This window comes from Cocleimonas sp. KMM 6892 (genome assembly GCF_035798195.1).
GTDB classification, from domain to species: domain Bacteria; phylum Pseudomonadota; class Gammaproteobacteria; order Thiotrichales; family Thiotrichaceae; genus Cocleimonas; species Cocleimonas flava.
On the sequence record NZ_JAPFBV010000007.1, the window covers coordinates 1 to 115343 of the forward strand.

Genomic DNA, 115343 nt, shown 5'->3' on the forward strand with positions numbered 1-115343 from the left:
CTTAACAATTCAAACAAAATTCCCAACAAATTAAAACACTTTACAGCGACCTAATCTGTCAGAGCGGCGCATTATAGGCACATCCATTTTTGAGTCAATAACTAATTCACTATTAATTCAAATTAAATGAATACAAAGGTAATTTTGATTTTTAACCAAGCTCGCGCCAGGCAAAACCATCTACCTGCGAAGCCAATGAAACCGCCCCTGCTTCGCAATTCAAACCATCGCAAAGCGCTTCGATTGCATAGTCCTCTGTATTATTCTTTTCGCTCACATGCATACCAATAATATGCTTGAGCTTATCTACTTTGAGACTCTGCAATAACTGGACTGACTGTTTATTATCAAGATGCCCTCTATTACCCGAAACCCTTTGTTTTAATTTTTGCGGATAAGCACCATTGTGCAACATATAACTATCGTAATTGCATTCGAGTAATAAACCATCGACATTATCTAGTTGCTCAATGACATGTGGCGTAATACTACCAAGGTCAGTGGCGATACCTAATTTAGAAACACCGTCAGAGAAAACAAACTGACAAGGCTCCCTCGCATCATGCGGCACAGGAAATGGATGAAGAAAGATATCGTCGATCTCGAAGTCTTCATGCGAATTAATGAAATGAGTTTCGGGGAAATCAGTGTCTTTGGAATTATCCCAGGTACCATGAGTCAACCAAACAGGGATTTTATATTTGCGAGCCAATCTTCCGACGCCAATTATGTGATCGGAATGCTCATGTGTAATAACAATGGCAGTGATGGATTCTGCGGTACGATCCAGTTTCGCCAACCTGCTTTCTACTTCTTTCGTGGAGAAACCACAATCAAGCAGAATTCGAGTATCCGACTCTTTTACACCAGACTCAATGAGAGTTGCATTACCCTTACTACCACTTCCGAGCGATGCAAAACGAATCATTCTATTTTAATTAAACCTGGTGATTAGAGTCTGGATATCAAAGAGGAAGATTCCTCTTATTTATTAAATTCTTTATTCAGTAGCGATATTATTTGAGCGTGCTGCGCGGTAGTTAAAACGATGCCTTCAGTTTTAGCTATACGCACCAGCGGAACACCCTGAGCATTAATAACAGATACTCGATAATTACCCCCCTTCACCAAAGCCGGGTCATTACCTTGATAACGGACATTCAGTTCACCGGTTGCCAGCATTTTATTAACTACTTGAAACTGCATTCTTTCGAGAATAATCTCTGTTAATAACAAAGCTCTTTCATACTTGTCATTAATCTGAAGATAAGTATCGTTGCCTTGCTTCTTGATGGTAGAAAAACTTGCAGAACGCGGCTTTGCTACTGCAGCAGTTGTTTGCGCTGGAACAGTTGAAGTATTGGTATAGGTTGGCGTAGTGGTTAAACTATTTAATGAGGAAGCGGTTACCGTTCCCGTTGGCAAGTCAAACGCTCTATCAAATTCAGGAGCAGTCAAATCAGGTGGAAATTCCAAATCCTTAACCGACTTATTATTTTCATGACGCGCTACTGCTTTCTTACCTGTAACTAGACTAGTAACTTTATCAGCGGCACTATTAATAGTACTGCAAGCGGTTATGCCAGAAATAACAAATAACAATAACGCAAATTTAATAACGTTGTTAATTATGCCAAAGTGTAATTTACTCATTGATTCCTCATTATAAAACTATTCTGTCAGACACGCTCTTGTCGAACAACACGCTTAACAAATACTGTTTAAACTAAAAATTAAATTTCTATACCAGCTGCGGCAGCTGCTGCCGTAACTTCTGGGTAAAACTCTTCAGAAAGTGGCACAAGCGGTAAACGCATCGTATTACTTCCATAGCCCATTTTATGCATTAACCACTTTACTGGAATTGGATTAGCTTCTACAAAAAGCTTGGTATGAAGTGGAATTAACTTATTGTTAATCTCTTCTGCCGCTTTACGATCACCTGCCAACGCTGCTTTACACATTTGATGCATTAATGCAGGCGCCACATTAGCCGTAACTGAAATATCACCTTTACCACCGGCAAGAATCAGTTCCATGGCAGTGCCATCATCACCACTGATTACATCGATTCTATCGCCACAACGTTTGATGATTTCTTTAGCACGATCCAGATCACCCGTTGCTTCTTTAATAGCAACAATATTTGAAATATCAGATAAACGCTCTACCGTCTCTGGCAGCATATCGACAGAAGTACGACCAGGTACATTGTATAGCAACTGAGGAATCGCAACTTTTTCTGCGATAAGTTTATGATGCTGAAACAAACCTTCTTGAGGAGGTTTATTGTAATAAGGAGTAACCAGTAAAACCGCATCCGCGCCATCTTCTTTAGCGGCTTTGGTTAACTCAAGTGCTTCAACGGTACTATTAGAACCAGTACCAGCGATAACCGGAATTTTACCCGCAACCAAGGCAATGATCATTTTCACAGCCGCACGGTGCTCTTCATGTGAGAACGTTGCAGATTCTGCTGTTGTACCCATTGCCACAATAGCATCCGTTCCTGCATCTAGATGAAAACCGACCAAGGCTTCTAATGCAGACTTATCTAAATCACCTGTTGCTGTCATCGGCGTAGCCAGAGCAACCATACTTCCCTGAAACATCTTAAATACTCTTCTCGTTAATTGAATGTAAAGTCATTGACTGACCTCAAAAAAAGTCGAACCAAAATAGCTGAACAAAAAAACCACATTCAAAATAGTGTTCTGTTTATCGCATGCAGTCTAATGCGCCATTAATCGAAACACAAGCGCAAAGCTCACTTGAAATTCTCAAGCTAGGCTTATATCTGATCGCATAAACCTCATCACAAACTTAACTATTTTTGTTATAGCAAAAACAATCGGTAACGTGATCATTCACCATGCCCGATGCCTGCATATAGGCATAGCAAATTGTGGTGCCGATAAACTTAAACCCCCTCTTCTTTAAATCTTTACTCATCGCATCAGATAACGCTGTGCTAGATGGCACTTCGCTCATATCCTTCCATTGATTGACCAATGGTTTGCCATCTACAAATTGCCAGATATAGGCGTCAAAGCTACCAAACTCTTTTTGTACTTCCATAACGCGGTTTGCATTATTGACAGTGGCATTGACTTTAAGCTTGTTTCTTACGATTCCCGGGTTATCTAAAAGTTCAGCGATTTTTGCCTCATCATATTTAGACACCGTTTCAATATGGAAGTTATCAAATGCAGTTTTATAGTTCTCGCGCTTATTTAAAATTGTGACCCAACTCAAACCGGCTTGCGCACTTTCCAGATTTAAAAATTCAAAGAGTAATTGATCATCGTGAACAGGTACTCCCCATTCATTATCATGATAATCTTTTTCTAATTGGCTACCTTGAGCCCAACCGCAGCGGTTTTTATCGTTCAAGAGCAGATTCCTCAATTTTTGAATACATTGCGTTTATTTTAGGCCACCCCCCCACCTTTCAGGCACTTTTTTATGCAATTAATTAGGTTTTAAATACGAGATAACTGCTTTTATCTATATCTATGTTAAATTACGCTCAAAATTCGACTCAACACACATACAGATAAGATAATAGTTATGCCTACAAATACAGAAAACCTTAATATTGAATCCACCGAGATCCTACTAACGCCTGCTGAAATTAAAGAGCAAATTCCTCTTTCTGCAGAACTGCAAGACTCCATCACCCAACACCGTAAAACTCTTGAGAACATTCTCGATGGTAAAGACGATCGTTTATTTGTCGTGGTTGGTCCGTGCTCTATTCATGACCCTAAAGCTGCCATTGATTATGCGAATAGACTTAAAAAACTCGCAGATGAAGTATCGGATAGTATCTTTCTTGTAATGCGTGTGTATTTTGAAAAACCTCGTACAACCACAGGCTGGAAAGGCTTGATCAACGATCCTCATTTAGATGGAACCTTTGATATCAAAACCGGGCTAATCCAAGCGCGTGAATTAATGATTGAATTAGCTGAAATTGGTTTACCCATTGCTACCGAAGCTTTAGACCCCATAAGCCCTCAATACCTCGCTGATTTGATTAGCTGGAGTGCTATCGGCGCACGCACCACCGAATCTCAGACACACAGAGAAATGGCCAGCGGATTATCATGCCCAGTCGGCTTCAAAAATGGCACCGATGGCAGCTTAAAGGTTGCGACAGATGCATTGCAGGCCGTTACCAGTCCGCATAGTTTTCTAGGCATTAATCGTCAAGGCCAAGTTGCGATTGTTCGCACTAAAGGAAATTCTTATGGGCACATCGTATTGCGTGGTGGCGGCGGCAAGCCTAACTATGATTTAGAGGTAATTAAAGACTGCGAAGAAAAATTAGCAGCGTTAAATCTACCTAAGAACTTAGTGATTGATTGTAGCCATGAAAACTCTAATAAAGACCCAGCCAATCAAGCGACGGTTTTTAATTACTGTATTGATCAACGACTCAACGGTCATTCATCAATAGTCGGCATGATGATTGAGAGCAACATCAACTGGGGTAATCAGAAAATGCAGGAAGATCTTTCTCAATTAGAATACGGTGTTTCAATTACAGATGCCTGTATCGATTGGGATACCACTGAAACATTAATTCGTAATGCCGCTAAAGCATTTAAATAAAACGATCAAGAAATAGCACTTTGATAAAAAAGTGCCTATAAGTAGGGGGGTGTCTTTACTCCCCTACTCTTAAATACAATATCGAATGAATCACCTAACTACTTTAAATACACTCAATAATCAGTACTTTGCTTTGCGCCACGGCGAAAGTGTCGCAAACCAGAAAGATCTGATTGTAAGCTCGCCTGAAAATGGCATTAAGGATTACGGTCTGAGCGAAACAGGTCAAAAACAAATTCGAGACAGTATTGAAGCATTCAACACACTCAACAATAAAACCAGAATTATCAGTTCAGATTTTTTACGTACAGCTGAGTCCGCACAGATTGCACGTCAATTACTTCAAGCTGAACGCGAAATTCAATTTTCCCCATTATTGAGAGAACGTTTTTTCGGTGATCATGAATTAAAAGACAATAGCTTCTACCAGAACGTCTGGGACATGGATTTGCAAGATTCAGCGCATAATAACAACAATGTAGAAAGTACTGATGCGGTATTAGAAAGAACCACCTCATTTATCGCTACCTTAGAAACAAACTTCAAAGATGAAGTGTTTTTACTGGTTTCTCACGGCGATGCTTTGCAGATATTACAAACTGCTTTTAGTAAAGTTCCGGCATCCACTCACCGATCACTGACTCATTTACAAACCGCTGAGATAAGAGAACTGGTTTTGCAAAACTAAACCGGTACATTACCACCTACCCTCATGACTCAAAAGATCAACAATCTGCAAACACTTTCGAAACACTATGATGTGTTTTTGATTGATGCCTGGGGAGTTTTGCATGATGGTGGTATGGCCTTCACTGATGCTGTTAATTGCCTTAAATCACTTAAAAAAAATGGCAAAAACGTAGTTATTCTCTCTAATGCTGCCAGAAGAACGAATACGTTTAATCAGGAGCTTCTAAAGTCTGGCATCGACAACAGTTGTTATGATTTCAGTTTAAGTTCTGGCGAATTAGTTTGGCAAAATTTAAAACGGCCAAAAGACACTGGGCTAACCAACAGTTATGAAATCTCAGGCAATCGTTGCTTTTACCTTGGGCCATCCAGAAGCATGGGATTGTTAGATGACCTTGACCTGGAGTTAGTCAGTGATATAAATAACGCAGATTTTATTTTAAATACAGGCGTTGAAGGCAACCAAACTGACGCAAGTTCACACAAGTCTCTATTACTCAAGGCAGCCCAAAAACAACTAGCGATGATTTGCGCAAACCCCGACCTTGTGGCAATCCGCAAAGGTGTGCTTGGCATATCCGCAGGTGCTATCGCCAAATTCTACGAAAAACTCGGCGGTATTGTTCATTACACGGGCAAACCCTATTCTCAGATTTACGATGTATGTTTCGACAAATTAGATGGAACACCCAAAAGCAGAATACTCATGATCGGCGATGGTTTACAAACCGATGTTAAAGGTGCGAATGATTTTGGTATCGATTCTCTGTTTATAAAAGAAGGCATCTATTCCCATCAAATAGAACAACAAAAGCACGAAAGTAGCGAAGACAATATTTTAAAAACGCTATTTACCCATGAAGGCGCACAACCCACCTACTACATGAACCATTTAAGTTATTAGAAAATACTAACTAAAAAAGTGCCTGAAAGGTGGGGGGTGCCTTAAAGCTTTTTTGCCTTAAAGCAAATACCATCAAATAATCGCTAAACGTACTTTTGATGAAACCCACTCACTAATTAAAACCGCAATCAATATCATTATTAGAATTACCGTAACTTGTGGCCACGCCAATATATTTAAGGATGATTGAAGGTATAAACCGATACCGCCCGCGCCAACTAAACCAAGAATGGTAGATTCACGAATATTGATATCCCAACGAAACACACTTAAACCCGCAAACGCAGGCATGATTTGTGGCACGATACCATAAGCAATCACTTGCAGCTTACTCGCACCCGTTGCCTGAATCGCCTCTACCTGAGTGGTGTCAATCTCTTCAATTGCCTCATAAAGCAGCTTCGCAACAAAGCCAATGGAGCGAATCGCAATCGCTAAGGTACCTGCAAAAATTCCCGGACCGATAATAGACACCAATAACAGCGCCCAAACCAATGAGTTAATCGAACGTGTTGAGACGATAATTAACAGCGCAAATGGACGTAAAAACTTCCTACTCGGCGTAGTGTTGTTTGCCGCCAGAAATGCCACTGGCACCCCCATGATAATGGCCAGAAGCGTACCTAATGTTGCGATATTTATCGTATCCCACATTGGCTTCCATAATTCAGAGAGATACTCCCAGCGTGGTGGCCAGGCTCTACCACCAATATCGGCAGCAATTCTTGGCGCATCAAACACGAAAAACCAGGTTGTCGCATCGGAAATAATTTTCCAGCAGAACATAAATATCGCGACACCCACAAACCACATCGCCCAGATTTTTAATTGCTTAGCACGGTCTCGGCGTTGCCAGACTTTTAATTCGCCTTTGGTAATTACTGGCATTTTTTATTCCCCATGCTACTGCACCTTTGCTCGAATAAAGCTTGAGACATATTCAAGCACTAACACTATCGCAATAATCATAATGATAATTGCTGCAGCGGTATCAAACTCATAGCGATCAAACGCCGTATTGAGCGTTGCCCCTACGCCACCCGCGCCCACCAGACCTAAAATAGACGAACTCCTGAAATTGATATCAACACGATAAATAGATAAACCGATCAGGCGCGGCATCACCTGTGGTTGTATCGCGTAATTAATCCATTGCCACCAACCAGAACCGGTTGACTTAACGGCTTCTGCCTGTGGTTTGCTGATATTTTCAATATCTTCAGCGAGTAGTTTTGCGATAAAGCCAATGGTTGAAAATGCCAAGGTGATAAAACCAGCCAGTGGACCAAAACCAAAAATAGCCACCATCAAAATCGCCACAATAATTTCGTGCAACGCTCTGGCAACCGCAATTATGCCACGACAGAAAAGATACACTGGTTTCGGCGCAAGATTACTCGCCGCCCCGAGCGCAATAGGTATCGCTAATATAATTCCCACAACCGTTGAGGTCACTGTAATGACAATGCTTTCCCAAATGCCTGCGGATATATCTTTCCAGCGCGTGACAAAATCGGGGTTACTGAATGCTTTGATGAATTCCCAGCCGCGATCTAAACCTTCGTATACACGTGCCCAGTTAACCTCGTAGGAAAAAAAGGCCGCAATAAAATATACGATGACGAATAACAGCAAACCATAACGTAACTTCGTATCTTTGATTAATGGAGGACGTTTCCATGTTTTTGAGGGTGAAGCCGTGCTCATGGAGCACTCACTGCTTCGGTGATAACTTTAGCGACTTTATCCGTATTCTTTGCCGAATCAATACCACCTTCATCTATGTCATCATCAACGTCATCGCTAACTTCGTCAATGGTTGCTTCCCAATCTTCTTCGCCATAGATTTGAGTCAACACATCTGGCGTTAAACCCTCAGGCGGGCCATCGAATACGATTTCACCCAGCTGCAAGCCAACAATTCTTTCAACATACATTTGCGCCAAGGCAACATCGTGAATATTAACGATGGTGGAAAGGTTTCTCTCTTTACATAATTCAGCGATGAGTCGCATGATTTGACGGGACGTTTTCGGATCAAGTGACGCTGTAGGCTCGTCGATCAATAAAACCTCAGGATCCTGAATCAAAGCTCGGGCTATGCCGACGCGTTGCTTTTGACCGCCAGATAATTCATCGGCACGTTTATCCACCATGTGATCTAGCCCTACCCGCTCCAGTAAACGAAAGGCTTCATCAATATCAGATTGAGGATATTTACGCAGAAAACTTTTCCAGAATCCCACATAACCCAATCGACCCGAGAGTACGTTTTCCATAATAGTAAGCCGATCGACCAGCGCATATTCCTGAAAGATCATACCCATTTTACGGCGCTCTTTACGCAAGCCACCTGCAGAAAGCGTTGTTACATCCACGCCGTTTAGAATCACTTTGCCCGTAGTAGGCTCAACCAGGCGATTCACACAACGAATCAAGGTACTTTTTCCTGCGCCTGAAGGACCAATCAAACCCACAATTTGGCCATCAGGTATTTCTAAATTAACGCCTTTAAGCGCATCATCACCGGTCTTATAACTCTTTCCTAGATTTTGTAGCTGGAGCATTTACGTTCCTTTATTTCACTGTAAATTTTCATCACATAAACAAAAGAGCTTCTTTAAGATAAAAGAAGCTCTTCGATAAAAAAACAAGATTGTTTATTTACACGCGTAAGAAACTTCGTTGGCAGAATCGATGGTACGAATAACTGACCAATGCTCTTTGTAAGTGATTGGAATGAATTTGGCTTCGCCATTTTTAGAAAACTCAACTTTCAGTGAGCTAGGTGTGCCATCAGCATTATCCCAAGGGAATGTTTCAAACGTTTTGACGATATTTGCTGCCAATTCAGGCTTGAGATTGTAAGCATAACCATAACTGGTCGTTGGGAACGTTTGTGATTTGTAAATTGTCTTGAGTTGATCTTCCTTAACCACGTCTCTTTTCAACATACGTTTTTTAACAGAGTTCGCAATAGACGCTGCTGGGTAGTCTTTATTCGCAACACCCAATATTGAATTATCATGCTTACCTGAATAAGCAGGAGTAAAGTCACGATCCGCAATCATATTAAATTCTTTTTTAAGTAACGCCGATGGAGCTTTGAAACCAGAGTTTGACGTAGGAGAAGTAAACGCCAGCGTTTTGCCTTTGATATCTTCAACCTTTTCGATGCCACTACCCGGATGGGTGATTATTTCCATCTCATAACCGAAACTACCATCAGCCCCAGCCATGATTGTGAATGGGTGATAACCAGAACAGTTAACCGCAAGAGGATTTGAGCCTGTATTAAAACCAGCTATATGTAATCGACCTGAACGCATCGCTTCTATTTGAGCTGCATTTGATTGCACAGGGAAGAACACAACTTTTTTGCCAGTGGTTTTTTCCATATAAGCAAGAAAGTCAGCCCATGCTTCTTTGTATACAGCAGGATCTTCTACTGGAGTGTAGGCAAAAATTAATGTATCTGGGTCAAGCCATTTGGATGAGTCTGTTGGAGCATCTGCCACCAAATCACCATCTCTATCGCAAAAACGTTCATCTAAATCACCATGTGGGCAGTCTTCTGCCATTGCTGAAGAAGCCATAAAAATAGAAGCGGCGAGTGTTGTAAACAAAGCGGACGAAGTTTTAGAAAACAAAGATTTCTTCATAATAATAATTCCATGAATGAGTGAGTATTTTGAATAAGGAGGAGTTAGCGGGATCGAATTCCTTAAACACTTGTTAATTTATAGAACAAAAATATGACAAGTGCATGAATTAGCGTATTAATTTTTTTATTCAAGCATTTAAAGAGTCTTAGGAGACATAAAAACGGAAATTAACGCTAAGGGAATTATGCATTTTATTTAAAGCATGGTTAAAATACTCTTTTATAGTTTCACTTATAAATCATTTCTAAGTAACTTCTAAAACTTATTCAAACAGGAATTATCATGACTGAAAAAACATCGTCGTTAGTCGTCGGGGAAACAGTCCCAGACTTTGAAGCACCAGCCACTTCGGATCTACACTTCAAGTTATCGGATTACAAAGGTAAATCGAATCTGGTTATTTATTTCTACCCTAAAGACAGCACTCCTGGCTGTACCACTGAAGGTCAGGATTTCCGTGATTTATATGACACGTTTAAATCACATGACACTGAAATTTTTGGTGTTTCTAAAGACAGCATGAAACGCCACGACAATTTTAAAGCGAAGCAAGCATTTCCTTTTGAATTAATCTCTGACATCGATACTGACGTATGTGAGCACTTTGGTGTTTGGCAACTAAAGAAGACTTTTGGCAAAGAATATATGGGTATTGTGCGAAGCACTTTCCTGATCGATAAAGAAGGTGTGCTAAGACAACACTGGGATAAAGTAAAAGTAAAAGGACACGCAGATGAAGTACTCGCTGCCGTTAAAGAACTTGCATGATTATTCAGGTTTTAGGGCAAACGGAGCTTAGATTATCGCGCTTTGATGAAGATGGACTGGATATTCAGTTAGAAAATAAAGTCCCTCGATATAGTGCTTTAGCGATGTTTGTTACAGCATTAGGGCGCTGTACTTTTGCCGTATTAGATCATTATGCTTTACGCATGGATGTTCCTATTGAAAACATTGTCACTCATTTAGAATGGGATTATCACAGCGATCCTACACGCTTTAAAACCATCTCCATGAAAATATACTGGCCGGAACTCCCTGAAAAAAGAGTTGCATCCGTTGAGCGCGCTTCACATAAATGCGCCATCTCGAATACAATTAAAGATTGCGTTGATATCAATGTATCTGTCCTCAATAAAAGTGATGCGTAATTGATCATTTTTCGCTGTGTTATAGATGCTTTGACACCCCCCTACTTACAGGCCTTTTTTATTCAACGCCTGTAAGTAGGAGCATCTGCATCTAATTATATTTACTATCTATGCGTTATATCAGGCAAAACCAAAAACTTTGTGATAACGTCCGATTAAAAATAACCACTACGTTTCACATTTATTGCAAGGAGAAAACATGCAGGTTTCACTAATCATAACCATCCTCGGACCAGACAAACCTGGCTTGGTAACAGCGCTTTCCGAAACCATTAATAAATTCGGCGCTAGCTGGACTGAGAGCCGTATGGCTCATCTTGCGGGCAAATTCGCTGGTCTGCTTCAGATTTCTCTACCAACTGAAAATCTTGAACCATTGACTCAAGCTATCAATGCACTTGAAACAGATACCTTCAAAATTCATATTGAACAGGCCAATAGTGACGTAAACAAACCTGAAAAAATTCTTAAACTTGAATTATTAGGCCAGGATCGTCCTGGAATAATTCATGACATTACACAGCAACTAGCGAAGCTGGAAGTCAATATAGAAGAACTGGAAAGTCACATCAGAGAAGCCAGTATGTCAGGAGAAATCTTATTCTGTGCTGAGTTAACGTTAGGACTACCGGCTAATATTTCCACGAATGAGGTTCAGGATATCCTGGAAGAAATGTCCGATCAGTTTATGATCGACATAAACTTCAATGCCTAATCACTCGGGTCAATATCACAACCAGCAGTGACATGAGCAGGACACGAACAAGACAAGAGCGAAACAAGAGTAGGACAAGAGTAAAAAGACAGAATGGAACTTTATCGTTTATACTCCTGACTAATTCGAAACAGTTTAAGTTGTAAGATTAAAAACATATATGGAGCACCTATGAAACCTTTGTTTCACACAAAGTTAAGCACTAAAACCACAGCAGCATTGCTAGCCGTTTTCTCATTATTCTTTAGCACCGAACTACTAGCCAGTGGTTGTAGCAAAGCTGATATTGAATTCTATTTACAAAAAGGTTTTACACACGAGCAAGTCACTAAATTATGCTCAATTCCTACTGCAGCACCTGCTGCTGCACCTTATCAAGGACAACCACAACAAGGTTCTCCTGAATCTGTTGATCAGGCTTACTTAGCTGCAGCGCTAGATGCTAACAACGTAACCATTAACCAAAACCGGTTAAGTTACACAAGCAAAGAGTGCGTAGAATACGGACCACCTAATAATACCGACCTAATTGAAGAAGCGTGTGCAAATACAACCGTTACCGTTAATTTTGCTGGCTTAAAAATCAGAAAGATCTCTAATGGTTTTTTCCTTATCAAAGACGCTCAATTCCTGGTTGAAGGCGACTTAAAAAGAGAGTTTCTGAATCTAAACAAAGTAAGACGACAAGATAAATCTGAAGTTGTGCGTCTTCTACCAACTAACCCTAAGCGCGTTAATATTCCTATTCGAAGAGGCATTGACCCAGAAGAAGTCGCACAAAGAATTCGAAAATATATACGCTAATAGAATAGTCACTATTTCTTGAACAATAAAAAAGCACTCTATTGAGTGCTTTTTTATTGTTCTTTTTATTGTGCTTTAATATATTCCCAAATATGTTACTTAATATTTTTGTTATGGTTTTTAATCTTGTATTTCAAAATACTCTGATTCTGGACTAAGCCTAAGCACACTTAAAATAAAGAACTTAGAACTTATAACGTACTCCTAAAGAAACGCCATCTGCATCCCCTGAAGTCGTTGAATAAACACCGGCACCATGATCTGCACCACCCAAACGATAACCTTCTGTTACGCGTGCAAACTGTGCATATACATCAGTTTTCTTGGCTATACGATAGTCATAACCAATCGCTATTAAGTCTGGATCATTGCTAGTACCACTTACATCACGTGAGTAGTACTGACCTTTAATTTTTCCTTTGCCGATTCGATAAGACGCACCCACACCAAATACAGTAGCATCGGCAATTCCCGTCTCTTCGGTTTCATTGTTTTCATTCTGATAAAAACCAACAACTGTCAAAGGGCCTTTCTGATATCTTGTCATTAATCGAATCGCATTGGGCTCGGCATTAACATTGTCCAGATCTTGCCTTTCGTAGGCGGCACCTACTCTGAAATCACCTATTTTATAAATTCCATTAGCGCTAAATGCTGAACTATCAGCGGCATCACCAATATCACTGGAGTACGCAACCGTGCCTTGAAATCCATCAAGTCTAGGCGTTTGATAAACGACAATTCTATCTGCACGAAGGTCCCATTGTGACGGGTTTGTCAGATTACGATTTTGCCCCAATTGTGAATGCCAAAATAAATCTGCTTTAGCGCCCAGTGTTTTAAAAGGCGTATCGTATCGACCTACGATAACTGCGCCGAATTTACCCGCTAGCCCTATGACCTGATTTCTATTTTCTATCAAATCCTTGTTACTATTCACCAGACCTTCAGCGGTTGATTCGACGCCACGGTCACTTTGAAAACCTACTTCAAAATTGTAAATGAAATTGAGATTCTTGTTTACATTCTGTAAACCTTTTACCCCCAGTACGCTGCTATTTAAGGATAAGGTATCTGCATTGGAAACTGCCGAAGAATCTGCATCAAGCTTATCAAAAGAAGCATGCAATTCACCGTATATTTTTGTCGCACCCATTACCGGAGTACTAGCTATAACCGGAGCACAAACCGACGCCGCGATTGTTATCGCGTGTAGTTTTCTCATTCGATTCTCCCTCGATCTCTCACATCTGTTATGTCGTTTTATGCCTTATTACTGGCCGTTTTCTGTTACCACACTAAACGGTGTGTTTCTTTTTTTGCGCTATTTTAGCCTATGCTTATTGATTATACTGCTTTATTTAATCGGCAATGGTTTTTGACCACTAGATAATTGCCTCAATAATCTCAGTAAGTGCATATTAGCATAGCCATCTCCGGCATAACCTTGCTCAACTTGCCACGCCCTGATGGCTTCTCTGGTTTTAATCCCGATCTTGCCATCTGCCAGTCCTGGACTATAGCCTTCCAGATTCAAACGCATCTGAATTTCTTCAACTTCATAGCGACTCAGTGCTTTGTCGTTTACTGGCCAAGATGCCTGAATTTTTTCACCTGTAGCTAATAGTCGACTTAATTGCGCCACCGCTAACGCATAACTGGAAGAATTATTATATCGCTTAATCACTTCAAAGTTATGCGTGACCAAAAACTTAGGGCCAAACTGCCCAGCTGGAATAAACAGCGAGGCCTGTCTTAATGGATACGGAAAATCTTTGCCATTTATTTGAGTTACATTCAAATCTTGCCATTGCTCGAACCTAAGCTCGTAGGATGCACTATTCAAACGCCAATCAAACTTGCTAGGAATTGTGACTTCTACCCCCCAGCTTTCATCTTTTCTCCAACCAGCTTCTGCAAGAAAATGTGCGATTGAACCAACAACATCAGGCACTGTTTGCCACAAGTCAATGATGCCGTCGGCGTTTTGATCCACTGCGTACTTTAGATAGGAACTAGGCATAAACTGCGGCTGCCCCATCGCACCTGCCCAGGAACCCACTAGATCTTTAGTATGAATTTTGAAACTTTGCACTATTTTAAGGCTAATCAGTAGTTCTTTGCGCGCAAACTCAGTTCGCTTTTTAGAGACGCTTGCATAAGCCAGAGTCGCCAAGGATCGAATTACATTTTTATTGCCGTAATTGCGCCCAAAATCACTTTCCAGCGCCCAGATCGCAAGAATAATTTCTCGTTGAACACCGTACTTGTCTTCTACTAAATCAAATAAGGCATCGTATTTTTTCATCAAACTTCTGCCCTTCTTAATTCGGGAATCAGAAGTAGCGTTATTGAGGTAGTCCCAGATACTACGAGTGAATTCAGGCTGACTATTATCAAGCTTAATAACATCAGGATCGAGCTTAAGCCCAGCTAAGGAGCGTTCTAAAAAACTGGCTTTAATTCCCTGTTCGAGCGCCTCAGTTTTGAACTCTTGTTTCCATTTTTCAAAGTTAGCATCTGCCATTGCCATTTTTGTTGTAACTGACGTTACAGCAATTGAAATAGCAAAAAGAATGATGAACTTGTAAAAAATAGTCTTAACAACAGCCCCCAAATTTTTTATTAACTATCTGTATACTATTACTTTAAGTAAATAATGTGAAAACACCGAAAAATCATTCTTATAGCATAGTTTCTTCCAGTTATTAGTAGGATAGTCCAAATCCAGATAAAAATGAGGTTTAGATACTTCTTTAGCCACCCCCCTACTTTGGGGCAGTTTTTTTAGTTTAATTAATATTGGTGTTTCTTATTAACGATACTTTTATCTGTTAACGACTTCTTATCTGTTAACGACTTCTTATCTGTTAACGACTTCTTATTTGTTAGCGACAGTTTACGTGTTAAAGGCTTTTTACTCGATAACGACTTTATTTTACTGGCGAGATTGTATTGGCGACTCTCATCTAGTTCTTGGCAAGTTTCGTTTCATGCATTTATCAGCGAATTTAATTTCATCCGCCACTGAGTTTTTATAAAACAGCCACCAAATTTACTGAGTAAATTAACAAATATAACTTTTTTAAAATAATTAAATATTATTTATGTTCTGTTTTTTCAGTCTCTTCATTCAATACAAACTAAAGCTTCCAGCAAAAAGAAAACACAAAATAGTAATTTAAAAACAATAACTTAATAATAGAAGATCATTTATAGAATCTAGCCCTATCTCATTTGTTTTCAACGATGTTTCAGAATTTAAAAAAATATTTTTAGAATATTTTGAATCCAAAAAAAATATTACTGCGTTACTAGAGCCAAGACACAGACAAACAAGTCTTCAACAAAAAATAGTAAACACTAACCAAATTTAAAGGTAAAAAAATTATGAAAACTCAAACTAAAGCAATCATCGCAGGAACATTACTTACAGCATTATTTGCAGGTCAATCTGCAATTGCAGGTCAAGATAAAGATCAAACTGTTTACGCAGAATTAGAGGCAAAGACAGTAGTTAGCAACACATCATCTTCTGACAAAGTACGTTATGACGCACCTACATCTGATACGCAGTACGATGTAGTAAGTGGCAGAAAATAAACCCAAAAAAACTTTCAATAAATTACGAATATTTATTCAAACAAAATTTAAGGACATTAAACATGAACACTAAAGCAATCATCACAGCAACTCTACTTTCAGCTCTTTTTGCAGGTCAAACTGCTTTTGCTGGACAAGACAAAGATCAAACTGTTTTCGCAGAATTAGAAGCAAAGACAGTAGTTAGCAACGCATCATCTTCTGACAAAGTACGCTACGACGCACCTACAGTTGATACTCAATACGATGTTGTAAGCGGCAGAAAGTAAGTTTTAAACTAAAGACTCTCTCTCCCTCTTAAAACCCCTGTTTGTTGATTCAAGCAGGGGTTTTTTCGTATCTGGCGTATTAATTTAATTTCACAGGGTAGACTTTCACCCAGACTGTTACTTACAACAGGCATATTGACACGAATAGGTAATCAGGAATTTTGGTAAATCAGGTATAAGCAGAGTAAAGACTGCTCAAGAATAGTATTTATTTTGCATACTGTAGTTGCAATAAAATCAAACGGGAAGCTTCCTGATACAGCTTCTTTTTCACGAGCTTTTCTTCTTCTGCTTTGCCCAAGGCGTAATCTGAGTCATACAGGTAAGACTTGTCGATATTGATTCGACGTATGGGTAACTTCTTTTCTTTTGTTTTTGTACTTTTAGATACGGTACTTTTAGATGCTGAGCCTTTAGATTTTTTACTTTTAATGGCTTTGCCATCAACAATGGCTACCTCATAATTGAATTTGAGGTATAACAAATATTCTCTGACTTCCAGATCACTATCATAGGCAACAACGCGTTTATCCAGCTTATAATTTTTAAAACGAATAATGCTTTTAGTGGAAGTGCTATCTTCACCCTCTGTTATAAGGTTCCCACCAGCATTTTCTAACGCCTCTTCAAACACCTCTGAAAAGTCACTATCAACAGGTAATCCTTCCAATGCTATATTTTGATACTGAATGGGTAAATCTACATTATTGCGTAGATGAAAACCATTACCGCTACACCCTTGCAACATAGACGCAAGTAACAACCATGAAGCAAGCATAACGAAAAACGCCATCCGCTTTTTCTTAAAGAGAAAGTCAGATGGCGTTTTAAGGAATGAAGTATTCATAGTTTCTGACTAGTTAGCCACAATGTTAATTAATCGGCCTTTAACCACGATTACTTTACGTACTGTAAGATCTTCGAGAAAACCTTTAACGTTCTCATTTTCCATTGCTAAGGCTTTTATATCAGCTTCATCGGCATCCACAGCAACATCGACCTTGCCACGTAATTTACCGTTGATTTGAATCATCATCTGAATTTTGCTTTGCTCCAGAGCAGCTTCATCCATTTCTGGCCATGACTCGTCCATCAATACGCTTTCTTTGCCCAGGATTTCCCATAGCTTTTGACAAGCATGCGGCATAATGGGCGCAAGCATCAAGACGATTAACTCGAGTGTTTCTTGTCTAACTGCACGACCCTGATCACTGTCTTCATGGAATTTGAATAGATCATTCAGCAATTCCATATTCGCAGCAATCGCCGTATTGAAAGTGAAACGACGCGACATATCATCCGTTACTTTTTGCAAGGTATTGTATGTCTTGCGACGCATTTCCTGTTGAACGTCAGTTAAATCATCAGTGTCCAAATCAGTTAATGGGCGGTTTTCTAAATGCACATACACCTGACGCCACAAACGCTTAATAAAACGATTAGCGCCTTCAACACCAGTGTCTGACCATTCCATACTCTGATCGGGGGGAGATGCGAACATCGAGAACACACGTAAGGTATCAGCACCGAATTTTTCGATGAGCTCCTGTGGATCTACACCGTTATTCTTCGACTTCGACATTTTACTCATGCCAGAAGAAACCGCTTCACGACCTTGATCGTCTTTATAACCGAGTATTTTACCTTTCGAGTTACGTTCGATTTCGATGTCTTTTGGCGCTATCCATTCCTGACCGCCACTCTCACCTTCTACATAATAAGTATCCGCAAGTACCATGCCTTGGGTTAACAAATTAGTAAATGGCTCATCGCATTCCACTAAACCTTCATCACGCATTAGTTTATTGAAGAAACGCGCGTATAAAAGATGAAGCACTGCATGCTCGATACCACCTACGTATTGATCAACTGGTAACCAGTAATCCGCACGCTCATCCAGCATCGATTTATCATTATCTGGTCCGGTATATCTTGCGTAATACCATGATGACTCAAAGAAGGTATCAAATGTATCCGTTTCACGAGTCGCACCTTTGCCACAAGTAGGGCAACGCGTTTCATAAAACTCAGGCATATTTTTAATTGGTGATGCACCACTTTCATCGAAAACGATATCAGTCGGCAATTCCACGGGTAGATCTTCATCAGGTACAGGAACAGCACCACAATCATCACAGTAGATAATGGGAATCGGACAACCCCAATAACGTTGACGAGAAACACCCCAGTCACGTAAACGGTAATTGACGGTTTTGCGCCCTTTTTTCTCTTCTTGCAAGAAGTCAGCGATTGCGTCTGAAGCTTCTTCTGAAGTCAAACCATCGAATTGATCTGAATTAATCAGCACACCCTTCTCAGTGAATGCCTCTTCATCAATATTCAGATTGCTCGCTACTGTCTCATTTTCAGAGGTTATTACCTGAGTGATAGGTAGTTTGTAGGCTTTAGCAAATTCCCAATCGCGCACATCATGAGCAGGTACAGACATAACTGCGCCCGAGCCATAACTCATCAATACAAAGTTAGCGACCCACACTGGCACGTTTTCACCCGTGATTGGATGAACCGCAAACAAACCAGTATCAATACCCTTCTTTTCCATCGTCGCCATATCGGCTTCGGCGGTTTTCATGTTTTTACATTCTTCGATGAATGCTGCCAACTCAGGGTTTTCTACCGCTGCTCGCTCTGCCAAATGATGTTGAGGAGCAACGGCTAAATAAGTCACTCCCATCAAGGTATCTGGACGCGTTGTAAATACAGAAATCTTTTCTTCTGTTTTACTTTTGGAGTCTTCCTCTGCATCCGCTAATTCGAATTCAAGTTCCACACCCTTAGAACGACCGATCCAGTTTTCCTGCATCGTGCGAACTTGTTGTGGCCAGTTTTCTAATTGACGAACATCTTCTAAAAGCTCATCGGCATAAGCCGTAATTTTCAAGAACCACTGATCAATTTCGCGTTGCTCGACTAAAGCGCCCGAACGCCAACCGCGACCATCTACGACCTGCTCATTCGCCAGCACTGTATTGTCAACAGGGTCCCAGTTAACTGTTGCCTTCTTGCGATAAACCAGACCTTTTTCCAACAAACGCAGGAAGAACCATTGTTCCCAGCGATAATAATCAGGCTTACAGGTTGCTAGTTCGCGTGACCAGTCATAGGCAAAACCCATCGTTCTGAGTTGTGCGCCCATTTCTGCGACATTTGCATCCGTCCAGGCTGCTGGAGGTACATTATTTTTGATTGCAGCGTTTTCTGCAGGCAAACCAAACGCATCCCAACCCATAGGTTGTAATACATTTTTACCCTGCATACGCTGAAAGCGCGAGATTACATCGCCTATGGTGTAATTTCGCACATGCCCCATGTGTAATTTACCGCTTGGGTAAGGAAACATAGAAAGGCAATAGAATTTTTCTTTATCAGGATCTTCGGTGACTTCGAAGAGTTTTTTATCTTCCCACATTTGTTGTACTGTAGGTTCGATGTCTTTATGGTTGTATTGTTCTTGCATAGATCTACGCGTATTTTTAAAAATGTATCTAAAACCTTTTATCCAAATGACGCGAATAGTTAGGGGAATTGGAGGATACCGAGGATTTTACAAACTCGCTACTTTTTTTACGTGCTTTTCATCCAATAATTAAGCAAAACAAACACCTCAAGCCGACACAGCCTTGTTTCAAGCGCTGTATCGAGGTGATAAGCCAGAAGCGAATAAATAGACCTTTTTAGTAAAATGCATCTTTAATAATAGGTATGTTAACAACTCATGTATTTTGTTAATCTTAGTCATTTATATTTCTAGTGGGTGCGTCATGAAAAAACTTGGAATAACACTGTCATCATTCATCATCGACGAACAGCGAAAACTTGGCAATAAAGCCAGCGGCCAATTTACCGGTTTACTCAATGACATCACTATTGCCTGCAAGAGCATTGCAAACCTTGTCAATCAGGGAGACCTGGCTGGTGTACTCGGTGCCACCAAAAGTGAAAACGCAATGGGCGATGTACAAAAGAAAATGGACTTAATCGCCAACGACCTGTTTATCGACGCGCTAGAAAACAATGGTCATTGCGCGGGTATGGCATCCGAAGAGCTCGATGAGATACTCACCCTTCCAGAAGGAAAGCCACGAGGAAAATATCTGGTTACCTTCGATCCATTAGATGGCTCATCGAATATGGATATCAATATGGATGTTGGTGCAATCTTCTCTGTATTAAGAGCACCGACAGATAAAGAAAACCCAACAGCGGAAGATTTCGCCCAACCGGGCACAGAACAAGTCGCAGCTGGTTACTGTTTATACGGACCATCATCCATGATGGTATTAACCACAGGTAACGGCGTAAATGGTTTTACATTGTGTTCATCGATTGGTGAATTCATCCTTACCCATCCAAACATGGAAATCCCTTCTGACACATCAGAGTATGCAATTAATTCATCTAATCAGCGCTTCTGGGAAGCGCCCGTTCAAAAGTACATCGAAGACTGCAATCAAGGCGAAGAAGGCCCACTGGGGAAACGCTATAACATGCGCTGGGTGGCAGCAATGGTTGGCGAGATTCATCGAATCCTCTGTCGTGGTGGCGTTTTTCTTTATCCGATTGACGAACGTAATCGTGAAGTGGGCGGCAAGTTGCGTTTACTTTACGAAGGCAACCCCATGGCAATGATCGTCGAACAAGCTGGGGGAGCTGCAAATACGGGGTACGGCAGAATTATGGAAGTACAACCCAATGGCGACCCGCATCAGCGTGTACCTGTGATTATGGGCTCTAAGAATGAAGTAGAAAAGATTCTAAGTTATCACGCTGCAGATTAATTCAATTTGAATCAAAAAATACTTATAAATAGGGGGAAGGATTTAAAAAAGTCACCCCCCTACTTTTATGCACTTTTTTATCTTATTTAATATTAATCACTTTTACTTACTCAATAAAAAATAAAGCACCTTAGCGTCGTAATCACACTAGAATACCGACAAACAAATCATCAAATACTCAAATGACAAAATCGGCTAAAACAATCATCGCACTTCTCGTTTTAATATTGATTAGTTATGTTGCTGTTTACTTGTATAAACAATTTGAGCATTTAACTACTTTCGATACTCCTCCCATCAAGTTATCCGAAATAAAAGATATTGACCCTGATGCTTCATTAAATATTTTTGTTAGGGAAAAGGACTTCCTTCTTACTTATAAAAATAACGAAGAAACGGTGACGACAACTGAAGATATTTTAGACAAATACAATACATTGAAAGAAGCTGACCCAGAGTTAACTGTGACCTATGAAGCACAGAAAGATTTAGAGTTTTTACGTGTGATGATTCCTTTTTCTGATCTCAATGTTATTCCTGCAGGAAAAATGAAAGTGATTAATATAAAGCCACCCACAAAAAATAATTAATCCACATTCAAACACCTCTGGAAAAACGAGCTATTGGTAAAATCCCATAAGCAATTAAAATCTATAAGTTACCCTTTCAACTCCCTCTTCAGGAAACGCAACACGCACTTATATGTAAAGTAATGTAAATGTAATTATTCTCTAAACAATTTTGCTCTATTCTTGCGCAAAATTACTAACGAGATATAGATATGCGAGATACATTTGAAAAATTCAGCCCACTTACTATCGGCTTCCATTGGATAATCGCCGTCGGCATGATTGCGATGCTGGCGTTCGGTCTTTATATCGAAGATCTCCCTAGGGGTCCCGATAAATTTAGTTTGTTGGACCTGCACAAATCATTCGGTATCATTATATTTGTATTGGCAACTGCGCGCATTTTATGGCGCATCAAGAACAAATTCCCTCAACCTTTGAGTGAGATGCCAAACTGGCAGGAATTTTCAGCTAAATTTACCCACTGGTTTTTAATTATTGCTACGGTGATGATGCCAATTTCTGGTGTCATGATGTCTGCAGGTGGTGGGCATGCGATTTCATTTTTTGGATTGGAAGTGATAGCCGCCGGAGATAAAAATGAAACCTTTGCTAATATAGGGCACACCATTCATGGGCTGGGTAGCAAAGTGCTTATATTCTTTATTTTATTGCATTCACTGGGCGCAATTAAACATCAGTTTATGGACAAGGACGGAAAGCTATCGAGAATGGTTGGACGTCGCGTTAAACCTAACTCTAAAACTTCATAGATTAAACCAGTCATAAAAGCACCATGATAAGAAAGGAGCATTTCAAATACATTTGAAATGCTCATCGTATATAAGTGAGAACCTGTCCCTTGAAAGCCTGCCTTAGCGGGTTAATATATTGCGGTTTGTACTGGCTATGTGAATAGCCGAGTTCGACCATTCTCTTACTGAAAGGTGCGTGATGGCCGCGACCGGGATCAACGATGATCACTTCACACTCAGGTTTACTATGGCGGTGAATAAAGTCTGTCAACAATTTGATGTGTTGCTTTTCATAAAGCAAGTCGGCACCTATTAACACATCAAATTCGCCTAAGGCATGATCATCAGAATTTTCCCAACCGGTTCGCAAAAAAGGAATCTGATTACCATTGTTGAGTTTTACATTGTCGGCCAGATATGAAGCGACTTCCGGGTGGTAGTCCGTAGCCGTTATATCTGCATCACGTGAATTTAATAAAAGGCTTGAAAGAGCCATTCCACAACCAATTTCAAGAATACGCTTACCTTTAATATCGTACTCCATCATTTTTTCAGCAAGTACTTCACTCGATTCCCAAACAACGCCAAATAAGGGCCATTGAGAAGGGGAAATCCCCATACCTTCGGCTTCACCAAAGCTGTCTAAAAATTGTTGTTTATCACGTAATGATTTGACGTGAATATCTAAAGAACCAAACTCGTAGGTTTGAAAGCGAATGCGAACAGGTTTCATGCGATTATTCCAGAAAATGAGAAAACGCAACTAGCCAATACCGTAAATTTGCTACGCAAAGACACTATAAGCGGATTAAGTGAATAAGACCAGATATCTCATAACACATTCAATAACCTAGTTCGCAGATTGTCCAAAAACAGATTTTTACGTGTATTTAAGCTGTTTTTTACTTACGACTTATAACTGCATCTTAAAATGGCAATACAACGTATAGAACCCAAGAACTCAACACTAGATACCATTTGAAACATGAAAGATATTAGCCATATTCGTCGAAGCGTTATTAAAGCGGGTGCCGCTGCGCTATTACTACCAATACTGCCAACAACTGTATTTGCCGCTAAAAAGCATAATTATGGCATTGCCGGAAAGCTAGCCCCTGAGCTTAAAATTTCTGACTGGATTGATGGATCAGGAAAATCTACCTCGTTCAAACTGGCTGACCATCAGGGCAAGTATGTGTTTATGGAATTTTGGCAGTCATGGTGCCCCGGATGTCATGCACACGGCTTTCCTACATTGAAAAAGATTTCAGACGCGTTTAAAGGTAGCGAACACTTTACCGCTATAGCGATTCAAACCACCTTTGAAGGTCATACGGTAAACACGTCAGATAAAATGCGGGAAATCCAAAAACGCTATGAACTTGATATCGTGTTTGGGCATGATGCAGGAGACCCGAAATCTCATGGACATCCTAAAACCATGATGGATTATCGCTCTGGCGGTACACCATGGGCGGTACTAATTTCACCTGAAGGAAAGGTCTTATTTAATGACTTTCATATAAATGCTGAGGGCGCTATTCAATTATTGGAGCAAGAAATTAAAAAGCTGGCTTAGCTACCGCATTTCTTTTTATAAAAGTTTCTCAACCATCAATTGCAACGAACAGGTATCTCTAAACTCGTTCACTTCCAATCGGTACAATAAATGCACTTCATCGCCTTCGGCCGGCCAGCTATTTACATCAATATTAAAGGCTATGGCATCGACGGTTCGACCTTGATTAAAGACACCATCTGAATCGACACTTATAGGTTTCAATACCATCTTCAGATGTTTTTCTTTGAGTATACGTTTATTCACAATGATGAATTTATTATCAAACGCAGGGGCTGGAAAATGTTGCCCCCACGGCACGGCAAAACGTAACTGATCTGCATGTTTTAACTGAAAATCATCTGCCTCTAATTCACCATCGCTGTAATGAATTTCTTCGAATGTTTCATCATCTGCATGCCTTGCAACGATCTCACAAATAGCTTTCTTGAATCCTTCTAAATTGGAGACATCGAGTGTCAGACCTGCTGCCATAGCGTGGCCACCAAACTTATCGAGTAAACCCGGATTACCAGAAGCAACCTCATCAAACGTATCTCGAATATGAATGGTGGGGATGGATCTGGCTGAGCCTTTGATGTCGCTATTATCTGGATCATGATCATCAGCAGGAGCAAAAATCACTGTAGGTCGATGGTATTTTTCCCTAATTCTTGCAGCCAGTATGCCAATAACCCCTTGATGCCACGACGGATTGTAAAGGCAGATCACAGGCGGAATATTGCCTGTTAATTCATCCAGGTTTAGTTCTTCCAATGCGGCCAGGGCTTCTGCCTTCATACCGTCTTCTATCGCACGGCGCTCAACGTTTAAATCATCTAAAGCTTCAGCTATTTCCATCGCATGACTAGCATCTTCACTCAATAAACATTCGATACCTAAAGACATATCATCTAAACGACCGGCAGCATTTAATCTTGGGCCACAGGCAAAACCTAAATCTGAACTTACCGCACTACGGATATTGCGTTTGGCAATTCGGAATAAGGCCTGAATGCCTTCACAGGCAACACCACTCCTCATTCTACGCAAGCCTTGTTCCACTAAAATTCTATTGTTTTGATCTAAAGGAACGACATCAGCAACGGTACCTAAGGCAACCAGATCTAATAAGTTAATCAAATCCGGCTTCAGGTGATCATTTTTTATAAAGTATCCCAGTTCAGTCAGCGCTTTCTTGAGCGCTAACATCATGTAAAAAATAACGCCTACACCTGCCAGATTCTTTGATGGAAAATCATCACCTTTTTGATTCGGATTGATAATAGCTTCTGCATCAGGTGTTTTTTTACCTGGTAAATGATGGTCGGTGATGATGACTTTATTACCATATTTTTTAGCTTCGGCAACACCTTCGATACTTGAAATACCGTTATCCACAGTAATGATAATATCAGGAGCAAAGCGTTGAGCATCTTTGACAATTTCGGGCGTTAAACCGTAACCATATTCAAACCGATTAGGCACTAAATAATCTACCTGACCGGGATAACCTAGAATCTTAAAAGCTTTAACCGCTACAGCAGTAGCTGTTGCACCATCTGCATCAAAATCACCGACTATCAGAATATTCTGTTTTTGCAAAAAGGCATCTACAAGTATCTTAACAGCGGGATCAATGCCTAATAACGATGAAATGGGGTGTAGTTGCTTGAGTTCAATACTCAGTTCGCTTTCAGAGTTTATGCCACGTTTAGAAAGAACTCGGGTTAGTAAGTCAGCCCCTAAACCTTCTCCAGAAATTTTTCCGCTGCTCTCTCTCTGTACTAATTTCATATTAGTTCTTCCCTAACATCATCTTTTGTTGATTTATCATCACGGCTACTTCGGAAAGTGATCGTGGTTTCTTCCAGAATTTCAAAACAGAAGGTTTAATTGGGCGGATACGGCTCCCATCAGCAGCATCAAGCACCAAATCTATTTGATTACTTTTCCACGCTTGCATCAAAGGCTTTATATAATCCTCGTCAATTTGGGTTAATACATTCTGATAAGCATCCAGGTTTTCTTCTCTTACTGGCTGTTGCAACCGATCTAAGAGCACGAAATATTTACCCACTCTATTTCGTATCTGAGTTAATAACGCATTTCCATCTGAAGGTAATTTATGCCACTTGCAATCGACCGCTTGTGCCAGCATTTTTCCTTGTATTTCAGACTTATGGTCTTCATCACTTGAGAATACTTTTTCATACTCTGTTTTGATTTTTTTTGGCTTTCCACCGCCCCAAAACCACAAGCTATTCAAGGGTATTAATCCTGCCATTTCTCTTCGTTTATTAACTTCAGAACTATGCAATATCATTTGAATTTCATTTTGTATTTGCTGCCAGTTTCGTTGCTCGCTGAAAGGTAAAGAAGCAATAATATTTTTATTGAGAACATCTTCCAGAGGAGTTGTTTCGATAACTTCACTGCTTGGAAATAGGACATACCAATACTGGTTACTACCATACAAAAACTGCAACCCATCGGTATGAAAATACTGATTGAGTAAGGCTAAGATCTCTTTAGCATCGGCTTCAGTCAGGTCACATATTGTTTGGGTTAGAGTGACATCTTTCATGCCAACTTCAAAGTGCACAGGATCAGCACACATTATATTTTTTTTGCCTTGAATTAGAGAAGAGCGTAGAGCGTGATCAGGATGAATTGAAGCCCTAAAATATGCCGCAGGAATTTCTGTATCTTTCCAACCTAAATTGCTAAAAAAACAAGCAGAAAGCCCTTGAACCTTTTGTACGTCGACAAACTCTAAAGATATAAGAAGCAAAGAGAGGTAATCGGAAGTTACTTCGAACTTGAGACCTTTCTTCCACAATTCCAATGGCTCAAATAAAGCTGGAATAGAAAGATGGATTTCAGGTTTAGGAGACATATTTATCGTGAGAATTGGTCGGGGTGGCCAGATTCGAACTGACGACCACCACACCCCCAGTGTGGTGCGCTACCAGACTGCGCTACACCCCGATATATGAACAATTAGCTAACGTAAATATTACGTAATAGCTTAGGTTTTAAGAATGATTTATCCATAACACCCTGTTCTTCAACAGCTGCGAAGAATACATGATGTATAGATAAAACGAAAGAAAAACGGATACTTAACCAATATGTACTATAGATTTCCACTTTACTTAGGGATTAAGCTAATTAACAAGATAAATAGCAATTTGCATTTTATAACAAATGAAATGCACTTCATCGTTAATACTAGACCATTAAAGTGGATTAAAACCAAGTCAACAGTAGATATGTTTATCATGCAAACGTACACATTAAAAATAAAAATTAGGTAGTGAATATGATTTACTCAATAGATGTCGAAGACTGGACTCAGTCGGTACTGGATAATAATAATCCTGTATCTGATCGTGTCCTGAACAGCACATCGCGCATATTAGATTTGCTCGACGAATACGAGCAAAAAGGAACATTTTTCATTTTAGGAAATGTTGCCGAAAAACACCCTAATCTTGTTAGAAGAATTGCAGATGCTGGACACGAAGTAGCCTCTCATGGCTATCATCACCATTCAATTTTTAACCTTTCACCGAAGCAAGTTAAGAAAGATGTCGGCAATTCTGTAAAGCTTCTTGAAGACACCGTTGGCAAGAAAGTCATTGGTTTTCGTGCGCCTGATTTTTCCATTCGTGAATATCTTTTCGAGTGGTATTGTGAAGCCCTTGCAGAGAATGGTTTAAAATATGACTCTTCATTGTTTCCAATGAAAGTGATCAAGTATGGAATTGAGAAAGAATATTCTTTAAAGATATTTAACAAGTATCATCTAAATGAACATTACTTGAGCTATATGAAAATAGGAAATTCTAAACTTCCATTTTTTGGCGGCGGATATTTCAGAGTAACACCCTATTTCCTTACCAAACATTTAAGCAAAAAACTGAATCAAGATCGTGCTGTGTTCTATATGCATCCTTATGAAATTGATACAGAAGAGCTTGCTGCAATTAAAGGCGAAGGTAAACACATACCTTTAAAGTGGAGACTTTCTCAGTTTGTTGGCAGAAACACGGTTGAAAAGAAATTACACAGACTGTTCACCGATTATAAATTTACATCTTTTGAACAAGAATATTACAGCGAGTCATCGTCATCTATTCCACAGAATACCAAGAGTAACTTAGATGATATTGAGCACGATCATTCTGGAATTGGTCATGACAATATTGTTGCTAAAACCTCTTTCTCTTAATAAGACGAAAGAAGCAACACATACTAAGCAGACATAAAAAAACACCCATATGGGTGTTTTTTTATGTCTGCTTAGTATGTTAATAAAAAATTTCTATATAGTCTCTAACCGAACTAGGCTTTCTTGGTTATTAAACAGAGCTCCTATTTAACTATTAGCATCGACCATTTTTTGATATTCCGCTTTGTATTGATCCGCCATCGCTGTTAGAGAAAAGTGTTCTTCAGTATGTTCTTTTGAGTTACGTCCCATTTCTTCTCTTTTTTCTGGTGAATCAATTAATTCTTCCAGATGAGTCATTAGAGCTTCTTCGTCCTCTCCAACATAACCTGTTACACCATGTTGGACCACTTCATCATTACCTGGGATCTTTGTTACTATTGCTGGAATACCTGAAGCCTGCGCTTCTAGTAAAGCTAGAGACAGCCCTTCATAGGCTGAGGTCTGAAAGTAAATATCCAGAGATGGAATCAACTTTAATGCGTCACTTCTATCAAGCATACCCGTGACTTCAACACCTGCTTTATTGAGCATCTCAACATCATCTTTTTCTCCACCGCCAATCCAGATAAATTCGACATCGTTTCTTTTTTTATTAACTTTGTCAGCAATAGCTGCAAAAATCCATGGGGCTTTTTGCAAAGAAATTCGACCTACAACTCCAATCTTAACCTTATCGTTTTTAACTGAATAGTCTTTAGGTGTTAATTGAACAGTATCAATACCGTTACTAATTCGGATTAAACGTTTTCCACTACCGTTGGTTATGTCTTTGCGAATAATTTCATATTCCTCTTTTCCACAAGCCACGATTGTTCCGCCTAACCAATAACCAATATGCTCAAAATATTTATACAGTTTTCGCTTTACTGGTTGTTCAATTAAGGGGTAATGAATCGCATGTGAAGTGTAGAGTAATCGCTTATTTTTTCTCAGCATAAATCCTGCAGCTCTGGCTAAAAAACCACCTTTAGAGGAATGCGTATGAATAATATCCGGATTAATACGTTTGATATTTTTAGTAAGGCCTATCAGTGCTTTAACATCCATCACAGGGTCAATTGAGCGGCTCATTTGCACATGTATTAACTCCACACGCGGATCAAACATTTCTCGCCAGTTTGGAGGAGTATGCTCACGTATAGAATGTAGAACCGTTACCTTATAACCGTCTTCTACTAAACGGTTTGACATATCTACTACCCAGATGAAAACACCATGTTCCATTGGCTCTATTACATGTACGATGTGCATAATTTTCTCTTTATATTATTTTTAGTTATTTTGTGACTGTATTTGTCTTATTGTTCATTTATTTATCGTTACTCAATCAACTTTAAGTATTTTCAACTGAATAAATTTAGCGATATTAAAAAGGGTAAATCGGTATTTATGGGGTGACCACCTTAATCGATACATTGGCTCAGTCTCTGCGGCATATTGTTCCTTTTTATAAGAATCTCCCGCATCAGAAAACATAAAATCAAACACCTGCTTATTTTTTATCGCTTCACCAATTTCATTACACACCAGAATAAATAAAGGCGAATAACGATTCGCATTCTCGGAATAAAATCCACTCTGGTAATAATGAATCACGCCTTTATCTACAAAGCAGTAATATGTTGCTAGTGGCTTCTCATCCAAATACAGTGTTTTGATGAATGCTTTTTGCTTTGGAACTAGACGCTTTAATGCTTCCAAATGAAACTCTTTAAAAAGCGGTGAATCAAAGATATTTAGCTTTGCTCTATCATTCCAGCGTGAACTATGCATTTTTGAGAGCAATTCGAATGATTCATCAATTGACTGTAAATCATCAGTATTTCTCGTTGTAACTTCACCATCTCTGGATAGTATGCGACTTTTTTTTGCATACATTTTTCTCCAGCGTTTACCCATTTTAGATTTGTATTGCTCGAAATCTGCCATTCCCGAAACAGTAAATCGGACACCATAATCTACTTCGTCTTTTATGATTTTACTGTTTACCGAGGAAAAACATTTGGCAATTAACGAGTCTTTTAGAAGAAATTCAAAGTCGGCAAAACTCCAGTTACTAATGGTGTTTTCAAGGTAATCAGAGATTTGATCTACCATTTGATCTTCGTAACCAGCAGCAACGATAAAGTCGTTAAACTGGGTTACAATCATATCTTTCTTCTCTTCACCAGACCCAATAAAACACAGTGTTTTACCTTGAATCCAGGACTTCGGAAATGAAGACACAATATGAAATGGCGCAATGCCGACGAGTGAGTCTTCATCATATAAACAAATAATGAACAGCTCGGTTTTTAGATTTTTACTAAATACTTCCCACCAGGTATGCATCCAGTCCCAACTAGAAAAAATGCCAGCCTTATCGCAATTTTCATACAAGACATCCCATTCTTTTTGAATACTTCTAAAACCAGTATCTGTATCGATTACTCGAATTGATAAGTTCATGGACACCCCCCTACTTTGAGAGGGTTTTTCATAGAAATTTTTAATTTAAATAGTTGATTCACTTGTATTATTTTAGTTATTAAACAGAAAATGCGCCAACACTTAATTAGTATTAAGCCAGATGAAAATACGTTACATGTTAATTGTACAATTATTAACCATACTTAGTAGAGCTTTCATGACAGAAGGAAGCACCTGACAGGACGAAAAGTTTTTTCATGTCTCTGCTAAACCCACAGGGTGCAATAACTTTAATATCTTTAGTTTCAAGCTGTCTGATTAAACTACTTAAGCCAATTTCTTTACGCTCATTGCCTTGAATCTGTCTTGTCCAAGGTAATGACAAAGAAACCATTTCAGGATGTATTCTTTTTAATAACTGGACGGATTCTTTAGAGACGACAAAGCCCTCTAAAGCTATTTGACAATTATAAGCGCGAACTTTATTGGCAAATACAATTGCGGACTTGGCTTGCTTTTCGTTCACTTGGGATGGCACCAAAAAAGTAATATGAGACGACTTGGCACCTATTCTTCGCAATCCTGGTATTAACCATGCTAGAAATTGCTCATCAGCCACAGATGCACCGTTTAATCTGACAATCAGGTTAGGCTCAACATTCCTTTTTTTGAGTAGAATTTGTAACAACCGAGTGAGTTTTACTTTATCCCAGAAGATGGAACAAACCTCTTGTGAACGTGCACCAGAGAGATCCTGCAGAATATCATCAACACCTTTTTTCTGAGCGATGGGGACTTTTAAAGACAGCAAATAATGTGTGTCAAATTTATCGAACTTCAGTTCGTTTTTCTTTAATCGCTTCAGGCTAGTTGTTTTAATAACAGCTTCTTCTCGATTAATGATGCCTTTTAATAAACTCACAGGTGTATACGTCTTTTTTTGTTTGGTATTCATATCCTCAGCACTACCTTCTGTTTTGTCTTTTAATAAAACCTCAAAAGGGTTAGGTGGTTCTTTGCTTTCTTGTATTGGTTTCTTTTGATTCTGACTGACTTTTGCACCTTTTGTTTCCGGAAAATCACTTAAGTTCACCTCATCAGATGTTTCTAAATTGCCCATTACCCGGACCCAAAGCTGGAAACATTTTTTACTTTTGTAGACTGTGGGAATCAGATAGGTATTGGCTCTGAACGTTGCTCCATTTTTCTTTTTCATGGTTAAGACCAATGAATGATTCAGGTCCGCATTTCTTAATTGAGAATGTTGAAATCCATCAAACAGACGATGCTCATCTTCCAGAATGAAATCTCTAACTGCAATCGATCTCAACTCTTGAACAGAATCTAAATAAAACAGATTGAGATACGTCCTATTCGCATAAAGGTGGAGATCTCTAGAAATAAAAGCAATCGCTTCTCGACTAGAATCTACCAGCCACTGGCAACGTTTTTCAGAAATACCCAGTAGTGTTTTACACTTCCTGAAGTCTGATTTTATAAAGGCAGTTTGAAGGAGAAACTGGAGCTGTAGAATAGTTTCTTTTTTATCTTTGTCGAAGTGAAGCTTTGATATTTGAGTATTATCATAAGGTGTCTTCAAAGAAAGAGATTGTGTCTTCTTCGTCAGAATAACAATGATACTGTCAGAGGCATATTGCCAGACAAGATCAGACAAACTCTCCAACGAGAATGGTACATCATCAGATATAAACACAAGACTTGCGCTTCTCAAGCGCTTGAGACTATTGATGATAGCTCTCTTGGAGTTATCTACCTGTTTAAATCTAAAATGGGCTTCCTGCCCTCTTAGAGTACTTACTAGTTCAGAGTATAATGGTTTATTCTGACCAATCAGCACGCATTGTAAATCACCTTTTATCATAAGATGAACAATACGATAGCCCTGTTTTATATACAGCTATTACCGACTATAGTTTAAAGAATAGGGATAGATGGAACATCTTACGAGAACGAGCACACAGAAAAATGTGACTCGTTTTTTCTGAACATTCAGTTACACAGGGTAACTTTTCTTTATAGGAATCACTTTACCCTTGTCATCATTGCTGATGGCTGAGTCGTTATTTGCAGTGTTTTCCCAAGGTGTATAGCCACTTACGATCTTGGTTAGTGATTTTTTAATCTCATCAAGGTTATCGTCAGTTAAGGTATTTTGTAAGTTTTTCAGAAGAACTTCCAACTGGGATTTACTTAAAAACTCTTCATTTGCCTGCATTATGCGACTATGTTTTGTACCACTTACATTATCGCCAATTAGCAACTCTTCATATAATTTCTCACCCGGACGCAAACCAGAATATTTAACTTCGATGTCTCCATCAGGGTTATATTGATCTTTAAGTTGTAGACCAGCCAAGCTAATCATTTTGGTTGCCAGATCAGTGATTTTTACAGATTCACCCATATCCAAAACAAAAACATCACCGCCTTTAGCCATGGCTCCCGCTTGAATAACAAGCTGAACCGCTTCTGGAATTGACATGAAATAACGCGTTATTTCTTTATGCGTAACAGTGATTGGACCACCATCCGCTATTTGCTGCCTGAATTTAGGCACGACTGACCCTGATGAGCCCAGAACATTACCAAATCTGACCATAGAAAAAGTCGTTTCACAATTTTTGCTATTAGCTAATGACTGCAACACCATCTCCGCTATACGTTTGGTACACCCCATCACATTAGTCGGTCTTACGGCTTTATCAGTAGAGATCAAAATAAATGTTTCTACTTTCGATGCCAAAGACTTCTCTGCCAAAGTTTTAGTACCAAATACATTGTTTTTAATTCCAGCTACTGAGTTCTCTTCAACCAATGGCACATGTTTATAAGCAGCAGCGTGATAAACCGTCTGGATTTCATTTCTCGAAAACAACTTATCGAGTAACGTTATATCTCCACTTGAACCTAACACTCTCTCAATTTCCACACTGAAATGCATTGATGACAAAATTTCATTCAGTTCTTGTTCGATTTTATAGAGGGCAAACTCACTCAGCTCGAGCAATACAAGTTTCTTCGGCCTTAAGTTAAGCGCCTGTCGACAAAGTTCAGAACCGATCGAACCTCCTGCTCCTGAGATTAATACCGTTTTACCATGAATATTCGCAGGCAATAACTGCTTATCAGGGCTTACCGGCTCCCGACCTAATAAATCATCTATATCGATATCTTTGATATCGGATACTCTAAAATTACCACTCGCGAAATCTTCAATCGCAGGAATAATTCGTACCTTTACCGGAAAGGGTTCTAATCTTTCAATGATAAATTGCCTTTCCTCTCTGTCTATCGAAGGCATGGCAATAATTACTTCAGTGTTTTCTGGAGCATTCATCAATGTCGCAGCCGTTTTATCATAACTTTGCACATCAAAACCAAGCATATTCCAGCCTCTTAACGATGCATTATCATCAATGAAACCTTCTACGACATAAGCCGGATCACCATCTAATAAAGCGGCTAATTTAGTACCTGATTCCCCGGCACCATAAATGTATACACGCTTCCTAGATGTTTTATTATCGTTATTGGTCCCATACAGCCATTGCTGAATCTGTAAACGACTTCCGGCAATGAATGTAAATGTGCTTAGCCAATACAAAATTACACCAGACTTGGTCAAATCAGCCATACCAGTCACTTTCACCGTAATCGCCCAGATAATGGTCGTTATTAAGGTTGAGAGTAAAATTGCGGATATCGTTTGGTTACGAAAATAACGTAATACCGCTCGGTACAAGCCAAAGTTTATAAAAACAGGAAATGAAATAGCTAACGCTAATGGGAAAATCCACCATTCACCAGCATGTGGGAACATTACCTCATTTTTACCTAATGATAATGAAGCCCAAAGAAGCATGGGTAAGAATAAAGCATCGAGCAAAAGTATGAATAAACGCTTTTGCATTCGTGTTCGCTTTAAAAAGAATTGTTTTACTGCGTTTATCATTTTATGTTTTCAAAAAAACCTCTATAAGTGGGGAGGTGCCTTATAATTATTAGTATTGGATTCAAATCGTTTATTTGAAAGTTAGATTAAAAAAGTATCTAAAAAATTGCGATCACCGTTTTGATGATTAGCTTAAAATCCATCCATAAAGAACGTTCTTTTACATACTCTACGTAATATTTAAGTTTTATCGGCAATACTTTATTTTTATAATCACTTACTGGATCTTCCGATCCACTTAGTAAATCATTTTCGTTTACAAACTCAATTGATGCCTTATCGGTCATGCCAGGTGGTACAGATAACACGATACTCCGTGTTTCTTCTGGATAAAACTCAACATATTCAGGCACTTCAGGCCTGGGACCGACCAAACTCATCTCCCCTTTTAGTACATTGATTAATTGAGGAAGTTCATCCAGTTTGTATTTTCTTAGTACACTTCCGATAGGCGTGATGCGCGGGTCATCTCCCGTAGTTACTTTGTTGCCCAGTTTTTCAGCATCCAAAACCATGGTTCTGAATTTTAAGACATCAAAGTGCTTACCATTCTTTCCCACTCTCACTTGCTTAAACAGGACATTACCACCATCTTTTAACTTGATGATTAATGCTATTACCAACAAAAAAGGAGCCAGAACTAACAAACCTGGAATGACAAAAAACAAATCAAATAAACGTTTGCTAAGCATGTTTACACATTCCTTTATTTAGCAACTTTGGCACAAACATTTACCACTGCATCGATAACATTCTGCACATCTTCATCAGTCATTTTGGGGTAAATGGGTAAACTCACCGCTCTATTAAATACATCTAAAGCAACGGGATAATCTTCCTGTTTGTAATTGTAACGATCGCGCCAGTATGGCTGTAGGTGCAATGGGATGAAGTGAACGCTTGTGCCAATTTTCTCTTCGGCCATTAGCTCTATAAAACGGTTACGATCAACAGTGATTGAGTCCAAATCAAGTTGGAGCACATATAAGTGCCAGGCATGTGTATCTTCAGGTCGTGCAAGATAAGGGGTATTTAAAGGTAAAGATGAAAAGGCTTGATTGTATTGAGTTGCCATCCATTCACGACGTTGCTGAAACTCGCAAGCTCGTTTCAACTGATGAATTCCCAAAGCCGCAGCGATGTCAGTCATATTGTACTTGTAACCGGGCTCTACTACTTCATAAAACCACGAAGGTTTATCAGAAGTATATCGATCAAATACATCACGATTAATGCCATGTAAACGCATGGTTTTCATACGAGAAAGATAGTCTTTGTTTTCGGTGGCAATCATTCCTCCTTCACCCGTTGCAATCGTCTTGGTGACATAAAAACTATAAACGGTAATATCTGAAAGCGAACCGATAACTTTCCCTTTATAAGTCGTGGGAAGCGCATGAGCCGCATCTTCAACGACTTTAACATCGAACTCCTTTGCCAACGCTAAAATAGCATCCATATCACAGGCTTGCCCGGCAAAATGAACAGGCATGATTGCTTTAACATTATCGTGACTCTCCAAAGCTTCTCTTAGAAGCTCCGGATTCATATTAAATGTTTTGGGGTCTATATCGACAAGAATGGGATCAGCACCCAAATATCGGATTACTTCGGCCGTAGCGGTAAAGGTATAAGTCGTTGTAATAACTACATCACCCGGACCTACTCCTACTGCTTCCAATGCAAGATGAAGACCAGAAGTTGCGGAATTTACCGCTAGCGCATGTTTTGCGTTAACAAACTCAGCAAAGTCTTTTTCAAACTGGGCCGTTTTAGGCCCCGTTGTTAACCATCCTGATCGTAAAGTATCTACAACTTCATTTATTTCGTCCTCACCAATGAGTGGCAAGGCGAAAGGTAAAAAATCACTCAAAATAATTCATCCTTGAAATTTTATTTTTAATTAAGTAACCCATTGAAGAAGAAAAGTTTATAAAAAAGAAACAAAACTGTTACCTATTATAAAAACTCCCAAACATCTTCGAAAGACTCTAAAGAACCATCCGCTGATTCTTCTTTCTCTAAGACTTCATATTTACAATAGGCAAAATTACCCACTGTATCATCTATTGCAGTAATTCTAACATGCTGTTGACGTGTGCCTAATGTAATAACAAGCTCATCTTCAGCCTGGAAAATGAAACCAGGAAAAATAAGATTCGCCTCATCTCTTGCACCATCAATGGTAGGAAGAAGAACACCTTCCAAAGGTAGTTTTTGTGAGATATCACGGTTTGAGATTTCATCAACCTGAACGACCATTCCATGCAGAGAAAGAATCTCTAGCCCCATTTTAAGGCCTATGTTTTTAAAGGCATCCATCCAGCGTGTTACCGCAACCTGCCATAAACCAGCCGTATCATTCGGGTCTTTGATGGCTACAAGCTCACCCACACGAGCGGTACTTGCCTCATTTTTTACCTGCTTTAGTCCATAACCTCCAGAACTACTATTTTCTATCTGCCAGCTATGAATCTGTACTTCACGTTCGTCTGCCAAAGCTTCAACATCAATATCAGACCAAGGACTAGATATATTGTCTTCAGCGGCCAGCGCCTCATAAATATTATCATCCTCAACATCTTCGTTGATCTGATCCATGAAAGACTCAGGCTCATTATCACGAATCATCGTAATAACATCCTGCATCTTAATCACTAAAGAGGCCTTTTCATCACGAGGAAAACGTTTATAACGACGATTACGAATAGTCGTTAAAACATACACAAGTCTTTTAGCCAGACTATGCGTCAACATAGGCAACTTATCATGTGTTCCCAAATCCGAGTCTTCACTTAAACTCACAAACTGGTCGATTAGCTTAATAACTTTTGATAAATCAAATATTCTGCTTGTTGGTGAATTCAGTAAATCACTGACAGGCATTAAGTTAGCAGGCTCATCACTATTCATTAATGCGATATGTGCAAACTTACTTTTTACTTTATCCGGGTTTGAAATGATAGAGACTTCATTAAGCGTCTTGACAAAAAACTCACGTACTTTGGTAACTTCTCCATGACGCAAAGTATTAGGTGCAGCCAGGGCAACTAAATTGATTAATTTGTATTGCTCTTCAATACTAAAGTTTTCACCGTTTACATCATCTTTATGCGGTATTTCTTTCGTTTCAATTTTATTTTCGCAGGCAAGCAGATATAAGTGGTGAATATCATGCCAGATAGTCTTCTGGTTTTTAGCATATACCGCGTAATCATTGACAATGACTGAGCTCATGTACTGAATAGCTCTGCCAATTGAAACCAGTAGTTTCTTTTTAGACACCGAATTCTTGGTTAGCATATCAAGCGCTGCTAATTGATATGAGCCCGCAAGCTCCATTAACAATGATCTTTTAAGGTCAAATACTTTTTGACTTCTTTCTGGTAGAGGGAATGAACGCGTCTGAAAATGCCTGTCTAAATTTTCCAGTGCCATTTTTACATAAGGCAACAAAATTTCTGTCACATCGATTCTAATCTGAGGCGACACAGGTTCTTGATTAAGTTTGGTGATTCCAGCAAACAAACGTCTGGTTGTCTCACCCATATCCATCATTGGTAACTCACCAACCCAGGAACGTGCCTTCGATACAGAACGAATATCGATAGTATCAATTAATTTGGGTTCAGCTTGAGGAGTAGATTTTTTAGTAGTTTCGTTACTATTATTTTTTTTCTTAAACAAAGAGATACTCATGAGACGACCTTAATTATTGTTAGTTTTATCTTTTTAAATGATATTTAAATCGTTTTTTATTTTTATTATTCTTGATAATACTAACATTATTCAGGATTTTTTTCGATAGGTAGCTTAGACCGTTCGCCGGAAATATCTTCAACTAATCTTGGCACCAAATAACCCGGCAAATGGTTTCTTAAGCCTTCCACAAGCCTTATCGACTGATCTCGTTTCACTTCAAAATGTGCGGCTCCCTGAATGCGATCTAACTGATGTAGGTAATAGGGCAAAACATGATTCGCCATGAGTTTATGGCTCAACTCGGACAAGGTAGCGACATCATCATTCACCCCCCTTAGTAAGACAGATTGATTCAACAAGGTAAAACCATCTTTTCTTAAATCTGATAAAGCACGACTCACGTGTTCATCGATTTCATTAGCGTGATTAATGTGAATCACCATGACTTTCTGAATGTCTTGAGCCGCAGATAATGCTGTAAACATGTTACGCAAACTTTGATTTATTCTTTCCGGTAAGAATACAGGTACTCTGGTGTGGAACCTTAATGTTTTCACATGTGGTATGGCTGTAATTTCAATACACATTTTCTGCAAGCGACCATCAGACAACATCAAAGGATCACCACCACTAAAGATTACTTCGTGAATACTATTGTCGCCCTGAATGTAATCTAAGGTGTTCTGCCATTGTTTTTTATCGGGTGATGAATCCGCATAAGGAAACTCTCGTCTAAAACAATAACGGCAATGCACCGGACATGCACCGGTTGTTACCAATAGAACTCTTCCCTGATATTTATGGAGTAATCCTGAAGATGCTTCCACCTGCAAGTCACCAATAGGATCATTCACAAAACCCAGTGTTTCTATATTTTCCTGGTTGATCGGCAACACCTGCTGCAACAGAGGATCATTCCAGTCACCCTTTTGCATTTTTTCGGCATAAGACAATGGAACCAACATTTTAAAGCGACTATCTGTCTTAACTTTATCTAAATATTCAGCGCGATCTAACCCTAAGAACTCTAATAATTCCAACGGATCTTTGAATGCTTTTTTTAAAACGGTACGCCAATTGGATTCATTGTTTAGCTGGATTATTTCCAAAGGATGTGAACTTAGCATTGAATGGTTTTCATGGCTTTTCCTCTTGGAAAACTATCGATTAAAAAAATAAGTGAACAATAGCACCAACAAGTTCGATTTTCTCAAAGACTATGCCCTAATTTCACGTTATTATGATCGGCTTATTATTTTTCCAATTTGTAAGGAGTGCCATCGATGGCAACTGTTAGCACAAGTGAGTTTAAAAGTGGTCTGAAGTTCATACTAGACGGAGACCCTTATACCATCGTTGAGAATGAGTTTGTTAAGCCCGGTAAAGGTCAGGCATTTAGCCGAGTAAAGATACGTAATCTTAAAACCGGTAGAGTGGTTGATAAGACATTTAAGTCTGGTGAAAAAGTTGAAGCGGCCGATGTCATGGAAGTCGACATGGAATATTTGTATGAAGATGGAGAGTTCTGGCACTTTATGGAACCAACCAGCTTTGAACAACACGCTGCAGAAGAAACCGCAGTTATGGATGTTAAGCATTGGCTGAAACCACAGGAAAAATACATCGTTACGCTTTGGAATGGTTCACCATTAAGCGCGACACCACCAAACTTCATTGAATTACAAATTACAGAATGCGACCCCGGTGTTGCAGGTAATACCGCCCAAGGCGCAACAAAGCCAGCCACGGTGGAAACTGGCGCTCAAATCAAAGTCCCATTATTCGTTGAAGAAGGCGAAATGGTTAAAATTGATACTAGAACAGGCGAATACCTATCTAGAGCAAAAGACAGTTAAATAGAAATAAACAGTAAGTCCACCCCCCTACTTATGGGCAGTTTTTTATATAATTCTTATAAGTAAGCAGGGTGTGACAATCAGGAAGTAGAATCTTGGATTGGTCACCTAACACCACACAGCAAACAAGAAAATCTCGCGCCCAAATGTTACATGACATTCGGGCGTTTTTTTTGCAACGAAATGTTTTAGAAGTCGAAACGCCGGCATTATCTCAGTTTGGCAATACAGATCCTTTTATTGAATCGATACAATGTATTCAGCAAAAATCAGAAGGCTCAGAGCTCCGATACCTACACACCTCGCCAGAATATCCGATGAAACGCCTTCTCGCGGCAGACAGTGGTGATATCTATCAAATTTCAAAAGTATGGCGAGCGGGAGAATCTGGCAACAAACACAACCCAGAATTCACCTTACTTGAATGGTACCGTGTAGGTTTTAGTTATCAAAAATTAATGCAAGAGGTAGAAGAACTCCTCAGTATTGTATTGCCTGATTTACCTAAAAAGCCCCAATTTAAAACTTATGAATCGTTATTCCTTGAAAAATTCAACATCAATCCCCATATCGCTACAAATGAACAATTAATTGACTGCGTAAGAGAGCATATCGACCATTTAGATACTGAAGGTATGAATAATCAGTCATTACTAGATGCAATATTGAGTTTTTGCATCGAACCTGAATTCGAAAGCAGTCATTTAACTTTTGTCTATGACTACCCGGTTTCACAGTCTGCGTTAGCCCAAATCAGGCAAACTGAGCACTATCCAGTTGCCGAACGTTTCGAAGTTTATTTAGGGCAATCAGAATTAGGAAATGGCTACCAGGAAGAAGTAGACAGCAAGCGCAACAAACAGATTCTAAGTGATGAAAATCAGGCTCGAAAAGACTTTAATTTAGAGACTGTCAAAGAAGACCGCCTATTTTTAGCAGCTGCTGAAAAGGGTATTCCTGCCTCGGCAGGTGTAGCAATCGGTTTAGATCGGGTTTTGATGTGTATTACAGGTGAAAAATCCATACAGAAAGTTATTAACTTTCCGTGGGATAAGGCATAATACACGGCTATTAATTGAACAATTGTTTCTGCTTTAAAGAAACGATTATATTAAGAATTTTAAATTTTGGAGATTACAATGGATTTTTTCATTTCAAACGCAATGGCAGCTGGCGAAGCACCAGCAGGTGGCGGTTTACAACTTGTATTCATGGTAGCCCTGTTCTTCGGCATCATGTATTTCATGATCATTCGCCCACAAGCTAAAAAAGCGAAAGAGCATACTTCTTTACTTGATTCACTCAGCAAAGGTGATGAAGTTGTAACAAGTGGCGGAATCATTGGAAAAATCTCTAAGCTAGGCGACAGTTTCGTCGAGCTAAAAGTATCTGAGACTGGCACTATCACTATTCAACGCCATGCAATCTCAGCGGTACTTCCAAAAGGTACAATGAAAGGCGCTTAATAATCACCATTCGACGCATAACAATCCCTCATGTCTTAGTTCTAAGCATGGGGGTTATTTACTTATAACGTTACAAACACACCGGGTTAATAATAATGAACCGCTATCCAATGTGGAAATACATCATAATTATTGTCGTAATGCTGGGAGGTCTTATCCTCGCATTGCCCAATATTTATCCCTCTCAACCTGCCGTTCAGGTTACTTCTAGCTCTCCAGATTTTCCTCTTGATGCTTCCGTCCTTCAACAAATCAAAGACACACTGACTGAAAATGGTATCGCTGTTGAAGACACTCAATCAATAGATAACAGCAAAGCTTTGATTCGTTTTGATTCGCCAGATACGCAACTTGCAGCAGCTGATGCCATCAAAACCAGCCTAGGCAGCAAATACAATACAGCATTGAATCTTGCCCCTGCGACACCTAACTGGCTAAGAAGCCTCAAACCTATGAATCTAGGTCTGGACTTACGTGGTGGTGTTCACTTCCTGATGGAAGTTGACATGAAATCTGCCATTGATAAATCTCTTACTCGCCACAGTGAAGAATTCAGAACTTTTTTACGTGAAAAGAAAATCAGTTATCTGGGTGTAAAACGTGTTGCTGATGACTTAATAATCCAATTTAAGACAGCAGAGCTTAGAGATCAGGCAAGACGTGAAATAAGAGGCGAATACCGCAACGAAATTGATTTTGAAGATGAAGAGACCGCCAAAGGTGCTGCTTTAAAAGCGACACTAACGCAAAATAACATCAACAACACCAAGCGTTTTGCCCTACAACAAAACATTACTACCTTGCGTAAGCGTGTGAATGAATTGGGTGTTAGTGAACCAATCATTCAACAACAAGGACTTGAAAGAATTGTTGTGCAATTACCTGGTGTTCAAGACCCGTCAGTGGCGAAGGAAATTCTTGGAACTACAGCAACACTTGAATTTCGTTTAGTCGACGAGGGTAATGACCCCTACTCTGCACAAGCTTCTGGTCGTATCCCTGTTGGCGATAAATTATTTGTTGAAAGAAACGGTAACCCTATCCTGCTAAAAAGCAGAGTGATGTTGACAGGTGATTATATTACCGATGCTTCTTCAGGTTTCGATCAACGTGATCAACGCCCTTCAGTTACGATCGTTCTTGATGGCAAAGGCGCTAAGTTATTTGCTAAATCGACAGGTGCTAATGTTCAGAAACTAATGGGCGTGGTTTTCATCGAACATAAAACAGTTGTTACCAAACAAGATGACGGCACTTTCACTAAGAACACCAAAGTTTCCAGAGAAGTAATCAATGTTGCTCGTATTCAAGAGCAACTCAGCAAACGCTTTCAGATCACTGGATTAGATACCCCTCAAGAAGCATACAACCTTGCTCTACTTCTTCGTGCTGGAGCACTTGCGGCGCCCGTTTATATCGTAGAAGAACGCACCATTGGTCCAAGCCTTGGTGCTGATAATATTTCAGCAGGCTTTAAATCGGTAATCATTGGTTTCGTGCTTGTATTGATCTTTATGGCATTCTATTACCGAGTATTTGGTTTGGTAGCGAATCTGGCGTTAACACTCAATCTGGTTTTGATTGTTGCTGCACTATCAATGCTACAGGCTACTCTAACCTTACCGGGTATAGCAGGTATCGTACTGACCGTAGGTATGGCGGTTGATGCGAACGTACTGATTTATGAACGGATAAAGGAAGAGCTGCGCAATGGTTTGACGCCTCAGGCTGCGATTCAATCGGGCTATGAGAAAGCATTCTCGACCATCGCCGATGCTAATATCACAACCTTGATTGCCGCAATTGTACTCTATGGCATGGGAACAGGACCTATAAAAGGCTTCGCAATAACGCTGGCAATAGGTATTGTCTCTTCAATGTTTACCGCAATCATGGGCACTCGTTCAGTGATTAACTTAATTTACGGCGGTAAGAAACGTCTTAAGAAGCTGCATATTTAGGAGCTATCAATAATGAATACAAAAACTAAAAAGTTAATCAATTTCACGGGCAAACGCAAAATTGCCATGATTTTCTCCGCTATTTTAATGATTGCTTCAATAGGCTCATTAATTGTCAATGGCTTAAACCTGGGTGTTGATTTCACCGGCGGTACAGTCATTGAAGTTGGTTACAAGGAAGCAGCTGATGTCGACAAGATCCGTGAATCATTAACCGCGGCAAACTTTGATGCTTCAGTGCAACACTTTGGTACAGCGAAAGATGTATTGATTCGAATAGCACCACACGAAGGTGAAGACCGAGCGAAAATCGGCGATGCTGTTTTTGCAATCCTAAAAAGCACCAATGCTGATGTAGAGTTGCGACGCGTAGAGTTTGTTGGTCCACAAATCGGTGATGAGCTACGTGACGATGGTGGTACAGCAATGCTTCTTGCTTTGGCTGGCATTCTAATATACGTAACCTTGCGTTTTGAATTCCGCTTTTCAGTGGGAGCAATCGTCGCTCTGATACACGACGTAGTTATCACCGTCGGGATATTTTCAATCACCCGAATTGAGTTTGATTTGACCATACTAGCGGCCATACTGGCGATTATCGGTTACTCCCTCAACGATACCATCGTGGTGTTTGACCGAGTCAGGGAAAATTTCCTTAAACTCCGAAAAGCTACTGCAGAAGAGTCGATTAATACATCTATTAACCAGACGCTTTCCCGTACAATAGTGACTTCATTAACTACATTATTGGTGTTAACCGCATTATTTTACTTCGGTGGTAAAATCATTCACGGTTTTTCACTCGCCATGATTATTGGTGTGATTGTTGGTACTTATTCTTCAATTTTTGTGGCAAGCAGCTCATTGTTAATGATGGGAATTACCCGTGAAGCGCTGTTACCACCTGAAAAAGAAGCTGATGACCAGGAAGAATTACCTGATATGCCTTAAAGCTTGTCGTGTCATTTAAGGCTGATTTAGCTTATACACTAAATTAGTCTACACACTATAAAAAGGCAGGTTTACTCAACCTGCCTTTTTTGTGTCAATTCAACACAGAAAAAGTGAATTAAAGACTAAAATAAGGTCACCCCCCTACTTTGGGGCATTTTTTTATATTAAAACTTTATTTTATTTAACTGCAACGAACCCATTAGATACGCTATAAATACGAATATGTTTGCTGCCTTGCCTTATAAATTTAAAATAGCGTTACTTACGTTAATTCCTCTGATTATTGCTATTTCAGGGATAGCGCTGGCCACAGCTCACCAGACAAAACTACTCGCCAGCACTCAGGCAGAAACGTTTGAACAAGAGTTATTGAACACCAAGAAAAATGAACTTAAAAACTATATGGAACTCGCCTATACAGCGATCATCAATGTTTATGAGAATCCTAATGTAGCAAAAAAACATGCCCAGCAAGAAGTGTATGACATCCTCAAAAACATGGAATATGGTGAAGATGGTTACTTTTTTGTTTATGACTATAACGGGGTGAATATCGTTCATTCTAGAAAACCAGAACTTGAAGGCAAAAATCTTTTTAATTTCAAAGATGACAATGGCAAATTACTGATTCAGGAATTAATCCAAAATGCCAAACAGGGCGGCGGCTTTACACACTATCTCTGGGACAAACCTTCAGGCGGAAAATCTGTTGAAAAGCTCAGTTATTCTATTGGCTTAGACAAGTGGCAATGGATGGTGGGAACCGGACTTTACATCGACGACATTGAAAAAGGTGTGTTTGGCATAAAAGACAAAGCCAATAACACAAACAAGAAGACGCTATTGCTTACCTCCATCATAGCGATTATCGCCACCTTACTGACTTCACTCATCGGCTTTTTGATCAACCTGTCAGAGGGCAAACTCGCCACCCAGAAAATGCGCGATCTAACCAATAAAACGGTTAACTTTCAGGAAGACGAAAGAAAACGGGTATCACGCGAATTACATGATGGTATCAATCAATTATTGGTTTCTGTCAGATATAAACTCGATACAGCCAAAAGCAAATTGCTAAAACCGAACAGTGAGACCGAAAACACCGCAAATATTATTGATGAAGCTGATGAAATTCTGAATACTGGAATTCAGGAAGTACGAAGAATATCGCGCGATCTTCGCCCTAGCCTGTTAGATGATCTTGGACTGGACTCTGCGATCAAAAGTTTACTTTCAGACTTTTCAGAACGCACCAATATCATTGTCGACTACAAAAACAATGCCACCAACACAAGACTACCTCAGGAAATAGAAACAGCCTTTTATAGAATCATCCAGGAAGCTGTCACTAATATAGAAAAACATGCCCTATCTGCTAAACATGTTACCCTTAAGATCGATAAGAAAAGAGCCTCTATTCATTTGAGTATCAGCAATGATGGCATAGGATTTGATAAACAAACGCTGGAACAGACAAATCCCGAGCGCGGCCTTGGTTTACGCAATATGGTCGATCGAACTGAATTACTTGAAGGCTTTCTAACCGTTAATTCGTCCATTGATAAGGGCACAACAGTTATCGTACACATTCCATTATGAACACTTTACTTAAAAACAACACTGAACTTACAGATAGCCAAACTGGCACAATAACCGTGGTACTTGCTGACGATCATCCTTTGGTACAGGATGGTATTAAAACGCGTTTTGAAGACGTTGAGGATATCGACGTGATTGGAGTTGCAGCTACCGGACAAGAATTACTCGATATAACGGATGCACTAAAACCTGATGTGATCATCACGGATATAAGCATGCCTAATATTAATGGCTTAGAAGCCACGCGCCTTTTATCTAACTCTCACCCCGATATAAAAGTACTCATCTTAACCATGCACGACAATAAAGAGTACATGCAAAATGCTATCGACTCAGGCGCAAAAGGCTACATATTAAAAGACCAGCCCGCAGCTGATATGATCGATGCAGTAAGGACTATACATCAAGGCGGAACTCACTTCTGTTCTAACGCTGCAAATATTCTGGATAATAAAGATAACGCTGCAATCAAACTCACCAAACGTGAACAAGCTATATTGATAGAACTGTTAAATGGCTTAAACAATAAACACATTGCCGAGAAACTCTCCATCAGTTTGCGCACAGTAGAATGCCATCGTGGCAATATCTATAGAAAACTAGATACACACTCGATCGCAGGATTAATTCGCTATGCGAAAAAGCATGGTTACATTTAATTGCGCGAATCTGTTGATCACCCCCCTACTTACGGGCACTTTTTTAGGTTTTCTAACAACTTAAAAGAATTTTAGTTGTATTTTTACGTAATTTTACCGATGCATGGTATTCATTCTTAAGCTAGTCTTATGGATGTGATTAATCACACTAAGAAGTCTTGCCTGTAAATAACGGAAACCACAGTTATTCGGTAGGCCTCTATAAATATAAAGAAGATCTAACCCATAACAGAGGATATTATAAATGGATAGACGTAAAGTACTTAAAGGTGCCATAGCCGGTGCAGCAACAGCTGCAGCAGCGACAGTCGCAGCACCAGCAGTGGCAGCCAGCCATAGCAAAAAAATGAAAATCAACATGGTTTCAACTTGGCCACGTGACTTCCCTGGTTTAGGTACAGGTGCACAACGTTTCGCAGAAAGACTCACCAGAATTAGTGGTGGTAGCATGGAAGTTAAATACTATGCTGCTGGAGAGCGCGTTAAAGCGTTTGACTCGTTTGATGAAGTTGCTTCGGGCAACTCACAAATTTACCACGGTGCAGAATACTACTGGAAAGGAAAACACCCAGGATTTGCATACTTCACATCTGTTCCATTTGGATTAACATACACTGAGATGAATGCTTGGATTCGCTACGGCGGCGGACAAGAGCTATGGGACAAACTCGCAGGCGAATACGGTCTAAAAGGACTTATGTGTGGTAACACTGGTGTTCAAATGGGCGGTTGGTTCCGTAAAGAAATGAACTCTGCAGAAGACTTCAAAGGCCTTAAAATGCGTATGCCAGGACTTGGTGGAGACGTTTTATCCAAGTTAGGTGCTTCTCCAGTTACTTTACCTGGTGGACAGATCTACGAAAACCTTGTGTCTGGAGCAATTGATGCAACAGAGTGGGTTGGTCCTTGGAATGATAAGATAATGAAGTTCTACGAAGCAGCAAAATACTACTACTACCCAGGCATGCACGAGCCGGGCGCTATGCTTTCAATCGGCATGAACAAAAAGTGGTGGGATAGCTTGACTGAAGCTCAACAAGGTATGGTTGAAGCAGCTGCATCTACTGAAAATGACGTAATGATGTCAGAATACAACGCTAAAAATGGTGAAGCATTAGCATCGTTATTAAAAGAGCACGGTGTAAAACTTCGCGCATTCAGTGATGACATCTATGACAGTTTCGGTGAAGCAGCGGATAAAGTATTTGACGATGTTCAAAAACACAGTCCACTAGCTAAAGAAATTCATGAGAGCTTCATAGCAGCACGTACCAATGTTGGTGCATGGGCCAAGATTTCTGATCAGGCTTATGTTCAGCAACGTAACAGAGTTTTGGGTCTCTAGTACTCCGACACTCAACCAGAAACGGAACCTTGTGGTTCCGTTTCTGTTCAAAATTAACCATAATTTGGTTTTCTTAAACTACTACCTTTAACAAAGAAATTCTTAATAAGAATACTGTTCTTGTTAATTACTGGTTGTTTAATAAAATTAATTTCACCTGCTAAGGAAAGGACTCTAATGGATTCAGCTTCTAGTTTATCTGATCAACAGACATCTATAGCTACCCACGCATCATCGCGAAGTTTTATCAGAATTTTTGCGCGGATTTTAGTGGCTACGGTACTGCTTTATTTATTGAGTCGTTTTCTGATTTATTGGCATGACTGGCCTCCGTTGACCGAAACCCTTCATTCCTTTATGGGAGGCGAAGCACTTGAATCGTCGAGGCTATATAAAGGCATTGCCTTACTACTTATATATATCGCCACATTCGTTTTGATTACTTTTTCGATTAAACGTTCTCCAGAAAAGACGCTTTCTTCTGATGCAGAGCGTTATAAAGAGCTATCTTATTTCATTGTTAGAGCTGCATTCTGGGCGGTGTTCTTTATTGGCCTGACAGATGCTGTCATTTCATTTTTACGCGTAGAGGAAATTCTCATTCCTATTGTTGGTGCAGAAACAGCGCAAATGCTCGATCAATCTACACAACGTGGACTCTATGTTCACTACCCATTACTGGTTTTAGCCATTGTGGTTGCATGGTTCAGTAAATCATTAGGCTTTTACTGGCTCGCTTTTCTGGTTGTTTTAGCCGAGTTCACCATCGTCATTACACGCTTTGTTTTCTCTTACGAACAAGCTTTCATGGGTGATTTAGTCAGATTCTGGTATGCGGCATTCTTCCTTTTCGCCAGTGCTTATACATTGGTTGAAGGCGGTCATGTGCGTGTTGATGTATTTTATGCACGCGTTACCAACAGAAAGAAGGCATGGGTAAATGCTTTGGGATCTTTGATCCTCGGATTGCCTGTCTGCTGGACGATACTACACTACGGCTTAGGTAGTCGTCAGAGTAGTTTAATCGCTCCTATACTTAGTTTTGAAACCTCACCTAGTGGCTATGGCATGTATGTGAAATATTTAATGGCTGCATTTCTCGTTGTATTTGCTGTCTCGATGGCACTTATTTTTATCAGTTATTTTCTAAAGAATTGTGCTTTTCTATTTAAAGAAGCAGATGCAGAGCTACCTAGTGGAGGAGAGCACTAATGGAATTACTCTTTTTAGGTCTATTATTCTTTTTGATGATATGGGCATTATCATCAGGTTTCCCCGTTGCTTTTGCACTTCCAGGTTCTGCCATTATCTCGGTAGGTTTAGCAGCACTTACAGGTTATCTCTTTACAGGTGACCCAAGCTCCTATTTTGCTGAAGGTAGCCCTTCTCAATGGCTAAGTGCTGGTGTGACTAACTTTAGAAGCCTCTATTGGATTGTTGAACGAGACACGCTGATTGCGATTCCATTATTCATTTTCATGGGGATAATGCTGCAGCGCTCAAAAATCGCTGAAGATCTACTCGTAGCTATGGCGCAATTATTCGGTCCTCTTCCGGGTGGACTGGGAATCTCTGTTGTTTTTGTTGGTGCTCTATTAGCAGCAACAACTGGCATTGTTGGAGCGACAGTTATCGCCATGGGTCTAATCTCCCTGCCCGCAATGCTGCGCAATAATTATTCGAAGTCCCTGGCAACGGGAACGATTTGTGCCTCCGGAACCTTAGGACAGATAATTCCCCCCTCGATTGTATTAATCATACTCGCCGATCAATTATCAAATGCAGCTGATCAAGCAAGCACAATGAGAAAGACGCTCTACAAAGAAGCTACGGGTGAATTTAATATGCCTTCGCATCTAGATGTAGTCTCGGCTAGTGCGGGCGATATGTTCATGGGTGCACTAATCCCCGGAATGATCCTTGTTGGTTTGTATATGCTCTACATCCTTATTTACGCATGGATAAAACCAGAAGCAGCTCCACCTGTTCCTTATGACGGTGAGTACGACAAATCATTTTTACTAAATATCTTGCTTGCACTTGTTCCTCCTCTAACTCTAATTTTTATCGTTTTAGGATCAATCATTCTTGGTGTTGCCACCGTGAATCAGGCAGGAGCCATCGGAGCCATCGGCGCCATGGTGATGGCAGGCTATAGACTACATACAGGCAGTAAATCGACAAGATATATCCCTGCATTTATGACGTTGTTTGCCATTTTTGCAATAGGGTTCCTTTCAAATACCTATGACTTGAATGTAAGAAGCATCAACAGCCCTGAGCAATTCTTTGGTATTAAGCTCGCTATTGGAGCTGTCGCTATACTCGTAATAGCTATCGGCTGGAGCGCGTTGAGAGCCTTTAAAATCGACGACACACTTAAGAGTGTCATGATTGATACCGCTAAAATGACATCAATGGTGTTTGTTATCCTGATTGGTGCAGCGATGCTTACATCAGCCTTTCGTGGCTTTGGCGGTGAAGAAATAGTTAAACATTTCTTAACGACTTTACCAGGTGGTTTCTGGACTCAGTTCATTGTCGTAATGCTAGTAATCTTCTTACTAGGGTTCTTCCTCGACTTCATCGAAATTGCAGTAGTAGTTGTACCAATAGTTGCCCCAATATTGCTTGCTAACCCAGAAGCTAACGTAACTGCAGTATGGCTTGGTGTCATGATAGGTTTAAATATCCAGACCTCCTTCTTAACACCACCGTTCGGCTTCGCCCTATTCTACTTACGTGGTGTCGCCGATAAAATAGTGAAAACAACAGATATCTATAAAGGTGCATCTGCCTTTATTCTGTTGCAATTACTCGGATTAGTTATCGTTGGTTTGTACCCAAGCTTGGTAAATTACCTACCGAACCGTACACACTTACTTTCAGAAACTGCTCCTCCGCCGATGAATCCTAAGCTACAGTTTTGTCTTGAAGACTATGTCCAAGAGCAATATGCAAATAATAGCGACGAGATCAAGGCGAGCATCAAACAGGCACAAACATTGGATGTAAGTTACTTACCAAAGAAACTGGCTACCCAATTTACTGAAAGTACAGAGAGTGCTTTGAAAGGATTTGAGTTAGCCAATGTCATTGCTGAAGAAAAGTCGAAAATAGAGGAATTTTCAGTAGCCTATAAACCACTGCAACAGCAAGTGAGTTATATTAATTCTGACGTCAAAAAATTAGCTAACGAAATCGAATCTATACAAGACGAACTTGATGATTTGAGTGAAGATAGTCCTGATATTGATAGCTTCAAGGAAAAAATCAGCAACCTGACTAAAGAAAAGGCCGAGCTTGAAGCTTCTGTTCCAGAGCAATGGAGCAAGGAAAATGCCAGTTACAAAGAACTTGATAAGGCATTAAAGAAATCACGCAGACAGTACAACACTAGCGTGGATTCTGCTTATGAGCCACTTCAAGAGCTTTCTCAAATCATTGCATCAAAAGACTTACTTGCTGATGCAGGGGATAGCATGAATTCACTTGGAGATAGCATTACATCTAATGATGCAGACAAAATTGTTGAAGATGTAAAAGCACTGGAAAGACAGTTTAATAAGGTTAAAGGCTCTGGGGCCATCAAAACCAAACTGGCAAAAACCAGACGTGCTTTTAAGAAAGTGGAAGATGAAACGGCGCTCAACGAAGCTCGAAATAAAGCACTCGTATTTTACAATGAAGCTAAAGAAATTTACGCAAGTGAGATCAAATGGCGCAATAGAGCTGCTACTGATCTAGTGCCTGATTTAGAAACCTATAAAACAGCACTTTCCAAGAATATCGGATTGCGTTTGCAGCCAAGGTTTACAGATCCACAGGCGAAAGAAATGGCAGCATGTTTATCGCATCATCGAAATCTATCGCTTGAGTTTTAGGAGCCAACGACTCTCTATAAAAGAAATGGAATAGAAAATCCCCCTATAAGTAGGGGGGTGTCAATTTTGTATCTTTATTGAATTCGGGCTTTAGAAATAGAGCCCGAATTTGAATTTAGTAAGCTTGAATCTGAATATAACTAAAGAATCTAAATATAACTAAAGATAGAACGCTAAGCAGTAGCGAGCTCAGCATATGAAAAAATCAGGCACACGCTACTTTAGCTGAGTTTACGCCTTCCATCACCGCATATTCGTCACCTTCTCTTGCCATATATACCTGACATTCTGAATTTTGTGACTTCACCCACGCTTTACTATCAATCAGTATCTGATCTAGCTGCTCATCCGTTCTTGATGGGTCATGATGAAATAATATTAAATTAGACACATTTGCATCTACAGCAAGTTGCAATGTTTGGGAAATTAATGAATGCCCCCAGCCGTGTGTTTTTTGTAATTCATCATCTAAATACATAGCGTCATGAATCAAATAATCCACACCCTGAAAGAAATCAACCCAATCTTGATAATTAGTATCTGGCTCATTAGGCGGGAAAAGCTCGTTATCAGTCGCATACGCCATACTACCTTCAGGCATATCTAAACGATAAGCAGAACCACCACCAGGGTGATTCAATGATTTGGTTTTAACTTGCGTTTTCCCAATCAACAACATGCTATTAATGACGGATAAAACTTTTACTTTAGCCTCTAACCTGTCGCTAGGTACAGGAAAGTGAGGATCAGTCATCTGAGTTAATACAGTATGGGTTTGTTCATCCTGCATGTGTGCAGCTAATAAGTGAATCGTTTGATCAGGCTGATAGGCCGGTAGAAAAAAAGGAAAACCTTGAATATGATCCCAATGATAATGGCTAAAAAACAAATGAATATCTTCTTTAGAAGACTTCTCCATCAACTCATCGCCCAGAATTTTTATTCCAGTCCCTGCATCTAATACGAAATGAGAACCATCATCGGACTTAACAGATACGCACGCAGTATTGCCGCCATACCTAATAGTATTGGGTCCGGGTGTAGCTATTGATCCTCTAACTCCGTAAAATTTAATTTTCATATATTTTTATACTTAAATGTCCAAACTAGAAATGTAACTGACTTAATTATTTTGCTTTAAAATAGCGTGATAATTAAAAAAGCTATTTAAATTTAGATAGAAATATGCGTTCAAAAGTTCATTTTAATTATTATTAGTTCTAAATCAGAAAGTTGATATTTCGTTCTTTTTAGCCAAAAATCTAAATCATTTAAAAATTCGATATCCAACATGATCTCAAATAATCTAAAACTTGGATATTACCCATTCAGGTTAGAATTTTAAGATACTGTATTATAAGAATAATTTATTGTTTTCTCGATTTTTTCGCTACATTGTTACGAATATATACGGGTTGTGCATCTTCAATTGCGACTGTTCTTTGTTGCAAAAACTCTATCATCGCAAGGCGAGCAATCTCCGTAGCACTAGGAAAAGCATTCTCGATGATCGTTAAACTTTGCTCAGAGTTTTTAACAGAACCATCCAATGTTTCCAATGTATATACATCCCAGGCTGAACCGATACCTAGAAAATGTTTGCCCTCAAAACAATCAATATACTCCCCAATCTCAACCATTTTTGTGACTTTTTCATCATTTATGAGAATTAATTCACTTTTTTGGAATTCAAAAGCCCCCCAATAGACTTCATCCATTCGCGCATCAAGCCCGACAAGAATTGTTTCACCCGAATATTTTTGTTGTCTGTCCTGTAATGCGGATACAGACTGAAGTGCCAAGGCAGATAAAGTAGAAACAGGAATCACAGGTTTATCTATAGAAAGCGCCAAACCCTGAGAGATACCTGCTGCAATGCGCAAGCCGGTGAAAGCTCCTGGGCCACGACCAAATGCAATTGCATCGATATCATCCATGGTACACCCCCCTACTTTCAGCACTTCTTCTATCATTGGCAGAATTAGCTTGGTGTGTTCTCGAGGGGCAAGTTTAAATTGCGAGAATATTTTAGGCTCTGCACCCTTTCGCTCTGCAGTGTTAACATCTGTATCAGTTGAATTATCTTCAAAGCTGATCAAAGCAGCGGAACAAGCTTCTGTAGCAGTTTCTATAGCGAGTATATTAGGCATCGGCAGTTTTACCCTTATCCAGATCTTCGCCTTTAGGCGATTCAGTCTGGAGTTTTTTAGTTTTTAGGTGTTCGAAAAAGCGCTCAACCACTTCTAGCTTACTGGTTCTAGGGACTCTCGGCATGCTTTCCAGAAACGTATTTCCATAAGATTTAGTTCGTAAACGCGGATCACAGATCATCAGCAAACCGGTATCGTTATCATCGCGAATAAGACGACCTACACCCTGTTTAAGCGCAATTACTGCTTGCGGTAGCTGATATTCAAAGAAAGGATTACCACCGGCCTCACGAATACTTTTGATACGCGCTTCAAGAACCGGATCACCCGGTGATGCAAACGGAAGCTTATCGATAATTACACAGCTTAACGCTTCCCCCCTGACATCAACGCCTTCCCAGAAACTACTGGTTCCCAGTAAAACGGCATTACCCAATTTACGGAAATTATCGATCATGTCGCCTTGTGATGAATCACCCTGTACCAGAATGGGATAATCGATTTCACCTCGCAACAGTTCCGCGGCTTCGTTGAGTGCCCGGTAACTGGTGAACAACATAAATGTTCGACCACCACTCGCTTTAATAACAGGAATAGCCGCTTCAACTAACGCAGGCACAAATTCTGCATTTTGCGGTTCAGGAATATTCGGTGGCGCATAAAGCAAGGAATTGTGCCAATAATCAAATGGACTATCGAGCAATAATTCCTTCGGTGATTCCATGCCAATGCGCTGGGTAAAATGATCGAAAGATTTGCCGACTGCGATGGTTGCTGAGGTTAAAATCCACGCGCACGGCCAACTTTCTAAATGTTTTTTAAACGTATCTGCAATATCTAACGGTGTTGAAACCAGTGAAAAGGATCGCGTATAAGTTTCATACCATTGAACAGTATTAGCTTTTGGGTCATTTAAATTACGTAAACGTTCTACCTGGATTTGTATGCGCTCGTAACAAGACTCAAGTCCTTTGCTACGCTCAGCCGCAATTTTTAACTGACTATACAAGGAATCGAGTATTTCACTTAAATGCGCAATCTCTTTCTCGATAGCTGGTTTCGTTTTTATTTTATACCACGGCTCACGCAGACCCGGTTTATCCATCGCTAAACGCAAGTCTAATACGCACTTTTCCAATTCACGCAAATCATCGCGTAAGTCCGTCATATCCGCAGCGCCACTAAGAACCTCAGCGAGGGTATCCCGGCCTAATTCAATTAATTGGCGACTACTTAATGTTTCACTAAAAAACGTAGAAGCAACTTCAGGGAGTTGATGTGCCTCATCCAGAATCACCGCATTCGCACTCGGTAATAATTCGCCAAAACCCTCTTCCTTTAAGGCTAAATCTGCAAAAAATAAGTGATGATTAACGACGACAACATCGGCTTCTTGGGCTTCTCTTCGAGCTTTAACCACAAAGCAGCTGTCGTAGTCCTCACAATCTGTGCCTAGACAATTGTCTGCAGTTGAAGTGACTTGCTGCCAGACTTCAGCATCTCTGGGAACGCTATTGAGCTCTCCAATATCACCAGAATAGGTCATGACTTCCCAGTCAGCAATTCGCTGCAAATGAGAAATGGTACGGCGATCATCAAATTGACCTTCCGACTGCGCACGCCCCAAGCGATACCGACACAGATAATTTGCGCGCCCTTTTAGTAGTGCGATTTGAGTATCTGTTTTTAAGGCATTTTTAACGACTGGCAAATCTTTGGCAAAAAGTTGGTCTTGTAAGGTTTTGGTCCCTGTTGAAACGATAATTCGACCACCGGAAGCTATCGCCGGCACCAAATACGCAAAGGTTTTACCAACACCCGTTCCCGCCTCGATAACCGCAGCAGAATGGTTTTGAATCGCTTCGCCAACCGCTTCCATCATTTGCTGTTGTTGATCACGTACCTGAAAACCTGGTATGGCGGCTGCTAGCGGCCCATCATCACTAAGCAGTTTTTTCCAGTCATCATCTAAGTCAATTCCCATATCAAGGATTTAACTTGATGTAATCAAGCGCTTCTTTGATAGCAGTGGCGTTACCTGATTTCTCACCTGCTTTTTTAATTAATGCCCAGTTTTGCGCGATCAAATTATCATCGTTTGAATAACGATTAGATTTTTTAGCCATGGTGATAGCCTGTGTGTAATCATTATCTGAGTAATGCGCTTTTGACAGTAAATGCCATAACTCTGGATTCTGAGATTCAATACGTAAACCTCTTTCCAGTTTACTCACCGCTGAGCTATTTTTGCCTATTGCCAAATCTGCGCGTGCACCTATCATTAGTGACTTAACCGCAGGTGAGCTACTCGAAGAAGTGTCAGCAGCCTCCTCTTTCTCTGGACTAGGATTTTCTACCGTAGATGTAATGCTCAAAGAATTACTCTCAGGTACCGTTGCATAAGGATCGATATCAACCGTAGCCTGCTCTTTAGCTTGTTTTTGCAAAAGTTCCTTTGCCTGCATTCTTTCCTCGGCAGTAATCACTTTAGCCTGAGGTTTGACCACTTTTGCAACGGGCGCTTTTTGCACACGCGTCACTTTTTTCGGCTGCGTATAGCGAGGATTATTGACTTGCTGTCGTTTAACTTCAGGAATTTTGGGTAAAGCTCTAGCCTGAGATTGTGGTGACTGAAACGAATCGACAACCGAACACCCCGTCACACTCATGAGCAATAATGCCAATCCTACACATTTTACTTTATGGGTAAATTGAAAAATGAACTGATAATTAGATGGATTATTGTATTGAGGAAATGTGTTCATGTTGCTTATGCTTTCTCTGGTTTTCATTTTTCAGTAAATACAGGGGGCTGTAAATACGGGTTTTATAAGGCTTGTAAGAATTATCTTGATCCACCCCCCTACTTTGGGGGCTTTTTTATTTCCAATTTTTGTTGGAAAAAACACGCTATAAGTAGGGGGGTGTACTTAAATAGAATGAATCAGCGCGGAGTATATTACCAGAAGCTCAATAAGCAACCAATATATGACAGCTTATAACTGACCACTCCAAATTGGACCATCATCAACAGGTGCTTGTTGTTTTTGTTTATCACTCCATTGAATGGCTTTTTTCTTTGCCAATCCATTACCAGACAAATTCATTTGATCGGTCTGATTTCTATTTTGACGATTTTGATTATTAGGTGCGCTATTCGCACTATTGTTGCCTTGCCAAACAGGTGCACCTGCTGAATTATTTGTAGACTCGCTACTAATTTCATACTGTATTTCAGGAACGCATTCACTGATTTCGTTAGGCTCTGTTCCGGCAAAGAACGGCACTGTATGAGATTTTCCACACGATGGATTAAAAATCAGACCCGTAACCGTATCAACCTTCATAAACTTAATACCTTTAGGTCTAACTGGCTTAAATGGCTTAGTCGGAATCTCTTTCATGAAATCAGCCCATACGCGTAACGCGCCAGCAGCCCCTGTGAAACCCGTAGGCTTGTTGTCATCTCGACCGACCCAGACAGACACCACGTGTTGGCCCGTGAACCCAGCGTACCAACTATCTACATTTTTATTGGTTGTGCCTGTTTTACCCGCAGAATTTTTCCAAGCAGGCAAGGCATGACTTAAGTAACGTGCCGTGCCTTCTTTGGTGACTTTATTCATCGCGTAAGTTAACAAATAAACCGATTCTTCTTTGGCAACCTGTCGAACTTTTAGTGGATAACTCTTGAGCGTTTCACCGTATGAATTCATCACACTTCGGATTGCCTTTAACGGCGTATAACTTCCACCGGCTGCCAATGTTTGATAAATCTGTTGCACTTCCATCGGCGTTAACTGTAAAGCGCCCAACAATAAAGAGGGGTTCTCTGTGACTTCATGATTTAAACCCAGATTATGCAAGGTACGAATAACCTGTTCCAGACCTAAAGTTATACCGATACGCACCGTCGGCGTATTAAGAGATTTAACCAGACCTTCTTCAAATGGAACAATGCCTAAATCTTTTCCGCTGTAGTTTTTCGGTTTCCAGGTTTTTGTTTTGGATAAACGAACTGTCACAGGACCTGCATCAACCGGACTAGCCAAGGTATATTCACCCGACTCAATTGCAGAAAGATAAACGACTGGTTTAATCAACGAACCTATTTGGCGTGAAGCGCTTAAGGCACGATTGTAACCAGCAAAACGTGCATCACGACCACCCACCACAGCCAATACTTCACTGCCCTGAGCGCTACTAACCACCATCGCACCATTGAGTTTATCTTTCTCCATGCGCTTGGATTTTTCGAGCTGCTCGATACGTTTCTTTAATACCTTTTCAGCCGTGATTTGAACGATAGGATCCATCGAAGTAAAGATCAGTAATCCTTCGGAATTCAAATCTTTCTCGTTGTAATCTCTTTGTAATTGCTTACGCACCAGTTCTAAATAAGAAGGAAAAGGACTCACACTCGGTGGCGCAAAGGTATTCACACCCAAAGGTTTTTTCTTAAGAACAGCGACTTTCTCTTCTTCCAGAACGCCTTCCCTCGCCATCACATCCAACACTAGGTTACGACGTTCCATTGCTCTTTTAGGATGGGATCTTGGATTGTAAACCGATGGACCTTTTGCCAAACCAATTAACAGTGCGACCTGTTCTGTGCTTAATTCACTAATCGGCTTATTGAAATAAAACTGAGACGCTAAACCGAAACCATGTATCGCACGTTTACCGTTTTGCCCCAGATAAATTTCATTCAAATAGGCTTCGAGAATTTCATCTTTATCGTAATGCACCTCAAGCAGCATCGCCATGATGGCTTCTTGCGCTTTACGCTTATAACTTTTTTCGCTGGTTAAAAAGAAGTTTTTCACCAACTGTTGCGTCAGCGTACTTGCACCCTGAACTCTTCGACCTGCTTCGGCATTAGCCAACACTGCGCGAACAATAGATTTTGGATTAACCCCAAAATGATCGTAAAATTTCTTATCTTCAACAGCCACCAGACCTTTTGCTAGTAACGGCGTGACGTCATCAAGCTTTACCAATACTCGGTCTTCATTGTGCTGTGGATAGAAATTACCAATTAAAACAGGCTCGAGGCGCATTAAGGTTAATGGCTCATTACTCTCTGTATTCAATAATTTGACGATCTTATCTTTTTTAATCTGGATACTGATTCTGCGTGAAATTTCCTGATCCTGAGCAAACTTAAAACCACGCGTTTGAATAGAGAACAGTCCTTTTTTATCTTTGGTGAATTGTCCCGTACCGACCAGATGAGTTACATAGCTGTAACCCAGCAATTGAAGTTCTTTCTGTAGATTTTCCGGCTTTAAACTCTGACCTTCGTAAATTTCCAATGGTCTTGCAAAAACTCGTGCTGGCAATGCCCAACGCTTACCTTCAAACTGCGATCGAACCAGTTCATCCTGTTGTAAAACATAGGCTGCAGTCAGTAATGAACCAATCACAATACCGATTAAAATAGCAATTCTGGATACGCGCCATAAACCTTTAAATACGCCTAAGATAATGCCGAATACCGTACGTTTTCTGGGTGGAACAGCTTGTTCTGTTAAATCAGCATCTTCTTCTGCCAACGCATGTGGCTCAAGGTCATCATGCTCAGTGCTGTTATCAACGTCCACAGTGTTTTCGACGTCCACAGCATCATCTGCGGAATCGGTAACAATATCTGAAACCTCGGAGAGGTTTAATGTATCAAATGGTTTGTCTTTATTGTCTGACAAAGGAAAGCCCCGGAAATATGACTAATAGCTTATGACTGTTTTCAGTTTGTTAAGTTCTAAACTAAACCCTGAAGCAGTTTTCTAATTAGTGTTATGGATTCTACAATAATTTACACATCACTGTATGAGATTATGTTTAAGTTAATTTAATAAACATACTTAAGATTCTCTCTAAAACGCACTGTTACTCATAATTTATTAATTACTAGGTTGAAATCATGAAAAATTCATAATGATTAGCAAGCTTAGAATCAATTAAGTTCATTTTGATTCAGCATACAGTAACCATTGACCAAGTACTCTTATCATCTTTAATGGTCTCTAATTCATTTACTGAGACTCATTCTTCCTTTCTTATGTGCATTTTATGTGCACAGAAAAATGATAATAAGAGTAAATAGCAATGAAGAAATTAAGCGCCCTGTTAAGCTTAATCGTTTTAACCCAATTAATATCAGCCTGTTCTCAGGGTCGATATACCCATTACCAACAGCCCCAGAGCAATCAACAACAGACAGCCGTGCAACAACAAAGCGCACAGCAACAAAGAGCACAGCAACAAGGTCAACGCTACTCACAACAATCACCATCTCGAAGACAGGTGCAAAACTCTGCACCACAGTCATCTTCACAGCAGGCATCACGCCCTCAGTTTTCACAGCAGACTCAACAGTCAGCTGTTTATGATGTTAATCCTGCTCGCAACAGAATGGTACAAATTGCAACAAGCGCCATAGGAACCCGCTATAAGTGGGGGGGTGACTCACCACAAAAAGGGTTCGATTGCAGTGGACTCATGACGTATGTTCATAAGAATGCCTTAGGAATGAATATTCCAAGAACCACAGCAAACCAAAGAGACCGCAGCCGCACCATTCCTTACCAGCAATTACAACCCGGCGATATGCTATTTTTTAAGACCGGCGCCAGAACCAATCATGTTGGCGTCTACATAGGCAACCGAAAGTTTGTGCATGCTCCCTCAAGCGGAAAACGCGTCACTGTCGCTTCTATGGATAACGCCTATTGGCACAAACGCTTTGTTAAATTTGGCTCATTTCTTTAAAAGCCAAATATTGTGCTGATTACGTTTAGCTGATCATATCTAATTATGCGTTAAGTATTGGCACCCCCTTACTTTGGGGCACTTTTTTTGAATTCGTTTATAAGCTGGCACTATCTTGCCCAGCTATGCTGCCTAACGTGTTGCCAACAAGCATTTAATTCAATGACCTTGAAATACATGAATATAACCCTATGATAGCTGTGTAATTCTGATAAATATAAACTATCATTAGAATTCACAAATTAATTAAATCAAAGGAGATTTACAATGGGTCTATTAAGCTTTGCCAAGAATATTGGTAAGAAAATTTTTGGCAGCGAAGATGAAGCGCCAGAAAAATTAAAAAAACATATCGAAGAAGATAACCCTGGTATTAGCAACCTTGAAGTCGACGTTAAAGACGGAGTCGCAACTATCAAAGGCGAAACAGATGACCCCAGCGCACTGGAAAAAGTCATTCTAATGGCCGGTAATGCTTTAGGCATCGAAGAAGTTCATGCCGATGAAGTCACTGCTCCAGCTCAAACTGTTACTGTTGAATATTACGAAGTTAAGAAAGGCGATAGTCTTTGGAAAATAGCCCAGAATGCTTATGGGGACGGTAACCGTCACCCTGAAATTTTTGAAGCTAACAAAGAAGTCATCCAAAACCCTGACCTTATATTCCCGGGTCAAATGCTACGTATTCCTCAAGACTAATTGAACCTAAATTCAACAAGTAACACTTATATTTGTTGAAACAAGTATTAATTAATCTAAAGGATAATATTATGGACATGGGCGATCTTTTAAAAATGGGTGCTTCGGCATTTATGAATAGCCAACGTAGTGGTGAAGCAGGCAGTGGCCTTGATCTTGGATCTTTAACTTCTGCACTTTCTGGCCTTACTGGCGATAGTGAAGAAGGCGGATTAGACATCGGCTCTCTGCTTGGCAAAATGCAAAGCGGCGGAATGGCTGAGATGGCTGCTTCTTTCCTTGGAGACGGCGAAAATCAGGAAATGGCGGATAGCGATGTGACTGATCTTTTCGGTGCTGACAAAATCTCTGAATTTGCATCACAGTTAGGTATGAGCGAGACAGAAGCTGTCGGCGGATTACGCGATGCGATGCCACAGATGATGGATCAGGCAAGTAGCGGCGGATCACTTCTCGATTCTATCGGTGGTATCAGCGGCGCTATCGGCCTTGCTGGTAAATTATTCGGAAGATAATTCGAATAATAAGAAGAATAAAAAAACCACCCTACTGGGTGGTTTTTTTTCGTCTGTACTTTTTAAAGTTCAAACTCACTTCAAACTAAAGATCAGTTAAGTTTTACACGGCTTTCGCAAGTTGTTCTAATTTAACCGCAGAATCCATTGCCGATAACAAAGCCTGTAAACCCGCTTTAGTAATATCTTCATCAATCGCGCAGGCACTGTATATTTTATCTTCTACTTCTATTGCTACAGCCGCAATTGCATCAGAGCGTGTTCCTTCGGTTAATGCGAATTCATCAAAGTGAAGTACGCGTATATTCATACTGGAACGCCTTTTCACTGCATCGACCATTGCTTCGAATGCGCCTTTGCCTGCACCTTTAAAGGCGGGAGATTGACCGATGTTAAATTCAAGTTCGACATAATCTTCTTTAGTCTTGATTGAATAGTCTCTTAGTGTCCATAAATCTGACACCTGAATAAAGTTGCTCTGGAAAATCTCATGAATTTTCGCTGGTGTAATTTCTTCACCGCTTTTATCCACATGCGCTTGTACCAACACACTCAATTCACCATGCATCCATTTAGGCAATGTGATACCAAAGTCACGTTCTAATACTAATGCCACACCACCTTTGCCTGACTGGCTATTGATACGCACCACTTCTTCGTATTCGCGGCCAATATCGCGAGGATCAATCGGCAAGTAGGCGACATTCCAATGTTCGCGTCCATTTTCATTATGGAAGTCGATAGACTTACGAATCGCGTCTTGATGACTGCCTGAAAATGCCGTGTAAACTAACTCTCCTGCCCATGCATGTCGCGGATGAACCGGCAACTGCGTACAATATTCTACGCACTCCACTATTTCAGCCATATTACTTAAATCTAATTCGGGGTCGATGCCTTGCGAATACAAATTCATCGCCATAGTCACGATATCCATATTGCCGGTACGCTCACCATTACCTAGCAATGTCCCTTCGATACGATCCGCGCCCGCCAAAATACCCATTTCTGCAGCAGCGATTCCACAACCACGATCGTTATGCGTATGCAAACTGATTTCAATACTGTCACGTTGTGGAATATTGTTGCAAAACCACTCGATTTGATCGGCAAACACATTCGGCATTGCAGACTCGACCGTTGCAGGTAGATTAATAATCACACGTTGGTCTTTATTATCCTTTTGCCAGACATCAATTACCTGACTACACACATCAACCGCATAATCTAATTCTGTCTGACTGAAACTTTCAGGAGAATACTGAAAGCTCCATTGTGTTTCAGGGTATTTTTCAGCATACGATTTCACCAAGCTCGCACCATTCAACGCGATATCAGTAATGCCTTGCTTGTCGCGTCTGAACACTTGCTCGCGCTGTACAAACGAAGTCGAGTTATAAACGTGCACAATCGCTTGTTTAACGCCTACCAATGACTCGTAGCTGCGCGAAATCAAATCTTCACGTGCCTGGGTTAGTACCTGAATGGTTACATCATCAGGAATCATATTCTCTTCGATTAGGACTCTTACAAAATCAAAATCTGCCTGCGAAGCCGACGGGAAACCCACTTCAATCTCTTTGAAACCCAATTCAAGCAATAGCTTGAACATGCGAGTTTTCTGCTCGACATTCATCGGATTCGGCAAAGCCTGATTGCCATCGCGCAGGTCCACACTACACCAGTTTGGTGCTTGTGTTATCGAACGATTAGGCCATGCACGATTAGGCATCTCGATCGGAGCGAATGGTTTATATTTTTTATGGTCGAAGCCAGCTTTCATAACAATTTCCAGTTTAATCCTGATTAATATTGATTAGATTCTATAAGTGGAATGATAAGCAAAAAACCACGCAATTACTTTGCGAATAATTCATTAATTTATCTTAAATTGGCATTTATTATCAAATTTTGTTATTTTCTAGCAATATTAAACTAGATACTAGATAAATCATGACATCCAAAATCCAATTAGATGCTTTTGACGTTAAAATCCTTCAGGAATTACAAATTGATGGAGGCTTAAGCAATCAGGAACTCGCAGAAAAAATCGGACTATCTGCTTCACCCTGTTTACGTCGGGTAAAGATTCTTGAAGAGAATGGCATTATCGAAAAAAGAGTGACATTACTGGATCGTAAGAAGCTAGGGCTGGATATCACTGCAATCATTCAAATTGGAATGGATCGTCATACGCCTAAAAAATTCGAAGTGTTTGAAGCCCAACTCAAAACTTACGAAGAAGTGATCGAATGTTATCTTATTACCGGCCAGGACGCGGACTACACCATCAAAGTTGTGGTGCCCGACATGGAGGCGTATCAGGAATTTTTACTCAATCACATTACCACTATTCCAGGTGTAAGCAGTGTAACATCAAGCTTTGTAATGCGGCGCGTGGTGGATACGGGGGCATTACCACTTAAGTATGTTAAGTAGAAAGATAACCTAAAGTCCCCCCTACTTTGAATGATATTACGTTTTCGTTCTTTGAAAACGTAAATAGAATTTATGCAGAGCTAGGGGCGTTTTTTTATTGATACTTTTTTATAGAGCCATTATTGATGGTCCTATATTTAGGACATTAGCTTAAAATACGGAATATAAAATCAGAGACAAATCACTCATTGTCTCTAGACATGAACTTACCTGTTCCGGTATTCACTTTGATAATTTCACCGGTCTCCAGATATTCTGGCACTTGCACTTCAATACCCGTGCTTAAAGTAGCCGGCTTATTTCGGTTTGTTGCGCTTGCGCCTTTAAGTCTTGGCGCGGTATCCGTCACTTCTAAAGATACCGTAGATGGCAGAACAACACCGATGATATTGCCTTCGAGCAATAATGCTGTGATTTCTTCCATACCCTCGGTGATATAACCTACTTGGTCACCCAGATCATCTTTATTCAAGGAGTGTTGCGAATAATCTTCGTTATCCATAAACACATAATTATCGCCATCCATATATGAAAATGAAACTTTAACGCGCTGGCAATCGGCTTCTTTGAGCATCTCTTCCGCTTTATGCGATTCATCACGCTTCATGCCTGTCTGTAGATTGTTATAACGGATCTTGTAATAAGTTGATGCACCACGAGAAGATGGGCTTTTGCAGTCTACGCTCTTTACGGCATGTGGAACGCCATCGAATTCTATAATCATTCCACGTTTTAGTTCATTTGCCTTAGGCATAGTCTTCCCCTCGTTGTATTTTTTAAAGCATGGAGTCTAGGTTTTCACCGCTGCAGATGCAAGGCTTGCATGATTATTAAGTACAGACAAATGAACCGTTTATCCCTATTTCTATACCTATTAAGACCCCCAAAAACACAATGGAAGATATAATGAAATTACGTAAACTACTGTCATACACACTCATCCCTGTTGCTTTATTGCAACTTCAGGCTTGTGGTGGAGGCGGCAGTAGCAGCAGTTCAAACAACAGTGTTAATAACCCTGTTAATACCGCAAACCAACCAAATGACACCACTTCCCCAACGCTATACATGCGCGGTTCGACACCTTTATTGCTAGCATTAGGCGAATCGTTTAATGATCCGGGCGCATTAGCTATCGATGATGTTGACGGCGACATCAGCGATCAGGTTTTAGAATCAAACGATATTAATACCAATATTGCAGGTTGTTACACACAGAGTTTCTTTGTAACAGATTCTGCGGGTAATAGCAGTGCTGAATCAAGAACGGTGTTTGTCGGTACAGATGCACAAAGACATTCGCCGAATACTGCTCCGGATGTTCTTCAAGACGCCGTTTCAACAAATAATTATGACGTCGTCACTATTGATGTATTGTCTAATGATAGCGATGCAGAATGTGATCAATTAACGGTTGTTTCTGTTTCCCAGCCTGCTTTGGGCGAAGCGTATGTGAATAGCGACAATACAGTGAGCTATGACCCACAAGGCAATGTCGGCAGTCATTCATTTATCTACACCGTTTCAGATCAGCACGGTGGCTTAAGCACAGAAGGCGTAACGGTAGCGAGTGTTGACCCCGACGATAATAATGATAACTGGCCCAATGTAGTCCCAGATACGGCTACGACCTCACAAGGGGCAACAGTATTTATCGATTTATTGGGTAATGATTCAGATGCTGATGGCGACGTACTTGTGCTCGATCAAGTTGATACCCCACAGCATGGCACCATCGTTAAACAAGATGGCGGAGTGTTTTATACGCCAGACGCTGGTTATATCGGCACTGATTCTTTCTACTACGGTGTGCATGATAATCATGGTCATAACGGGTCTGCGATTGTCGAAGTTAACGTGACTCAATAAACTGTAATAAACGTTAACAAATAAAATAAACCTAATACACCCCCCTACTTACAGGCCTTTATTTAAAAAAAGGCCTGTAAGTAGGGGGGTGTATTTTTTTGCCCGTGTTTTATAGTAATTAATCGTGTTTAATAGAACCAAGCATTAACATCCATGCGGTTCTCATAAAATAAAACAATAGAGTTAAGTGAGGTTGAATATGTCCCAAAACACCAGTAACACCAGTAATACCAGTAAGCAACACGAAAAGATCAACTACATTGAACTACCAGCGAAAGATATCGAAAAAGCCAAATCATTTTTCAGCGATGTGTTTGCATGGACATTTGAAGATTTTGGACCAGAGTACACAGCCATCCATAATGCGGGTATTGATGGGGGATTCTATAAATCAGAACTTAATGTTTGCACTAAAAACGGAAGCGCTTTAGTGGTGTTTTACAGTAATGATCTAGAAAGTACTCAGGAAAAGATTGAACAATCTACCGGGGAAATCAGCGAAGCAATTTTCTCATTTCCTGGCGGCAGACGTTTTCACTTTACCGATCCAAACGGCAATGAATATGCCGTTTGGTCAGATGCATAATGATTAATTAGTTCTGGAAGTAATAATCGTATTTACGTTGTAAGTTGCTCGTAAACTTCCACGCTTCGTTATAAGACAAACCACTGTTCTCAGGAATCACAACTTTGATGTATAGATTCTCTTTGTGCTTCTTTTTTAATGCCTCTAAACCGCTGGCTAACTGTTTTGCCGTTACCGTTTTATAGCTACCATTCGGGCTGGTTTTCAATCTGATAACCTTTTTACCGCCCCTCTTTTTATAGGTCACACTGGCAATATACTTACCTTTTGATGAACGCGCAGGTCGCAACAACTTTTGATATTTGCTATCCAGCGTATCGTACTCACCCTGAAGGCTTCTAAGCTGGCTATTCCCTTCTTCCTGATCTACTTTAAGTGCTGCGATTTGCTCTTCTTTAGCCTTTAACAGCTCCTGTGACTCTTCAACACTGGCCGTAAGTTTAGCCAGCTCTTTTGCTTTCTCTTCCAGTTGTTGTGTCAGTGTTTGCTCTACTGTGCCCTGTTGCTCTTTATCGCTTTGCGTTTCTTCTAAACGGCTTTGAAGTGCGGCTAATTGCTGTTGCAAATTCTGGGAAGTTTCGCGCTCTTGTTCTAACGCCTTATTTGTCTTTTCAAGTTCCGAGGTTAAAGAACCGTATTTACTATCAAGACTGCTACGATCACTTTGTAAGGATTTCAACATCGCAACACTATTCGACGCAGATGTCTTGAGCTTTTCAATTTCAGCTAATTTTGACTGTTTAGACTGCTCTAAGGTTTTTAATGCCGTTTCACTCGCGACCAGCTTTTCACTCAAGGTCTTTTCCTGATTAAGAACAGTAGCAATCTGTTCTTTCTGAGATGCATTCACCTCAACAAGCTTTTGATTTTCCTGACTCGATTGAGATAGATCTGTTTTTAACGCGGCAATGGATGCGGTGCTTTCTTTAATCAGCGACTCTTTTTCAGCAAGGTTTGATTTTTGAACCGCAACCTCTTCAGAAAGTGCCGTTTTTTCAGCAGTAACAGACGCTAAATCTGTTTTCAAGCTTGCAAGTAGTGCCGCATTCTTTGTGTTGATTTCTTCACTTGCCAACAGTTTTGCTTGCGTTTCTTTTAAACTTTCCCGTGTTTCTTTAAGACTCGATTGCGTCTCTGCCAGTGTATTTTCTGTACTTGTATTTTTAGTGGTTAATGCAGTGAGTTTGGTATTTAACGCAGTGATCGCATCAGACTTTTCGGTCAATTGCTGCTTTGCTGTTGCCAATTGCTGATTCGTTTCCAGTAAACGCTTATCGGTATCGGTGAGCTTTTCACTGGTACTCAGTAAATTCGCTTTTTCAGTCTCGTATCTTGTATTTAGCGCCTTTAACTGCTCTTCAATTGAAGTAAGTAAGGTGGATTTAGCTGTTAAATTTTCAGTGGTACTGGAAAGTTTTTGTTGAGTATCTGCAAGACTTGCTTTTTCAACTTCATATTTTTGATTTAAAGTAACCAGTTGTTTCTCTAAGGATTTGAGTCTGGCTGAAAGTGTCTGATTTTGTTCCTGTCGATTTTCTGCTAAATCAGATGCTATGTGTTGTGCATTAATACTGGTCTTTAGTTCTGATATAAGCGTCCAGTTATTGAGAATAACCGCGACTGTAACCAAAAGAAAAACCATCACAATAACCATCATGATGTCGGTAAATGAAGGCCAGAAGCTCTCTTCATTGACATTGTGATTTTCTAAATGGGTATTCGACCCTGGATAACCGTAGTTCATCTAAGTCTCCCTATTTAAGGTCTGCGACTTTAATATCACTTTCGGCTTGTTTCGCCAATTCTACTGCAGGTTTATTTAGGTCTGTTGATTTATCAGAATCATATTCAGGCTCGGACAAGTGAAAACCTTTTCGTATCAAATCTTTAATATCATCAAGACTCGAACCTTTTACTTGTCCATGTAAGTCATTAACAGCTAATTGTAAACGGTCTCCAGCGAGCATAAACCTATCTTCAACCATCAAGAGCTTTTCTGCCGCTTTATTCAATGCATTGGTTAGCTCTGCGACTTTATTGATCATCCCCTCTTGAGTGTGAGAAACACTTGGGATCAGATACATGCTGGTCATGTCTTCAATCTGAGTTAACAACTGAATGCGCGCATCATTTAAACGAAGATAAAAATAGGCAAACACAAAGAAGCACACAATTGCCGTAATGGTAGAGCTTAGTGCAGATGACATGCCACTGATAATAGCGCCCATTTCTTTCACACCTTCAGGCGAATTAAGCAAACCAGCCGCGCCGATTAGCGCCATCGATAACGAAACAACGGTACCAAAAACACCCGCTAAAATTAATGTGCTGTGGACAAAGCGGATTAAGGTTAAACGTGAATTCTCGTGCGCATTAGAACTTGATGCCAACGCTTCCTGATTGATCGGTGAGCCTTGCTTGGCTAACCAGCGAATCGCCTTATAACGATTAACAGCCAAAGAATTTTGTTGCAGTCTTGCGGTTGGGTCTTGAGCATTTTCTTTTAGGTATTCAGTCAGCTGAAAGAGCACTCTTTGCTCGTTAATGTAGCGAAATAGCACTAAGACTATCCTTAACATACCGACAAAGAACAAGGCAAAGATAATGCCGTTGATAATCATGCCGATTTTACTAATTTCGCCAGATGCGTACATGCCGACGATTGTGTCTTTTTTATAAAGAATCAATAACGCGAAAGCGATTAAAAAAATGACAACCTGAATTAATGTACTCTTTGCACTGCTTTTACCAATATTCATTGTTTGCCCTTCCCCCAGGATCACAGCATTTGACTGGCGGCTATAATGACACGCCATGACAATTTGCTCAAATATTAGTCATTATCTTTTTAGCGGATTTTCTTCAACAAAGAAAACAACAGATAAAAATAAAAATGAATTATCAAACACTTAAGTGCATAGTTGTTATTTTTTCTCTAACTAAAAACTCTTTATTAAAAAAGTATTTAATCAGAGAAAACCTAAGCCCAGTTAGTTAAGCCAGGGTAGAATTTCATCAGGATATTCAATTACGCCGTTTGCTCCCCAGTTAACCGGTGTTTGCGAATCATCGATATAGCCATAACTCGCAATCAATGTTTGCATATTAGCGCGATTGCCCGCTTGAATATCACGTTCGGCATCACCGACATAAATACATTCAGTCGCGAGACTACCGCATTGACTGGCTGCTAAATAAAGCGGTGCCGGGTCTGGCTTTCTTTCAGGAATCGTATCACCCGAAATAACGCTACAGGCTCGTTGAGATAACTTCAACTGTTCTAATAATGGATTCGTTAAGAACGCCGGTTTATTTGTCACAATACCCCATCGAATGTAGTTTTCTTCGAGAAAAAGCAACACTTCATCCATCCCTTCGAAAAGTTTTGTATCCAAACACAGGTTTCTCTCGTATAAATGCAGGAAACGGAGACGACGACGTTCGAATTCATCTGGATTTTGTTGTTCTCCAAAACCTAGAGTGACCATCGCAACCGATCCATGCGATACGAAATCTCTACAAAACGCAGTAGTTAGAGGTGCTTTATCCTCTTCTGCTAAAAGAAGGTTTAGGGCATTTGTCATGTCTGGAGCGGTATCCAATAGCGTTCCATCTAAATCGAATAGCACACTGGATATTTTTGAACTGTTGTCTAATTTAGCCATCTAATTCACAAATCATCTTTAATTAAGTTTAATTTAAAATTGAATATGTATTGTTAACATATTTATATAACGAGGAAATTGTCTGTGATACGACTTTCATTAGCAAATAAAATATTTGGGACAGCATTAAAGAGTGTGCTGTTGGGAGCTCTAATCATTGGTAGTAATGCATTTGCATTCACCGATATGAATGGTAAGCAAGATTCAATCAACAACCACATTGGAAAAGATAAGTGGACGATCCTAGAGATTTGGGAATCAAGCTGTTCTGCATGTCGCAGTCATATGCCAGAAATGGTTGAATTTGATGGAAAGCTTAAAAATGCACGTATCATAGGTGTCACTCTTGATGGCGTAAGAGGCATTGAAGATGCTGAAGATTTCATCGCAGAATACGACATGAAATTCACCAACCTGGTAACTAACTACGTAGAAATGAATATCTGGATGGAGCAAAGCATTGGTGAATCACTTCAAGGCACTCCAACTTTTATTCTATTTGATCCAGAAGGAAAACTAGTCGCAGCCCAACCAGGTATTGTTGCTATTTCTTCATTAGAGAAGTTTATTACCCAGAATTCTGGGCAGGAAACAGCTCAAGTTGTTGATACAACAAAATAACGAAACTCGTTTAAGTTTAGAAAAGCCTTCGATATCGAAGGCTTTTTTTATGGGCACAATTTTTTATTGTCATAGTATAGGGATACTTGCTCGATCAACGACTTAGACATATAGTTACAACAACTCAACGGAGTGCCGCGCAACATTCAAACGGCTGAGAGGTTTCAAAACCGATCCGATGAACCTGAACCGGTTAGTACCGGCGTAGGGATGTGAGTTGAAGCTGTTTACCCAGTTTAAAACTTCTGCATCTCTCCGTTTTTATTGGAGACCCTTTCGTGCGATTTTTCTATTCTTTAATTTGTTTCACGCTGTTATCAATATCTATTCCTGCTATTTCAGCCGAATCAGCAGATAAACCGACACTCAATGTTTACACCTACGATTCATTTACCAGTGACTGGGGACCAGGTCCCAAAGTCAAAAAAGCTTTTGAAGAAGTTTGTAACTGCACATTAAATTATGTTGCTTTAGAAGACGGTGTTTCCTTGCTGAGCCGATTGAAGCTCGAAGGCAGACACACCAAAGCCGATATTGTTTTGGGTTTAGATACCAATTTAATGGCGAATGCAGAAGCAACTGGATACTTTGCCCCACACGAAATGGCGCTTGAAAATTCGACACTGCCTGAAAAATGGACAAATTCACATTTTATCCCTTACGACTTCGGCTACTTTGCTTTTGTTTATGACAAAGACAAGTTAAAGAATCCACCTACCAGTCTTAAAGCACTGATTGAAAACCCAGACTCACCGAAGATTTTGATTCAAGACCCAAGAACCAGCACCCCGGGTTTAGGCTTATTATTGTGGGTAAAAAAAGTCTACGGCGATAAAGCCGCAGAAGCATGGGAAAAACTAGCGCCGCGTATTGTGACTGTCAGTAAAGGATGGAGCGAAGCATACGGTTTATTCTTAAAAGACGAAGCACCATTGGTTTTAAGCTACACCACCTCACCTGCATATCACATGATTGCTGAAGAAAAGAACAACTTTGCCGCCGCTAAATTTTCAGAAGGTCATTACCAGCAAATTGAAGTAGCCGGAATGATCGCTGCGAGTAAAAACAAATTACTGGCAAAGAAGTTCCTGAGCTTTATTCAAGGCGAAACATTCCAGAAAATCATTCCAACAACGAATTGGATGTATCCCGCTGCACTGGCCAAATCTGAATTACCAGAAGCATTTAATACCCTTATTGATCCAGAACCAGCCCTTATTTTCTCAAGCGATGAGGTGAATAAAAACCGTAAAGCATGGGTTAGTGAATGGTTGAATGCTTTAGCTCAATAAATTATCCAGTTAGATAATCGATACAAACCATGAAAGCCGGAATCTTTGTTGCGCTGTTGGTCATTGCTTTTATCACGGTGCCTTTATTTAGTCTGTTTTTGGCTAGCGGCACGCTTTCCGGCGAGCAAACAGCGAGCTTGAGTGAGATATGGAACAGCAGCTATATTCGCCGAGTTTTATTTTTCAGCTTATGGCAAGCACTCCTCTCGACACTGCTAAGCATCGCTTTGGCGATCATCGTATCCCGAGCTTTTGCGCGTTATCCAAACTTCCCCTTACGCTCTTTCTTTCTTAGTTTATTTGGGCTGCCTTTAATCGTTCCAGCCGTTGTTGCAGTCATTGGAATCATTACAGTTTACGGAAAATCCGGCTGGCTACCTATTGGCTCAAACCTATATGGACTTTTGGGGATTTTACTGGCTCATGTGTTTTTCAATTTACCGCTCGCTGTACGTTTATTCTTGCCTGTCTGGAATCAAATTCCTGAACAGCATTGGCGTATCGCTTCACAATTAAAATTTAATAGCTTCCAGCAATGGAAACATATCGAATGGCCTGCGTTACGCGAGAGTTTACCCAGTGTTGCGCTATTAGTTTTCATGTTGTGCTTAACAAGTTTTGCCGTCGTGTTAACCCTCGGTGGTGGTCCTAAGAGCACCACCTTAGAAGTCGCCATTTACCAGTCTTTACGATTTGATTTTGATCCTGCCCAAGCTATTGTTTTAGCATTATTACAACTCGGGCTTTCGATTCTAGTAGCCACCATTGCTTCTCGTTTCAACAAAATACCGGATGTAGAACCCGACCTAAATATCAAAAATGCCAAGCACCAATCCGAAACTGGCAAGTTAGATAAAATACTACAAATCACGTTTATCGTATTCGCAATATTGTTTGTCAGTACCCCTCTTCTCGCTATTTTTATCGATGCAGCAAGAGGCCCAATCATCAGCGTACTCAGTGAAAGAAATCTGTGGAAGGCGACTGCATTCAGTTTATTAATTGGTTTGAGTGCAGCAACTATTTCACTGGTGCTATCCTGGTTTTTACTTAATGCTAGTGCTCGAGCAAGCTATCAAAATAAAAACAAACTTTCACAACGGTTATTGCTTTCTGGTTCTATTATTTTCGTGGTGCCACCATTAGTGATCGGTACGGGTCTGTTTATTCTATTGGCTGACTTTATCAATGTTTTTGATTGGGCGATTTTGATCGTCATTCTTCTTAATGGCTTACTCGGCATTCCCTTTATCATTCGCACGCTAGGGCCAGAAATCAGACAAAACACAATGAAATATCAACGACTTTGCGACAGCTTGAATTTAAAAGGCTGGCAGCGTTTCAAACATCTAGACTTTCCTCTTTTAAGAAAACCGCTGGGCTTATCTGCAGCACTTGTGACTGTTTTCACCATGGGGGATTTAGGTATTATTGCTTTATTTGGCAGCCCGGAAACAGCCACACTGCCGCTATTACTTTACCAGCGCCTTGGTGCTTACCAGATACCTCAAGCAGCAGTGACCGCCGCTTTTTTACTGATTATCAGCCTCATAACTTTCTGGCTTTTAGAAAAAATAATTAGCGGTAAAACGCAGAAGGACATGTAATGTTAACCGTAGACAATCTGAAATTCAGCTATCCAAAACACTCAGCCGATGACGATGAAAAAGGTGCGAATACTGCTGAGATGCAATTCAACCTTGATGTTCAGGGGGGAGAAATTCTAAGCATTATCGGCCCGAGTGGTTCTGGCAAGACGACCTTGCTCAATTTAATTGCTGGTTTTAATTCGCCAAGCTCGGGCAGCATTATTGTTGATGATGTGGATATCACCCCACTAAAAATTCACCAAAGACCTGTCACAACCGTTTTTCAGGACAACAATCTTTTCCCTCATCTTGATGTGTTCACCAATGTGGCTATTGGCATTCAGCCTTCATTGAAACTCAGTCAAGATGAAAAGCAGCATATTCATCATGCACTGGAAAATGTTGGCTTATCTGATTTCCATAAGCGCCGTCCAAAAGAGTTATCAGGTGGTCAGCGACAGCGTATTGCTTTAGCCAGAGCATTAGTCAGAAAGCAATCCGTTCTCCTGCTCGATGAGCCATTAGCGGCGCTGGGCCCAGCGATGAAAGACGAAATCATTGATTTACTCAAAGCGATGGTTGAAGAACAAAATATGGCCGCCCTACTTATTAGCCATCAACCCACAGATGCTTTTCGTGCCTCCAAGCGTACGGCATTTATCAATCAGGGAAAGATTCACCAAATCGGAAATACTGCGGATGTGCTAGGGGATTCGGCAGATAAGGTAATAAAACAATATCTAGGCGAGAGCTAAAAAAACGCATATCAAAAAAACGCCTATAAGTAGGGGGGTGGCTTTTGATGGATTTAACCCTGCGATTTTAGACTATATTGATGAATATATCGGCTTCCTGAGCTTTAATCTTGCACTTTCAAGGTTCTCTACTATACTAACCGCCATCGCCTGGGGGTGGTTGTTGTATTTATTATCATATAATTCAATAAATTCAACGTAACCTGAGATTCCGTGAGGAAGACCCTAAGAACCTGATCTGGATAATACCAGCGTAGGGATAGGTAATGTCTTTCTCGATCTAGCTTTGTCATTTAAAGCTATGAATCTACTAAGCATGTCTCCTATCCCCATTTTTATTTTTAGGAGTACAGCATGCCATTTCAAGTGCCATCACAAGCCAAACTGCCCGCACGTTTTTCTTTTGCATTAACGAGCATATCCGCATCAATTCTAGTTCTCGCACCGTTATTATCTGGCGTTAGCGCAAACGCCGCTGATGTTCTCGAAGAAGTGACCGTCACAGCGGATTTCCGCCCTACTACTTTAGAAGAAAGCACAGCGAGTATTTCAGTTGTTACTGAGGAAAAATTGACCAAACGTGGCGCTCAGCATATTGAAGACACCTTGAATGCTGCACCCAACGTCAATATGGCAAGTGGCGCATCTCGTTCTCGTTATTTCCAGATTCGTGGTATTGGTGAACGCAGCCAGTTTATTTCTCCGATCAACCCTTCTGTGGGTTTGTATATAGACGGTATGGACTTCAGCCGCAGTGGTGGTTCTGCAACGCTGTTTGATGTCGATCAAATAGAAGTAATTCGTGGCCCACAAGGCACTAAATACGGCGCAAATGCATTGGCTGGTATTATCAATATTCACTCTACCGAACCTACCAACGAACGCTCAGGAAAGATTGAAGCAACCTTAGGCAACTACGGTAAGCAAAGCCTTGGAATAGCTGCTGGCGGACCGTTGATTAAAGATAAGTTATTGGGGCGTTTTTCATTACACACCAACCAATCAGATGGCTTCATGGAAAATGATTTCCTCGATCGTGATGATACGGCTAACCGTGATGAATTTACCGGACGCGGACACCTTAAATGGCTGGCAAATGACGACCTAACCGTCGACCTAAAAGTATTACACCTTGATATCGATAACGGCTATGACGCATTCACATTTGATAATAGCCGCACCACATTGAGTGATGAGCCAGGAAAAGACACGCAAAAAACGGATGCTATCTCTTTAAAAGCATTGCTGGATATCAACTCTTCAGTGGCTCTTGAAGCCAGCGCAAGCTACTCAGATTCAGACCTTGGTTATAGCTATGATGAAGACTGGGGATATGTTGGACAGTTCTCTGAAGACCTTTATCCATATAGTTCTTTCGATGAATACCTACGTAACCGCAAAAATACCAGCCTAGAAGGACGCCTACTTTCTAATGAAGATGGACGTATATTCAATGATAAAACGGACTGGGTTGTAGGCTTATATCATGCCAAAAAAGAGGAAGGACTAACGCGTAAGTACACCTATTTAGAAAGCGATTTCCTAAGCCAGTATGATACTGAAAACACCGCGCTTTATGGTCAATTAGACACTGAAATCAATGACAAGCTTAAGCTCATCACTGGTTTGCGTGTAGAAAAATGGAAAGCCGATTACACCGATTCTAACGACAACAAAATCAATGTCGATGAAACATTGCATGGCGGCAAACTCGGTCTGGAATATGAACTCAACGACAACCATTTGGCCAGCACCAGTATCTCTCGTGGTTACAAAGCCGGCGGTGTAAATACCGATGGTACGTTGCCTGAGAATCTACTCGATTTTGATACAGAATACCTGTGGAATTTCGAAGTCGGGGTTAACTCATCTTACTTAGATGATGCCCTAACCACTCGCGTTACTGCTTTCTACGCTAAACGCAAAGACCAGCAGGTAAGAAGCTCTATTGTTGAACTTCGTGAAGATGGTAGTACCGACTTCACCGACTATATTGGTAATGCAGCAAAAGGCAGCAACTACGGTATCGAAGCAGAACTTGACTGGAAAGTGAACGACAAATGGCGCTTGAAGACATCACTAGGCCTGTTACAAGCCAAGTTTGATGAATACACAGACCCGCAAAGTACCGCAAACGGCTTGGATTTGGCAGGAAGAGATCAGGCGCACGCGCCTAACTACCAATATTCTCTGGGTGCTGAATACTCGATCACGCCAAAATTAACCGCTGGTGTAACACTTGAAGGCAAAGATGGCTTCTACTTCTCTGATCGTCACAACGCCAGAGCAAAAGCTTACAGCCTGATAAACGCTAACTTGAGTTATAAAAAAGGTGATTGGACAGCAACATTATGGGGTAGAAATCTAACCGATAAAGACTATGATGTGAGAGGTTTTGGTAGCTTTGGTAACAATCCAGGCAATGGTTACATTACTGAAACGTACACCCAAAAAGGCGAGCCACGCACTGTTGGATTAACCGTTTCATTAGACTTTTAAGCTAGACTTAACCTCATACTTGAAGAGAATACATTATGGAAATTTCAGTAGATATCAGCCTTTACCCGCTTAAAGAAGAATACGTTGAGCCTATTCTGGCGTTTATTAAAGGTCTAGAATCAAACCCGAAGATCACTGTAAAAAAGAATCAACTCAGCACTCAGATTTATGGTGAATACGACGCGGTGATGGCATTGATTACTGCAGAGATGAAGGACGTTTTTGCGGCGATGCCTCATTCGGCTATGGTAATGAAATTTGTTGGCACTAACCGTGCGGATGTAGAAGTTGATTGGTAATAGCGTTTCCTTGAAAAGAAGATCGCTATGACAACAGATGCAATCGTTGAAGCTTTCCTGGCCTTATCTGGCTGGGAAGTTTTTGCCACGACTCTCGGTATCGCCTATGTGATTTTGGCAGCGAAAGAGTCCATCTGGTGCTGGCCAACGGCATTTGTCAGTACACTGATTTATACAGTACTCTTTTGGGAAGGCCAACTTCCCATGCAGGCCATCCTTAATTTCTATTATATGGCGATGGCTATCTACGGCTTTATGCTGTGGACTAAACACAGTAATAATAACGATACTCTCAAAGTTAAAACATGGGGGTGGCAAAAACATATCGCGTATATTGTCATCGCCAGTGTCTTAAGTATTGGCATTGGTTACTATCTCGACCTCAGCAGCGGAACCCGACTCCCCTTTTTAGATTCTGCCGTGATGGTATTTTCTGTGATCAATACCTGGTTGATGGCGCAAAAAATTCTGGAAAATTGGCTGTACTGGATAATCATAGATGCCGCAGCTATTTATCTGTATTGGCAAACGGGCTTTTACGTCACGATTATAATGTTTGGTATTTATCTGATACTGGCGATTTATGGGTATAAAGAATGGCGAGATTCATTAAAAGAATCGTTGGATGAAACTGATTTAACAAACACTGAAAATCCTTATATGTAGTTCAAGTCATTAGATCAATCTTTAGGTCACCCCCCTACTTTAAGTGACTTTTCATTTTGCTGTTTAAAAAACGATTTTGGAATTTATGAAGAGCTAGGCACTTTTTCTAGTATTCGTTGAATAGTAGAAAATCAATAATCTCACTGTTATTTTCCGTATTTATACCCATAATAAATGGATGTACTATTAATCCTGTTCCTTATTTTTATATAATAAGACCAATAATCAATCTAATTTAAAGTAACCACTATGAGTAATACCCCCGAGCATAAGCCTCGCCCCTTAATTGATCTATTAGTTAGTATCATCTTACCCTCTGTAATTTTGATGAAATTCAGTGGCGATAACGATTTAGGTGCAGCTGGCGCACTCATCATTGCATTAGCCTTTCCACTTGGCTGGGGTATTTTCGAATTAGTAAAATACAGAAAATTTAACTTTATCGCTCTACTCGGTTTAGTCAGCGTGCTTCTTACCGGCGGCATTGGTTTATTAGAATTAGATAACAAATGGCTCGCGATTAAAGAAGCGGCTGTGCCCAGTGTGATTGGTATAGCTGTATTAGCGTCGACCTTTACGCGCTACCCATTAGTGAAAACGCTGTTGTTCAATCCTAAAATAATGAATGTGGAAAAAATTGAACAACACCTCGAAGAACGCAACAGCACGCCAGCTTTTGAAAACCGTTTGATGAAGGCTAACTATCTGTTTGCTGGAACGTTTGTCTTTTCTGCAATCATGAATTACGTTCTGGCTAAATGGATCGTCACCAGCCCTTCTGGCAGTACCGCTTTTAACGAAGAACTCGGACAACTGACTTTATACAGTTACCCGATGATTGCGATCCCATCGATGATTATGATGATGGCGATTTTATATTACCTATGGCGCACTATTAATGGTCTTACTGGGCTTGGTTTTGAAGAAATTCTCGCTACAGAAATCGTAGAGAAGTAACTCTTCTAATCGGTTTCGTCTTACTCTTTTGAGTTTAGTAGACCCGCACCCTCGAAACTTTTAGATTCTGGAACCTTATAGCGACATAAGGTTGTAAGGTTCCAATCCCACCTAAACATTTAGCTCGCTGCAGACATGTATCACTCTATTAAAAAATTCATCGAAAGCTCCACCTTTCAGAACTTCATTATCAGCCTGATTATCCTTAATGGTATAACCATGGGGCTTGAAACATCGAAGCAAATGGCTGCAAATTACGGCAGTTTTTTTAAATGGTTTAACATCTTTGTCATCAGCATTTTCACCATCGAAGTTTCACTGAGAATCTATATTCACAGATCAGCATTTTTCAAAGACGCATGGTCCTTATTCGACTTTTTCATCGTCGCTATCTCCTTAGTGCCTGCCAGTGCTGGATTTGAAATTCTGAGAATTTTAAGAGTATTAAGACTATTGCGTTTGGTATCAGTAGTACCGCAAATGCGCAAAATCACTACCGCTTTAGTCACTGTGATTCCCGGAATTGCCTCCATTGGTGGCTTGCTAACGCTGTTTTTCTATATATTCGCGATTATGTCAACGCAGCTTTTTGGCGATACATTTCCTCAGTGGTTCGGCACATTAGGCGAATCCTTTTATACCCTATTCCAGATCATGACCCTCGAATCCTGGTCGATGGGAATCGTTCGCCCTGTAATGGAAACCTATCCTTTAGCCTGGGTATTTTTTGTGCCCTTTATCTTTCTGGCCACATTTATTATCGTTAATTTAATTATTGCCATCGTTGTTGATGCCATGAATGAAATGAAAGAAGCCGAAGAAGAGAATATTATTGGTGAGCTACAAATCACAGACGATTCAACCAAGCATGAGCTTCAATTAATACGGAATGAGTTAAAAGAACTAAAAGTGCTCATTAAAAATAATCCCACTGGATTCAATAATTAAGTGAAATAAATAAAGAGAAATAAATAAAAAGAGAGGACTGCAATCATGAGAAGAATTTTCTTAAGCTTAATTACGTTCTACCAAAGATATGTTTCGCCTCATAAACGTTTCAATTGTGCCTACGGTGTACTTCATCAGAATGGTTCTTGTTCCAGCAGAGTGTATTCCATCATTCAAAACTCACCTCCAAGCAATTTACTTCCCGAAATTTCTGCCCAGTTTAAAGCATGTAAAAACGCGCATTTACATTTAACTGCTGAGAAGAAAAAAGAAGAGGCAGTAAATATAGATGACACAGATAAAAAGAAAAGCACTAAAAACAACGATCATTACTTATGTATTGGCAGTGAATGTAGCTTTTGGGCATGTTTAGGGATCTTTTCTTAAAACCAAAAAAACCTTCTTATGCGTTTCGCACTGACCTAAATTTCACTAATGCAGATTGTCCATGTACAACATTTAAACATCTCCAAAGTGAACTGACAGACTTCTTGGAAGTCTATTTTTACTGAGAACATAGAGTCTTCAGGACTTAAAAACCTATTTCAACCTTGAGAGAATTATGCAACCACCTCGTTTACTGACTAATTTAACGCTGTTACTCGCTCTGTTTTCATTGAGTAGTTTCGCCAACGCTGTTGATGATATTTTCAAAAGTGATAAAAGTTCTAGCCTCGAAGCCGAGAGCTTTGGAGAATTCAATCAACCCTGGGCGATGACTTTTCTATCTGATGAAAATCTATTAATCACTGAAAAAGCAGGAAAGTTACTGTTAGTGAATCTCAAAAATGGTTCTAAAACTAAAGTGGCAGGGTTACCCGAAGTCGCTTATGGCGGTCAAGGTGGCTTGGGTGACATTATTCTTCACCCTCAATACCAGCAAAACCATTGGGTATACTTATCCTATGCTGAGCAAGATTCAGCAGGGAAAAAAGGAGCTGTTGTTGCCAAAGCAAAGCTACAACTTCCTGCAACCAAACCTAAGCTGGAAAACCTTGAGGTTATTTGGCGACAGACTCCAAAAGTTACTGGCAGTGGTCATTATTCGCATCGAATGGCATTCAGCCCAAATGGATATCTATTCATCACTTCGGGGGATCGACAAAAACAAACACCCGCACAAGACTGGAATCAAAATTTAGGCAAAGTTATTCGATTAAACGATGACGGCTCGGTACCCAAAGACAACCCTTTTCAAAACAAAGGCGATCTCGCAAAATCTTTTTGGTCATTAGGTCATCGAAACATGCTGGGTATATCTTTCGATAAACAGGGCAAACTGTGGACGCACGAAATGGGTCCAAGAGACGGAGATGAATTAAACCTGACGACTCGTGGCGATAACTATGGTTGGCCGATTGTTTCCTGGGGCGATAATTATTCCGGCATTCCCATCCCTGATCATGACACGCGCCCAGAATTCAATGCACCCGAAGCATATTGGGTGCCTACGATTGCACCTTCTGGACTGATCATATATTCAGGTTCGGTATTTCCTGAATGGCAGGGCAATGCATTTATCGGCGGACTAAGATCAAGGTCGCTGCTTCGTATTAAAATAGACGCTGACCAAGCTCAGGAAGTCGAACGCTTCGACATGAACAATCGCATTCGCGAAGTTGAACAAGGGCCTAAAGGCGCAATATGGGTTCTGGAAGATGGAAGAAATGGACGCTTGCTTAGACTGACTCCAGATTCGTAAATAATCAATTTGCATTTTGCCTAAAGAAACGATCAGTTAGCATTCGCAATATTGCAAGTCGCTAGGTATTATTCGGCTTACAATTGCATCACTGAAACTATTTATGAAATCATCGTTTAGAACACTACTTTCCCCTATTCTTAAATTATTTGAGTCGGGAGAAGGCCCCTATAACTACAAAAAATCCCATAGAACTATATTAAATGTTGTGGGTTGCCTGTTTATACTCTTGTCATTGGTTACGGTTGCTGGCGGATTGGCTAGCTCATTAATGGGTGCAATCATCCCTTTTTTAGTTTTCTTTTTGGGTGGTTTACTGTGTTTAGTGATAGGCACTTTAGGCACTGACCGTGCGGTTGCGAAAATATGGGGAACTAAATAGCCAATTTTTTATTGGCATTTCGCTAAGTCACCCCCCTACTTTAAACCACTTTTTTTAAAAGCGATGCTCGAGATTCATCCATTTATCAATATCCTGCTCGCCCAGCACTTCCATATAAAACAACAATAAACGATAAGCAGAACGCGCATATTTCAGCTCAGGAATAGTGTGATGTCTGGAATAGACTTCAACAAAACACTCAAATTGTTGTTGATCTAGCAAATACTCCAGCAACACAAAATCCAGTTCTCGCGGAGCCAATACAAACGCGTCTAGATCTAGCAGAATCAATTCTAAATTGTTCTTTGTGATTAAAAATTGATCCCAGCGCAAATCTGGCATCACAGGAACAAATTCATTAACATTTAACTGCTCACATGCGTCTAACGCAGCATTCAGATATGCATTGTCTGTAGTTTTGTCCCCCCCCCACTTATGAGCACTTTTTTCTAGAGTATCTCTCAGACGTTGTTTCCAATGACCACTGTTATATATTGGTTGATGTATTGACCCCCAATTATTCTGTCGATCTTGATGGAGATTCGCTAGATGCTGAGCCAGTTGCTCAACCATTCCAACGCTGATTTTTGAATTATCCGGGACTAAACCATCTACTTCAGGCGTTAAAATATACGACCCATGTTGCCTGCTGCTTTGGGATTGAATCAGTTCAGGTATTTTTAGTGAGGACAGTGATGAAATATGCCCATATAAGGTGTTGAAGCTTGCAATATCGTTCCGTAAATCAACTCCAAAAAGCTGCTGCATAATCTGCCAGAAAGGCGATTCAGTATTGCTGCACACTTTCAGAAAATAATTACCCTGTGTAGATTTCAAACGCCATAAATCATGGGTACTGTCTGCAAAACGTTGTGGAATAAATTCGGCATTTTCAGCCGCTATTTCATTCGGTAATGTTTCAATCAGCGCTGCTGGTATTTTCTTATTATCCTTTTGCTTCATGAATTTACGTAAATCGCGCTAGATTAGGTATTAGAGAGTATAAGGTATTTTTCAAAACAAGAGTGTTTACTATATAATGCTCTGCTAATTAACTTTAACATCTGCTCCTACTATGTTCTATACAGAATCTTTCGATGTCATTATCATCGGCGGCGGTCACGCCGGCACTGAAGCTGCTCTTGCGCCTGCGCGCATGGGACTGAAAACATTATTACTCACCCATAATATTGAAACCATTGGACAGATGAGTTGTAACCCTGCCATCGGCGGTATCGGTAAAGGCCATATCGTAAAAGAAATCGATGCACTGGGTGGTGCAATGGCACATGCAGCTGATAAAGGCGGCATCCAGTTTCGCACACTAAATGCCAGTAAAGGCCCAGCGGTTCGTGCAACACGTGCACAAGCTGATCGCTCTTTGTACAAAGCGGCGATTCGTAAAATGGTCGAAGCCGAAGAAAACCTGCAAATCTTTATGCAAGGTGTTGACGACTTAATTATTGAAAATGATCGAGTGGTTGGCGTGAGTACCGAAATGGGGCTGAAGTTCAAAGCCAAAGCAGTGGTTTTAACAGTAGGAACTTTCCTTGGTGGTAAAATTCACATCGGTATGGAAAATCATTCTGGCGGACGCATGGGTGATCCACCATCGATTGCTTTAGCTGATCGTTTACGCGAAATGCCGTTTAGAGTAGACCGTTTAAAAACCGGAACACCTGCACGTATTGATTCGCGCAGTATCGATTACAGCAAACTACAAGAGCAGCCAGGCGATACCCCTATTCCTACATTTTCATACATGGGAAAAAAGGAAGATCATCCAGAGCAAATTTCTTGTCATATCACATACACCAATTCGCGCACGCACGACATCATTCGTGCGAGCCTTGATCGTTCGCCCCTATATTCCGGTGTAATCGATGGGGTTGGGCCGCGCTATTGTCCTTCTATCGAAGACAAGATCGTGCGCTTTGCAGATAAAGACAGTCACCAGATATTCATCGAGCCTGAAGGTTTAAATACCTACGAAATCTACCCTAATGGTATTTCAACGAGTATGCCGTTTGATGTGCAGTTTGAATTTATTCGCTCTATAGAAGGCTTTCAAAACGCTCATATCACTCGACCGGGTTACGCGATTGAATACGACTTTTTTGATCCACGTGATCTTAAGCCAACGCTTGAAACCAAATTTATTGATGGCTTGTTTTTTGCAGGTCAAATCAATGGCACAACCGGCTATGAAGAAGCTGGCGCTCAGGGCTTGCTTGCAGCGACTAACGCAGCACTCCAAGTTCAGGGCAAAGATTCATGGTTCCCGAAACGCAGTGAAGCCTATATCGGCGTAATGGTTGATGACTTAATCACCCACGGTACGCAAGAGCCTTACCGTATGTTTACCAGCCGTGCTGAGCATCGTCTGTTATTGCGTGAAGACAATGCAGATTTACGTTTAACTGAAATTGGTTACAAGATTGGCCTTGTTGACGAAGAACGCTGGCGCGCATTCAACATCAAACGCGAGCAAGTTGAAATCGAAATGCAACGTTTGCGCGACACCGTTATGCACCCTGCTGATGTCAATACAGAACAAAACGAGCGCATTTTCAAAGGCTCTTTAAGTCGCGAATACCGCCTAAACGAACTACTACGACGCCCAAATGTTAGCTATGCTGACTTAATGTCTATCGACAAGTTTGGTCCAGCGGTTGAAGACCCAAAAGTTGCGGAACAAGTCGAAGTACAGTTTAAATACGCGGGTTATATCGATCGCCAACAGCTTGAAATTGATAAACAGAAAAATCATGAAGAGACGGTTCTACCCGATGATTTTGATTATTCAACGATCAAAGGCGGCCTTTCAAATGAAGCATTACAAAAGCTACAAGATCAAAAGCCTACGACGATTGGACAAGCTTCGCGTATCCCTGGCATTACACCAGCGACTATTTCGATTTTGATGGTACATCTGAAGAAACACCGTTACCAGAAAGCTAGCTGATACTCGATCTTAGAAGAGAATTTATAAAAAATGTCGCACGATCAACTCTGGGAACAAGGGCTAGAGCAACTCGGTTGCCAGCCTGATGAGTCTCAATTAGCTCAGTTAAAGCAATACGTTGAGTTACTCAATCGTTGGAATAAAACCTACAACCTCACAGCAGTGCGTGAGATTCAGGATATGATTCCATTGCATATTTTCGATAGCCTTGTGGTCGCTGATTTCATTAAAGGCGATAACTGTTTGGATGTCGGTAGTGGCGCAGGTTTGCCTACTATTCCGCTAGCGATTATGCAGCCGGATCGTGAATTTATGGCTGTCGATACCAACGGTAAAAAAACGCGATTTATTCAACAGGCGATTATTGAGCTGGGTTTGAAAAATGCCAAGGTTTCTCAAGCGCGTATTGAAAGTTTAGATTCTGAGATTAAATACGATGCGATTATTAGCCGTGCCTTTGCCTCGGTATTTGACTTCCTAGAAGGCTCATCAGATCAGTTAGCCTCAGGCGGAACGTTGTATGCCATGAAGGGACAATACCCAACAGGTGAATTACAGTATATTCCGAAAAAATATACTTTAACGCAATTGCATTCGATGGAGGTCCCTTTCGTCGATGGTGAACGCCATCTGCTTGAATTTACCATGAGTCAGACAACAGCATAAATTAAACTAGCCAAAGGACAACGCATGAAACTAAAGCATTCACGTTCGGTTTTTTACCTATTTACCGCAATGGTGATTAGTAGTGTTGTCATTGGCAGTTATTGTAAAACCAAATTTATGCCGGTGAGCAATGCCAATGCGGCAACGTCTTCGGCTGCTTCTACAACTACTTCTTCTACAACTGCAGATAACAAATCTAAATATGCCGATGTAGATGTTGCAATGGAGTTAGTCAAAGTTGGCGAACACAGCTATTACGTCCAAGGTAAAGCGGGGATCGCTACTGATAATGCAGGTTTTATCTCAAATGCAGGCGTAGTAATCACAGATGCTGGCGTGGTGTTATTTGATGCGCTGGGAACACCTTCTTTAGCGAATAAGCTACTGCAGAAAATACGTGAAATAACGGATCAACCTATCGTTAAAGTGGTTGTCAGCCATTATCACGCTGATCATATTTATGGCTTGCAGGTATTTAAGGAACAAGGCGCAGAAATTATTGCGCCAGATGGTATTTATGAATACATCGACTCGGAAGTTGCCAGTAGCCGTCTGGAAGAAAGACAGTTTTCACTGGACCCCTGGGTGAATGAAAACACCTACATCGTTAAACCCGATAAGATTCTTGATGATACGGAAAAATTCACTGTCGGCAATATTGATTTCACCATCAATATCATTGGCAAAGCCCACTCTGATGCTGATTTAACGCTATTTGTTGAAAACGACAAGGTGCTTTTTACTGGTGATATCCTGTTCGAAGGTCGTGTGCCCTTTATAGGAAACCATACAAAACACTGGCTAGAAACATTACAAAGTCTGGAAACCAATCAGGTAACAGCCTTGGTTCCCGGCCATGGCCCTGCCGCAAAAGATCCGCAAAAAGCAATTACATTGACGCGAGAGTATTTAGCCTATATGCGTGAAAAAATGGCGATTGCCGTGGAAGAGATGATTGATTTTGATGAAGCCTACGAAGAAGTAGATTGGTCAAAGTACGCAGAATTACCTGCGTTCGAAGCCGCTAATAGACGCAATGCATTTCAGGTTTATCTGTCATTAGAACTAGAGTGATAGTGCCCTAAATAAACAGATTAAATAAACAGACTAATTGAATAGAAACCCACCTCCCCACTTACGGGCACTTTTTTAAAAAAAACTGCCCGTAAGTGGGGAGGTGGGTTTATTTGTTTTTATCGAATACTATCTGTTTTTGTTCTGCTTTAATCCGACTGATTCGTCTATCAGTCATCGCCAAAACACCTGCAAATACAATAATTATGATGCCAATGATGGTTTTATAATCCAGAACCTCATCCCAGATTATCCAACCAAATAAAGCGGCAAAAGCAACTGCGGTATAAGTATAAGGACCAAGTTGGCCAGCAGGCGCATGACTGTAAGCTTTGCTCAACGCTAATTGTCCTATGGTTGAGAAGATTGCAATACCCGCTAACGAAGCTAGTTGAATCCAGCTTAAACTCACCCAGTTTAGCAGCGCTGGAATTGCTGAGACCAAGGTCCCAATCAGTGCGAAGTAAAACACGATTCGTCCCGGTGTTTCTGTGGCGGTCATTTTACGAATAATAACCTTAGCAAGTCCTGCCAGCATCGCCCCAACTAATGCCAATAAAACGACCAGATTGAATTCTCCCGCGCCTGGATTAATGATTAATACAACACCAAGAAATCCAACTATGATGGCGATAATCGTTTTCAAACCAATACTTTCTTTGATCCAGAAAAAGGCAAAAATCGGAATAAAAATCGGCGACGTCTGTTTCAATAAGGATGCTTGCGCCAGCGGCAAATGCCCCCACGAGTAAAACAAACAAACCATTGCCGACAAACCAACCACACTTCTAGCGATGTGCAGACCGATATGCTTGGTATGAAGTCTTGAAATACCCTTCCTCATTAGCCATGGCACTAATATTAATAGGCCAACAAAATTTCGGATGAATACGATTTGCTCTATGGATACTTCAGTAGATATGGTTTTAATTATCATCCCTGTGGCCAGAATTGCCAGTTCTGCCAGAATGATTAAAAAGGCACCAAGGGCGATGTTATGGGATTGCATAGAGCGATTACTTCTCTTTGATTAAGGTACCTGCTTCTTATTTATGCTTAGTTATATGTAGATAAAACTAATCAAAGTGAACAAATCAGGGTTTTCAGTTATGAGATCAAACCACTATTTTTGATGCCATCAAACATGAACTGAACGGCTAATGCGCAAAGAATAACGCCGAAAACACGAGTGATTACTTGCAAACCGGTAACACCAATAAAGCGATGTAACTGGCTCGCACCAATCAGTGAAATATAGGTAATTAGCATGATGCTTAGCAGACCTAAAACAACCATACTTTGTTGTGCAATATCACCCTGAACATTGGCCATCAATAGAATAACTGCACCCATTGCACCAGGACCGGCTATAAGCGGAGTAGCGACGGGAAACACACTGATATCGTGACTGGTCTCGGCTTCTTCAACCTCATCTTCTGTTGCAGAAGTACCGCCAGAATGTCGGGCAAAGACCATATCAATGCCGATCAATAATAATAAGATACCACCAGCCACGCGTAATGCAGGCAGCGTAATACCCAGGGAACTCAATATAGCTTCGCCAAGAAAAGCAAACGCTAGAAGAATACAGGTAGCAATCAACACGCCTTTTAAAGCTATTTTACTTTTAGTGCGCGCACTTCTCTGGGACGTTAACCCCGCAAATACAGCAGCCACGTCGATAGGTCCGACAGTGGCGAAGAATGTTGTTAGCGCTAGAATGTAAGTTTCGAACATAATAAATAGCTACTAAAGAATGGCTTATACAAACACCATATAAATTCTGAAAATAAAAACGCCCCCTAAGTAGGGGGGTGGGTTTTAATTCATCTATTGTAGTTGGATATTTAAATTTTGCCCGCGAATAATAGTATTTTTTAAGTTAAATATTATTTAAGTATTCTTATTCGCCGAGCACTTTTTAGCTAAGCGCACTTTTTAGATAAGCGCGCTTTTAAGCTAAGAACAGCTTATTTAAGCACGCCATGTAGGCGTTTGATCATATCTTTGAATACTTTTGGGTTTGCCGCAACAATATCACCCGACTTCAAATGCGTTTCGCCACCTTGCATATCACCAACAAGACCACCTGCTTCTTGCACTAATAGCACACCTGCAGCGATATCCCATTCTTGTAATCCGAATTCCCAGAAACCATCGTATCGACCTGCTGCAACATACGCCAGGTCTAGCGAAGCAGAACCTGCTCGTCTAACGCCAGCTGTATTCAGCATCAACGCTTTCATTGTTAGCTGGTAAGTATCAACGATTTCAGCTTGATCTGGACGGTATGGAATTCCGGTTCCCAGCAATGCATTTTCTAACGACAAACGTTTAGAAACACGAATGCGACGATTATTTAAAAATGCGCCACCACCTCGTGATGCATGGAATAAATCATCTCTCATCGGGTCGTAAACAACACCTTGATCGATTTTTCCATTTTTCTTAAGTGCGATTGAAACCGCGTAATGTGGTACACCGTAAAGGAAATTTGTAGTTCCATCGAGAGGATCAATAATCCATTCGTATTCTTTAGAAGTACCTTCTATTTTTCCGCTCTCTTCGCCGATAAAGCTATGATCCGGATACGCTTTTTTCAAAATACCGATAATAGTATCTTCTGCAGCGCGATCTATTTCAGAAACAAAATCATTTTTGTCTTTGTTTTCGATCTGTAACTGGTCGATCCTATCGGCACTGCGCGCAATGATGTCGCCAGCTTCGTGGGCGGCTTTAATAGCCATATTTAACATAGGATTCATAACAATTTCCGTAAATAGTAGTTCATCAGATCAAACAATTTTATAGTTATCTCGGTATTATCTTAATAGATAATTACTGAGATTATTTCAGCCGCGAGAGTCTAACAGAAAACGATCCTAAATTCCCCAGTTGATCGCCTTCTATTGCTAATTAAATTATCAAAATGCGATCTATTGCTATATTGTTCCTGACTTAGTCATACTACAGCATAAAGTGTGCTGTTCTATTGAGGAATTTAAGATGAACGACAAGCCATTAGATAACATCAGAATTGTTATGATTCACACGTCTCATCCAGGAAATATTGGCGCTGCAGCACGTGCCATGAAAGTAATGGGGTTATCTGATCTCTATTTGGTAAATCCCAAGTCTTTTCCTGATGAACAAGCCAATGCAATGTCTGCTAATGCCACTGATATTCTAGACAATGCCACCGTCGTATCAACCTTAGCCGAAGCGATAGCCGATTGCCAATTAGTGGTAGGGAGCAGTGCCAGACATGAGCGAACCTTGAGCTGGGATATTCAAGATTCTCGGGAATGTGGAGAAACCCTTGCGCAACACGCCGTCAAAGCTAAAGTCGCGTTGTTATTTGGTCGCGAGAGTTCTGGACTTACAAACGATGAACTCGCGGTTTGCCAGCATTTGGTACACATTCCTACTAATCCTGATTACAGTTCTTTGAATGTCGCATCTGCGGTTCAGTTACTGGCTTATGAATGCCGAGTCGCTGCATTAAAAGACAGCCCTACAGCCCCCCTTATCGCCAAAGAAAAATCAGAAAAAGAGCAGGAAGATGAATGGGTTACATCAGAAGAACTTGATGGTTTTTATCAGCATTTAAAACAAGTCATGGAAGACGTTGAATTTTTAGACCCGGAAAACCCCAAACACTTGATGACCCGTTTAAGACGCCTCTATTCCCGATCTGGCATGACACGAAGCGAACTCAATATTCAACGCGGATTTCTCGCCGCTATTCAAAAGAAAAAATGTTAAATAATTACATCAAATAAGGACATAAATAATTGCTTAAAATCACTCTCATTCAGCTTAGGCTCAGCCGTTAGGCGTAAAATCATTGAAATAAGATAGATAATTGTCTATTTTTAAGTGAAAGAGCATTCCGGTTTAGATAATTCTTAGTTAAAGACAAAACCCGTTTTACGCTCTTAAAAATAAAAATAAAATGATTTGAGAGAATGAGCAATGAATAATCAAAAGCATACCGTTAACGAAGGCTTTCGTGAGCCAAAGGTATATAGCACAACAGGCTTTAAGGACACATTAGCATCACCACTCTTTTATTCTGTGGCGGCTGTGGCCCTGGTTTTGGGAATCGCATCTATATTTGGCTTTCTACAAAATCCATTAAAACTTAAAGCCGTTGCTAATGCTGTACATAACAAGGTTCATATAAGCAGCCCTGTTCGAAGCAGTCCCCGCAATAATTTATATTCTCTGGAACAGTCTTTTAAAAACAAAGACTACAGAACAGATAAGAATCAAATTCAAAATCAGCCGCAATCGGTTGAAGTTGAACAGCCACAAAATATGGGTGGCTTAAATCGCGTTTCGTTTAATTACGATGTGACTGCAAATGACTTCTGGACAGATTTAGATACTTCTAGTCTTGAATCGGCTGTTGAAGAAAGTGCGAGACAGGATTTAGAAGCTTCTTTGCTTGGCGCTCCCCTAGGATCTGAATTCCATCAGCAACTAGAATTAGAAGCGATGCCACTCAATGATTCTATTTACAGCTTGAACACTACGCCAACGAGTATTTAACAGACCTTTGATTCATAACCTTTGATTCATAACCTTTGATTCATGACCCTTGGTTCAGGAATCTAGTTTCTGAATCAATGCTGCTTCCAACTCCGCCTGTTTTTCTTCTGAAGTAACAGGCTTTCCGCTGTTTGTGGTTACAAGGAAAATATCTTCGGCAATTTCACCTAATGTCGCAATTCGCGCATTATGAATATTGATCCCATACTGGGTAAATACCTCACCAATTCTGGTTAAAATGCCTGCACCATCAGCAGTATTGATCAATATTTCAGTTTGTTGATGCTGCGTATTCAAGCTAAATTCAACCGATGTTTTAGTGTCAAAATGCTTTAACTGTCTTGGCATTCTATGATGATCGAAATTATACGAAGGTTGCTCTTGAGATAAATTTTTCTTAATCGTATCTAACAGCTGTTGTTTATCATCATAGCTACTCAATGGTTTGCCATCGTTATCTAACAAATAAAATGTAAACAAATCATAATCGTCATTTGTCGATGTGATGCTCGCCCCAACTGTATTGAGACATTGCTGTTCTATCGCAGATGTTATTTTTACAAACAGTCCATACCGATCTCTGGTGTAAATTAACAATACCGAGCTTTTGGTAACACTGCTGTCGGCAATTTTTATGATTGCTTCTTCTGTATCTTCTACCAAGGTATTCTGAGTAGTTAGCAGACTTTTATTTTCGGCAATTTCTTTGATATGCCAGAAAAGTCTCTCAGCAGAAAATTGCACAAAATAATCATCATCAAATCGCTTCCAGAATCGTTCGCTGACTGCCTGATCCATGCCATTTTCTGCAATCATGGCTAATACAGCCTGTTTCTTACTCTGTATTTCTCGCTCAATAATGTCTTCGTTACTATCCGTTTTAGCCACTTCGTTCTGTAGATATTTTCGCGTATTTTTAAATAATTCAATCAGCAATGAATGCTTCCAACTGGTTAGAAGCGTTGGGTTCGTGCCCTTAATATCACTAATAGTTAAGATATGTAAGTATTCTAGCCGTTCCAAAGTACCAACAACTTCCACAAAATCTTTTATCACTTCGGGGTCATTAATATCTTTGCGTTGCGCGATACTACTGATCAACAGATGATTTTCTACCAGCCAGCTAACCAGCTGAGAATCTTCTTCGCTAAGCGCGTGAGAGCGACAGAATTCAAGCGCATCGACAGCACCTAATTCGGAATGGCTACCGCCTCTACCCTTTGCAATATCATGGAATATACCCGCCAGAACAAGCAGCATTGGTTTCTCGATATGCTTGAAAAGCTCATGACAGAAAGGGAGTTCTTTGGCGCCCTTTTCGATACTCAAGACACGGATGTTACGCACCACATTTAAGGTGTGATCATCCACGGTATACGCATGAAAAAGGTCATACTGCATACGACCAACAATATTACCGAAAGCTGGAATATACGCAGCCAGAACCCCGTAGCGATTCATTCGTCTTAAGACAAAATTCACTCTGTGATTAGCGGATACAATATTAATAAACATATGTTTATTATGAGGATTATCGCGAAAACCCTGATCTACCAGATGTAAATTACGGCGCAATTCTCGAATAGTTGCTGGCGTTAAGCCTTTAAGATTAGGCACTGTTTGCAATATATGAAAAACTTCAAGAATCGTATGCGGTTGCTTACTGAATAAGTCTTTTTGCGCCAAATCCAGATAGCCGCCCTGATTACAGTAAAAGTTATTGATGGATATTGGCTCAGCCTGATTCTCCAATAAAATACGTTGTCTGAGTAAACCCAGTAGAATTTCATTAAGTCGTTCTAATTGCGTAATGGTTTTGTAATAACTCTGCATGAACGCTTCAATCGACTCATTGTGCTCATCATTGGTATAACCGAATGCATGCGCGAGATCTCGCTGATGATCGAATAGCAGTCTGTCTTCTTTGCGTCCCGTTATCTGGTGTAAGGCAAAACGTACTTTCCAGAGAAAATCTCGTGCTTCGATGAGCGATTCGTATTCTTTGGGGTTGAGCAAGTCATTATCTTTTGCATCACTCAGCGTTTTTAACGAGCCGATACCGTATTCACGCAATGTAATCCAGCCGATCATTTGCAAATCACGCAATCCACCCGGGCCATCTTTCAAATTGGGTTCCACGCGGTAAGCAGTGTCGCCATAGCGCAGATAACGGTCTTCCTGTTCTTTGATTTTCGCTTTGAAAAAATCCTGACTGTTCCAGATTTTATCTACGGAGATGAGATTTTTAAGCTGATGATAAACGTCTTCATTACCACACAGAAAACGTGACTCAATCAGATTCGTAATCACGGTTAAATCATCCGTCGCTTCTGTTACGCACTCATCCAGAGTTCGTACACTGTGCCCTATTTCCAGACCTAAATCCCATAGCTGGGTAACAAAATCCGATAGCTTGGCTTCTTCTTCTGCGCTCGGCTCTGTTGCTAACAAAATCAATAGATCAACATCAGAAGCAGGATGCATTTCCTCTCTGCCATAACCACCCACGGCAACTAAGGCGGCGGAGAGTGAATCATTAGCATTACCACTATTTTGCTGGGACCACATCGATTGCAATAAACCATCAATAGTCTGGCTGCGTTGCTTGAGAATGTCCTGAATTTCAACTCCATCTTCAAATTGCTGCTGCAATTGTTGATTATTGAGTTGTAAGGTTTTTTTAAGGGATGGAGTAGAAGTCATGGTGGGATTATGCACGATTTAGAGATAACTTAAATACACCCCCCTACTTTTAGGCCTTTTTTTGTAGCTATCATTCTCAATACCCAATTTTTACCCAATAAATAATGAATTAAATAGTAAATAATGACGAATAAACGCTGAATAAATACCTTATTACAGCGCAATTTGTTATCCTTGCGCGGCTATAACTATTGAGTTTTGATTACAGCATTGATGCTTTAAACTTACGCACTACTTTGCTATAAATCTGTTACAAATATCGCTATGAAACCTGTATTCGCCCTTGTCGGCCGACCTAATGTCGGTAAATCCACTTTATTTAATCGCTTAACCAAATCGCGAGATGCATTGGTGGCTGATTTTCCTGGCTTAACCCGTGATCGCAAATACGGTCAAGGCGTTCTAGGTACTGATAACACCGAAATCGAACGTGACTATCTGGTTATCGATACCGGCGGCTTAAGCGGTGATGATGCGGGTATCGACGAATACATGGCAAACCAGACATGGTTGGCAGTGGATGAAGCGAATACCGTTTTATTTATGGTGGATGGTAGAGAAGGACTTACCCCTGCAGATCATTTAGTCGCAGATCGATTACGCAAAGCGGGTAAAACAGTTTATCTGGTCGTCAATAAAACCGATGCAGTTGACCCGGAACAAGCCAAAGCAGAGTTCTATCAACTAGGTTTTAAAGACGTATTCGCCATAGCTGCAGCACATGGTCGCGGTGTTACGTCGATGATCGAAAAGCTGCTCGAAAAATTCCCGGTTGAAGAAGAAGAGACGATTCCTGAAGAGCACGCGGATAGCATTCGCATTGCCTTTGTTGGTCGCCCAAATGTGGGGAAATCGACACTCATCAATCGTATTATGGGTGAAGAACGCGTAGTCGCGTTTGATAAGCCTGGTACCACACGCGACAGTATTTACGTTCCTTATGAACGTGATGGTAAAAAATACACGCTGATTGATACTGCGGGCGTTCGTCGTCGTGGCAAAGTAAAAGAGGCGATTGAAACCTTTAGCATCATCAAAACGCTAGAAGCGATCAAGCAGGCACATGTCGTAATTATGCTGCTAGACGCGCATGAAACAATTACGGATCAAGATGCGCATTTACTGGGATTAATATTAGATGCTGGCAGATCTTTGGTTGTTGCGATTAATAAATGGGATGGTCTGGACGAATATGCGAAAGACCAAATCAAAGTTAAATTAGAAGTTAAACTACCCTTCCTCGACTTTGCTGATAAACACTTTATTTCTGCACTGCACGGCACAGGTGTCGGACATTTATACAAATCTGTCCACGAAGCCTACGATTCTGCCATGCTTGATGTACCTACTGCTCGTATGACACGAATTCTACAAACTGCGACTGAAGCCCACCAACTTCCAATTGTTGCGACGCGTCGTATCAAACTTCGTTATGCACACCAAGGTGGCAGCAACCCGTTCACCGTTATTATTCATGGCAATCAGACCAATCGTGTTCCCGGTTCATACAAACGTTATTTGATGAATTATTTCCGCGAGACGCTGAAGCTTAAAGGTACTCAGGTAAAAATAGAATTCAAAACGGGCGAGAACCCCTTCGAAGGAAAAGACGATAAGCGCGCCAAGCTCTCTCCTTCTCAGATGTTCCGTAAAAGGAAGAAAAGCCCACATGCTGCAAAAATAAATAAAACCAGTAAAAAGAAAAAATAGAAAGACCAATAACCCGCCTATCAATTAATCCTGATACGGCGGGTTTTTATTTTGGCGAGAAATAGAACCTTTTTATTAAAAACAAAACTAAACACTATACTGTTAAAAATACTGATAAAAAATACACCAACAAAAAGGGGAAAGCGTGAATATCAAAGGATTGATTAACACACTGCTAGCGACATTATCTATTTTGCTGTGCACCGCAACGCTTGCCAAATTGCCCGTCGGCATGAACACCAATGAAATTCAGCACGTTGATTCGAGCGCTCCGTTTGTCAATGTGTTCAAAATGGCGATGCCGTTTAAAGACGCTAAAAAACTCACCCATGGACATATTCAATACGATCGTGATGGTTGGCCTGTTGACTTAAAAGGCGGAAAGGCAGGCAGTTACATGATTCACTGGCTTCCAGCAGGCACCCTTCCCGAAGGTAATTATACGGTTCTTTATGATGGTGAAGGCCAACTGGCATACGAAGGCGATGCTAAAATTGTTCACTCTTCGCCCGGCAAAGACATTGTTGAATTTCGTTCTGGGCATGACAAATTCATGCAGGTCGCGCTTTTAATAAAGCGCTCCGAACCTAATAACTATGTACGCAATATTCGAGTAATCATGCCAGGCGGCATTTGCGCAAACGATCCATTCACAAGGGTTAACAGCGCAAACCAATGCCGTGGAAATTTCCTATCGTTTGAAAAGCATCACAAAAAAATTATCTTCAACCCTGATTACTTGAGATTCATGAAAGACTTTAAAGTGATCAGAATGATGAATATGTCCGGTATCACTCGTAACCCGATCAAACACTGGAAGCAAATGCCCCACATGAGCAAAGCAACATGGGCAGGTTACGAAGGCACACGTGGCGCGCCATTATCGGTGATGGTTAAGCTGGCGAATGTGCTCAACCGAGACCCCTGGTTCAATATCCCCCACGCTGCCGATGACAAGCTCGTCAGGAAGTATGCGTCTTATGTAAAGAAACACCTGCGACCTAACCTGAAAGCATATATTGAATACACCAACGAAGCCTGGAACCCCGGATTTTTACAAATGCATTATGCGAAAGATATGGGGACTAAACTTCGACTCGATCCTGATCCTAATGTCGCCGGACAAAAATTCTATTCACAACGCTCTGTAGAAATCTTCAAAATATTCCAGCAGGTGTTTGGTAATTCGAGCAGTAATCGTATTGTCAGAGTCATGGGAGCGTGGTCGGCAAATCGTTATATGACGCCTGTGGTGATGGAACATAAAGGCGCTTATAAACATGTCGATGTGATGGCGATAGCGCCCTATTTCTTTGTACACCAAAAAGCGCTTTCAGGTGTGAATAGCGTACCGAGTGTTTTTGCCCTGCTAAAAGACGATCAGAAAAACCCATATTCGATGAATAACGTCTACAAGATGATTCAAGTACAAATGGATTTAGCAAAAAAATACGGCGTCAAACTCGCGGCTTATGAAGGGGGACAGCACCTTACCGCTCCTGGGACTAAATCCACACGAGATCATCCCAACCCATTCCTTATTGGAGCAAACCGCGCGCACCCAATGGAAAAATTCTATATTGAATTTTTACAAAACTGGGACAGAATTACCGAAGGTGGATTATTCGTTGCGTTTTCCGCACCACGGACCTGTCAGTTTTATGGTTGCTGGGGAGTAAAAGAGCACCTTAATCAACCACCTGAAAAAGCACCTAAATATAGAGGTTTACAACGATTTTTCTAAACCTTGTAAAAAAAGGCCTATAAGTAGGGGGGGGTACTTTTTTTAATTCACCCCTCTAGTTACCATGAGCTAGCCATTTCGTTTTTTTGAAATGGACAACTCATGTATGCCAGAGCTTAAAACTAGCTCGCCGATAGGCGATACTAGATTTTAGCGTGTATTTAGGCACTTATTCCGTTTATAGTACGCCTTTTGACTGAATACGAAGCACATCAAAAATGATCATTATGTACGGCATCAAAAATTGCGACACAATCAAAAAAGCGCGCAATTATCTGGAAAAAAATAACATCCCTTATGAGTTTATAGATTTTCGCGAAGATGGTTTAAACCCAGTGCAATTACGCGCATGGATGAAAGAACTAGGCTGGGAAAAAATCATCAATAAGCGCAGCACAACCTGGCGCAACCTCCCAGACGAAACCAAAGAAAACATGAATGAAACTCTGGCTTTAGTCGTTGCAGAAGACCAACCAACGATTATTAAGCGACCTGTTTTAGAACTTCCTGATCAGGTAATGGTTGGTTTTTCTGAAAAAACCTATGCCACTTTGCTGTAAAATATTCACATGTCTAATACCTTAAATCTCACAAAAGAACTGATCTCCCGCAAATCCGTAACACCGAAAGATGAAGGCTGTCAGGATTTACTCATCGAACAACTTGAACCTATTGGCTTTGTAGCCGAGAAACTCAACTTTGGCGAAGTCGAAAATATCTGGCTACGCAAAGGCACAGAAGCACCTGTTTTTTGCTTTGCAGGTCATACTGACGTTGTACCGACCGGCCCTTTAGAAAGCTGGGATAGTGATCCTTTTTCTGCTGAGATACGTGATGGGAAGTTGTTCGGGCGTGGCACCGCAGATATGAAAGGTAGCATCGCCGCATTCACTGTCGCCTGCCAACGCTTTGTCGCAGACTACCCCAATCATAAAGGCTCAATCGCCTATTTGATTACCAGTGATGAAGAAGGACCTGCCACAGACGGTACGGTCAAAGTCATAAAAACACTGGAAGAACGCAACGAAAAAATTGACTGGTGTTTAGTCGGCGAACCGTCATCTACTAACGAAGTGGGTGATGTCATCAAAAATGGTCGCCGCGGATCTCTCGGCTGCTGGTTACAAATTAACGGCAAACAAGGTCATGTGGCGTATCCGCATTTAGCTGAAAACCCCATCCATCTAACTGCGCCAATGCTAGAAGAACTAACGGCAATGGAGTGGGACAAGGGTAATGATTTTTTCCCGCCTACAACTTTTCAGGTATCGAACTTAAATTCGGGTACTGGCGTGACAAATGTTATTCCTGGGACCTTGAAAATGATTTTCAATTTCCGCTTTTCTACGGAAATTACACCAGAAGAATTACAACAACGCGTTGAAGCTCTTCTCGATAAGCATAAGCTCAATTATGAAATCAAATGGGTTTTATCCGGCATGCCATTTTTAACAGCGGAAGGAAATTTGGTTGATGCTGCAGTCTCTGCGATCAAAGAAGTACGTGGAATTGATACCGAGCTTTCAACCAGCGGTGGAACATCGGATGGACGTTTTATTGCACCTACAGGTGCTCAGGTGCTGGAGCTTGGGCCAACCAATGCAACCATTCACCAAATCAATGAATGTGTCGGAGAAGATGAATTAGAGCAGTTAGAGAATATCTATTACGCGATGCTTAAGAAATTACTCGCTTAGAAATATAGTTTAAAGCAGGAGGTGAGCCTTGAATAGCCACCTCCCTACTTTGAAGGCGTTTTTTAGAAATCTTTACCCAGCATTTCTTCTTTAAGGCTAGTTTGCGCTGGCTTACCAGACAACCAGATTCCAAATAAAGCCTGTTTAATCGGTAATCCACGAACAACAGTAGTTTGTTTTTTATTCTTTAACACTTGTGTTCCACCGCCCGGCGTATAAACCAAGTCGAAAACATCACCTTTATTCACTTTTTCTGTAAAAGCAGCCTTCAACAGCTGATCTATTTGTGGCTGAATCGGTGCAGTATTTCCACCTGTAGAATTATTGAAGCCAGTAATTAGTGCTTTTTTCATTTTATCTGCACTCGCAAAACCAGAAAGCACTTTCATGCGAATTGCCATCGGCGCGTTTGCCGCAACGATTTGTTTGGCATCGCCACTTTTTTTCTGTAGATAAAGTCCTGCACGGTAAACAGAAATTACAAATTTGGTTCGGGTTCCAACACCATTCAAAACGAGTTGTTGTCCGCCCGCTGACAACGTCTTTGGCATATCAGCTGCAGAAGTAACTGAATAAGGTAGTATCAATAAGATAAAAGAAAGGAATGAAAGTGACAATAGTCGCATGTAGGTCTCCAGTGTAATATATGATTATTTTTGTAAGCTTTTAACCAGCTTATTTAGTGAGTAATAAACTCGCTTAGCTTTGTTCATAAAACTCGAATAAGATTATAGGACATATTTACAACGATATAGCTCCTGACCAGCCTCCTTGTATTTTTTCTCAAATAAAGTCAAAGGCTTAAAAGACTCACCAACATCAATCACCTCAACGCCAGAACTTTTCACACCCTCTAAACCGCTGTATGCAAGGGCCTGACAAAACTCATCTGCATAAACTTTCCAATTGGTTCGCAGCTCGACCTCCCCGCCTAACGCCAATAAAGACGGATAAGCAGGGTGCGCGTGCCAGCGACGTTTCAAATGTTTGGATTTAGGATACGGATTAGGATACAAAATGGTGTGCTTTACTGTTTTCCAGCCTGCTCTTTGCGCCAACATCCAGAAGTCAGCACAATCTGCCTGAACTAAAATCGCATTCTCAGGAATAGCATCGTCATATTGTTTCGATAATCTGACTGCCGAACGATCTATGCCAATAACTAATGCATCTGGATTCTGTTTGGCGATTATTCGGGTACTTACAGCAGTCCCACAAAAAGAGTCCATAAGTAGGGGGGTGCCTTTAGCTAATGCATCTTCTACTTGCTGTTGAATTTTACTAAAAGCGTCTAAGGTGTGTTCTGCAATGGGTTTTCTATAAGTATTCCCACAATGCTTACGCACGACTTTTTCGAGATTTTCGTGAATACCTTGTTGTGCATCAGTGATCGCGCGGGAGTTATTTTTAAGGTCTTGATCAAGACCTTGGTTAAAGTTTTGTTCTAGTTTTTCCATGTATCTGTTTGAGTAATTCTATATCAACGTAATCATAGCCCATTGCGTCACCCTCTATCACTGTAAAAGGTGAATTAGGCTCACCAAATTGATCTAATACCAGACTGGCCCCAGTGAAATCATCGTCTTTGGTGTAATCGTTAATGGTAATAATGGTTTTAAGCTTTGCGCCTAACGAAGATTTAATCCCATTCATGGAATCCTCAAATGCCAGACAAGCTTCTGCTTTGATACTCATTTGCTGCATTGCCCATGTGTATATATCAGGAGCTGGTTTTTTCTCGGGTACGATATCCCCTGCTGCGATTACTTCAAACCAATCGATGGATTCTTTACCTAAGTTTGACGAAAGTAGATAGGTCACATTTTCAGGCGTGGTAGTCGTAGCAATTGCCAAACGCAATCCTGCTTCTCGTGCAGACAGGATCAATCTTTCCACTCCTGATCGTAAAGGAATAGCGCCAGATTTGAGTAACTCTAGATAAAAATACGTTTTACGCTTATGTAAATTTGCAATAAAAGTCGTAATGTCTTGTTCAAGCTTGAAATCATTCAAGTATTTTTCAAGGTAAAAGCGAATACGTTCTTTTCCGCCAGTCACTTGCAATAGTTCGCCATAAAGCTCTGGCGTCCAATCCCAATCCAGCCCTGCTTCGGTAAACGCTTGATTGAAAGCAATTCGATGACCATCGCGCTCGGTATCAGCCAATGTTCCATCAACATCAAAGATCAACGCTTCTAACTTACTCATAGATTCACCATCTCAATGTTTATTAAGAGGAAAACTGTACGTGAGAGATGAATTATAAGCTATATAGCTTATGGGTAAGCAATTTATATCTAATTATTATTAGCTACAAACAAAAAAGCCATCGTAGATACGATGGCTTTTTTGGTGTGTTTCTGTAAGAAACAGTAAACGCTGTAAATTAACGTTTAGAGAACTGAGTCGCTCTACGTGCTTTACGAAGACCAACCTTCTTACGCTCAACTTTTCTTGCATCACGAGTTAAGTAACCCGCTTTCTTTAGTGTACCGCGTAGGCTTTCATCGTACTTAAGTAATGCACGTGCAATACCTAAACGAATCGCGCCAGCTTGACCACTGTCGCCACCACCTTTTACTGTAACCATAAGGTCAAAACTTTCACTGTTCTCTGTAGTAACCAATGGTTGCTTAAGAATCATGTGAGCTGTTTCACGTCCAAAGTACTCTTCAAGTGGAAGCTTGTTGATTACGATGTTGCCCGTTCCTTTGCTCATGAAAACACGCGCTGAAGAAGATTTGCGACGTCCGGTTCCGTAGTATTGTGTAGTTGCCATGTTTTTAAATCTCTAATGCTAGTGGTTGCTGAGCGTGATGATTGTGCTCAGGACCTGCGTAAACTTTTAATTTTCTGTACATCTCACGACCTAAAGGACCTTTTGGAAGCATTCCTTTAACTGCAAGCTCGATAACACGCTCAGGCTTGTCATCTAACATCTTACTTAAAGATGCTTCTTTCAGATTACCAACATAACCAGTATGTCTGTAATACATCTTGTTCTTAAGCTTGTTACCAGTCACGTAGATTTTCTCAGCGTTAACGATAACAATGTAGTCACCTGTATCAACGTGTGGTGTGTATGTCGGCTTGTGCTTACCACGTAAACGTAAAGCTACTTCACTTGCCAAACGTCCAAGTGTTTTACCTTCAGCATCGATGACAAACCAGTCACGTTTTACTTCAGCAGGTTTAGTACTAACTGTAATTCCCATTTCAATTCTCCAGAAATGAAGGTCTATTCTTGCAAAAGCCAATGACCGCTCGACACACTCATCAACTAATAAATTATGAATGAACTGATTACTCTCTATCTAGGTGTATAAAATACACAAAAGATTCTGTTGAGCACTCAGATTCAAAGAACGCGACATTTTAGGAGAATCCCACCCAGTATTCAAGCAGTACTTTCAATTAAATCCTTTTTTTTACTAATAAAAGGCACATCTGCTTCAAATATGGATTTAAAACCTAAACAATATCGTTTTTTTACTCTCGATTATTTCACTACATCAAGTTTCAGGGTAGATAATGTATCTTCGCGAATACTCATAAATAAATTTTCATGAGATACAATCGATATACCGTAAGACGGAATAATTTCTTTAACTCTGGTTTGCCATTCTTCTGTGGCAAGTCGATCGGCAAAACATTCTTCAATCGTTTCTAATATTATGGGAACAAGTAATGAAGCGCCCGGAGATGCACCTAAAAGCGCAGCCAAGGTTCCATCAGAAGAATGCACGACTTCGGTACCAAATTCGATCTTACCGCCATCCTCTTCACATTTCTTAATGATTTGAACACGCTGACCTGCGGTTAATAAAGTCCAGTCTTCTTCTTTAGCTTCCGGGTAATACTCACGTAAGGCTTTCATGCGCGTGCCTGATGACTGGAAAGTCTCTTTGATCAAATACTTGATCAAATCAAAGCTTTTCATACCAACTCTCATCATTGGCCAAATATTATTTAAACGAATCGATTTAAATAAATCCAACACTGAACCTTTCTTTAAAAACTTTGTGGTAGAACCCGCAAATGGTCCAAATAATAATGCCTTTTCATCACCAATGATTCTGGCATCTAAATGCGGCACCGACATTGGTGGTGCGCCTACAGAAGCTTTACCATAGACTTTGGCCATGTGGCGTTTAACAATTTCCGGATTTTTACAGACCAGAAATTGACCACTCACTGGGAAACCACCATAACCATTTCCTTCTGGAATGCCTGATTTCTGCAATAAAGGTAGAGATGCTCCACCTGCACCAATAAAAACGAAACCAGCTTTGATATCGTAATTTTCAGCAGTTACTTCATCTTTCAATGAAACCGCCCAACGCTTATCAGCATCTTGTTTTAAATCTTTTACTGACGTATTCAGCAGTAAGTCGAAATGATCCTGCGTCTTCATGTGCTCGATCATACCTAAACTTACAGCGGCAAAATTCACATCTGTGCCATACGGAACTCGCGTTGCTGCAACTTTTTGAGAAGGATCTCTTCCCTCCATGACCAAAGGCATCCATTCTTTTATTTCTTCAGGATCTTCCGAGAATTCCATCGCTGCAAACATAGGGTGACCTATTAGCGCTGCATGACGCTTGCGCAAGAATTCAACATTATCTTCACCCCAGACAAAGCTCACATGAGGCACAGGGTTAATGAATTTTGTAGGTTCAGGCAATGCACCCAATTTAACTAGATACGACCAGTATTGAAGACTTACTTCGTACCTTGCATTAATCCCGTAAGCCCTTTCAACATTCACACTGCCGTCTGGCTGTTGAGGGGTATAATTAAGTTCACAATAAGCGGCGTGCCCTGTACCTGCGTTATTCCAACCATCACTACTTTCCTGTAATGGTTTATCAAGACGCTCAACAATAACAACAGATAAATCAGGATCCAATTGCTTCAGCATAGAGCCCAAAGTGGCACTCATTGCTCCTGCTCCTACCAGTAGAATATCAACTTCTTTAATCATAATTATTTTTATACGACGGTTTATTTAATAGTTGACGTAATAGTAAAGGCAAGAATCGCTCTTTTCCATTCATTACTTGAATAGTGGGATTGAAAAAAGAGTCTGATTAGCCGAAATTCCTTATTTAATAAGGCTCCCAAGGCATTCACAAATATATAATAATAATTATCACTTTTTCAGTAATAACAAATTTTATTAGAATAAATGGAGTTTACTTAGTAAAACTAAGGGTTTAAACCAACTAAAGCAGAATAGATTATTGCTTTTTAGTCTTTTCTCAGCAAAAAAAAGCAGCTCAAATTTGAGCTGCTAAATACCACCAAAGGAGGATGGATGAGGGAATCAGTATCTAAACTGAATACTCTTATATAATAATACACTTATATACTAATGTCAATTAAGGCTAAAAATAAAAAAATAACTTAATCATGGGTCTAAATATTCTTATTAAACGTTTCTATTTATAATCTAATACAGTTATATCTTCTCTTATAAGCTAAACTAAAAAGGCTGTATAATTAAAGACATAACATGAAATATGAGGAATAGATTCATGTTTAATAGCTTACGCAACGCACTCTGGGAAAATATTGTTGGCTGGCTTAACGATATCCCCAAAAGCAATCAAAACATGCAGGCAATAAATAATTATGAGGATATGCTTCGTAATTTACGCCCTGCTGACGTCATCCTATTTGAGGGAAAAGCCCGCGTTAGCGAAGTTATTAAAATCATCACTCTTTCACCATGGACGCATGCCGCACTTTATATAGGCAGTCTCAACGAAATTACCAATCCTGAAACAAAATCAATAGTAAAACAACATTTCGATGGTGATCCAGATGAACCCCTTATCGCTGAATCACTATTAGGGTTTGGTACCGTTGTTAATAAACTCTCCGACTATAAAAACGATAACCTAAGAGTTTGCCGACCTGAAGGCTTGAGTGCTGAAGACCAGAATGAGGTTGTAGGATTCGCCGCCGAACATTTGGGGATTGAATACGATGTGCGGCAATTGCTCGATTTAGCGCGTTTTATGTTCCCTTATGCTGTTTTACCCAGACAATGGCGCTCTTCCCTATTCCAGCATAATGCCGGAAGGCCAACTAATATTGTGTGCTCCAGTATGATTGCGCGATGCTTTCATAGTGTTCACTACCCCATATTACCTACCATAGAAGGCGATCATAAGGATCAGCTTAAATTCCATAAACGCAACTTCCGTTTATTTGTGCCATCAGATTTTGATTACTCACCCTATTTCGATGTACTTAAGTTTCCGGCCTGGCCCATCTCCTTGAGTCAAAGCTACCGGGATTTGCCTTGGCACGAAGAACACATAGAGACCGCATTAAAGCCTCAGGTTATTCCCTCTGATGACAATAATGACAATACCAGCAATGATGAAATCGATAATGGTGCTGATACTGATGATCAGAAAAATGATTTAGTTGGTGTATCAAATACTGCAACAGTTACAATTGAAGAAAACCAAACAGAAAACAAAAATTCGACTGCCAGCTTTCTAGAAACTTTAATTAAAAAAACAAGGTCGAAACCAGAAACTAAATTACCTACCTAGGAGAAAAGCCATGCTTTGGTTGTTAGCACTACTAATTATTATAGGGGTCGTCGGCTATTTGCGTTCATCCTTAAACCACGCAAGCTGGGCAATCGGTGCCTGGCTTGTAGTCACTGCGTTTTCAGGTGCTTTATTCAGTTGGCTTTTGGTAATCTGGGTTCCTGTACTGCTGATCATCACCCTGATTAATATCCCGAGTTTACGTCAATCGCTGATAAGCAAACCTGCAATGAAGTTGCTTAAAGCCAATCTTCCAACTATCTCGAAGACCGAACAGGAAGCACTCGATGGCGGAAATGTCTGGTGGGATGCTGAACTATTTTCAGGAAAACCAGACTGGACGCGTTTGCGCGATTTATCTTCAAGCGTATTAAGCAAAGAAGAACAAGAATTTCTTGATGGTCCGGTAGAAACGCTATGCGGCATGCTGGATGACTGGAAAATCACCCACGAACTTCAAGATTTACCTACCGAAGTTTGGGACTATATAAAAGAAAACCGTTTCTTTGGCATGATTATCCCTAAAGAATATGGAGGTTTAGGATTTTCTGCGCACGCTCACTCACAAGTGGTAATGAAAGTTTCAGGTCGAAGCATAACTGCAGCTGTAACCATCATGGTGCCGAACTCACTTGGCCCCGGTGAGTTGCTGATGAAATATGGAAATAAAGACCAGAAAGATTTTTACCTGCCGCGACTCGCTGTCGGTAAAGACATCCCGTGTTTCGCCTTAACTGGGCCAGAAGCAGGCAGTGACGCAGGCTCAATCCCGGATATCGGTATCGTCTGCAAACAAGAATTCAATGGAGAGAAAGACGTCCTCGGTATTCGATTGAATTGGGAAAAGCGCTATATCACTCTCTCGCCAGTGGCTACATTACTCGGTTTAGCTTTTCAGCTTTACGATCCTGATGAATTATTGAGTGATGATATTGAAAGAGATGGTGATCACATTGGCATAACCGTTGCGTTGATTCCAACCAACACACCAGGCATCGATATCGGCAAACGTCACTTCCCTCTTAACAGTCCATTTATGAATGGTCCTAACTGGGGCAAAGATGTATTTATCCCTATGGATTGGCTCATCGGTGGCGTCGAAAATGTTGGTAAAGGCTGGCGCATGCTGGTTGAATGCCTGGGCGAAGGTCGCGGTATTTCACTGCCTGCACAATCAACTGGCGCAGCTAAATTAGTCTCACGTTACACCGGTGCTTACGCCAGAGTGCGCAGACAGTTTGGTCTACCTATCGGCTTGTTCGAAGGTGTTGAAGAACCACTCGCAGAGATTCTTGGCAATACCTACATCATGGATGGCGCGAGAAAACTCACTACAACTGCGTTAGACCAAGGTCAAAGACCGGCTGTGGTAACCGCATTACTAAAATACCAACTTACCGAAAGAATGCGAGTTGTGATTAATAACGCAATGGATATTCAAGGTGGATCAGGTATCTGCCTTGGCCCATCGAATCTACTTGGTCGTGGTTATCAGGCGGTTCCTATTGCGATTACGGTTGAAGGTGCCAATATCCTTACGCGCACACTCATTGTGTTTGGTCAGGGCGCTATTCGTTGCCATCCTTATCTATTAGATATCATGAAAGCAACACAGGAAGATGATCTTAAAACTCTTGATGAAAAATTATTCTCACACATTGGCTTTGTTGTAAGTAACCTCTCTCGTAGTGTCTGGTTCGGTTTAACCAATGCTATTTTTGAAGTACCCGGTACGCCATTAACGCGCCAATATTATCGTCGACTCACACGTTTAAGTGCAGGCTTCGCATTATTGTCTGACTATGCATTATTAACTCTCGGCGGAAGTCTTAAACGCAAAGAAAGACTCTCGGGTCGATTTGCCGATATCCTGGCCAATATGTACTTGTGTTCAGCGGCATTAAAGCACTTTGAAGATCAGGGCGAGCCTGAAGCTGATCTACCGCTATTGCATTACGCCTGTCAGTCAACCATGCACGATGCACAACAGGCGATGTTAGCGGTTTTTTACAACTTACCCATTTCACCTATTGCCAAAACACTGCGCGCATTAATGTTCCCATTCGGCAAGCCCTACTCACCACCTTCAGATAAATTAATTCATGAAGTAGCTCAACTGGCTTTAAGCCCTTCTGCAACTCGTGATCGTTTAACCGAAGGTTGTTATCTTACCGATGACCCAAATGATCCTGCCGGCAGAATCGAGCATGCATTTAATCTGGCGATTAAAGCTGAAGCTCTGGAAAGCAAGTTCAAGAAGCTGATGAAAGAAGACAAACTGAGTAGCAGAACACATGAAGAGCGCATGCAAGAAGCTGTCGACAAAGAATTATTGACCGAAGCTGAGGGCAAACAATTACATGAATTGTGGCTAGCAACCAGAGAAGCTATCCGCGTTGACCACTTTACCACCAAGGAATTAAACCGTGCCTAAAACCTCTAGATCGAAAACCAGCACGCAAATCGCAAGACCTGTTTATCTTGTCGATGGTGCGCGCACGCCATTTTTAAAAGCACCGGGTGCACCCGGATTATTCAGTGCGACGCAACTTGCACTCGGCGCCACTAAACCACTTATGTTAAGACAACCTTTCGAAGCATCTGATCTGGATGAGGTTATTTATGGCTGCATGATGCCCAGTGAAGACGAGGCAAATATCGCACGTGTAATCGCATTACGCATGGGTGGTGGCGATAAACTCACGGCCTTCACCGTGCAACGCAACTGTGCCTCAGGCATGCAAGCTATCGATAATGCAGTGAGAAATATCTCGCACGGATACGCCGACATGATTATGGCAGGTGGTGTTGACGCCATGAGTAGAGCGCCATTATTACTGCGACAAGACATGGTGCACTGGTTAGCCAACTGGAATAAAGCAAAATCTGCAGGCGCAAAAATCAAAGCACTAGGTAAATTAAAAGGCCGTTATTTCGCGCCAATTATTGCGCTTCTGCGTGGTTTAACTGATCCTGTAGTGGGTTTGAATATGGGTCAAACTGCCGAAAATCTGGCGTATAAATTCAATATTAGCCGTGCGCAAATGGACGAATACGCGGTACAAAGTCACTTGCGCTTAGTCGCCGCGATGGAAGCAGGTTCGCTTGAAGAAATCGAAGCGATTTATGATGATTCAGGAAAGATGTTTGATGCAGATGATGGCGTTCGACCTGATAGTTCGGTAGAAAAAATTGCCAAACTCAAACCTTTCTTTGATAAACCTTATGGAAAAGTGACACCAGCAAATAGCTCACAAATCACAGACGGTGCAACCAGTTTAATCGTTGCCAGCGAAGACGCCGTCAAAAAATACAAGCTATCACCTATCGCCCAATTAAGCCCTGCCCAATGGGCTGGTTTAGATCCCGCTCAAATGGGATTAGGTCCGGCGCATGCGATTGTAGAAACACTGAAATTCCACCATTTGATTATGGAAAATATAGATTACTGGGAAATCAACGAAGCCTTCGCCGCGCAAGTACAAGCCTGCGTGCTGGCACTGAACGACACAGAATACTGTAAGAATGAATTAGGCTTACTCAAGGAAGCAGGAAAAATTCCGATGGATAAACTCAATGTTGATGGGGGTGCAATTGCACTCGGCCATCCAGTAGGTTCGAGTGGTGCCCGCATTGTGCTTCATTTGGCGCATGTGCTTAAACGGGAAAATGCCAAGAAAGGCATCGCATCACTTTGTATTGGTGGTGGTCAAGGTGGATCAATGTTGGTGGAGGCGGTATGAGCAACAGTATAGAAAATAACAAACACACTTACGAAAACCTTTCACTCTCTGTTGAAAATGAACTCGCATGGTTAACACTTGATGTTAAAGACGAAGCAGCTAATGTGATTAACCCAGATGTTGTTGCAGAACTATCAATGGCCTGCGATGAAGTTAAAGCCATGTCTGGCATAAAAGGCATGATTATTCATTCGGGCAAATCCAGCGGCTTTATCGCCGGTGCCGATGTAAAGAAATTCACCGAAGTCACCGACACAACACAAGCCTTGGGGTTTATCCACGCAGGTCAGGCTGCCTGTCAAAAAATTGAAGACTTGCCATTTCCGACTGTGGCGATGGTTCAAGGTTTTTGCATGGGAGGCGGTTTAGAAATTGCATTATCTTGTGACTATATAGTCACTGACGATTCACCATCGACCAAACTCTCACTACCCGAAGTCAAACTGGGTATTCACCCTGGTTTTGGTGGCACAGTTCGTTCGATACGCCGCATGGGTGTATTCGCTGCTATGCCATTGATGCTAACGGGTAGAAATGTATTACCTCGTCAGGCTAAGAAAATGGGACTCACGGATTTGTGCGTGCCATTACGCCAGCTAAAAGCCTCTGCGATTCAAACGGCTTTACGCAAACCACCGAAACAACAAGCGCCCAAATCAGCAATGTTGCTAGAAGCTGGACCGATGAGAAAACTAGTCGCAATGCAAATGCGCAAACAGGTTGCCTCAAAAGCCAAGCAAGAGCACTACCCTGCCCCTTACGCCTTAATCAATATTTGGGAAATGCACGGTAGCAAAAGCGATGACATGTATGCTGCCGAGGCAGAGTCTGTTGCGCAGTTAGCGATGACTGAAACTGCACAGAATCTGGTACGTGTGTTCTTCTTACAAAATCGTTTGAAAGCATTGGGTGATAAATCACTGTTTTCACCGAAGCATGTACATGTGATTGGTGGTGGCGTGATGGGTGGCGACATTGCAGCATGGTGTGCAATGCAAGGTTTCAAAGTCACCATTCAAGACCTTAGCCAAGAAGCATTAGGTCGCGTCGTAGGTCGTGCGGTCAAAGGCTTCAAACGACGCTACCGCAAAGATAAATTCCGCATTATGAGCGCCCAAGACAATCTAATCCCTGATATGCATGGTCACGGCATTAGCAAAGCAGATGTCATTATTGAAGCCATTTTAGAGAACCTGGAAGCCAAGCAAACGATATTCAAAGACGTCGAAGCCAAAGCCAAACCAGATGCAATCATCGCGACCAATACCTCCAGTATTACGCTAAATGAAATTGCCGGAGTAATGAAAAACCCAGAGCGTTTAGTTGGCCTGCACTTCTTTAATCCCGTATTTAAAATGCCGTTGCTGGAGATCATCTATACCCCTGACAAAACCGATCCTAAAGTCATAGAATTGGCCCAATCGTTCGGCGCGCATATTGGCAAACTGCCGTTACCCGTCAAAAGCTCACCGGGCTTTTTAATCAATCGTATATTGATGCCTTATATTCTTGAAGGCGTAACGATTCATCAGGAAGGTGTTCCGGCCGCTGTTGTCGACAAAGTCGCTGTCGATTACGGCATGCCAATGGGACCGTTAGAGCTGGCTGATACTGTCGGTCTGGATATCTGTTTGCACGTGGGGAAAATTCTTGCAGATAAGGTCGGTGTGACCTTGCCAACCACTCTGGATAGTGAAGTAGAATCCGGTCGATTAGGTAAAAAATCAGGACAAGGTTTCTATAATTGGAAAGCAGATAAGAAAGTTAAGGAAAAAAACGCCTCAAAGTGGGGGGGTGATCTTGATCAATTAGAAAAGCGTCTCATCGATAAGTTTTTAAACGAGTCACAGAAATGTCTCGATGAAGGACTGGTAGAAGACGTTGATTTACTCGATGCTGGCGTGATTTTTGGAACAGGTTTTGCCCCGTTTAGAGGTGGTCCAATGAATGTGATTAAAAACGCTGGATAAGAACTCACTTTTTAAAGAGATCTTTAAGCTACAATTCAGCGGATAAGCCCTTGCGTTGCTCGGCAATCAAAGGCTTATTCGCTGGCTCTCCAGAATCCATCACCACCTGATATAAACCCTGTACCAGCATTGCGATCTTTTCATAATCGATCATTTTTTCAGGCTCGAGCTTGGCGGTTGATTTAGATAGACTGCGTCCCCTTCCCGTTTTTGGCTCACCCTTTGTTCTCAGCTCTGCGGTATCGCTCATCAACACGGCGGGATAACCCATTTTCCAATAATTTTGGTGATCTACCGATTTTGATTGCAATAGATTTTGCGGAATACTTTGAGAATAAAGCGGTAATTTCGATACCCGTTTAAAACTGCGCTTCAACTGCCTTACCTCGGTAAAATCCGTTAAACGTCCGGTGAGATTGATGTAATTCCCCTGCTCTGGATAAAACAGTTTCATAAAATTATACGGATGTTTCTGGCTTTGCTTATCCGAGTTATAGATACCTACGCTGTCTAGCGACACCATCAAACGCACTTCTTTTCCGGAATCTTTTAAGGACTTCGCATGAATATAGCTACCGGTAGTTTCAATGTGATTCGATTGATTACTGGATAAGGGATACGCGACTAACACCACTCGTAACGGTAACTTTTCTGCATTCTTTGATAAGTGTCGCGCCAGCTCTATTAAAGCTGATACACCCGATGCATTGCCTTCGGTTTCATGCGAACTATTTTCCGCATCATAATGGGCGCCAATCACAAAAATATCTTTGGAATCTGCGCCTAAATTGAGTAATACATTTTGATAATTACCCGCCAGCGTTTCGATCGTTTGATATTCAACCCGACCCAAACCGATAAATTCATTCGCAATGTATTTGGCAGTTTTCTTTAATTGTGCGCTGTCGAGGGTACGCGGTGCATATTTATTCGTCAGCAGACTGACATGTCTTTCCAGACGTTTCACATCGATCTCGGGGGCTGAATCTTGTTGAGCGAAAGAAAAAATTGGTTGCGTCACCGTAAACCAGATCAACACGCTTGCCACAAATAATGCGATCAGCCAATCCGTCAGTTTGCTAGCTAGCTTTTTAGCGAGTGAATTCGCGAAAGAATTGGCAACTATTTTCTGCATGCATCAATCAACAGTGGACATCACAATAGACATCAATAAGGGGCAAGAAAATCAATGTCTCACAGCAGTTCATTTTTATTGGGGAGATACATACCAACGGTATGTTTACACCGATTAAAAAAAGCTAAAAGAGAGAGTTGGTCAAAGAATAAACAAACAAAGCCACCCCCCTACTTTGAGGGACTTTTTTCAACGCATCTCAGGCAATCATTTAGATTCCTTTATGTAGGCTAATTCACTGCTGTCACGTTCGTTCGGCTAACTGCGATTGCAATTCCTGATACAACAGTTGTGAAAGCTCAGACGATGATGTGCCTTTTCTTTGCACCAGCACTACATGGCGATGCACTTGCGGTTCACCAAAAGGGAATATTCTTAGATTTCTCGCGACTTCTGGCGACACTCTGCCCATGGGAACAATTCCGCTACCAAGTCCAGCCAGAGTCATTTGCACGATGGAATCTGTTGAGTCTAGCTCCATCGCTTCGTCTACATTTAGATGAAACTGCTTCAACGCTTTATCAATCTGAATACCTAAACCTGCATTTCGATTGAGCCGAATAAAATGATCAGCTTCGAGCGCTTCTCGCCACGATTGCGGGTTTTTGGTTAAATCTGAAATTACCACCAGAGGCTCGCTGAAAATAGGAATTCGCTCCATAGACTCAGGCAGCTCAGTGACATCACTAACGATGGCTGCATCCAGTTCTTTACGCATTACTCGTCGCATAAGAATTTGCGATTGACCTTCTTCGATACGCACCCTAACTTGAGGATAACGCCTAACCAGCGAACGTAATGTTTCTGGCAATAGTGATGGCGTAATACCGTTGATGGAACCAATGGATAGCCGTCCGCGAATGGTACTCTCGGTCGCGGTAGATTTAAAATCATCAAACTCCTCAACCAGTTTACGCGCACGCTCTAGTAATGACTCGCCCATTGTATTTAAACGAGGTGGTCGCAAGGATCGATCAAACAATTGCAGGTCTAACTCTTCCTCCAATTGTCGGATTTGCTGGCTAACCGCTGCGGGTGTAATAAATAATAGCTCCGCCGCATCTGCAAAAGAATCGGCTTCCGCCACCGTGATTAACGCTTGTAAATGTCTTATCTCCATAGATTAAGTATAGCTTAATCTATCCAAAAATAACTATCGTTTGATTTAATTTACCCTCTGCATAACAATTAACACTCGTTTGATTAAACGTATTACATGAATCTTTTATAGGAAAACATAGGAATAAAATCATGGAAACACTTGAAGAGATGATCCCTTATTTAGTCGTTATCACTTTCTTGGTCGCTTTCAACTTGCCTTTTTTATTAAGTTAAACGCAGCCACCTGATGAATGAAAAATTAGAAGTTAGAAGTTAAAAAATAGAAATAGAAATAGAAAATAAACAAGTACCAGCAAGCAATATATACAGCGCTGGAAACTAAATCATAATTAGAAAATTCAGTACCGCAAAATAAGTTAGCCCAAGTTAAAAAACAACTCTCCAAAAAAAAGCGCTGAGTAAGAGCGCTTTTTTTATATCTCGAATTTAGATTAGAGTAGATTAGATTAGTAACTCAAAACCACTGTATCATCGGCAAACAACGCAGGCCAGGTAACATCCGAACCGCCTACAACCACGCCGTCAATAAGATCTTCTTTACTCAAACCGCCAACATTCTTCATGCACATAGGGCATACAATGACCTTGCCACCCGCTTGCATAAAATCAGCTAACATTCCTTTTAATGATTTACCCGTCGAATGTTTATGCTCAGGAATATTCTTATCCGCGATTCTTACGCCTTCAACATTCAGGAAAATTGTCACCGGAATTTTCTTCTCCATACGCACCTTCATGCTAAAGCCAATCGCCATTGCTGCTTTGTTAATGTCATCACTGGTTATATTTACGAATAACTTTTTACCATCAGAACCTGCATACACGCCTTGTGAAAATGCCACAAAAACCAGCGCGAAAACCATCAATATCTGTTTAACACTTTTCATATAAAACTCCCAAGCCCCAAGATTAATGAGAATAGAAAAATCAAGCCACACAGGGCTAAATGCAACCTTTCATGAAAAAAGCATAAGGCTTTAGATAAGGGGAGTAATTGACAATTATTAAATTAGGAAGGGTTATTTTTTGAAGAAAAAACAGAAAGTCACCCCCCTACTTTGGGGGCGTTTTTTTACATAGAGCAAAAGCAGAAAGCGTTTGCAGGTGTTTGGGAAACATTATTATGCGCCCAAACCA

General features: G+C 40.7%; 102 protein-coding genes, 1 tRNA gene and 2 riboswitches. Of the genes, 55 read left to right on the plus strand and 48 right to left on the minus strand.

From position 1 onward, the window contains the following. Positions 1 to 151 precede the first annotated feature (151 nt). From OO007_RS17595 to OO007_RS17610, 4 genes are all read right to left on the minus strand, one after another. A complete protein-coding gene (locus tag OO007_RS17595; protein ID WP_325809790.1) occupies positions 152 to 928 on the minus strand; it encodes an MBL fold metallo-hydrolase in 777 nt (258 codons plus the stop codon). Between the two features lie 56 nt (positions 929 to 984). Next, positions 985 to 1653 carry a hypothetical protein gene (locus tag OO007_RS17600; protein ID WP_325809791.1) on the minus strand — a complete coding sequence of 223 codons (669 nt, stop codon included), beginning with the start codon at positions 1651 to 1653 and terminating at the stop codon, positions 985 to 987. Positions 1654 to 1733: 80 nt separating this feature from the next. After that, on the minus strand, positions 1734 to 2612 hold the full coding sequence (gene dapA, locus OO007_RS17605; protein ID WP_131903827.1) for a 4-hydroxy-tetrahydrodipicolinate synthase: 879 nt from the start codon (positions 2610 to 2612) through the stop codon (positions 1734 to 1736). Between the two features lie 211 nt (positions 2613 to 2823). Continuing rightward, a complete protein-coding gene (locus tag OO007_RS17610) occupies positions 2824 to 3393 on the minus strand; it encodes a DNA-3-methyladenine glycosylase I (RefSeq protein WP_325809792.1) in 570 nt (189 codons plus the stop codon). A gap of 177 nt (positions 3394 to 3570) precedes the next feature. Between OO007_RS17610 and OO007_RS17615 the strand changes: the two genes are divergently transcribed. The 3 genes from OO007_RS17615 (at position 3571) to OO007_RS17625 (ending at position 6211) form a co-directional block, all read left to right on the plus strand. Beyond that, a complete protein-coding gene (locus tag OO007_RS17615; protein ID WP_131903831.1) occupies positions 3571 to 4617 on the plus strand; it encodes a 3-deoxy-7-phosphoheptulonate synthase in 1047 nt (348 codons plus the stop codon). A gap of 85 nt (positions 4618 to 4702) precedes the next feature. After that, on the plus strand, positions 4703 to 5305 hold the full coding sequence (locus tag OO007_RS17620; protein WP_325809793.1) for a histidine phosphatase family protein: 603 nt from the start codon (positions 4703 to 4705) through the stop codon (positions 5303 to 5305). Positions 5306 to 5329: 24 nt separating this feature from the next. Beyond that, complete coding sequence (locus OO007_RS17625; RefSeq protein WP_325809794.1) at positions 5330 to 6211, plus strand: TIGR01459 family HAD-type hydrolase; 882 nt, start codon at positions 5330 to 5332, stop codon at positions 6209 to 6211. A 72-nt stretch (positions 6212 to 6283) separates the two neighbouring features. On the opposite strand, the gene phnE (OO007_RS17630) is transcribed toward OO007_RS17625, so the two are convergent. The 4 genes from phnE (OO007_RS17630) to phnD all read right to left on the minus strand — a co-directional run bounded on the left by phnE (OO007_RS17630) (position 6284) and on the right by phnD (position 9873). After that, positions 6284 to 7099, minus strand: coding sequence for a phosphonate ABC transporter, permease protein PhnE (gene phnE / locus OO007_RS17630; RefSeq protein WP_325809795.1), 816 nt, complete (start codon positions 7097 to 7099; stop codon positions 6284 to 6286). Positions 7100 to 7114: 15 nt separating this feature from the next. Continuing rightward, positions 7115 to 7918, minus strand: coding sequence for a phosphonate ABC transporter, permease protein PhnE (gene phnE, locus OO007_RS17635; protein ID WP_325809796.1), 804 nt, complete (start codon positions 7916 to 7918; stop codon positions 7115 to 7117). After that, positions 7915 to 8778 (minus strand): phosphonate ABC transporter ATP-binding protein, encoded by an 864-nt coding sequence (gene phnC, locus OO007_RS17640; RefSeq protein WP_325809797.1) that lies wholly within the window; start codon positions 8776 to 8778, stop codon positions 7915 to 7917. Before phnC ends, phnE (OO007_RS17635) begins: the two co-directional genes overlap by 4 nt. Before the next feature lie 93 nt (positions 8779 to 8871). Beyond that, complete coding sequence (phnD, locus tag OO007_RS17645; RefSeq protein ID WP_325809798.1) at positions 8872 to 9873, minus strand: phosphate/phosphite/phosphonate ABC transporter substrate-binding protein; 1002 nt, start codon at positions 9871 to 9873, stop codon at positions 8872 to 8874. Positions 9874 to 10158: 285 nt separating this feature from the next. Between phnD and bcp the strand changes: the two genes are divergently transcribed. From bcp to OO007_RS17665, 4 genes are all read left to right on the plus strand, one after another. After that, a complete protein-coding gene (bcp, locus tag OO007_RS17650) occupies positions 10159 to 10644 on the plus strand; it encodes a thioredoxin-dependent thiol peroxidase (RefSeq protein ID WP_325809799.1) in 486 nt (161 codons plus the stop codon). Further along, positions 10641 to 11027 carry an OsmC family protein gene (locus OO007_RS17655; protein WP_325809800.1) on the plus strand — a complete coding sequence of 129 codons (387 nt, stop codon included), beginning with the start codon at positions 10641 to 10643 and terminating at the stop codon, positions 11025 to 11027. Before bcp ends, OO007_RS17655 begins: the two co-directional genes overlap by 4 nt. A 199-nt stretch (positions 11028 to 11226) precedes the next feature. Continuing rightward, entirely contained in the window at positions 11227 to 11742 is a 516-nt protein-coding gene (locus tag OO007_RS17660) for a glycine cleavage system protein R (RefSeq protein ID WP_131903840.1), read from the plus strand. A 171-nt stretch (positions 11743 to 11913) separates the two neighbouring features. Continuing rightward, positions 11914 to 12546, plus strand: coding sequence for a hypothetical protein (locus OO007_RS17665; RefSeq protein WP_131903841.1), 633 nt, complete (start codon positions 11914 to 11916; stop codon positions 12544 to 12546). A 184-nt stretch (positions 12547 to 12730) separates the two neighbouring features. On the opposite strand, the gene OO007_RS17670 is transcribed toward OO007_RS17665, so the two are convergent. Both OO007_RS17670 and OO007_RS17675 read right to left on the minus strand, forming a co-directional pair. After that, positions 12731 to 13771, minus strand: a complete 1041-nt coding sequence (locus OO007_RS17670; RefSeq protein ID WP_325809801.1) for a porin — start codon at positions 13769 to 13771, stop codon at positions 12731 to 12733. 132 nt (positions 13772 to 13903) lie between these two features. Beyond that, positions 13904 to 15073: a lytic murein transglycosylase gene (locus tag OO007_RS17675; protein WP_325809802.1), complete on the minus strand. Its 1170-nt coding sequence runs from the start codon at positions 15071 to 15073 to the stop codon at positions 13904 to 13906. An 863-nt stretch (positions 15074 to 15936) separates the two neighbouring features. Between OO007_RS17675 and OO007_RS17680 the strand changes: the two genes are divergently transcribed. Next, positions 15937 to 16149 carry a hypothetical protein gene (locus OO007_RS17680; protein WP_325809803.1) on the plus strand — a complete coding sequence of 71 codons (213 nt, stop codon included), beginning with the start codon at positions 15937 to 15939 and terminating at the stop codon, positions 16147 to 16149. 62 nt (positions 16150 to 16211) lie between these two features. After that, positions 16212 to 16418 carry a hypothetical protein gene (locus OO007_RS17685; protein WP_325809804.1) on the plus strand — a complete coding sequence of 69 codons (207 nt, stop codon included), beginning with the start codon at positions 16212 to 16214 and terminating at the stop codon, positions 16416 to 16418. 208 nt (positions 16419 to 16626) lie between these two features. Here the strand turns inward: OO007_RS17685 and OO007_RS17690 are convergent, their stop codons facing one another. Then, a complete protein-coding gene (locus OO007_RS17690; RefSeq protein WP_325809805.1) occupies positions 16627 to 17265 on the minus strand; it encodes an LPS-assembly lipoprotein LptE in 639 nt (212 codons plus the stop codon). Positions 17266 to 17274: 9 nt separating this feature from the next. Further along, positions 17275 to 19896: a leucine--tRNA ligase gene (leuS, locus tag OO007_RS17695; protein ID WP_325809806.1), complete on the minus strand. Its 2622-nt coding sequence runs from the start codon at positions 19894 to 19896 to the stop codon at positions 17275 to 17277. Between the two features lie 304 nt (positions 19897 to 20200). Here leuS and OO007_RS17700 point away from each other — a divergent pair, with 304 nt between their 5' ends. The 3 genes from OO007_RS17700 to OO007_RS17710 all read left to right on the plus strand — a co-directional run bounded on the left by OO007_RS17700 (position 20201) and on the right by OO007_RS17710 (position 22559). Next, positions 20201 to 21217 (plus strand): class 1 fructose-bisphosphatase, encoded by a 1017-nt coding sequence (locus tag OO007_RS17700; protein WP_325809807.1) that lies wholly within the window; start codon positions 20201 to 20203, stop codon positions 21215 to 21217. A 182-nt stretch (positions 21218 to 21399) separates the two neighbouring features. After that, the gene (locus OO007_RS17705) at positions 21400 to 21807 is read left to right on the plus strand and encodes a hypothetical protein (protein WP_325809808.1); all 408 of its coding nucleotides are present in this window, start codon (positions 21400 to 21402) and stop codon (positions 21805 to 21807) included. A gap of 191 nt (positions 21808 to 21998) precedes the next feature. After that, positions 21999 to 22559: a cytochrome b gene (locus tag OO007_RS17710; RefSeq protein WP_325809809.1), complete on the plus strand. Its 561-nt coding sequence runs from the start codon at positions 21999 to 22001 to the stop codon at positions 22557 to 22559. A gap of 61 nt (positions 22560 to 22620) precedes the next feature. Here OO007_RS17710 and OO007_RS17715 read toward each other — a convergent pair whose 3' ends face one another. Then, positions 22621 to 23274: a class I SAM-dependent methyltransferase gene (locus tag OO007_RS17715; RefSeq protein WP_325809810.1), complete on the minus strand. Its 654-nt coding sequence runs from the start codon at positions 23272 to 23274 to the stop codon at positions 22621 to 22623. A gap of 252 nt (positions 23275 to 23526) precedes the next feature. On the opposite strand from OO007_RS17715, the gene OO007_RS17720 reads away from it, so the two are divergent. Next, the gene (locus OO007_RS17720) at positions 23527 to 24120 is read left to right on the plus strand and encodes a peroxiredoxin family protein (RefSeq protein ID WP_325809811.1); all 594 of its coding nucleotides are present in this window, start codon (positions 23527 to 23529) and stop codon (positions 24118 to 24120) included. A gap of 15 nt (positions 24121 to 24135) precedes the next feature. On the opposite strand, the gene recJ is transcribed toward OO007_RS17720, so the two are convergent. The 3 genes from recJ to OO007_RS17735 form a co-directional block, all read right to left on the minus strand. Then, positions 24136 to 25896 carry a single-stranded-DNA-specific exonuclease RecJ gene (recJ, locus tag OO007_RS17725; protein WP_325809812.1) on the minus strand — a complete coding sequence of 587 codons (1761 nt, stop codon included), beginning with the start codon at positions 25894 to 25896 and terminating at the stop codon, positions 24136 to 24138. Position 25897: 1 nt separating this feature from the next. Continuing rightward, positions 25898 to 26998, minus strand: coding sequence for a hypothetical protein (locus tag OO007_RS17730; protein WP_325809813.1), 1101 nt, complete (start codon positions 26996 to 26998; stop codon positions 25898 to 25900). Between the two features lie 15 nt (positions 26999 to 27013). After that, positions 27014 to 27090, minus strand: a tRNA-Pro gene (locus OO007_RS17735). A gap of 334 nt (positions 27091 to 27424) precedes the next feature. On the opposite strand from OO007_RS17735, the gene OO007_RS17740 reads away from it, so the two are divergent. Next, positions 27425 to 28336 (plus strand): polysaccharide deacetylase family protein, encoded by a 912-nt coding sequence (locus OO007_RS17740; protein ID WP_131903873.1) that lies wholly within the window; start codon positions 27425 to 27427, stop codon positions 28334 to 28336. A gap of 147 nt (positions 28337 to 28483) precedes the next feature. On the opposite strand, the gene OO007_RS17745 is transcribed toward OO007_RS17740, so the two are convergent. The 8 genes from OO007_RS17745 to epmB all read right to left on the minus strand — a co-directional run bounded on the left by OO007_RS17745 (position 28484) and on the right by epmB (position 39550). Further along, on the minus strand, positions 28484 to 29590 hold the full coding sequence (locus OO007_RS17745) for a glycosyltransferase (RefSeq protein WP_325809814.1): 1107 nt from the start codon (positions 29588 to 29590) through the stop codon (positions 28484 to 28486). A 72-nt stretch (positions 29591 to 29662) separates the two neighbouring features. Further along, a complete protein-coding gene (locus OO007_RS17750) occupies positions 29663 to 30787 on the minus strand; it encodes a GNAT family N-acetyltransferase (protein ID WP_325809815.1) in 1125 nt (374 codons plus the stop codon). A 154-nt stretch (positions 30788 to 30941) separates the two neighbouring features. Beyond that, positions 30942 to 32462, minus strand: a complete 1521-nt coding sequence (locus OO007_RS17755) for an EAL domain-containing protein (protein ID WP_325809816.1) — start codon at positions 32460 to 32462, stop codon at positions 30942 to 30944. Between the two features lie 300 nt (positions 32463 to 32762). Beyond that, positions 32763 to 34679, minus strand: coding sequence for a polysaccharide biosynthesis protein (locus OO007_RS17760; RefSeq protein WP_165874582.1), 1917 nt, complete (start codon positions 34677 to 34679; stop codon positions 32763 to 32765). A 140-nt stretch (positions 34680 to 34819) separates the two neighbouring features. Beyond that, entirely contained in the window at positions 34820 to 35413 is a 594-nt protein-coding gene (locus OO007_RS17765) for a sugar transferase (RefSeq protein ID WP_325809817.1), read from the minus strand. 14 nt (positions 35414 to 35427) lie between these two features. Beyond that, positions 35428 to 36594, minus strand: coding sequence for a DegT/DnrJ/EryC1/StrS family aminotransferase (locus OO007_RS17770; protein WP_325809818.1), 1167 nt, complete (start codon positions 36592 to 36594; stop codon positions 35428 to 35430). An 86-nt stretch (positions 36595 to 36680) separates the two neighbouring features. Then, positions 36681 to 38420 carry a hypothetical protein gene (locus OO007_RS17775; protein WP_325809819.1) on the minus strand — a complete coding sequence of 580 codons (1740 nt, stop codon included), beginning with the start codon at positions 38418 to 38420 and terminating at the stop codon, positions 36681 to 36683. Between the two features lie 86 nt (positions 38421 to 38506). Further along, complete coding sequence (gene epmB, locus OO007_RS17780) at positions 38507 to 39550, minus strand: EF-P beta-lysylation protein EpmB (RefSeq protein WP_325809820.1); 1044 nt, start codon at positions 39548 to 39550, stop codon at positions 38507 to 38509. Positions 39551 to 39706: 156 nt separating this feature from the next. Between epmB and efp the strand changes: the two genes are divergently transcribed. The 10 genes from efp to OO007_RS17830 all read left to right on the plus strand — a co-directional run bounded on the left by efp (position 39707) and on the right by OO007_RS17830 (position 52147). Then, the gene (efp, locus tag OO007_RS17785; RefSeq protein WP_131903891.1) at positions 39707 to 40279 is read left to right on the plus strand and encodes an elongation factor P; all 573 of its coding nucleotides are present in this window, start codon (positions 39707 to 39709) and stop codon (positions 40277 to 40279) included. A 95-nt stretch (positions 40280 to 40374) separates the two neighbouring features. Beyond that, the gene (gene epmA / locus OO007_RS17790) at positions 40375 to 41340 is read left to right on the plus strand and encodes an EF-P lysine aminoacylase EpmA (protein ID WP_325809821.1); all 966 of its coding nucleotides are present in this window, start codon (positions 40375 to 40377) and stop codon (positions 41338 to 41340) included. A gap of 78 nt (positions 41341 to 41418) precedes the next feature. Next, positions 41419 to 41745, plus strand: coding sequence for a preprotein translocase subunit YajC (yajC, locus tag OO007_RS17795; RefSeq protein ID WP_131903895.1), 327 nt, complete (start codon positions 41419 to 41421; stop codon positions 41743 to 41745). Positions 41746 to 41840: 95 nt separating this feature from the next. Next, positions 41841 to 43706, plus strand: a complete 1866-nt coding sequence (gene secD, locus OO007_RS17800) for a protein translocase subunit SecD (protein WP_207906905.1) — start codon at positions 41841 to 41843, stop codon at positions 43704 to 43706. Between the two features lie 12 nt (positions 43707 to 43718). Further along, entirely contained in the window at positions 43719 to 44657 is a 939-nt protein-coding gene (gene secF / locus OO007_RS17805; protein ID WP_131903899.1) for a protein translocase subunit SecF, read from the plus strand. A 225-nt stretch (positions 44658 to 44882) separates the two neighbouring features. Further along, positions 44883 to 46259 (plus strand): cache domain-containing protein, encoded by a 1377-nt coding sequence (locus tag OO007_RS17810; RefSeq protein WP_131903901.1) that lies wholly within the window; start codon positions 44883 to 44885, stop codon positions 46257 to 46259. After that, on the plus strand, positions 46256 to 46918 hold the full coding sequence (locus OO007_RS17815) for a response regulator transcription factor (RefSeq protein WP_131903903.1): 663 nt from the start codon (positions 46256 to 46258) through the stop codon (positions 46916 to 46918). The genes OO007_RS17810 and OO007_RS17815 overlap by 4 nt, the downstream gene beginning before the upstream one ends. Before the next feature lie 244 nt (positions 46919 to 47162). Beyond that, entirely contained in the window at positions 47163 to 48263 is a 1101-nt protein-coding gene (locus tag OO007_RS17820) for a TRAP transporter substrate-binding protein (RefSeq protein ID WP_325809822.1), read from the plus strand. Positions 48264 to 48440: 177 nt separating this feature from the next. Next, positions 48441 to 49475: a TRAP transporter small permease subunit gene (locus tag OO007_RS17825; RefSeq protein WP_207906906.1), complete on the plus strand. Its 1035-nt coding sequence runs from the start codon at positions 48441 to 48443 to the stop codon at positions 49473 to 49475. Next, positions 49475 to 52147, plus strand: coding sequence for an SLC13 family permease (locus OO007_RS17830; protein WP_325809823.1), 2673 nt, complete (start codon positions 49475 to 49477; stop codon positions 52145 to 52147). Before OO007_RS17825 ends, OO007_RS17830 begins: the two co-directional genes overlap by 1 nt. A 205-nt stretch (positions 52148 to 52352) precedes the next feature. On the opposite strand, the gene OO007_RS17835 is transcribed toward OO007_RS17830, so the two are convergent. The 5 genes from OO007_RS17835 to mrcB form a co-directional block, all read right to left on the minus strand. Next, on the minus strand, positions 52353 to 53228 hold the full coding sequence (locus tag OO007_RS17835; RefSeq protein ID WP_325809824.1) for an MBL fold metallo-hydrolase: 876 nt from the start codon (positions 53226 to 53228) through the stop codon (positions 52353 to 52355). Positions 53229 to 53514: 286 nt separating this feature from the next. Beyond that, positions 53515 to 54297 (minus strand): tRNA (adenosine(37)-N6)-threonylcarbamoyltransferase complex dimerization subunit type 1 TsaB, encoded by a 783-nt coding sequence (tsaB, locus tag OO007_RS17840; protein WP_325809825.1) that lies wholly within the window; start codon positions 54295 to 54297, stop codon positions 53515 to 53517. Next, positions 54290 to 56281, minus strand: a complete 1992-nt coding sequence (locus OO007_RS17845) for an ATP-dependent DNA helicase (protein WP_131903913.1) — start codon at positions 56279 to 56281, stop codon at positions 54290 to 54292. Before OO007_RS17845 ends, tsaB begins: the two co-directional genes overlap by 8 nt. Before the next feature lies 1 nt (position 56282). Continuing rightward, the gene (locus OO007_RS17850; RefSeq protein ID WP_325809826.1) at positions 56283 to 57062 is read right to left on the minus strand and encodes a tetratricopeptide repeat protein; all 780 of its coding nucleotides are present in this window, start codon (positions 57060 to 57062) and stop codon (positions 56283 to 56285) included. A 231-nt stretch (positions 57063 to 57293) separates the two neighbouring features. After that, entirely contained in the window at positions 57294 to 60002 is a 2709-nt protein-coding gene (mrcB, locus tag OO007_RS17855; protein WP_325809827.1) for a penicillin-binding protein 1B, read from the minus strand. A gap of 403 nt (positions 60003 to 60405) precedes the next feature. On the opposite strand from mrcB, the gene OO007_RS17860 reads away from it, so the two are divergent. The 3 genes from OO007_RS17860 to OO007_RS17870 all read left to right on the plus strand — a co-directional run bounded on the left by OO007_RS17860 (position 60406) and on the right by OO007_RS17870 (position 62282). Continuing rightward, complete coding sequence (locus tag OO007_RS17860; protein WP_325809828.1) at positions 60406 to 61068, plus strand: C40 family peptidase; 663 nt, start codon at positions 60406 to 60408, stop codon at positions 61066 to 61068. A gap of 267 nt (positions 61069 to 61335) precedes the next feature. Beyond that, positions 61336 to 61767: a peptidoglycan-binding protein LysM gene (lysM, locus tag OO007_RS17865; RefSeq protein ID WP_131903921.1), complete on the plus strand. Its 432-nt coding sequence runs from the start codon at positions 61336 to 61338 to the stop codon at positions 61765 to 61767. A 71-nt stretch (positions 61768 to 61838) separates the two neighbouring features. Continuing rightward, a complete protein-coding gene (locus OO007_RS17870) occupies positions 61839 to 62282 on the plus strand; it encodes a YidB family protein (protein WP_131903923.1) in 444 nt (147 codons plus the stop codon). Positions 62283 to 62385: 103 nt separating this feature from the next. Here OO007_RS17870 and OO007_RS17875 read toward each other — a convergent pair whose 3' ends face one another. After that, positions 62386 to 64065, minus strand: coding sequence for a 2-isopropylmalate synthase (locus OO007_RS17875; RefSeq protein WP_131903925.1), 1680 nt, complete (start codon positions 64063 to 64065; stop codon positions 62386 to 62388). Between the two features lie 170 nt (positions 64066 to 64235). Here OO007_RS17875 and OO007_RS17880 point away from each other — a divergent pair, with 170 nt between their 5' ends. Next, the gene (locus tag OO007_RS17880; protein WP_131903927.1) at positions 64236 to 64721 is read left to right on the plus strand and encodes an Lrp/AsnC family transcriptional regulator; all 486 of its coding nucleotides are present in this window, start codon (positions 64236 to 64238) and stop codon (positions 64719 to 64721) included. Positions 64722 to 64902: 181 nt separating this feature from the next. On the opposite strand, the gene efpL is transcribed toward OO007_RS17880, so the two are convergent. Next, complete coding sequence (gene efpL, locus OO007_RS17885; protein WP_299877256.1) at positions 64903 to 65475, minus strand: elongation factor P-like protein EfpL; 573 nt, start codon at positions 65473 to 65475, stop codon at positions 64903 to 64905. A gap of 152 nt (positions 65476 to 65627) precedes the next feature. Between efpL and OO007_RS17890 the strand changes: the two genes are divergently transcribed. Beyond that, positions 65628 to 66590, plus strand: a complete 963-nt coding sequence (locus tag OO007_RS17890; protein ID WP_325809829.1) for an Ig-like domain-containing protein — start codon at positions 65628 to 65630, stop codon at positions 66588 to 66590. Between the two features lie 199 nt (positions 66591 to 66789). After that, the gene (locus OO007_RS17895) at positions 66790 to 67176 is read left to right on the plus strand and encodes a VOC family protein (protein ID WP_325809830.1); all 387 of its coding nucleotides are present in this window, start codon (positions 66790 to 66792) and stop codon (positions 67174 to 67176) included. A 7-nt stretch (positions 67177 to 67183) separates the two neighbouring features. Here the strand turns inward: OO007_RS17895 and OO007_RS17900 are convergent, their stop codons facing one another. The 3 genes from OO007_RS17900 to OO007_RS17910 form a co-directional block, all read right to left on the minus strand. Beyond that, entirely contained in the window at positions 67184 to 68920 is a 1737-nt protein-coding gene (locus tag OO007_RS17900; protein ID WP_325809831.1) for a hypothetical protein, read from the minus strand. Positions 68921 to 68930: 10 nt separating this feature from the next. After that, positions 68931 to 69935 carry a MotA/TolQ/ExbB proton channel family protein gene (locus tag OO007_RS17905; protein ID WP_165874584.1) on the minus strand — a complete coding sequence of 335 codons (1005 nt, stop codon included), beginning with the start codon at positions 69933 to 69935 and terminating at the stop codon, positions 68931 to 68933. 231 nt (positions 69936 to 70166) lie between these two features. Beyond that, positions 70167 to 70841, minus strand: coding sequence for an HAD-IA family hydrolase (locus OO007_RS17910; protein WP_325809832.1), 675 nt, complete (start codon positions 70839 to 70841; stop codon positions 70167 to 70169). Positions 70842 to 70982: 141 nt separating this feature from the next. On the opposite strand from OO007_RS17910, the gene OO007_RS17915 reads away from it, so the two are divergent. The 12 genes from OO007_RS17915 to OO007_RS17970 all read left to right on the plus strand — a co-directional run bounded on the left by OO007_RS17915 (position 70983) and on the right by OO007_RS17970 (position 82551). Then, entirely contained in the window at positions 70983 to 71462 is a 480-nt protein-coding gene (locus tag OO007_RS17915) for a TlpA family protein disulfide reductase (RefSeq protein ID WP_325809833.1), read from the plus strand. A 118-nt stretch (positions 71463 to 71580) separates the two neighbouring features. Further along, positions 71581 to 71691: riboswitch (TPP riboswitch) on the plus strand. 49 nt (positions 71692 to 71740) lie between these two features. Beyond that, positions 71741 to 72754, plus strand: coding sequence for a thiamine ABC transporter substrate binding subunit (gene thiB, locus OO007_RS17920; protein ID WP_325809834.1), 1014 nt, complete (start codon positions 71741 to 71743; stop codon positions 72752 to 72754). 29 nt (positions 72755 to 72783) lie between these two features. Then, positions 72784 to 74361: a thiamine/thiamine pyrophosphate ABC transporter permease gene (thiP, locus tag OO007_RS17925; protein ID WP_325809835.1), complete on the plus strand. Its 1578-nt coding sequence runs from the start codon at positions 72784 to 72786 to the stop codon at positions 74359 to 74361. Further along, on the plus strand, positions 74361 to 75098 hold the full coding sequence (locus tag OO007_RS17930) for a thiamine ABC transporter ATP-binding protein (RefSeq protein ID WP_325809836.1): 738 nt from the start codon (positions 74361 to 74363) through the stop codon (positions 75096 to 75098). Before thiP ends, OO007_RS17930 begins: the two co-directional genes overlap by 1 nt. Before the next feature lie 142 nt (positions 75099 to 75240). Beyond that, positions 75241 to 75376, plus strand: a riboswitch (TPP riboswitch). A 76-nt stretch (positions 75377 to 75452) separates the two neighbouring features. Then, a complete protein-coding gene (locus tag OO007_RS17935) occupies positions 75453 to 77597 on the plus strand; it encodes a TonB-dependent receptor (protein WP_325809837.1) in 2145 nt (714 codons plus the stop codon). Positions 77598 to 77632: 35 nt separating this feature from the next. Further along, the gene (locus OO007_RS17940) at positions 77633 to 77896 is read left to right on the plus strand and encodes a YkoF family thiamine/hydroxymethylpyrimidine-binding protein (RefSeq protein WP_131903947.1); all 264 of its coding nucleotides are present in this window, start codon (positions 77633 to 77635) and stop codon (positions 77894 to 77896) included. A 27-nt stretch (positions 77897 to 77923) separates the two neighbouring features. Next, on the plus strand, positions 77924 to 78562 hold the full coding sequence (gene pnuC / locus OO007_RS17945) for a nicotinamide riboside transporter PnuC (RefSeq protein WP_325809838.1): 639 nt from the start codon (positions 77924 to 77926) through the stop codon (positions 78560 to 78562). Between the two features lie 249 nt (positions 78563 to 78811). Next, positions 78812 to 79519 carry a VC0807 family protein gene (locus tag OO007_RS17950; protein ID WP_131903949.1) on the plus strand — a complete coding sequence of 236 codons (708 nt, stop codon included), beginning with the start codon at positions 78812 to 78814 and terminating at the stop codon, positions 79517 to 79519. 135 nt (positions 79520 to 79654) lie between these two features. Next, a complete protein-coding gene (locus tag OO007_RS17955; protein WP_325809839.1) occupies positions 79655 to 80467 on the plus strand; it encodes an ion transporter in 813 nt (270 codons plus the stop codon). A gap of 45 nt (positions 80468 to 80512) precedes the next feature. Next, positions 80513 to 80854 carry a membrane protein insertion efficiency factor YidD gene (gene yidD, locus OO007_RS17960; protein WP_325809840.1) on the plus strand — a complete coding sequence of 114 codons (342 nt, stop codon included), beginning with the start codon at positions 80513 to 80515 and terminating at the stop codon, positions 80852 to 80854. 175 nt (positions 80855 to 81029) lie between these two features. Then, entirely contained in the window at positions 81030 to 82169 is a 1140-nt protein-coding gene (locus OO007_RS17965) for a PQQ-dependent sugar dehydrogenase (protein WP_325809841.1), read from the plus strand. A gap of 103 nt (positions 82170 to 82272) precedes the next feature. Next, the gene (locus OO007_RS17970; RefSeq protein WP_325809842.1) at positions 82273 to 82551 is read left to right on the plus strand and encodes a hypothetical protein; all 279 of its coding nucleotides are present in this window, start codon (positions 82273 to 82275) and stop codon (positions 82549 to 82551) included. A gap of 54 nt (positions 82552 to 82605) precedes the next feature. Here the strand turns inward: OO007_RS17970 and OO007_RS17975 are convergent, their stop codons facing one another. Continuing rightward, the gene (locus tag OO007_RS17975; RefSeq protein WP_325809843.1) at positions 82606 to 83514 is read right to left on the minus strand and encodes a hypothetical protein; all 909 of its coding nucleotides are present in this window, start codon (positions 83512 to 83514) and stop codon (positions 82606 to 82608) included. 112 nt (positions 83515 to 83626) lie between these two features. On the opposite strand from OO007_RS17975, the gene mnmG reads away from it, so the two are divergent. The 3 genes from mnmG to OO007_RS17990 are packed head-to-tail and all read left to right on the plus strand — an operon-like array spanning position 83627 to position 87256. Then, the gene (gene mnmG / locus OO007_RS17980) at positions 83627 to 85516 is read left to right on the plus strand and encodes a tRNA uridine-5-carboxymethylaminomethyl(34) synthesis enzyme MnmG (RefSeq protein WP_325809844.1); all 1890 of its coding nucleotides are present in this window, start codon (positions 83627 to 83629) and stop codon (positions 85514 to 85516) included. A gap of 30 nt (positions 85517 to 85546) precedes the next feature. Then, positions 85547 to 86182 carry a 16S rRNA (guanine(527)-N(7))-methyltransferase RsmG gene (rsmG, locus tag OO007_RS17985; protein WP_325809845.1) on the plus strand — a complete coding sequence of 212 codons (636 nt, stop codon included), beginning with the start codon at positions 85547 to 85549 and terminating at the stop codon, positions 86180 to 86182. Between the two features lie 24 nt (positions 86183 to 86206). Continuing rightward, the gene (locus OO007_RS17990) at positions 86207 to 87256 is read left to right on the plus strand and encodes an MBL fold metallo-hydrolase (protein WP_325809846.1); all 1050 of its coding nucleotides are present in this window, start codon (positions 86207 to 86209) and stop codon (positions 87254 to 87256) included. Positions 87257 to 87365: 109 nt separating this feature from the next. Here OO007_RS17990 and OO007_RS17995 read toward each other — a convergent pair whose 3' ends face one another. From OO007_RS17995 to OO007_RS18005, 3 genes are all read right to left on the minus strand, one after another. Beyond that, the gene (locus OO007_RS17995) at positions 87366 to 88265 is read right to left on the minus strand and encodes a DMT family transporter (protein ID WP_325809847.1); all 900 of its coding nucleotides are present in this window, start codon (positions 88263 to 88265) and stop codon (positions 87366 to 87368) included. A gap of 98 nt (positions 88266 to 88363) precedes the next feature. Then, complete coding sequence (locus OO007_RS18000; RefSeq protein ID WP_131903959.1) at positions 88364 to 88993, minus strand: MarC family protein; 630 nt, start codon at positions 88991 to 88993, stop codon at positions 88364 to 88366. 233 nt (positions 88994 to 89226) lie between these two features. Further along, positions 89227 to 90021, minus strand: a complete 795-nt coding sequence (locus OO007_RS18005) for an inositol monophosphatase family protein (RefSeq protein WP_325809848.1) — start codon at positions 90019 to 90021, stop codon at positions 89227 to 89229. A gap of 241 nt (positions 90022 to 90262) precedes the next feature. Between OO007_RS18005 and trmJ the strand changes: the two genes are divergently transcribed. Together trmJ and OO007_RS18015 are read left to right on the plus strand one after the other, a co-directional pair. Beyond that, a complete protein-coding gene (trmJ, locus tag OO007_RS18010; RefSeq protein ID WP_325809849.1) occupies positions 90263 to 91021 on the plus strand; it encodes a tRNA (cytosine(32)/uridine(32)-2'-O)-methyltransferase TrmJ in 759 nt (252 codons plus the stop codon). A gap of 210 nt (positions 91022 to 91231) precedes the next feature. After that, complete coding sequence (locus OO007_RS18015) at positions 91232 to 91810, plus strand: hypothetical protein (protein WP_325809850.1); 579 nt, start codon at positions 91232 to 91234, stop codon at positions 91808 to 91810. Between the two features lie 54 nt (positions 91811 to 91864). Here the strand turns inward: OO007_RS18015 and glnD are convergent, their stop codons facing one another. Next, positions 91865 to 94513, minus strand: a complete 2649-nt coding sequence (gene glnD, locus OO007_RS18020) for a [protein-PII] uridylyltransferase (RefSeq protein WP_325809851.1) — start codon at positions 94511 to 94513, stop codon at positions 91865 to 91867. 264 nt (positions 94514 to 94777) lie between these two features. Between glnD and der the strand changes: the two genes are divergently transcribed. The 4 genes from der (at position 94778) to dapE (ending at position 99664) form a co-directional block, all read left to right on the plus strand. After that, positions 94778 to 96223, plus strand: a complete 1446-nt coding sequence (der, locus tag OO007_RS18025; protein ID WP_325809852.1) for a ribosome biogenesis GTPase Der — start codon at positions 94778 to 94780, stop codon at positions 96221 to 96223. A gap of 145 nt (positions 96224 to 96368) precedes the next feature. Beyond that, complete coding sequence (locus OO007_RS18030; RefSeq protein WP_325809853.1) at positions 96369 to 97967, plus strand: hypothetical protein; 1599 nt, start codon at positions 96369 to 96371, stop codon at positions 97965 to 97967. A 218-nt stretch (positions 97968 to 98185) separates the two neighbouring features. Further along, complete coding sequence (locus OO007_RS18035; RefSeq protein ID WP_131903965.1) at positions 98186 to 98527, plus strand: ArsC family reductase; 342 nt, start codon at positions 98186 to 98188, stop codon at positions 98525 to 98527. Positions 98528 to 98536: 9 nt separating this feature from the next. Next, a complete protein-coding gene (dapE, locus tag OO007_RS18040) occupies positions 98537 to 99664 on the plus strand; it encodes a succinyl-diaminopimelate desuccinylase (RefSeq protein WP_131903966.1) in 1128 nt (375 codons plus the stop codon). Positions 99665 to 99726: 62 nt separating this feature from the next. Here dapE and OO007_RS18045 read toward each other — a convergent pair whose 3' ends face one another. From OO007_RS18045 to mqo, 6 genes are all read right to left on the minus strand, one after another. Beyond that, entirely contained in the window at positions 99727 to 100290 is a 564-nt protein-coding gene (locus OO007_RS18045; protein WP_299877440.1) for a chalcone isomerase family protein, read from the minus strand. A gap of 102 nt (positions 100291 to 100392) precedes the next feature. Continuing rightward, complete coding sequence (gene trmB, locus OO007_RS18050; RefSeq protein ID WP_325809854.1) at positions 100393 to 101121, minus strand: tRNA (guanine(46)-N(7))-methyltransferase TrmB; 729 nt, start codon at positions 101119 to 101121, stop codon at positions 100393 to 100395. Then, positions 101096 to 101872, minus strand: a complete 777-nt coding sequence (locus OO007_RS18055) for an HAD family hydrolase (protein ID WP_325809855.1) — start codon at positions 101870 to 101872, stop codon at positions 101096 to 101098. Before OO007_RS18055 ends, trmB begins: the two co-directional genes overlap by 26 nt. Positions 101873 to 102050: 178 nt before the next feature. After that, the gene (gene rpsI / locus OO007_RS18060; RefSeq protein ID WP_131903970.1) at positions 102051 to 102443 is read right to left on the minus strand and encodes a 30S ribosomal protein S9; all 393 of its coding nucleotides are present in this window, start codon (positions 102441 to 102443) and stop codon (positions 102051 to 102053) included. Between the two features lie 4 nt (positions 102444 to 102447). Next, the gene (gene rplM / locus OO007_RS18065) at positions 102448 to 102879 is read right to left on the minus strand and encodes a 50S ribosomal protein L13 (protein WP_131903971.1); all 432 of its coding nucleotides are present in this window, start codon (positions 102877 to 102879) and stop codon (positions 102448 to 102450) included. A 284-nt stretch (positions 102880 to 103163) separates the two neighbouring features. Beyond that, on the minus strand, positions 103164 to 104651 hold the full coding sequence (gene mqo / locus OO007_RS18070; RefSeq protein ID WP_325809856.1) for a malate dehydrogenase (quinone): 1488 nt from the start codon (positions 104649 to 104651) through the stop codon (positions 103164 to 103166). A gap of 553 nt (positions 104652 to 105204) precedes the next feature. Between mqo and OO007_RS18075 the strand changes: the two genes are divergently transcribed. Genes OO007_RS18075 through OO007_RS18090 form a run of 4 tightly spaced genes read left to right on the plus strand, consistent with a single transcriptional unit; the run spans position 105205 to position 111949 of the window. After that, a complete protein-coding gene (locus OO007_RS18075) occupies positions 105205 to 106236 on the plus strand; it encodes a YiiX/YebB-like N1pC/P60 family cysteine hydrolase (RefSeq protein ID WP_325809857.1) in 1032 nt (343 codons plus the stop codon). A gap of 10 nt (positions 106237 to 106246) precedes the next feature. Further along, entirely contained in the window at positions 106247 to 108670 is a 2424-nt protein-coding gene (locus OO007_RS18080; protein WP_325809858.1) for an acyl-CoA dehydrogenase, read from the plus strand. Continuing rightward, the gene (locus tag OO007_RS18085) at positions 108663 to 109979 is read left to right on the plus strand and encodes an acetyl-CoA C-acetyltransferase (RefSeq protein ID WP_325809859.1); all 1317 of its coding nucleotides are present in this window, start codon (positions 108663 to 108665) and stop codon (positions 109977 to 109979) included. Before OO007_RS18080 ends, OO007_RS18085 begins: the two co-directional genes overlap by 8 nt. Continuing rightward, on the plus strand, positions 109976 to 111949 hold the full coding sequence (locus OO007_RS18090; RefSeq protein ID WP_325809860.1) for a 3-hydroxyacyl-CoA dehydrogenase NAD-binding domain-containing protein: 1974 nt from the start codon (positions 109976 to 109978) through the stop codon (positions 111947 to 111949). Before OO007_RS18085 ends, OO007_RS18090 begins: the two co-directional genes overlap by 4 nt. Positions 111950 to 111977: 28 nt before the next feature. On the opposite strand, the gene OO007_RS18095 is transcribed toward OO007_RS18090, so the two are convergent. From OO007_RS18095 to OO007_RS18105, 3 genes are all read right to left on the minus strand, one after another. Beyond that, on the minus strand, positions 111978 to 113084 hold the full coding sequence (locus tag OO007_RS18095; protein ID WP_325809861.1) for a M28 family peptidase: 1107 nt from the start codon (positions 113082 to 113084) through the stop codon (positions 111978 to 111980). Positions 113085 to 113328: 244 nt separating this feature from the next. Next, on the minus strand, positions 113329 to 114204 hold the full coding sequence (locus OO007_RS18100) for a LysR family transcriptional regulator (protein ID WP_131903977.1): 876 nt from the start codon (positions 114202 to 114204) through the stop codon (positions 113329 to 113331). Positions 114205 to 114652: 448 nt separating this feature from the next. Beyond that, on the minus strand, positions 114653 to 115093 hold the full coding sequence (locus tag OO007_RS18105) for a DsrE family protein (protein ID WP_325809862.1): 441 nt from the start codon (positions 115091 to 115093) through the stop codon (positions 114653 to 114655). Positions 115094 to 115343 lie beyond the last annotated feature (250 nt).

What these genes read in the sequence shown, in the direction of transcription:
- OO007_RS17595 (WP_325809790.1), bottom strand. Translation starts at nt 928, where the DNA reads ATGATTCGTTTTGCATCGCTCGGAAGTGGTAGTAAGGGTAATGCAACT.
- OO007_RS17600 (WP_325809791.1), bottom strand. Translation starts at nt 1,653, where the DNA reads ATGAGTAAATTACACTTTGGCATAATTAACAACGTTATTAAATTTGCG.
- dapA (WP_131903827.1), bottom strand. Translation starts at nt 2,612, where the DNA reads ATGTTTCAGGGAAGTATGGTTGCTCTGGCTACGCCGATGACAGCAACA.
- OO007_RS17615 (WP_131903831.1), top strand. Translation starts at nt 3,571, where the DNA reads ATGCCTACAAATACAGAAAACCTTAATATTGAATCCACCGAGATCCTA.
- OO007_RS17620 (WP_325809793.1), top strand. Translation starts at nt 4,703, where the DNA reads ATGAATCACCTAACTACTTTAAATACACTCAATAATCAGTACTTTGCT.
- OO007_RS17625 (WP_325809794.1), top strand. Translation starts at nt 5,330, where the DNA reads ATGACTCAAAAGATCAACAATCTGCAAACACTTTCGAAACACTATGAT.
- phnE (WP_325809795.1), bottom strand. Translation starts at nt 7,099, where the DNA reads ATGCCAGTAATTACCAAAGGCGAATTAAAAGTCTGGCAACGCCGAGAC.
- phnE (WP_325809796.1), bottom strand. Translation starts at nt 7,918, where the DNA reads ATGAGCACGGCTTCACCCTCAAAAACATGGAAACGTCCTCCATTAATC.
- phnC (WP_325809797.1), bottom strand. Translation starts at nt 8,778, where the DNA reads ATGCTCCAGCTACAAAATCTAGGAAAGAGTTATAAGACCGGTGATGAT.
- phnD (WP_325809798.1), bottom strand. Translation starts at nt 9,873, where the DNA reads ATGAAGAAATCTTTGTTTTCTAAAACTTCGTCCGCTTTGTTTACAACA.
- bcp (WP_325809799.1), top strand. Translation starts at nt 10,159, where the DNA reads ATGACTGAAAAAACATCGTCGTTAGTCGTCGGGGAAACAGTCCCAGAC.
- OO007_RS17655 (WP_325809800.1), top strand. Translation starts at nt 10,641, where the DNA reads ATGATTATTCAGGTTTTAGGGCAAACGGAGCTTAGATTATCGCGCTTT.
- OO007_RS17660 (WP_131903840.1), top strand. Translation starts at nt 11,227, where the DNA reads ATGCAGGTTTCACTAATCATAACCATCCTCGGACCAGACAAACCTGGC.
- OO007_RS17665 (WP_131903841.1), top strand. Translation starts at nt 11,914, where the DNA reads ATGAAACCTTTGTTTCACACAAAGTTAAGCACTAAAACCACAGCAGCA.
- OO007_RS17670 (WP_325809801.1), bottom strand. Translation starts at nt 13,771, where the DNA reads ATGAGAAAACTACACGCGATAACAATCGCGGCGTCGGTTTGTGCTCCG.
- OO007_RS17675 (WP_325809802.1), bottom strand. Translation starts at nt 15,073, where the DNA reads ATGGCAGATGCTAACTTTGAAAAATGGAAACAAGAGTTCAAAACTGAG.
- OO007_RS17680 (WP_325809803.1), top strand. Translation starts at nt 15,937, where the DNA reads ATGAAAACTCAAACTAAAGCAATCATCGCAGGAACATTACTTACAGCA.
- OO007_RS17685 (WP_325809804.1), top strand. Translation starts at nt 16,212, where the DNA reads ATGAACACTAAAGCAATCATCACAGCAACTCTACTTTCAGCTCTTTTT.
- OO007_RS17690 (WP_325809805.1), bottom strand. Translation starts at nt 17,265, where the DNA reads ATGAATACTTCATTCCTTAAAACGCCATCTGACTTTCTCTTTAAGAAA.
- leuS (WP_325809806.1), bottom strand. Translation starts at nt 19,896, where the DNA reads ATGCAAGAACAATACAACCATAAAGACATCGAACCTACAGTACAACAA.
- OO007_RS17700 (WP_325809807.1), top strand. Translation starts at nt 20,201, where the DNA reads ATGAAAAAACTTGGAATAACACTGTCATCATTCATCATCGACGAACAG.
- OO007_RS17705 (WP_325809808.1), top strand. Translation starts at nt 21,400, where the DNA reads ATGACAAAATCGGCTAAAACAATCATCGCACTTCTCGTTTTAATATTG.
- OO007_RS17710 (WP_325809809.1), top strand. Translation starts at nt 21,999, where the DNA reads ATGCGAGATACATTTGAAAAATTCAGCCCACTTACTATCGGCTTCCAT.
- OO007_RS17715 (WP_325809810.1), bottom strand. Translation starts at nt 23,274, where the DNA reads ATGAAACCTGTTCGCATTCGCTTTCAAACCTACGAGTTTGGTTCTTTA.
- OO007_RS17720 (WP_325809811.1), top strand. Translation starts at nt 23,527, where the DNA reads ATGAAAGATATTAGCCATATTCGTCGAAGCGTTATTAAAGCGGGTGCC.
- recJ (WP_325809812.1), bottom strand. Translation starts at nt 25,896, where the DNA reads ATGAAATTAGTACAGAGAGAGAGCAGCGGAAAAATTTCTGGAGAAGGT.
- OO007_RS17730 (WP_325809813.1), bottom strand. Translation starts at nt 26,998, where the DNA reads ATGTCTCCTAAACCTGAAATCCATCTTTCTATTCCAGCTTTATTTGAG.
- OO007_RS17740 (WP_131903873.1), top strand. Translation starts at nt 27,425, where the DNA reads ATGATTTACTCAATAGATGTCGAAGACTGGACTCAGTCGGTACTGGAT.
- OO007_RS17745 (WP_325809814.1), bottom strand. Translation starts at nt 29,590, where the DNA reads ATGCACATCGTACATGTAATAGAGCCAATGGAACATGGTGTTTTCATC.
- OO007_RS17750 (WP_325809815.1), bottom strand. Translation starts at nt 30,787, where the DNA reads ATGAACTTATCAATTCGAGTAATCGATACAGATACTGGTTTTAGAAGT.
- OO007_RS17760 (WP_165874582.1), bottom strand. Translation starts at nt 34,679, where the DNA reads ATGCAAAAGCGTTTATTCATACTTTTGCTCGATGCTTTATTCTTACCC.
- OO007_RS17765 (WP_325809817.1), bottom strand. Translation starts at nt 35,413, where the DNA reads ATGCTTAGCAAACGTTTATTTGATTTGTTTTTTGTCATTCCAGGTTTG.
- OO007_RS17775 (WP_325809819.1), bottom strand. Translation starts at nt 38,420, where the DNA reads ATGAGTATCTCTTTGTTTAAGAAAAAAAATAATAGTAACGAAACTACT.
- epmB (WP_325809820.1), bottom strand. Translation starts at nt 39,550, where the DNA reads ATGCTAAGTTCACATCCTTTGGAAATAATCCAGCTAAACAATGAATCC.
- efp (WP_131903891.1), top strand. Translation starts at nt 39,707, where the DNA reads ATGGCAACTGTTAGCACAAGTGAGTTTAAAAGTGGTCTGAAGTTCATA.
- yajC (WP_131903895.1), top strand. Translation starts at nt 41,419, where the DNA reads ATGGATTTTTTCATTTCAAACGCAATGGCAGCTGGCGAAGCACCAGCA.
- secD (WP_207906905.1), top strand. Translation starts at nt 41,841, where the DNA reads ATGAACCGCTATCCAATGTGGAAATACATCATAATTATTGTCGTAATG.
- secF (WP_131903899.1), top strand. Translation starts at nt 43,719, where the DNA reads ATGAATACAAAAACTAAAAAGTTAATCAATTTCACGGGCAAACGCAAA.
- OO007_RS17810 (WP_131903901.1), top strand. Translation starts at nt 44,883, where the DNA reads ATGTTTGCTGCCTTGCCTTATAAATTTAAAATAGCGTTACTTACGTTA.
- OO007_RS17815 (WP_131903903.1), top strand. Translation starts at nt 46,256, where the DNA reads ATGAACACTTTACTTAAAAACAACACTGAACTTACAGATAGCCAAACT.
- OO007_RS17820 (WP_325809822.1), top strand. Translation starts at nt 47,163, where the DNA reads ATGGATAGACGTAAAGTACTTAAAGGTGCCATAGCCGGTGCAGCAACA.
- OO007_RS17825 (WP_207906906.1), top strand. Translation starts at nt 48,441, where the DNA reads ATGGATTCAGCTTCTAGTTTATCTGATCAACAGACATCTATAGCTACC.
- OO007_RS17830 (WP_325809823.1), top strand. Translation starts at nt 49,475, where the DNA reads ATGGAATTACTCTTTTTAGGTCTATTATTCTTTTTGATGATATGGGCA.
- OO007_RS17835 (WP_325809824.1), bottom strand. Translation starts at nt 53,228, where the DNA reads ATGAAAATTAAATTTTACGGAGTTAGAGGATCAATAGCTACACCCGGA.
- tsaB (WP_325809825.1), bottom strand. Translation starts at nt 54,297, where the DNA reads ATGCCTAATATACTCGCTATAGAAACTGCTACAGAAGCTTGTTCCGCT.
- OO007_RS17845 (WP_131903913.1), bottom strand. Translation starts at nt 56,281, where the DNA reads ATGGGAATTGACTTAGATGATGACTGGAAAAAACTGCTTAGTGATGAT.
- OO007_RS17850 (WP_325809826.1), bottom strand. Translation starts at nt 57,062, where the DNA reads ATGAACACATTTCCTCAATACAATAATCCATCTAATTATCAGTTCATT.
- OO007_RS17860 (WP_325809828.1), top strand. Translation starts at nt 60,406, where the DNA reads ATGAAGAAATTAAGCGCCCTGTTAAGCTTAATCGTTTTAACCCAATTA.
- lysM (WP_131903921.1), top strand. Translation starts at nt 61,336, where the DNA reads ATGGGTCTATTAAGCTTTGCCAAGAATATTGGTAAGAAAATTTTTGGC.
- OO007_RS17870 (WP_131903923.1), top strand. Translation starts at nt 61,839, where the DNA reads ATGGACATGGGCGATCTTTTAAAAATGGGTGCTTCGGCATTTATGAAT.
- OO007_RS17875 (WP_131903925.1), bottom strand. Translation starts at nt 64,065, where the DNA reads ATGAAAGCTGGCTTCGACCATAAAAAATATAAACCATTCGCTCCGATC.
- OO007_RS17880 (WP_131903927.1), top strand. Translation starts at nt 64,236, where the DNA reads ATGACATCCAAAATCCAATTAGATGCTTTTGACGTTAAAATCCTTCAG.
- efpL (WP_299877256.1), bottom strand. Translation starts at nt 65,475, where the DNA reads ATGCCTAAGGCAAATGAACTAAAACGTGGAATGATTATAGAATTCGAT.
- OO007_RS17890 (WP_325809829.1), top strand. Translation starts at nt 65,628, where the DNA reads ATGAAATTACGTAAACTACTGTCATACACACTCATCCCTGTTGCTTTA.
- OO007_RS17895 (WP_325809830.1), top strand. Translation starts at nt 66,790, where the DNA reads ATGTCCCAAAACACCAGTAACACCAGTAATACCAGTAAGCAACACGAA.
- OO007_RS17900 (WP_325809831.1), bottom strand. Translation starts at nt 68,920, where the DNA reads ATGAACTACGGTTATCCAGGGTCGAATACCCATTTAGAAAATCACAAT.
- OO007_RS17905 (WP_165874584.1), bottom strand. Translation starts at nt 69,935, where the DNA reads ATGAATATTGGTAAAAGCAGTGCAAAGAGTACATTAATTCAGGTTGTC.
- OO007_RS17910 (WP_325809832.1), bottom strand. Translation starts at nt 70,841, where the DNA reads ATGGCTAAATTAGACAACAGTTCAAAAATATCCAGTGTGCTATTCGAT.
- thiP (WP_325809835.1), top strand. Translation starts at nt 72,784, where the DNA reads ATGAAAGCCGGAATCTTTGTTGCGCTGTTGGTCATTGCTTTTATCACG.
- OO007_RS17930 (WP_325809836.1), top strand. Translation starts at nt 74,361, where the DNA reads ATGTTAACCGTAGACAATCTGAAATTCAGCTATCCAAAACACTCAGCC.
- OO007_RS17935 (WP_325809837.1), top strand. Translation starts at nt 75,453, where the DNA reads ATGCCATTTCAAGTGCCATCACAAGCCAAACTGCCCGCACGTTTTTCT.
- OO007_RS17940 (WP_131903947.1), top strand. Translation starts at nt 77,633, where the DNA reads ATGGAAATTTCAGTAGATATCAGCCTTTACCCGCTTAAAGAAGAATAC.
- pnuC (WP_325809838.1), top strand. Translation starts at nt 77,924, where the DNA reads ATGACAACAGATGCAATCGTTGAAGCTTTCCTGGCCTTATCTGGCTGG.
- OO007_RS17950 (WP_131903949.1), top strand. Translation starts at nt 78,812, where the DNA reads ATGAGTAATACCCCCGAGCATAAGCCTCGCCCCTTAATTGATCTATTA.
- OO007_RS17955 (WP_325809839.1), top strand. Translation starts at nt 79,655, where the DNA reads ATGTATCACTCTATTAAAAAATTCATCGAAAGCTCCACCTTTCAGAAC.
- yidD (WP_325809840.1), top strand. Translation starts at nt 80,513, where the DNA reads ATGAGAAGAATTTTCTTAAGCTTAATTACGTTCTACCAAAGATATGTT.
- OO007_RS17965 (WP_325809841.1), top strand. Translation starts at nt 81,030, where the DNA reads ATGCAACCACCTCGTTTACTGACTAATTTAACGCTGTTACTCGCTCTG.
- OO007_RS17970 (WP_325809842.1), top strand. Translation starts at nt 82,273, where the DNA reads ATGAAATCATCGTTTAGAACACTACTTTCCCCTATTCTTAAATTATTT.
- OO007_RS17975 (WP_325809843.1), bottom strand. Translation starts at nt 83,514, where the DNA reads ATGAAGCAAAAGGATAATAAGAAAATACCAGCAGCGCTGATTGAAACA.
- mnmG (WP_325809844.1), top strand. Translation starts at nt 83,627, where the DNA reads ATGTTCTATACAGAATCTTTCGATGTCATTATCATCGGCGGCGGTCAC.
- rsmG (WP_325809845.1), top strand. Translation starts at nt 85,547, where the DNA reads ATGTCGCACGATCAACTCTGGGAACAAGGGCTAGAGCAACTCGGTTGC.
- OO007_RS17990 (WP_325809846.1), top strand. Translation starts at nt 86,207, where the DNA reads ATGAAACTAAAGCATTCACGTTCGGTTTTTTACCTATTTACCGCAATG.
- OO007_RS17995 (WP_325809847.1), bottom strand. Translation starts at nt 88,265, where the DNA reads ATGCAATCCCATAACATCGCCCTTGGTGCCTTTTTAATCATTCTGGCA.
- OO007_RS18000 (WP_131903959.1), bottom strand. Translation starts at nt 88,993, where the DNA reads ATGTTCGAAACTTACATTCTAGCGCTAACAACATTCTTCGCCACTGTC.
- OO007_RS18005 (WP_325809848.1), bottom strand. Translation starts at nt 90,021, where the DNA reads ATGAATCCTATGTTAAATATGGCTATTAAAGCCGCCCACGAAGCTGGC.
- trmJ (WP_325809849.1), top strand. Translation starts at nt 90,263, where the DNA reads ATGAACGACAAGCCATTAGATAACATCAGAATTGTTATGATTCACACG.
- OO007_RS18015 (WP_325809850.1), top strand. Translation starts at nt 91,232, where the DNA reads ATGAATAATCAAAAGCATACCGTTAACGAAGGCTTTCGTGAGCCAAAG.
- glnD (WP_325809851.1), bottom strand. Translation starts at nt 94,513, where the DNA reads ATGACTTCTACTCCATCCCTTAAAAAAACCTTACAACTCAATAATCAA.
- der (WP_325809852.1), top strand. Translation starts at nt 94,778, where the DNA reads ATGAAACCTGTATTCGCCCTTGTCGGCCGACCTAATGTCGGTAAATCC.
- OO007_RS18035 (WP_131903965.1), top strand. Translation starts at nt 98,186, where the DNA reads ATGATCATTATGTACGGCATCAAAAATTGCGACACAATCAAAAAAGCG.
- dapE (WP_131903966.1), top strand. Translation starts at nt 98,537, where the DNA reads ATGTCTAATACCTTAAATCTCACAAAAGAACTGATCTCCCGCAAATCC.
- OO007_RS18045 (WP_299877440.1), bottom strand. Translation starts at nt 100,290, where the DNA reads ATGCGACTATTGTCACTTTCATTCCTTTCTTTTATCTTATTGATACTA.
- trmB (WP_325809854.1), bottom strand. Translation starts at nt 101,121, where the DNA reads ATGGAAAAACTAGAACAAAACTTTAACCAAGGTCTTGATCAAGACCTT.
- OO007_RS18055 (WP_325809855.1), bottom strand. Translation starts at nt 101,872, where the DNA reads ATGAGTAAGTTAGAAGCGTTGATCTTTGATGTTGATGGAACATTGGCT.
- rpsI (WP_131903970.1), bottom strand. Translation starts at nt 102,443, where the DNA reads ATGGCAACTACACAATACTACGGAACCGGACGTCGCAAATCTTCTTCA.
- rplM (WP_131903971.1), bottom strand. Translation starts at nt 102,879, where the DNA reads ATGGGAATTACAGTTAGTACTAAACCTGCTGAAGTAAAACGTGACTGG.
- mqo (WP_325809856.1), bottom strand. Translation starts at nt 104,651, where the DNA reads ATGATTAAAGAAGTTGATATTCTACTGGTAGGAGCAGGAGCAATGAGT.
- OO007_RS18075 (WP_325809857.1), top strand. Translation starts at nt 105,205, where the DNA reads ATGTTTAATAGCTTACGCAACGCACTCTGGGAAAATATTGTTGGCTGG.
- OO007_RS18080 (WP_325809858.1), top strand. Translation starts at nt 106,247, where the DNA reads ATGCTTTGGTTGTTAGCACTACTAATTATTATAGGGGTCGTCGGCTAT.
- OO007_RS18090 (WP_325809860.1), top strand. Translation starts at nt 109,976, where the DNA reads ATGAGCAACAGTATAGAAAATAACAAACACACTTACGAAAACCTTTCA.
- OO007_RS18095 (WP_325809861.1), bottom strand. Translation starts at nt 113,084, where the DNA reads ATGCAGAAAATAGTTGCCAATTCTTTCGCGAATTCACTCGCTAAAAAG.
- OO007_RS18100 (WP_131903977.1), bottom strand. Translation starts at nt 114,204, where the DNA reads ATGGAGATAAGACATTTACAAGCGTTAATCACGGTGGCGGAAGCCGAT.
- OO007_RS18105 (WP_325809862.1), bottom strand. Translation starts at nt 115,093, where the DNA reads ATGAAAAGTGTTAAACAGATATTGATGGTTTTCGCGCTGGTTTTTGTG.